At 72.4% G+C, this 102,403-nt stretch carries 96 protein-coding genes, 1 tRNA gene and 4 pseudogenes (1 of these 101 running past the window's edge); 50 read left to right on the top strand and 51 right to left on the bottom strand.

Annotated elements, in window-relative coordinates:
- Positions 1 to 79 precede the first annotated feature (79 nt).
- Both AB0C59_RS12100 and AB0C59_RS12095 read right to left on the bottom strand, forming a co-directional pair.
- Positions 80 to 1,255: a GDSL-type esterase/lipase family protein gene (locus tag AB0C59_RS12100; RefSeq protein ID WP_363003312.1), complete on the bottom strand. Its 1,176-nt coding sequence runs from the start codon at positions 1,253 to 1,255 to the stop codon at positions 80 to 82.
- Between the two features lie 362 nt (positions 1,256 to 1,617).
- Positions 1,618 to 2,001: a helix-turn-helix domain-containing protein gene (locus tag AB0C59_RS12095; protein WP_363003310.1), complete on the bottom strand. Its 384-nt coding sequence runs from the start codon at positions 1,999 to 2,001 to the stop codon at positions 1,618 to 1,620.
- Between the two features lie 104 nt (positions 2,002 to 2,105).
- Here AB0C59_RS12095 and AB0C59_RS12090 point away from each other — a divergent pair, with 104 nt between their 5' ends.
- Positions 2,106 to 2,759 (top strand): NAD(P)H-dependent oxidoreductase, encoded by a 654-nt coding sequence (locus AB0C59_RS12090; RefSeq protein ID WP_363003308.1) that lies wholly within the window; start codon positions 2,106 to 2,108, stop codon positions 2,757 to 2,759.
- A 119-nt stretch (positions 2,760 to 2,878) separates the two neighbouring features.
- Positions 2,879 to 3,409: a helix-turn-helix domain-containing protein gene (locus AB0C59_RS12085; RefSeq protein ID WP_363003306.1), complete on the top strand. Its 531-nt coding sequence runs from the start codon at positions 2,879 to 2,881 to the stop codon at positions 3,407 to 3,409.
- Positions 3,410 to 3,546: 137 nt separating this feature from the next.
- On the opposite strand, the gene AB0C59_RS12080 is transcribed toward AB0C59_RS12085, so the two are convergent.
- From AB0C59_RS12080 to AB0C59_RS12070, 3 genes are all read right to left on the bottom strand, one after another.
- Positions 3,547 to 4,674, bottom strand: a complete 1,128-nt coding sequence (locus AB0C59_RS12080; RefSeq protein WP_363003304.1) for an LLM class flavin-dependent oxidoreductase — start codon at positions 4,672 to 4,674, stop codon at positions 3,547 to 3,549.
- The gene (locus tag AB0C59_RS12075; protein WP_363003330.1) at positions 4,674 to 5,180 is read right to left on the bottom strand and encodes an SRPBCC family protein; all 507 of its coding nucleotides are present in this window, start codon (positions 5,178 to 5,180) and stop codon (positions 4,674 to 4,676) included. The genes AB0C59_RS12080 and AB0C59_RS12075 overlap by 1 nt, the downstream gene beginning before the upstream one ends.
- 117 nt (positions 5,181 to 5,297) lie before the next feature.
- Complete coding sequence (locus tag AB0C59_RS12070; RefSeq protein WP_363003302.1) at positions 5,298 to 5,804, bottom strand: DUF2165 domain-containing protein; 507 nt, start codon at positions 5,802 to 5,804, stop codon at positions 5,298 to 5,300.
- A gap of 364 nt (positions 5,805 to 6,168) precedes the next feature.
- Here AB0C59_RS12070 and AB0C59_RS12065 point away from each other — a divergent pair, with 364 nt between their 5' ends.
- Positions 6,169 to 9,174, top strand: a complete 3,006-nt coding sequence (locus tag AB0C59_RS12065; RefSeq protein ID WP_363003300.1) for a glycine--tRNA ligase — start codon at positions 6,169 to 6,171, stop codon at positions 9,172 to 9,174.
- Positions 9,175 to 9,308: 134 nt separating this feature from the next.
- Here AB0C59_RS12065 and AB0C59_RS12060 read toward each other — a convergent pair whose 3' ends face one another.
- Complete coding sequence (locus AB0C59_RS12060; RefSeq protein WP_363003298.1) at positions 9,309 to 10,685, bottom strand: S41 family peptidase; 1,377 nt, start codon at positions 10,683 to 10,685, stop codon at positions 9,309 to 9,311.
- Between the two features lie 269 nt (positions 10,686 to 10,954).
- Between AB0C59_RS12060 and AB0C59_RS12055 the strand changes: the two genes are divergently transcribed.
- Positions 10,955 to 11,230, top strand: a complete 276-nt coding sequence (locus AB0C59_RS12055; protein WP_363003296.1) for a hypothetical protein — start codon at positions 10,955 to 10,957, stop codon at positions 11,228 to 11,230.
- 90 nt (positions 11,231 to 11,320) lie between these two features.
- On the opposite strand, the gene AB0C59_RS12050 is transcribed toward AB0C59_RS12055, so the two are convergent.
- Positions 11,321 to 12,226: a LysR family transcriptional regulator gene (locus AB0C59_RS12050; RefSeq protein ID WP_363003294.1), complete on the bottom strand. Its 906-nt coding sequence runs from the start codon at positions 12,224 to 12,226 to the stop codon at positions 11,321 to 11,323.
- Between the two features lie 138 nt (positions 12,227 to 12,364).
- On the opposite strand from AB0C59_RS12050, the gene AB0C59_RS12045 reads away from it, so the two are divergent.
- From AB0C59_RS12045 to AB0C59_RS12015, 7 genes and pseudogenes are all read left to right on the top strand, one after another.
- Entirely contained in the window at positions 12,365 to 13,183 is an 819-nt protein-coding gene (locus tag AB0C59_RS12045) for a 3'(2'),5'-bisphosphate nucleotidase CysQ (RefSeq protein WP_363003292.1), read from the top strand.
- A 71-nt stretch (positions 13,184 to 13,254) separates the two neighbouring features.
- Positions 13,255 to 13,851, top strand: coding sequence for an NAD(P)-binding domain-containing protein (locus tag AB0C59_RS12040; RefSeq protein WP_363003290.1), 597 nt, complete (start codon positions 13,255 to 13,257; stop codon positions 13,849 to 13,851).
- A gap of 109 nt (positions 13,852 to 13,960) precedes the next feature.
- The gene (locus AB0C59_RS12035; RefSeq protein WP_363003289.1) at positions 13,961 to 14,509 is read left to right on the top strand and encodes a hypothetical protein; all 549 of its coding nucleotides are present in this window, start codon (positions 13,961 to 13,963) and stop codon (positions 14,507 to 14,509) included.
- A 265-nt stretch (positions 14,510 to 14,774) separates the two neighbouring features.
- On the top strand, positions 14,775 to 15,098 hold the full coding sequence (locus tag AB0C59_RS12030; RefSeq protein WP_363003287.1) for a hypothetical protein: 324 nt from the start codon (positions 14,775 to 14,777) through the stop codon (positions 15,096 to 15,098).
- Between the two features lie 54 nt (positions 15,099 to 15,152).
- Positions 15,153 to 15,230: pseudogene (locus tag AB0C59_RS12025) on the top strand (hypothetical protein); the annotation flags it as partial.
- A 54-nt stretch (positions 15,231 to 15,284) separates the two neighbouring features.
- Positions 15,285 to 15,780 (top strand): annotated as a pseudogene (locus tag AB0C59_RS12020) (hypothetical protein).
- Positions 15,710 to 15,880, top strand: coding sequence for a hypothetical protein (locus AB0C59_RS12015; protein WP_363003334.1), 171 nt, complete (start codon positions 15,710 to 15,712; stop codon positions 15,878 to 15,880). Before AB0C59_RS12020 ends, AB0C59_RS12015 begins: the two are co-directional and overlap by 71 nt.
- A 143-nt stretch (positions 15,881 to 16,023) precedes the next feature.
- On the opposite strand, the gene AB0C59_RS12010 is transcribed toward AB0C59_RS12015, so the two are convergent.
- Together AB0C59_RS12010 and AB0C59_RS12005 are read right to left on the bottom strand one after the other, a co-directional pair.
- A tRNA-Leu gene (locus AB0C59_RS12010) sits at positions 16,024 to 16,111 on the bottom strand.
- Positions 16,112 to 16,222: 111 nt separating this feature from the next.
- Positions 16,223 to 17,170: a beta-ketoacyl-ACP synthase III gene (locus AB0C59_RS12005; protein WP_363003285.1), complete on the bottom strand. Its 948-nt coding sequence runs from the start codon at positions 17,168 to 17,170 to the stop codon at positions 16,223 to 16,225.
- A gap of 228 nt (positions 17,171 to 17,398) precedes the next feature.
- On the opposite strand from AB0C59_RS12005, the gene fdhD reads away from it, so the two are divergent.
- Entirely contained in the window at positions 17,399 to 18,247 is an 849-nt protein-coding gene (gene fdhD, locus AB0C59_RS12000) for a formate dehydrogenase accessory sulfurtransferase FdhD (protein WP_363003283.1), read from the top strand.
- Between the two features lie 37 nt (positions 18,248 to 18,284).
- On the opposite strand, the gene AB0C59_RS11995 is transcribed toward fdhD, so the two are convergent.
- Positions 18,285 to 19,307 (bottom strand): bile acid:sodium symporter family protein, encoded by a 1,023-nt coding sequence (locus AB0C59_RS11995; protein WP_363003281.1) that lies wholly within the window; start codon positions 19,305 to 19,307, stop codon positions 18,285 to 18,287.
- 125 nt (positions 19,308 to 19,432) lie between these two features.
- Between AB0C59_RS11995 and AB0C59_RS11990 the strand changes: the two genes are divergently transcribed.
- The 4 genes from AB0C59_RS11990 (at position 19,433) to AB0C59_RS11975 (ending at position 25,227) form a co-directional block, all read left to right on the top strand.
- Complete coding sequence (locus tag AB0C59_RS11990; protein WP_363003279.1) at positions 19,433 to 20,296, top strand: LysR substrate-binding domain-containing protein; 864 nt, start codon at positions 19,433 to 19,435, stop codon at positions 20,294 to 20,296.
- A 243-nt stretch (positions 20,297 to 20,539) separates the two neighbouring features.
- Positions 20,540 to 22,024 (top strand): MFS transporter, encoded by a 1,485-nt coding sequence (locus tag AB0C59_RS11985; protein ID WP_363003277.1) that lies wholly within the window; start codon positions 20,540 to 20,542, stop codon positions 22,022 to 22,024.
- A gap of 412 nt (positions 22,025 to 22,436) precedes the next feature.
- A complete protein-coding gene (locus AB0C59_RS11980; RefSeq protein ID WP_363003275.1) occupies positions 22,437 to 24,263 on the top strand; it encodes an AMP-dependent synthetase/ligase in 1,827 nt (608 codons plus the stop codon).
- 127 nt (positions 24,264 to 24,390) lie between these two features.
- Complete coding sequence (locus AB0C59_RS11975) at positions 24,391 to 25,227, top strand: aldo/keto reductase (RefSeq protein WP_363003273.1); 837 nt, start codon at positions 24,391 to 24,393, stop codon at positions 25,225 to 25,227.
- A 410-nt stretch (positions 25,228 to 25,637) separates the two neighbouring features.
- On the opposite strand, the gene AB0C59_RS11970 is transcribed toward AB0C59_RS11975, so the two are convergent.
- Together AB0C59_RS11970 and AB0C59_RS11965 are read right to left on the bottom strand one after the other, a co-directional pair.
- Complete coding sequence (locus tag AB0C59_RS11970) at positions 25,638 to 26,552, bottom strand: class I SAM-dependent methyltransferase (protein ID WP_363003271.1); 915 nt, start codon at positions 26,550 to 26,552, stop codon at positions 25,638 to 25,640.
- Between the two features lie 140 nt (positions 26,553 to 26,692).
- Positions 26,693 to 26,998, bottom strand: a complete 306-nt coding sequence (locus AB0C59_RS11965; protein ID WP_363003269.1) for a 4a-hydroxytetrahydrobiopterin dehydratase — start codon at positions 26,996 to 26,998, stop codon at positions 26,693 to 26,695.
- Between the two features lie 152 nt (positions 26,999 to 27,150).
- On the opposite strand from AB0C59_RS11965, the gene AB0C59_RS11960 reads away from it, so the two are divergent.
- The 3 genes from AB0C59_RS11960 to AB0C59_RS11950 all read left to right on the top strand — a co-directional run bounded on the left by AB0C59_RS11960 (position 27,151) and on the right by AB0C59_RS11950 (position 29,839).
- Positions 27,151 to 27,996 (top strand): helix-turn-helix transcriptional regulator, encoded by an 846-nt coding sequence (locus AB0C59_RS11960; protein ID WP_363003267.1) that lies wholly within the window; start codon positions 27,151 to 27,153, stop codon positions 27,994 to 27,996.
- A gap of 137 nt (positions 27,997 to 28,133) precedes the next feature.
- Positions 28,134 to 28,997: a helix-turn-helix transcriptional regulator gene (locus tag AB0C59_RS11955; RefSeq protein WP_363003265.1), complete on the top strand. Its 864-nt coding sequence runs from the start codon at positions 28,134 to 28,136 to the stop codon at positions 28,995 to 28,997.
- Between the two features lie 38 nt (positions 28,998 to 29,035).
- The gene (locus tag AB0C59_RS11950; protein ID WP_363003263.1) at positions 29,036 to 29,839 is read left to right on the top strand and encodes an SAM-dependent methyltransferase; all 804 of its coding nucleotides are present in this window, start codon (positions 29,036 to 29,038) and stop codon (positions 29,837 to 29,839) included.
- Positions 29,840 to 29,936: 97 nt separating this feature from the next.
- On the opposite strand, the gene AB0C59_RS11945 is transcribed toward AB0C59_RS11950, so the two are convergent.
- The 3 genes from AB0C59_RS11945 to AB0C59_RS11935 all read right to left on the bottom strand — a co-directional run bounded on the left by AB0C59_RS11945 (position 29,937) and on the right by AB0C59_RS11935 (position 33,211).
- Positions 29,937 to 30,362, bottom strand: coding sequence for an OsmC family peroxiredoxin (locus AB0C59_RS11945; protein WP_363003261.1), 426 nt, complete (start codon positions 30,360 to 30,362; stop codon positions 29,937 to 29,939).
- Between the two features lie 78 nt (positions 30,363 to 30,440).
- Positions 30,441 to 32,552, bottom strand: a complete 2,112-nt coding sequence (locus AB0C59_RS11940) for a phage holin family protein (RefSeq protein WP_363003328.1) — start codon at positions 32,550 to 32,552, stop codon at positions 30,441 to 30,443.
- Between the two features lie 206 nt (positions 32,553 to 32,758).
- A complete protein-coding gene (locus AB0C59_RS11935) occupies positions 32,759 to 33,211 on the bottom strand; it encodes a hypothetical protein (RefSeq protein ID WP_363003259.1) in 453 nt (150 codons plus the stop codon).
- A gap of 85 nt (positions 33,212 to 33,296) precedes the next feature.
- On the opposite strand from AB0C59_RS11935, the gene AB0C59_RS11930 reads away from it, so the two are divergent.
- The 3 genes from AB0C59_RS11930 to AB0C59_RS11920 all read left to right on the top strand — a co-directional run bounded on the left by AB0C59_RS11930 (position 33,297) and on the right by AB0C59_RS11920 (position 36,620).
- Positions 33,297 to 34,070 carry an MBL fold metallo-hydrolase gene (locus AB0C59_RS11930; protein WP_363003257.1) on the top strand — a complete coding sequence of 258 codons (774 nt, stop codon included), beginning with the start codon at positions 33,297 to 33,299 and terminating at the stop codon, positions 34,068 to 34,070.
- Positions 34,067 to 34,687: a VTT domain-containing protein gene (locus AB0C59_RS11925; RefSeq protein WP_363003255.1), complete on the top strand. Its 621-nt coding sequence runs from the start codon at positions 34,067 to 34,069 to the stop codon at positions 34,685 to 34,687. Before AB0C59_RS11930 ends, AB0C59_RS11925 begins: the two co-directional genes overlap by 4 nt.
- A 145-nt stretch (positions 34,688 to 34,832) precedes the next feature.
- Positions 34,833 to 36,620: an FAD-binding dehydrogenase gene (locus AB0C59_RS11920; RefSeq protein ID WP_363003253.1), complete on the top strand. Its 1,788-nt coding sequence runs from the start codon at positions 34,833 to 34,835 to the stop codon at positions 36,618 to 36,620.
- Between the two features lie 19 nt (positions 36,621 to 36,639).
- Here AB0C59_RS11920 and AB0C59_RS11915 read toward each other — a convergent pair whose 3' ends face one another.
- From AB0C59_RS11915 to AB0C59_RS11900, 4 genes are all read right to left on the bottom strand, one after another.
- Complete coding sequence (locus AB0C59_RS11915) at positions 36,640 to 37,731, bottom strand: MBL fold metallo-hydrolase (protein WP_363003251.1); 1,092 nt, start codon at positions 37,729 to 37,731, stop codon at positions 36,640 to 36,642.
- The gene (locus AB0C59_RS11910) at positions 37,728 to 38,975 is read right to left on the bottom strand and encodes an aminotransferase class I/II-fold pyridoxal phosphate-dependent enzyme (RefSeq protein WP_363003249.1); all 1,248 of its coding nucleotides are present in this window, start codon (positions 38,973 to 38,975) and stop codon (positions 37,728 to 37,730) included. The genes AB0C59_RS11915 and AB0C59_RS11910 overlap by 4 nt, the downstream gene beginning before the upstream one ends.
- Before the next feature lie 92 nt (positions 38,976 to 39,067).
- The gene (locus AB0C59_RS11905; protein ID WP_363003247.1) at positions 39,068 to 40,003 is read right to left on the bottom strand and encodes a hypothetical protein; all 936 of its coding nucleotides are present in this window, start codon (positions 40,001 to 40,003) and stop codon (positions 39,068 to 39,070) included.
- 154 nt (positions 40,004 to 40,157) lie between these two features.
- Positions 40,158 to 40,952 (bottom strand): RNA polymerase sigma factor SigF, encoded by a 795-nt coding sequence (locus tag AB0C59_RS11900; RefSeq protein ID WP_363003245.1) that lies wholly within the window; start codon positions 40,950 to 40,952, stop codon positions 40,158 to 40,160.
- A gap of 356 nt (positions 40,953 to 41,308) precedes the next feature.
- On the opposite strand from AB0C59_RS11900, the gene AB0C59_RS11895 reads away from it, so the two are divergent.
- Positions 41,309 to 41,674: a DUF2795 domain-containing protein gene (locus tag AB0C59_RS11895; RefSeq protein ID WP_363003243.1), complete on the top strand. Its 366-nt coding sequence runs from the start codon at positions 41,309 to 41,311 to the stop codon at positions 41,672 to 41,674.
- Positions 41,675 to 41,827: 153 nt separating this feature from the next.
- Here AB0C59_RS11895 and AB0C59_RS11890 read toward each other — a convergent pair whose 3' ends face one another.
- Both AB0C59_RS11890 and AB0C59_RS11885 read right to left on the bottom strand, forming a co-directional pair.
- Positions 41,828 to 42,187, bottom strand: a complete 360-nt coding sequence (locus AB0C59_RS11890; protein WP_363003327.1) for a DUF6158 family protein — start codon at positions 42,185 to 42,187, stop codon at positions 41,828 to 41,830.
- A gap of 59 nt (positions 42,188 to 42,246) precedes the next feature.
- On the bottom strand, positions 42,247 to 43,866 hold the full coding sequence (locus AB0C59_RS11885; protein WP_363003241.1) for an ATP-binding cassette domain-containing protein: 1,620 nt from the start codon (positions 43,864 to 43,866) through the stop codon (positions 42,247 to 42,249).
- A 178-nt stretch (positions 43,867 to 44,044) separates the two neighbouring features.
- On the opposite strand from AB0C59_RS11885, the gene AB0C59_RS11880 reads away from it, so the two are divergent.
- The 3 genes from AB0C59_RS11880 to AB0C59_RS11870 all read left to right on the top strand — a co-directional run bounded on the left by AB0C59_RS11880 (position 44,045) and on the right by AB0C59_RS11870 (position 46,755).
- On the top strand, positions 44,045 to 45,541 hold the full coding sequence (locus AB0C59_RS11880) for a phosphatase PAP2 family protein (protein ID WP_363003239.1): 1,497 nt from the start codon (positions 44,045 to 44,047) through the stop codon (positions 45,539 to 45,541).
- 167 nt (positions 45,542 to 45,708) lie between these two features.
- Positions 45,709 to 46,542 (top strand): class I SAM-dependent methyltransferase, encoded by an 834-nt coding sequence (locus AB0C59_RS11875; protein WP_363003237.1) that lies wholly within the window; start codon positions 45,709 to 45,711, stop codon positions 46,540 to 46,542.
- A 42-nt stretch (positions 46,543 to 46,584) separates the two neighbouring features.
- Positions 46,585 to 46,755, top strand: coding sequence for a hydrophobic protein (locus tag AB0C59_RS11870; protein WP_363003235.1), 171 nt, complete (start codon positions 46,585 to 46,587; stop codon positions 46,753 to 46,755).
- Between the two features lie 123 nt (positions 46,756 to 46,878).
- Here the strand turns inward: AB0C59_RS11870 and AB0C59_RS11865 are convergent, their stop codons facing one another.
- The 3 genes from AB0C59_RS11865 to AB0C59_RS11855 form a co-directional block, all read right to left on the bottom strand.
- Positions 46,879 to 47,535, bottom strand: a complete 657-nt coding sequence (locus AB0C59_RS11865) for a GvpL/GvpF family gas vesicle protein (protein ID WP_363003233.1) — start codon at positions 47,533 to 47,535, stop codon at positions 46,879 to 46,881.
- Between the two features lie 44 nt (positions 47,536 to 47,579).
- Positions 47,580 to 49,427, bottom strand: a complete 1,848-nt coding sequence (locus AB0C59_RS11860; RefSeq protein ID WP_363003231.1) for a transketolase — start codon at positions 49,425 to 49,427, stop codon at positions 47,580 to 47,582.
- Positions 49,428 to 49,793: 366 nt separating this feature from the next.
- Positions 49,794 to 49,964, bottom strand: coding sequence for a hypothetical protein (locus AB0C59_RS11855; protein ID WP_363003229.1), 171 nt, complete (start codon positions 49,962 to 49,964; stop codon positions 49,794 to 49,796).
- A 123-nt stretch (positions 49,965 to 50,087) separates the two neighbouring features.
- Between AB0C59_RS11855 and AB0C59_RS11850 the strand changes: the two genes are divergently transcribed.
- Positions 50,088 to 50,441 carry a VOC family protein gene (locus tag AB0C59_RS11850; RefSeq protein ID WP_363003227.1) on the top strand — a complete coding sequence of 118 codons (354 nt, stop codon included), beginning with the start codon at positions 50,088 to 50,090 and terminating at the stop codon, positions 50,439 to 50,441.
- A gap of 3 nt (positions 50,442 to 50,444) precedes the next feature.
- On the opposite strand, the gene AB0C59_RS11845 is transcribed toward AB0C59_RS11850, so the two are convergent.
- The 10 genes from AB0C59_RS11845 to AB0C59_RS11800 all read right to left on the bottom strand — a co-directional run bounded on the left by AB0C59_RS11845 (position 50,445) and on the right by AB0C59_RS11800 (position 60,444).
- A complete protein-coding gene (locus AB0C59_RS11845; RefSeq protein WP_363003225.1) occupies positions 50,445 to 50,993 on the bottom strand; it encodes a GNAT family protein in 549 nt (182 codons plus the stop codon).
- A gap of 24 nt (positions 50,994 to 51,017) precedes the next feature.
- Entirely contained in the window at positions 51,018 to 51,269 is a 252-nt protein-coding gene (locus tag AB0C59_RS11840; protein WP_363003223.1) for a LapA family protein, read from the bottom strand.
- Between the two features lie 88 nt (positions 51,270 to 51,357).
- A complete protein-coding gene (locus AB0C59_RS11835) occupies positions 51,358 to 52,281 on the bottom strand; it encodes an LD-carboxypeptidase (protein ID WP_363003221.1) in 924 nt (307 codons plus the stop codon).
- A complete protein-coding gene (locus AB0C59_RS11830) occupies positions 52,278 to 54,263 on the bottom strand; it encodes a prolyl oligopeptidase family serine peptidase (protein WP_363003219.1) in 1,986 nt (661 codons plus the stop codon). The genes AB0C59_RS11835 and AB0C59_RS11830 overlap by 4 nt, the downstream gene beginning before the upstream one ends.
- 23 nt (positions 54,264 to 54,286) lie before the next feature.
- Positions 54,287 to 55,591 carry a M20/M25/M40 family metallo-hydrolase gene (locus tag AB0C59_RS11825; RefSeq protein ID WP_363003217.1) on the bottom strand — a complete coding sequence of 435 codons (1,305 nt, stop codon included), beginning with the start codon at positions 55,589 to 55,591 and terminating at the stop codon, positions 54,287 to 54,289.
- Positions 55,584 to 56,417, bottom strand: a complete 834-nt coding sequence (locus AB0C59_RS11820) for a M55 family metallopeptidase (protein WP_363003215.1) — start codon at positions 56,415 to 56,417, stop codon at positions 55,584 to 55,586. The genes AB0C59_RS11825 and AB0C59_RS11820 overlap by 8 nt, the downstream gene beginning before the upstream one ends.
- Before the next feature lie 94 nt (positions 56,418 to 56,511).
- Positions 56,512 to 57,414 carry a sugar phosphate isomerase/epimerase gene (locus AB0C59_RS11815; protein ID WP_363003213.1) on the bottom strand — a complete coding sequence of 301 codons (903 nt, stop codon included), beginning with the start codon at positions 57,412 to 57,414 and terminating at the stop codon, positions 56,512 to 56,514.
- A 1-nt stretch (position 57,415) separates the two neighbouring features.
- The gene (locus AB0C59_RS11810) at positions 57,416 to 58,291 is read right to left on the bottom strand and encodes an ATP-binding cassette domain-containing protein (RefSeq protein WP_363003211.1); all 876 of its coding nucleotides are present in this window, start codon (positions 58,289 to 58,291) and stop codon (positions 57,416 to 57,418) included.
- A 9-nt stretch (positions 58,292 to 58,300) separates the two neighbouring features.
- Entirely contained in the window at positions 58,301 to 59,362 is a 1,062-nt protein-coding gene (locus AB0C59_RS11805; RefSeq protein ID WP_363003209.1) for an ABC transporter permease, read from the bottom strand.
- Positions 59,363 to 59,367: 5 nt separating this feature from the next.
- Positions 59,368 to 60,444 carry a sugar ABC transporter substrate-binding protein gene (locus tag AB0C59_RS11800; RefSeq protein WP_363003207.1) on the bottom strand — a complete coding sequence of 359 codons (1,077 nt, stop codon included), beginning with the start codon at positions 60,442 to 60,444 and terminating at the stop codon, positions 59,368 to 59,370.
- A 194-nt stretch (positions 60,445 to 60,638) separates the two neighbouring features.
- Here AB0C59_RS11800 and iolC point away from each other — a divergent pair, with 194 nt between their 5' ends.
- The 4 genes from iolC to iolD all read left to right on the top strand — a co-directional run bounded on the left by iolC (position 60,639) and on the right by iolD (position 65,536).
- Positions 60,639 to 61,628: a 5-dehydro-2-deoxygluconokinase gene (gene iolC / locus AB0C59_RS11795; RefSeq protein ID WP_363003205.1), complete on the top strand. Its 990-nt coding sequence runs from the start codon at positions 60,639 to 60,641 to the stop codon at positions 61,626 to 61,628.
- Between the two features lie 205 nt (positions 61,629 to 61,833).
- The gene (locus AB0C59_RS11790; protein WP_363003203.1) at positions 61,834 to 62,736 is read left to right on the top strand and encodes a deoxyribose-phosphate aldolase; all 903 of its coding nucleotides are present in this window, start codon (positions 61,834 to 61,836) and stop codon (positions 62,734 to 62,736) included.
- A 14-nt stretch (positions 62,737 to 62,750) separates the two neighbouring features.
- Complete coding sequence (iolB, locus tag AB0C59_RS11785; protein WP_363003201.1) at positions 62,751 to 63,650, top strand: 5-deoxy-glucuronate isomerase; 900 nt, start codon at positions 62,751 to 62,753, stop codon at positions 63,648 to 63,650.
- Between the two features lie 11 nt (positions 63,651 to 63,661).
- Positions 63,662 to 65,536, top strand: coding sequence for a 3D-(3,5/4)-trihydroxycyclohexane-1,2-dione acylhydrolase (decyclizing) (gene iolD, locus AB0C59_RS11780; RefSeq protein ID WP_363003199.1), 1,875 nt, complete (start codon positions 63,662 to 63,664; stop codon positions 65,534 to 65,536).
- Here iolD and AB0C59_RS11775 read toward each other — a convergent pair.
- From AB0C59_RS11775 to AB0C59_RS11760, 4 genes are all read right to left on the bottom strand, one after another.
- Positions 65,533 to 66,018 (bottom strand): GNAT family N-acetyltransferase, encoded by a 486-nt coding sequence (locus AB0C59_RS11775; protein ID WP_363003197.1) that lies wholly within the window; start codon positions 66,016 to 66,018, stop codon positions 65,533 to 65,535. The two genes, iolD and AB0C59_RS11775, sit on opposite strands and share 4 nt — an antisense overlap.
- A gap of 40 nt (positions 66,019 to 66,058) precedes the next feature.
- Positions 66,059 to 68,479 (bottom strand): MFS transporter, encoded by a 2,421-nt coding sequence (locus AB0C59_RS11770; RefSeq protein WP_363003195.1) that lies wholly within the window; start codon positions 68,477 to 68,479, stop codon positions 66,059 to 66,061.
- A gap of 221 nt (positions 68,480 to 68,700) precedes the next feature.
- Positions 68,701 to 69,144: an SRPBCC family protein gene (locus tag AB0C59_RS11765; RefSeq protein WP_363003194.1), complete on the bottom strand. Its 444-nt coding sequence runs from the start codon at positions 69,142 to 69,144 to the stop codon at positions 68,701 to 68,703.
- A 43-nt stretch (positions 69,145 to 69,187) separates the two neighbouring features.
- Positions 69,188 to 70,156 carry an alpha/beta hydrolase gene (locus AB0C59_RS11760; protein ID WP_363003192.1) on the bottom strand — a complete coding sequence of 323 codons (969 nt, stop codon included), beginning with the start codon at positions 70,154 to 70,156 and terminating at the stop codon, positions 69,188 to 69,190.
- Positions 70,157 to 70,319: 163 nt separating this feature from the next.
- Between AB0C59_RS11760 and AB0C59_RS11755 the strand changes: the two genes are divergently transcribed.
- A complete protein-coding gene (locus AB0C59_RS11755; protein ID WP_363003190.1) occupies positions 70,320 to 71,360 on the top strand; it encodes an Rv2578c family radical SAM protein in 1,041 nt (346 codons plus the stop codon).
- On the opposite strand, the gene AB0C59_RS11750 is transcribed toward AB0C59_RS11755, so the two are convergent.
- The gene (locus AB0C59_RS11750; RefSeq protein ID WP_363003188.1) at positions 71,349 to 71,591 is read right to left on the bottom strand and encodes a hypothetical protein; all 243 of its coding nucleotides are present in this window, start codon (positions 71,589 to 71,591) and stop codon (positions 71,349 to 71,351) included. The genes AB0C59_RS11755 and AB0C59_RS11750 overlap by 12 nt on opposite strands.
- Positions 71,592 to 71,814: 223 nt before the next feature.
- Between AB0C59_RS11750 and AB0C59_RS11745 the strand changes: the two genes are divergently transcribed.
- Together AB0C59_RS11745 and AB0C59_RS11740 are read left to right on the top strand one after the other, a co-directional pair.
- The gene (locus AB0C59_RS11745; protein WP_363003186.1) at positions 71,815 to 73,404 is read left to right on the top strand and encodes an alpha/beta hydrolase; all 1,590 of its coding nucleotides are present in this window, start codon (positions 71,815 to 71,817) and stop codon (positions 73,402 to 73,404) included.
- Between the two features lie 121 nt (positions 73,405 to 73,525).
- On the top strand, positions 73,526 to 74,056 hold the full coding sequence (locus AB0C59_RS11740) for a GNAT family N-acetyltransferase (RefSeq protein ID WP_363003184.1): 531 nt from the start codon (positions 73,526 to 73,528) through the stop codon (positions 74,054 to 74,056).
- 4 nt (positions 74,057 to 74,060) lie between these two features.
- Here the strand turns inward: AB0C59_RS11740 and AB0C59_RS11735 are convergent, their stop codons facing one another.
- A complete protein-coding gene (locus AB0C59_RS11735; protein WP_363003182.1) occupies positions 74,061 to 74,636 on the bottom strand; it encodes an adenylosuccinate lyase in 576 nt (191 codons plus the stop codon).
- Positions 74,637 to 75,163: 527 nt separating this feature from the next.
- Here AB0C59_RS11735 and AB0C59_RS11730 point away from each other — a divergent pair.
- The 9 genes from AB0C59_RS11730 (at position 75,164) to pssA (ending at position 86,152) form a co-directional block, all read left to right on the top strand.
- A complete protein-coding gene (locus AB0C59_RS11730) occupies positions 75,164 to 76,969 on the top strand; it encodes a 3-hydroxybutyryl-CoA dehydrogenase (protein ID WP_363003180.1) in 1,806 nt (601 codons plus the stop codon).
- A 118-nt stretch (positions 76,970 to 77,087) separates the two neighbouring features.
- On the top strand, positions 77,088 to 77,921 hold the full coding sequence (locus tag AB0C59_RS11725) for a TetR family transcriptional regulator (protein ID WP_363003178.1): 834 nt from the start codon (positions 77,088 to 77,090) through the stop codon (positions 77,919 to 77,921).
- 454 nt (positions 77,922 to 78,375) lie between these two features.
- On the top strand, positions 78,376 to 79,713 hold the full coding sequence (ccrA, locus tag AB0C59_RS11720) for a crotonyl-CoA carboxylase/reductase (protein WP_363003176.1): 1,338 nt from the start codon (positions 78,376 to 78,378) through the stop codon (positions 79,711 to 79,713).
- A gap of 19 nt (positions 79,714 to 79,732) precedes the next feature.
- Entirely contained in the window at positions 79,733 to 81,781 is a 2,049-nt protein-coding gene (locus tag AB0C59_RS11715; protein ID WP_363003174.1) for a protein meaA, read from the top strand.
- Positions 81,778 to 82,743, top strand: a complete 966-nt coding sequence (locus tag AB0C59_RS11710) for a CoA ester lyase (protein ID WP_363003172.1) — start codon at positions 81,778 to 81,780, stop codon at positions 82,741 to 82,743. Before AB0C59_RS11715 ends, AB0C59_RS11710 begins: the two co-directional genes overlap by 4 nt.
- A gap of 5 nt (positions 82,744 to 82,748) precedes the next feature.
- A complete protein-coding gene (locus tag AB0C59_RS11705; protein ID WP_363003170.1) occupies positions 82,749 to 83,276 on the top strand; it encodes a MaoC family dehydratase in 528 nt (175 codons plus the stop codon).
- Positions 83,276 to 84,481, top strand: a complete 1,206-nt coding sequence (locus tag AB0C59_RS11700; protein WP_363003169.1) for an acyl-CoA dehydrogenase family protein — start codon at positions 83,276 to 83,278, stop codon at positions 84,479 to 84,481. Before AB0C59_RS11705 ends, AB0C59_RS11700 begins: the two co-directional genes overlap by 1 nt.
- Positions 84,482 to 84,651: 170 nt before the next feature.
- On the top strand, positions 84,652 to 85,308 hold the full coding sequence (locus AB0C59_RS11695) for a phosphatidylserine decarboxylase (protein ID WP_363003167.1): 657 nt from the start codon (positions 84,652 to 84,654) through the stop codon (positions 85,306 to 85,308).
- Between the two features lie 22 nt (positions 85,309 to 85,330).
- A complete protein-coding gene (gene pssA, locus AB0C59_RS11690; protein ID WP_363003325.1) occupies positions 85,331 to 86,152 on the top strand; it encodes a CDP-diacylglycerol--serine O-phosphatidyltransferase in 822 nt (273 codons plus the stop codon).
- Between the two features lie 118 nt (positions 86,153 to 86,270).
- Here pssA and AB0C59_RS11685 read toward each other — a convergent pair whose 3' ends face one another.
- Together AB0C59_RS11685 and AB0C59_RS11680 are read right to left on the bottom strand one after the other, a co-directional pair.
- On the bottom strand, positions 86,271 to 87,428 hold the full coding sequence (locus tag AB0C59_RS11685; RefSeq protein ID WP_363003165.1) for a glycerate kinase: 1,158 nt from the start codon (positions 87,426 to 87,428) through the stop codon (positions 86,271 to 86,273).
- Positions 87,429 to 87,700: 272 nt separating this feature from the next.
- The gene (locus tag AB0C59_RS11680; protein WP_363003163.1) at positions 87,701 to 88,282 is read right to left on the bottom strand and encodes a TetR/AcrR family transcriptional regulator; all 582 of its coding nucleotides are present in this window, start codon (positions 88,280 to 88,282) and stop codon (positions 87,701 to 87,703) included.
- Positions 88,283 to 88,471: 189 nt separating this feature from the next.
- Here AB0C59_RS11680 and AB0C59_RS11675 point away from each other — a divergent pair, with 189 nt between their 5' ends.
- From AB0C59_RS11675 to AB0C59_RS11665, 3 genes are all read left to right on the top strand, one after another.
- The gene (locus AB0C59_RS11675; RefSeq protein ID WP_363003161.1) at positions 88,472 to 88,900 is read left to right on the top strand and encodes a nuclear transport factor 2 family protein; all 429 of its coding nucleotides are present in this window, start codon (positions 88,472 to 88,474) and stop codon (positions 88,898 to 88,900) included.
- A complete protein-coding gene (locus AB0C59_RS11670) occupies positions 88,897 to 89,754 on the top strand; it encodes an NAD(P)H-binding protein (RefSeq protein ID WP_363003159.1) in 858 nt (285 codons plus the stop codon). Before AB0C59_RS11675 ends, AB0C59_RS11670 begins: the two co-directional genes overlap by 4 nt.
- Before the next feature lie 79 nt (positions 89,755 to 89,833).
- Positions 89,834 to 90,571, top strand: a complete 738-nt coding sequence (locus AB0C59_RS11665; protein WP_363003157.1) for a Sir2 family NAD-dependent protein deacetylase — start codon at positions 89,834 to 89,836, stop codon at positions 90,569 to 90,571.
- A gap of 63 nt (positions 90,572 to 90,634) precedes the next feature.
- On the opposite strand, the gene AB0C59_RS11660 is transcribed toward AB0C59_RS11665, so the two are convergent.
- The 6 genes from AB0C59_RS11660 to AB0C59_RS11635 all read right to left on the bottom strand — a co-directional run bounded on the left by AB0C59_RS11660 (position 90,635) and on the right by AB0C59_RS11635 (position 97,722).
- Positions 90,635 to 91,117 (bottom strand): methylated-DNA--[protein]-cysteine S-methyltransferase, encoded by a 483-nt coding sequence (locus AB0C59_RS11660; protein WP_363003155.1) that lies wholly within the window; start codon positions 91,115 to 91,117, stop codon positions 90,635 to 90,637.
- Positions 91,114 to 92,607 carry an AlkA N-terminal domain-containing protein gene (locus AB0C59_RS11655; protein WP_363003323.1) on the bottom strand — a complete coding sequence of 498 codons (1,494 nt, stop codon included), beginning with the start codon at positions 92,605 to 92,607 and terminating at the stop codon, positions 91,114 to 91,116. The genes AB0C59_RS11660 and AB0C59_RS11655 overlap by 4 nt, the downstream gene beginning before the upstream one ends.
- 261 nt (positions 92,608 to 92,868) lie before the next feature.
- A complete protein-coding gene (locus AB0C59_RS11650) occupies positions 92,869 to 93,378 on the bottom strand; it encodes an O-acetyl-ADP-ribose deacetylase (protein ID WP_363003153.1) in 510 nt (169 codons plus the stop codon).
- Positions 93,375 to 94,784 carry an NAD(P)/FAD-dependent oxidoreductase gene (locus AB0C59_RS11645; protein ID WP_363003322.1) on the bottom strand — a complete coding sequence of 470 codons (1,410 nt, stop codon included), beginning with the start codon at positions 94,782 to 94,784 and terminating at the stop codon, positions 93,375 to 93,377. The genes AB0C59_RS11650 and AB0C59_RS11645 overlap by 4 nt, the downstream gene beginning before the upstream one ends.
- Before the next feature lie 158 nt (positions 94,785 to 94,942).
- Complete coding sequence (locus tag AB0C59_RS11640) at positions 94,943 to 95,788, bottom strand: inositol monophosphatase family protein (protein WP_363003151.1); 846 nt, start codon at positions 95,786 to 95,788, stop codon at positions 94,943 to 94,945.
- Between the two features lie 113 nt (positions 95,789 to 95,901).
- A complete protein-coding gene (locus AB0C59_RS11635) occupies positions 95,902 to 97,722 on the bottom strand; it encodes a gamma-glutamyltransferase (RefSeq protein ID WP_363003149.1) in 1,821 nt (606 codons plus the stop codon).
- Positions 97,723 to 97,977: 255 nt separating this feature from the next.
- On the opposite strand from AB0C59_RS11635, the pseudogene AB0C59_RS11630 reads away from it, so the two are divergent.
- Both AB0C59_RS11630 and AB0C59_RS11625 read left to right on the top strand, forming a co-directional pair.
- A pseudogene (locus tag AB0C59_RS11630) lies at positions 97,978 to 98,442 on the top strand (HAD family hydrolase); the annotation flags it as partial.
- Positions 98,439 to 98,795, top strand: a pseudogene (locus tag AB0C59_RS11625) (alcohol dehydrogenase catalytic domain-containing protein); the annotation flags it as partial. The pseudogenes AB0C59_RS11630 and AB0C59_RS11625, both read left to right, overlap by 4 nt.
- Before the next feature lie 76 nt (positions 98,796 to 98,871).
- Here AB0C59_RS11625 and AB0C59_RS11620 read toward each other — a convergent pair.
- Positions 98,872 to 99,333, bottom strand: a complete 462-nt coding sequence (locus tag AB0C59_RS11620) for a hypothetical protein (RefSeq protein ID WP_363003332.1) — start codon at positions 99,331 to 99,333, stop codon at positions 98,872 to 98,874.
- Between AB0C59_RS11620 and AB0C59_RS11615 the strand changes: the two genes are divergently transcribed.
- Positions 99,259 to 99,522, top strand: coding sequence for a hypothetical protein (locus tag AB0C59_RS11615; RefSeq protein ID WP_363003147.1), 264 nt, complete (start codon positions 99,259 to 99,261; stop codon positions 99,520 to 99,522). The two genes, AB0C59_RS11620 and AB0C59_RS11615, sit on opposite strands and share 75 nt — an antisense overlap.
- 62 nt (positions 99,523 to 99,584) lie before the next feature.
- Here the strand turns inward: AB0C59_RS11615 and AB0C59_RS11610 are convergent, their stop codons facing one another.
- A complete protein-coding gene (locus AB0C59_RS11610; RefSeq protein ID WP_363003145.1) occupies positions 99,585 to 100,394 on the bottom strand; it encodes an Ig-like domain-containing protein in 810 nt (269 codons plus the stop codon).
- 286 nt (positions 100,395 to 100,680) lie between these two features.
- Here AB0C59_RS11610 and AB0C59_RS11605 point away from each other — a divergent pair, with 286 nt between their 5' ends.
- On the top strand, positions 100,681 to 101,256 hold the full coding sequence (locus AB0C59_RS11605) for a histidine phosphatase family protein (protein WP_363003143.1): 576 nt from the start codon (positions 100,681 to 100,683) through the stop codon (positions 101,254 to 101,256).
- A gap of 192 nt (positions 101,257 to 101,448) precedes the next feature.
- Here the strand turns inward: AB0C59_RS11605 and AB0C59_RS11600 are convergent, their stop codons facing one another.
- Positions 101,449 to 102,403 carry the 3' portion of an enoyl-CoA hydratase/isomerase family protein gene (locus tag AB0C59_RS11600; RefSeq protein WP_363003141.1) on the bottom strand. Its footprint extends 119 nt past the window's final position, so the window shows 955 of its 1,074 coding nt (coding positions 120-1,074); its start codon lies beyond the right edge, outside the window; the stop codon is at positions 101,449 to 101,451.

Raw genomic sequence — 102,403 nt, 5'->3', positions numbered from 1 at the left:
CGGCGCGCCCCCCCCCCCCGCCGCGTCCGGGGCCGGCCCCCACGGCGGGGGGGGGGGGCCCCCCCGGGCCCCCCCCCCGTCAGCCGTTCTGGACGGCGAAGGGACCGCCGGGCCCGAAGGCGAGCCGGGCGAAGTTCTCTGCGATGCGGCGATGTCCCGCCGGACAGGGATGCACCCCGTCGGGCAGGGGCAGTTCGGCGTGGTCCGCCTCGCCGTACAGGTCCCGGCCGTCGAGGTGGTGCAGGTGGGGATCGTCGGTCGCCCGCTCCTCGACGATCCGGGCGAGCGCGTCGCGGATGACGTTCAGTGTCAGACGCCCGGCGGCGCGTTCGTCCGGGTCGCCGGTCGCCTTGAACGTCAGGGTCCCGCTGCTGAAGTCGGGGGCGAGGGGGCCGGGGGTGTCCTCCTGGACCGGGCACAGGATGGGGGACACGACGAGCAGCGGTGTCGTCGGATGCCCTTCACGGATGGTGTCGAGGAAGCCGTGCACCGCGGGGGTGAAGGCGCGCAGGCGCATCGCGTCGGTGTTGACGACGTTGATGCCGATCTTGAGGCTGATCAGGTCGGCCGGGGTGTCCCGCATCGCACGGGCGGTGAACGGGTCGAGCAGCGCGCCACCGCCGAACCCCAGGTTGACCAGTTCCGCTGCGCCCTGGGAGGCGGCCAGGGCCGGCCAGATCGCCGTCGGGTGGGTGGCGTTCGAGCCGTGGCTGATGGAACTGCCGTGGTGCAGCCACCGCTTGCGCCCGCCGTCCGGCGCCGGCTCGACCGGGGCGTCGGTGCGCAGGGCGATCAGCTCGGTGATCTCCGTGTGCGGAAGCCAGATCTCGACGCCCTTGTCACCCGCCGGCAGACCGCTGAACCGGGCGGTACCGGGGGCCCCTTCGCGCGGTTCGACGGACTGGGTCGCCATGTCGATCACGTTGACGTTCCCGCCGGCCACCGTGGCCTGGCCGGCGAGACGGCCGTCGACCAGCAGGTCGTACACGCCGTCCGCCGGCGCCGGAAGCCCTCGGTAGGCCCTCTTGGTGGGCAGCGTGTCCAGTTCGATGACGGTCGCCCGGGTGCGGAAGGCCAGCCGCACACCGGAGGGCTGGGCCTCGGCCAGGGCGAGTTGACTGTCGGGGATCTGCCGGCGCGCCCAGGCGGGCAGCCGATGCGGCAGCAAGCCGTGCGCGGTCTCTTCCACGTCGAGGAAGCCGCGCAGGAGGTCCGCGGTGACGGGTGTGGTGATCCAGTCGTGCTCGGTGCTCATCGTCTCAACCTGTTGATCGGGATTCCGGGCTCTTCGGACACACCGGCGCGTGGCGTGTCGACCCCTCTCCGATGACATGGTCCCCACCACTCCGGGTTCCATGCCCAGGACGCCCGCGCGCCGAGGGGGGCGGGCAAGGCCTCCGGCCGCCTCCGGGCCGACGTGGACGCGGCCGTCGAGGGCGCCGAGCGGCGTCCGGGACGGAGTACATCCGGGACCGAGCGCCTCCGGGACCGCGCACGTCCTGGACCGCGTACGTCCGGTCCGGCCCCGTCAGATCGCGGCCGTGCCGGATCGCCCGCGTCGTCCGCCGTGCCGCACCCCGGCACCGGCACCGGCGGCCGCCCCGCCCGTACCGCGTCCTACCCGCACCCTCCGCCGCACGAGCCCGCGTCCTCGGGGAGGTGGGTCTCGGCCCAGCGGCGCAGCTCCTCCAGCGCGGGGCGCAGCGCGTGGCCGGCCTCGGTCAGGTGATACGCGACGCGCAGCGGCGGACCCTCGTGGACCTCGCGCACGACCAGTCCGGAGGCCTGGAGCTCGGTGAGCCGGTCGGAGAGCATGCGCTCGCTGATGCCGGGGACCGTGCGCCGCAGATCCGAGAAGTGGACCGGCCCATCCAGCAGGGAGGCGACGACGATCCCGGTCCAGCGCTTACCGAACAGCTTGAAGACGCGCTCGACCGCGCTGTCCACGCCGAAGCACGCCTCTGCCCCCTGGGCGGCTGCCGCCGCTGCTGTCTCCGCCATGACACCAGCGTACCGCCCACTTGCCAAGCGACTGAGAAAAAGTAAGCTGATGCGAGAACCGCAGCCCCTGCGCGTTCGTAATTGACTTACTCTGGAGAATGATCATGGCCACCCTGCTGCACATCGACTCCTCCGCCCTCCCCGCCGAGGGCTCCGCATCACGCGAGGTGACCTCGGCCTTCCGGGACAACTGGCTGGCTCGGCACCCTGAGGGGACGGTCGTCTACCGCGATCTCGCCGCCGAGCCGCTGCCGCACCTGACCGCGCAGGGCATCACGGCGGGCTTCTCCGACCCGGCCACGCACGACGAGGCCCAGCGCGCCGCGATGGCCGTGCGTGAGGAACTCGTCGCCGAGTTGGAGGCCGCCGACGTGGTCGTGGTCGGCGCCCCCATGTACAACCTGGGCATCCCGTCCACCCTCAAGGCGTGGCTGGACCAGGTGATCGTCATGGGCCGCACCGGAGGCGAGACCAGCACCCTGGCGGGCAAGCCGGTCGTGGTGGTGGCCTCCCGGGGCGGCGCCTACGGACCCGGCACCCCGCGCGAGGGCATGGACCACGCCACGCCCTACCTGGAGAACGTGCTCGCCGGACTGATGCAGATGACCGTGCAGGTGATCACTCCGGAACTGACGATGGCCAAGGCCAATCCGGCGATGGCCGACCTCGTCCCGCTGGCCGAGGCGTCGCGCGAGCAGGCCCTCGCGCAGGCGGCGGAGAAGGCCGAGGAGCTCGCGGCACCGCCGGTGGCCGCCTGACAGCGACGTCGGATCGAGGCCGGCCAGGGCGACGGGCGCGGACACCGTCCCCTCGGTCGGCGCCGGCCATCCGCTTCACCGACTGCTCAGTCTCATGAGAGGACTCGTACCATCGCTTCATGAGGCGCACATCGTTCGCGAACTGGCCGTGCTCGGTCGCCAGGACCATGGACCTGCTGGGTGACGGATGGAGCCCGCTGGTGCTGCGGGAGGCGTTCTACGGGATCCGCCGGTTCGACGACTTCCAGCAGGAGCTGGGCATCGCCCGGAACACGTTGGCGGAGCGGCTGCGCCGACTGGTGGAGGCGGGGCTCCTGGAGAAGCAGATGTACGAGACGCAGCCCGTGCGCCACGAGTACGTGCTGACCGAGTCGGGGCGCGACTTCTACGACGTGCTCCTGGCCATGACGCGGTGGGGCGACCGGTGGCTGGCGAGCGACGAGGGGCCGCCCGTGATCGCCCACCACGAGACCTGCGGCCATGACACCCACGCCGAAGTGGTGTGCTCGCACTGCAAGGGCCCGTTGGCCTGGGAGAGCGTCACTCCGCGACCCGGCCCCGGCTATCCGTCCAGGCTCCTGGACCGCCCGGACGTCCGACGGCGGTTTCGGCTGGACGACTCGGCGGAGCCGGCGCCGACCGCCGGCTGACCACCGGCTCCTCGGCCGGCCCCGGCGCGGCGGCGAAGGCGGGGCGCCCGGCCGTCGACTTCTCGCTGCGGGGCGGGGCGGCCGGCGACTTCCCACTGCGGGCGGGGCAGGCCGACGAGCACCCGCCCGGCACGGCCTCACCCGCGGGGTGCCCGCGGCCACCGCGTCGCCGTCACCGGGCACCCGGGGCGCGAGGGGTGAGAGGCGGGGACGGCCGGGCCGGTCTCCCGGACCAGTTCGATCGCCCTGCCCAGCGTGGCCAGCCGGGCCTCGGGCGTCTCCCCCGCCGGGTAGAGGCGGACCGTGGTCACGCCGGCGTCGCGCCAGACCTCCAGCCGTTCGCGCACCATGGCCTCGGTACCGATGAGCGTCGTGCCCAGCACCATCTCGTCGGTGACCAGGCCGGCCGCCCCGTCCCGGTCACCCGCCTGCCAGCGCTCGCGCACCTCGGCCGCGACGTCGGCCCAGCCCTGGCGGCTGTAGGCGTTGTTGTAGAAGTTGGTGGAGGCCGATCCCATGCCGCCCAGACTGAAGGCGAGTTCCTTCCTGCGGTCGGCGGTCATGGCGCGGAGAGCCTCCTCGTCCCGCGCGAAGGCGACTTCGGCGCCCTGGCAGACGTCCAGGTCCGCCCGGGTGCGGCCGCTGCGCGCCAGGCCGTCGTCGAGGTGGGCGAAGTAGGCGTCGGCCGCGCCCTCGGGCACGAAGCTGGTGCCCAGCCAGCCGTCGGCGACCTCGCCGGTCAGACGGAGCATGGCGGGGGAGAGCGAGGCCAGGTACAGGGGGATCGTGTGCTCGGCACGCGTCGACAGCCGCATCGGCACGGCCTCACCACCCGGCAGGGGGATGGTGAACTCCGCGCCCGCGTAGGAGAGCCGACCGCCTTCGAGCACCCGCCGCACGATCTCGACGGTCTCCCGCATGCGCCGCAGGGGCCGGGCGAAGGGAACGCCGTGCAGCCCCTCGATCACCTGGGGCCCGGAGGCGCCGAGCCCGAGCAGGAACCGGCCGCCCGACAGGTTGGACAGGGTGATGGCCGTCTGCGCGACGGCCGCCGGGGTCCGGGTGCCCAGCTGCATGACGCCGGACCCCAACAGCATCCGGTCCGTGCGTGCCGCGTAGTAGCCGAGCGCGGAGGGCGCGTCGGAACCCCACGCCTCGGCCACCCAGCAGATGTCGAGGCCGAGCTTCTCGGCCTCGACGACGAAGTCCGCCTGCCGGGACCAGTCGGCCCCGCCCGAGGCCTCGATGGTGGTGGCCGTCCGCATCACGCCTCCGCCCGCTGCTTGATCTGCGCCAGGGTGGAGGTCATCGCGCGCTCGACCTCACGCATCCGGACGAAGACGATCCTCTGCTCCTTCTCCGGCATACGGTCGATCGCCGCGGACAGCCCGGACCGGCCGGGTCCCATCTGCATCCACTGCGTGAGGTCGGTCCCGTCGTCCACGGGTCGCAGCCGGAAGCGCCAGATCGCGGACGGATCGGCAGGGTCCTGAACCGCCCAGGCCAGGACGGACTCCGGTTCGCACTCGATGACATGGGACGTGGTCTGCCAGCGGCCGAACGCCTCGTGCTCGTTGCGGCCGACGAACCTGGCTCCCACCGCCGGGCCGACGGCGCCGTCGAGCCATTCGACGGACCGGAGTTCCTCGCTCATGGCCGGCATCAGCTCGATGTCGCTGACCAGTGCCCACACCCTGTCGGGTGCGGCGTCGACCCATGTCCGCACCTCGATCGTGGGTGTGTCCGCATAGCGCGCGCCCGTCCATTCCACAACCACCGGCCTCCTCCTCGTATGAAGCCATGGCCACCAGGGTTGCGTCATGAGACTTACTCGTCAAGAGCGCGCACGGGACGTCGGACGCGGCGCGACGCCCCGGCGGCGAGGGTGTCAGTCCCGATCGGCCCGTCGTTCGGGCAACTGCACGACGACCAGGCCGATCCCGGCGAGCACGAGGACACGGGTCGCCGCGTCCAGGCCGTTCCACGACTTCGACTGCCACATGGCGAACCACTCACCGCCGATGGCCATGAACCCGGCGCCGAACAGGAGCATGATCATCAGCAGGCCGCAGGTGGACACGAGCCGTGCCCGCTCGACGTCGCGCCGGACCCAGAACCACGTACCGGCGATCAGCACGAACGCGGCGACGGTCTCCCACACGATGATGGCGACGTACGCGGCGTCCTGGAGCCCCTTGTTCGTGATCGCACGCCACATCAGGTCGTCGTCGTGGAACGTGGTGTCCATGGCGAGTACGTGCCGTACGAACTGCTGGTTGGTGTCGAAGTCCGTGATGTTCCCCAGGGCCACGAGCCCGATGTAGAGCGCGACGGTGGCGGTGAGCAGGGCGGCGGCGAGACGGACGGGACTGACACGGGAACCGGGAGTAAACATGACCATGATCATTCCTTGACGCACAGCACACGCGCCGCCCGGATCCAGCCAGTTGTCACCACCCGCCACCACCGGCACCGTACGGGCACCCTGCGGACCGCCCACCGCTCTCTTGCCCAAGGAGCCTTCCCGTGGGGTCGACGGAGGGATGGGGAGCCCGAGGCCGGACCGGATCGCGTGGCCTCGCCTGCCGTCGCGGCTGGGGGCGCGGACGGCTGCAGCACCCGAAAATCGCACGTCAGGGGCGATGGGCGTATGAGATCATGACCCCCCTTGGGGGGACCGCCCGAAGGGCGACCCATGGACGGGGTCCGCGCGAGACCACTCTGCCGGACCGACTCGGGAAGCAGGCGGTTCGATCACCATGACACACGGCCAGACGGCGCTGACCATGCAGGATGCCATCCTCACCCTGCAGAAGTACTGGAGCGACAACGGCTGCATGATCACGCAGCCGTTGAACACGGAGGTGGGTGCCGGTACGGCCAACCCGTCCACAGCGCTGAGGGTGATCGGTCCCGAGCCGTGGAGCGTCGCCTACGTCGAGCCGAGCGTGAGACCCGACGACTCACGCTACGGCGAGAACCCGAACCGGCTCCAGACCCACACGCAGTTCCAGGTGATCCTCAAGCCCGACCCGGGCAACCCGCAGGAACTGTACCTGGGCAGCCTCCGCGCTCTCGGCGTCGATCTGAACGCGCACGACGTGCGGTTCATCGAGGACAACTGGGCCTCTCCCGCGCTCGGCGCCTGGGGGCTGGGCTGGGAGGTGTGGCTGGACGGGATGGAGATCACCCAGTTCACGTACTTCCAGCAGGTCGGCGGCATCGCCCTGTCCCCCGTGTCCGTGGAGATCACCTACGGTCTCGAACGCATCCTGATGAACCTCCAGGGCGTGTCCCACTTCAAGGACATCGTCTATGCGCCGGGCGTCACCTACGGCGAGGTGTTCGGTCAGAACGAGTACGAGATGAGCCGGTACTACCTCGACGACGCCGACATCGAGACCAACCAGCGGCTCTTCGAGTCGTACGCGGCCGAGGCGCGGCGCATGCTCGACCTGGAGCTGCCCGTACCGGCGTACACGTACGTGCTCAAGTGCAGCCACACCTTCAACGTGCTCGACGCGCGCGGCGCGATCAGCACCACCGAGCGTGCCAAGGCGTTCTCACTGATGCGCGCCCTCACCCATGAGTCGGCGAAGCTGTGGGAGCGGCGCCGCGCGGCCCTGGAGCACCCGCTCGGACGTGCGCCCGCACCCGCACCCGCCGAGCGGGCCGCGCTGCCCACGGTGACCGGCACCGAGACGCTGCTGTTCGAGATAGGCTTGGAGGAACTGCCCTACGCCGATGTGGCGGCCACCGGCGAAGCGGTCCGTGCGGACGTCACGGCCAGACTCGACGCCACCCGGCTGCCGCACGGGTCCGTCACCGTGATGGCCACGCCGCGCCGCATCGTGGTCACGGTCGAGTCCGTGGCACCGCGCGAGCCGGACACCACCAGGACCGTGCGCGGTCCCAAGGTCACCGCCGCCTACCGGGACGGCGCCCCCACCCCCGCTCTGCTGGGCTTCGCCCGCAGCCAGGGGGCCGACCCGACCGCCCTGCGGGTCGTCGAGGCCGGCGGTACCGACTACGTGGCGGTCACCCGTGACGAGCCGGGCCGCACGGCGGTCGAGGTGCTCAGCGAACTGCTGGCCGACGTCGTGGCCGGGCTGCGCTCCACGCGCAACATGCGGTGGAGCGACCCCACCCTCTCCTTCTCCCGCCCGGTCCGCTGGCTGCTGGCACTGCTCGGCCGGACCCGCCTGCCGGTGGCCGTGTCCGCGCTCGCCTCGGGTGTCACCACACGTGTCCACCGCACCGGCGCCGACCCCGTCGTGCAGGTGACGACGGCCGAGGGCTACGCCCACTTCCTGCGCATGCACGGCATCATGCCGGACCGCGACATGCGGCGGGACGCGGTGGTGCGCGGCGCCCAGATCGCGGCGGCCGAGGTGGGCGGGCGCATCGACGTGGACGGGCAGGCCGGACTGATCGACGAGATCACCGACATCGTGGAGTTCCCGCATCCTGTCCGGGGGGCCTTCGACGAGCGCTACCTGGAACTGCCCGTGAGCATCCTGACCACCGTGATGCGCAAGCACCAGCGCTACCTGCCGGTCCTGGACGGCGACCGTCTGACGCCGCACTTCATCACCTTCGCCAACGGCGCCTGCGACGACGCCGTGGTGCGCGCCGGCAACGAGGCGGTGCTGCGCGCACGTTACGAGGACGCCGCCTTCTTCTGGCGGGCGGACCTGAAGGTGTCCCCCGATGAGTTCCACCGCCGGCTGGACAAGCTGACCTTCGAGGAACGCCTGGGTACGGTCGCGGACCGCGCCGGACGCATCGCGGCCCTCGCCCTCGACCTGGCCGAACGGGCCGGGCTCGCCGAGGACACGGTCGCCACCCTGCGCCGCGCGGGCGAACTGGCGAAGTTCGACCTGGCGTCGCAGATGGTGGTCGAGTTCTCCAGCCTGGCCGGTGTGATGGCGGAGGAGTACGCGGTCCGCGCCGGCGAGTCCGCCGCGGTCGCCCGGGCCCTGGCCGAGATGGAACTGCCGCGGTCCGCCGGTGGTGCCCTGCCCGCGGGCGACGCGGGCGCCGTGCTGTCGCTGGCCGACCGCTTCGACCTGGTGACCGGCATGTTCGTGATCGGCGCCGTCCCCACCGGAAGCTCCGACCCGTACGGCGTGCGCAGGGCCGCCATCGGTCTGCTCAACGTTCTGCGCGGCGTCCCCGCGACCACCGGGATCCGGGTGGCCGACGGACTGCGCGCGGCGGCCGGACGATACACCGCCCAGGGGGTGGAGGTGCCCGCCGAGCGGCTCGCGGAGGCAGCGGAACTGATCGCCCGTCGGTACGAGCAGCAGCTCGCCGACGCGGGGCACGAGCACCGCCTGGTGCAGGCCGTCCTCCCGTGGGCCGATCAGCCCGCTCTCGGCGACCGCACCCTGTCCGTGCTGGAGCGCTGCGTCGGCACGGAGACGTTCGAGGAACTCGCCGCCGCGCTCCAGCGGGTGATGCGCATCCTTCCGAAGGACGCCACCGAGGACGGCGCGTGCGAGGCGAACCGGTCTCTGCTGACGGCGCCCTGCGAGCTGCGCCTCGTGGAGAGCCTCGATGCCGTCCGTGGGGCCCTGCACGGCCGCCAGGACGACCTCGCCGCACTGATCGAGGTCTCGCCCCCGCTGGTTGCCGGGATCAACGACTTCTTCAACGAGGTCCTGGTGATGGATCCCGACCCCGCGGTCCGGACGGCTCGGCTGGCCCTGCTCGGTGAGGTGGCAGGACTGGCACGTACGACACTGGACTGGAGTGTCCTCTGACCGAGTCCCGATGGTCGTGAGACACCTGCGGCCGGCCCCGTCCTGACCCGGCTCGGGGCCGGCGGGCGCGGTAGTGACGTTCCGTGATCTCCAGCGGGTTCTCTCTCCCTCTCCCCCGCCACACCGCTCTCGCGTCAGCTCGATGTGTCGCCGCGGTTGCGCAGGAGGTTCAGGGCCGCGTCGAAGGCCGAGTCCCTCTTCTTGTCGAACTCCTTCTTGGTGAAGACCGGCTCGGTGAGGTACGGCGGAATGCCCGTGCCGTCGAAGGTCCGGCCCGACCGGGTCAGGAACTCCTCGTTCGGCAGCCAGGCCGCCATGCCGTTGGGGAGCTTGCGCAGCATGACGTCCGAGAAGACACCCTGGGTGGGCTGCCCGATCCGGACCGTCCTGCCGGGCCGCTCCATGAGGGCCTGGGTGAAGGTCTCCCCCGCGCTGACGGTCGAGCCGCCGGTCAGCACGGCGACCGGCCCGGTGTACCGGGGCTCTTGGGCGGCCGTGACCTGTACGGGCTCGGGGCGAGTGTGTCTGGTGGGGTCGGCGGGGTCGTTGCGGGCCCGCTTGGAGTAGGCGGCGTAGGGGGTGTCGGTGAGGCGCTCAGCGATGTGGACTCCCAGGGCGTCGGAGCCGCCGCCGTTGATCCGCAGGTCGATGACCAGGCCCTTCAGGCGCTGGGTGCGCTCCTGGCTGAGGACCGTGCCCAACGCCCTGTCGAGCTCGGTCAGCTGGGCGGCGTAGGGGGCGCCGTGGCCCGCGTATCCGCCGAAGCCGGAGATCCGCAGGTAGCCCTGCCCACCGGGGAGGTCGGCGTAGGTGATCCGTCCGTCGGCGAAGTCCTGGAGGTTCCGGGCGTCCTTGAGGTCGCGCGCCACGATGAACGCCTTGACCTTGGAGTCCAACTCCTCGCTGGGCAGCACGGTGCCGGGGCGCACCTGTGCGAAGACCCGGTCGCCGTCCTGAACGGCGACATGGGCGTCGTAGAGCGGCTTCACCATCTGGCTGAAGACGGCGTAGAGCTCGTCCCTGGTCGTCGTCGCGTGCACCGTGGGCCGGTACCGGTCGCGCAGGGCGTGCCAGTCGATGCCCTTGGCGGAGAAGAAGGGGTAGTTCTCCTCGAAGGACTGCCAGAAAACGTCGAAAGCGTCGCGCGGACCTTGGGGGGCCGGACGGGTGCAGGCGTCGGGCAGCTCCGGGATCCGGCGCAGGTTCCGGTCGCCGACGGAGCCGGCCACCCGCAGGGACCCTCGGTCGTGGCTTCCCTGGGTGCGGACGGTGAGGACAGTGCCGTCGGCCGTGGTGTAGGTGCCCGCGCCGGTCCGCTGCGCGGAGTCGCCCTTGAGGCAGCTGACTGCGGTGGTCTGGTACTCCTGGAAGGTTCCGTCTCGGATGGACAGCACGGTGCCGTAGCCGTCCATGCGCCAGATTCCGTCGGTGGTCGGCTGGTGGGCGGTGGAGGCCGGCGCGACTTGGCCGGCGAGGGCCAGCGCGACAGCGGTGGCCGTGACGATGCGCACGATCTTGCCTTCTCTGTGGGCGACTTGCTCTTGCTCGGGACACCACCACGGTCGCCCACGCGATGTTCCTCCTGCCATCCGGCTGTCCGGTTGATCGGAGGTGGGGCCAGCCCCCTACCAGTCTCGTTGAGCAGGCGAGTGGTGGTCGTGCGCCGCGGACCAGAGCAATACCTCGGGCGGCGACCTCAGAGATTCACAACATGCTCACAAATAGCTGACATTCATATAAGGTCCCCTCTGTACTTGCTCGACTACAAAGGGGGGGCCCTTTGCGTACTCGTCTCGCCGTCTCGGCTTCAGCCGTGGCCATCGCCGTGGCCGGAGTCTTCTTCAGCGCACCGGCCGCGTCCGCGGCGTCGCTGCCGTCCACCAACACGGCTCACCGCTGCACCCACCACACCACCGGCCTGTGTGGATGGACGCATCGTCAGAAGCCCAAGGACAAGTACGAGACCGCGAAATGCGCGGACGCGTCCTTGTCGTACTCGCACAACTCCCAGGGCACCTGTTCCCACCACCACGGCGTCCGCTACTGGTTCAAGTAGACCGTCACACCGAGTGCGGGATGTATGAAGCGGTGGGCCACCCCGGCGGGTGGCCCACCGCTTCATGAATGCCCGGTGACAGGCTGCCGACTACGGCGCTCCCTGCATGGTCAGCGCGGTTCGCGCCAGCCCGCGCAACCAGGCGTGGGCGTGGTCGGTGTCGTAGCGCTGATGCCATGACAGGTATATCGATGCCGGTGGCAGTTCGAGCGGGAGGGGGCGCACGACCAGGCCGAGGTCGGCGACCGCGGAGCGTGTGGTGGCCTCGGGGACGCTGATCAGGAGGTCGGAGCCGCGCGCGAACTCCAGCGCGGCCGCTTCCGTGGGCGCGGTCGCCACCACGCGCCGGGTGAGGCCGAGCCGCGCGAGAGCGTCGTCGAGGGCGTTGGCGGTACTGCCTCGCCGCGAGACGGTGAGGTGTTCAGCGGCGGCGTACCGCTTCGCGGTGACGGCCTTGACGCGGGTGAGAGGGTGTCCCCGCCTCATGGCGATGACCAGGCGGCTCTCGCCCACGCTCTCGGCGCGGATGTCCGGAGCGCCGGGGCGGTTGGCGTTGGCCTCCAGATCGACTTCACCGCGCCGCAGTTCAGGGGTGTCGATGCTCGATTCCGCGATGAAGCGCAGTCTCACTCCCGGCGCCTGTCGACGTACCGCCGCGAGCAGCGCGGGGCCACTGAGGGCGACCAGGGAGTCGTGCCAGCGGAGTGTGAAGGTGCGTTCCAGCGTCGCCAGGTCGAGTTCACGGCTCGGCGCCAGCACGCGCTGGACCTGGTGCAGGAGTTCGTGCACCTGTTCCCGGACGGCGAGCGCATAGGGCGTCGGGGTCATCGTCCGTCCGGTGCGCACCAGGATCTGGTCGCCGGTCGTACGTCTGATGCGGCCCAGGCTCCGGCTCATCGCGGGGGCGGTGACGTGCAGGCGTGCGGCCGCCCCGGCCACACTGCCCTCCTCCAGCAGCGCGTCGAGCGCGGCGAGCAGATTCAGATCCAGTTGCATGCGAGTAATCCTAGACGTACTTGACATGCACTTGAAGTCAACTACGGGGCTGTATAGCGTCGTTGCCAGAGCGCGGGACGGAACGCACAGTTCGGCCCCGGCCGCCTCATCACCCCCATCTCATAAAGGAGTTCACCCATGTCCGAAACGCTTCACACCAGCGACGTGAGTGTCAGTGACGCCGACCTGCTCGACCAGGTCGCGGCTGCGGTGCGTGAGGCCGGTGCGGCGTTGCGTGAGCGGTTCGGCGAGGTGGTCCGTTACCGGAGCCGCGAGGAGCTGATGCGTGCGCTGGCCGACAACGACGACACGGCCCTCGGTATCCTGCGTCCCCGCCTCACGAGCCTGCGCCCGGAGGCCGGTTGGGTGGAGGACGAGTTGGACGGCGGGGCACTGCCGCCTGGTGAGTGGTGGGTGGTGGATCCGGCGGAGGGCAACGTCAACCATCTGCATGCCCTGCCGGAGTGGGCGGTGACCGCCACCCTCGTGCGTGACAACCAGCCGGTGCTCACCGTGGTCCACCTGCCGCTGACCGGCGAGACCTACACCGCCCGCGCCGGCGGGGGCGCCCACGTCGACGGCCGGCCGCTGCACGTCTCGAAGACCGCGGACCTCGGCCTGAGCCTCGTGGCCACCAGCCAGGCCCGGCCCGACGAGGACGAGAAGGTGGTGCGGCGTGTCGGCTCCTCCATCACCGCGATGCTCCTGGACGCGCTGGTCGTCCGCACCGCCGTGCCCGCGACCCTGCACCTGGTGAACGTGGCCGCCGGCCGGATCGACGCCTTCTGGCAGTCCGCCGGCGCCCGCGCCGACCTGCTGCCCGGCGCGCTCCTGGTCACCGAGGCCGGCGGACGGATCTCCGACACCCAGGGCCGCCCCTGGACCCCGCAGAGCACCGGCTTCCTGGCCGCCGCACCCGGCATCCACACCGAAGCCGTCGCCACACTCTCACGCTGACCACGCAGCACGAACACGGACACGACCCACACCCACAGCCACAGCCACAGCCAGGCAAGGAGCACATCACCATGACCACGATCGCAGTCCTCGGGAACGGCCGCGTCGGCGGCAACCTGGCCACCGCCCTCACCCGGGCCGGACACGAGGTGACCGTCGCGGACCGCACACCAGGCGCCGCCGCCGACGCCGCACGGAGCGCCCGGATCGTCATCAACGCCACCCCGGGCGCCGGCTCACTGGAACGCCTCACCGCCCTGCGCGCCGAACTGTCCGACACGATCCTCGTCGACGTCTCCAACGCCACCCTCGACGGACCGGACGGACTACCCGCCGACCTGATCTACCCCGGCTCGAGCCTCGCCGAACAACTCCAGGAAGCCCTCCCCGACACCCACGTCGTCAAGACACTCAACACCATGCTCTTCCCGGTGATGACCGCACCGGCCACGCTGGCCCAGACACCGACCGCCTTCCTCTCCGGGGAGGACCCCCAGGCCAAACAGACCGTCCACGCACTGCTCACCGACCTCGGCTGGCACGAGGAGTGGATCACCGACCTCGGCGGGATCCGGACCGCACGCGCCACGGAAGCCGCGATCCTGTTCGTGCCGCACATGATCCGATCCAACGGATTCACACCCTTCGCGATCTCGATCGCCCGCTGACTCGCACGCCTGGCCAGGTCGGCGCCGGCCTCACCGGGGACCACGGCGAGGCCGTGACGTGTCGCGCCGCCGCCCGTCTGCGATCAGCGGCAGACGGTAGGGTCCCGGCATGGACGTGAGCGGAAGGGTCTGGGGCGCCACACGGGCGGAACGGGATGCGCCGTATCCGTGTGACCCGCTCGTAGCGGTACGTTCCGAGGGCTGGACACGGGCAGTCGACATCGCGGCCCCGCCCGGCCTCGTCTTCCCATGGCTCCGCCAGCTGACCATCGCTCCGTACAGCTACGACTGGATCGACTTCAGAGGCCGCAAGAGCCCGCACACGCTGCTTCCCACCACGCCGGCCCTGTCGGTCGGACAGCCGTTCCTCGTCTTCGAGATCGCCGACTTCACGACCGACGAGCACATCACCGGCGTGCTCCCCGAAGCGCTCGCGAGGCGGCACGGTCACATGGCCGTGAGCTACACCCTGCGCCCGCAGGACGCGGGCTCTCGTCTGGTCGTCAAGGTCGTCGCCGAGGCCGGGGCAACGACAAGCCGCAGGCTACGCCGCCGGCTGCTCGCCTGGGGTGATCTCATCATGATGCGCAAGCAACTCCTCACCCTGAAGAAGCTGTCCGAAAGGTCGGCGGCATCGAAGAACGTTCTTTCCCAGTAGGGCTGTTGGACAACTCGGGCTGCCGCGTCGACTCGCGTGTGACGCGAGGGACCGTACGGCCTGCGGTTACACGGGGGATCGTCCGTGGAGGCGAGGAGGGGTGCCGGGAATGATCACCAGCAGAACGGCGCGACTGCTACTCAGCAATAGTGGTGAGGTGGCACTGGAACTGCCCGTGGAACCCTGGGCGGAAATACATCAGATCCGTCCAACCGTCTGCACGTCGACCATCCCGCATGCCCTCTTGCGTTGATCAGCCGGAAGCGTGACGCTCGTGCACGTTGATGCAACCCACTCCACAGCGGGAGTGACCGCGACCCTAAAGTTCCTGGGCATCATCCCTGACACGCCGACCGACGAATCTCCGACGATCTGGCTTCACGAGGAGACGGGAGACCTTCTGATCCAGTCGTACAAAGCGGCTGAGGAGGAAGTGAAGGTGTGCCAGAAGATTGGTCCGATCCCTGGCCACTCCACCGACGTCCCGGACCACGAGACGATCGTCAGGCTCCCTGCGGTCATGCGTCAGTACATCCCCCATCCGGACGTCGACAACGGAGAGACAGCAAGTGCAACCACCAGCGCGTAGCGCCTGGCAAAAGCTCAGCGTTCAGCGGTCCACCTTGAGTTGCGCGATGGCTACATGCTGGATGACCCGGAGTTCATCGCGTGGCAACAGGGGAAGCGATTCGACCCCGAGGACCGGTCGGCATGGTGGGGCGGCTGGCATGACGCAGTGCGTGACGCGGTCGCTCGTGGCGTAGCCGTCCGGCGAGTGCGATGGACCGGCCTGAAGGCGCGCTTCGACCAGGAGGCGCTGCGACGGCCCCCGCATCCTGAGCGTCCCCCTGCCGGAAGCAGACCGGAGCTGATCCAGCGGTACCGCGAGGTGGCGGCAGAGTTCCCGACCGTCGACCTGCCCGCCCCTGGAAACGGCGTACTGGCTCATCAAGCCCCGTTCCCTCCTGCGTGGCACATGGGGCGAGGCGAAGGAGGCCGCATCATGGCTCGGTGAGCGGCTGGCCGAGTACGCGCCCCGGTTCGCTTCCGAGAGGGAGCGCGACACGACCCGTCTGGCGCGGCTGGTGAACAGTGCTGCCGAACAACTGCGCTCGGGTGGTGACGTGTCGTACGGCTTCTACCTGGAACGCCCCTCGTATCTGTCCCTGGCAGTGGTGACCTGTTCCCCGAATCGCTCGAATGCTGAACTGGCAGAAGCAGCGCCAGGACGCCGAGCGGGCACGTCTCGGCTCCGCCTGGGTCGATCATGATCTGGTTTCCGCCCGGGACGGCTTCAAGCTCTACCGGGGCGAGGCAGGCGGCCGACAGGACCCCCGAGAACGTGTCGGCTCGGTGGCGCACCATGCGTAACCGTCTGCACCTGTCCGATGACCTCCATATCCACGACGGGAGGCACAGCAAAGTCACGAACGATCACTCGCCGGGCTACCCCAGGACGGAGCGCGGAAGCAGTCCTGGAACGCAGAAAACCCCACGTGACGTGGGGTCTCAGCTGGTGTCCGAGGGGGGACTTGAACCCCCACGCCCGATAAAGGGCACTAGCACCTCAAGCTAGCGCGTCTGCCATTCCGCCACCCGGACCAGGTGTGCCGCCTGGCCGGGATCTTCCCCGCGGCGACACGACAACAATACCAAGCTTTCGGAGTGGCTTTCACCTGCGTTTCCGTCCGGCGGCCGGCCTCGCCGGGGCGGCTACGGGCAGCGTACGACCTGGCCCGCGTACGACAGGTTTCCGCCGAAGCCGAAGAGGAGCACCCGGTCGCCGCCGGTGATCTCGCCGCGCTCCACGAGCTTCGACCATGCCAGCGGGATGCTCGCCGCCGAGGTGTTCCCCGACTCCGCGACATCGCGGGCGACGACCGCGTTCACCGCGCCCAGCTTCTCGGCGAGCGGCTCGATGATCCGTAGATTGGCCTGGTGCAGGACGACGGCCGCGAGGTCCTCCGGCGCGGTGCCGGCCCGTTCGCAGACCTGTCGGGCGATGGGGGGCAGCCGGGTGGTCGCCCACCGGTAGACGCTCTGCCCCTCCTGGGCGAACCGCGCGGGCGTGCCCTCGATGCGTACCGCGTGGCCCATCTCGGGGACCGAACCCCACAGCACCGGCCCGATCCCGGGCTCCTCCCCCGGCGGGCAGGCCTCGACGACCGCGGCCCCGGCACCGTCGCCGACCAGGACGCATGTCGTGCGGTCGCTCCAGTCGGTCACGTCGGACATCTTGTCGGCGCCGACGACGAGGGCCCGCGTGGCCGCGCCCGCGCGTACGGCGTGGTCGGCCGTGGCCAGCGCGTGGGTGAAGCCGGCGCAGACCACGTTGACGTCCATCGCCGCCGGTGACGGGATACCGAGTCGGGCGGCGACCCGGGCGGCGGTGTTCGGGGAGCGGTCGATGGCCGTGGAGGTGGCGACCACGACGAGGTCGATCGCGCCGGGTGCCAGGCCCGCCGACGCCAACGCCTTGGCCGCGGCGTGCGCGGCCAGCTCGTCCACGGGCTCGTCCGCACCCGCGATGTGGCGGGTGCGGATGCCCACCCGCGAGATGATCCACTCGTCGCTGGTGTCGACCATGCCCGCCAGGTCCTCGTTGGTGAGAACCTTGGCGGGTTGGTAGTGGCCGACGGCGGCGATGCGCGAGCCGTGCATGGTGGGTCCCCCTCGGTGCCGTGCGGAGCCTGGTTCACCAGTGTGAACAGTGACTCGCGGGTAGCACGGCAGGTGAAGCGACAGGAAAGGGGCGCCCGTATTGTCGGCTTCCCGCAGATCCTCGGACACCCGACGACCTCTCGCATGCCGGTTCGACTCCACCCGTGGTGGACGTGGAGGACAATGAGGGCCAGGGCATCGGGACGTCGAGGCGGGGCAGATCGGAACATGGGACGAGTCACGGAACGACGCAAGGTGATCCGCATCCGGGACGGGGCGGTCTCCACCCGGCCGGACACCCTTGTCGCGGAAGAGCCGATGGAGATCAGGCTCAACGGCAAACCACTGGCGATCACCATGCGCACGCCCGGCGACGACTTCGCGCTCGCCGTCGGGTTCCTCGTCAGCGAGGGGGTGCTCGCCCGGGCCGAGGACCTGCGGAACATCGTCTACTGCGCGGGCGCGACGGCCGACGGGTCGAACACGTACAACGTCGTGGACGTGACGACCGCGCCGGACGTGGTGATCCCGGACATCACCCTTGAGCGCAACGTCTACACCACCTCGTCGTGCGGCCTGTGCGGCAAGGCCAGTCTGGACGCGGTCCGCACCACCGCCCGCCTGCCCATCGCCGACACTCCCCCGGTGCGGGTGAGTCCCGAACTGCTCGCGAGCCTCCCCGACCGGCTGCGGGCGGCGCAGCGCGTCTTCGACCGCACCGGTGGCCTGCACGCGGCGGCCCTGTTCAGCGAGGACGGCGAACTGCTCGACATCCGTGAGGACGTGGGCCGGCACAACGCGGTCGACAAGCTGGTCGGGCGCGCGCTGCAGAGCGGTGCGCTGCCGCTGTCGCGCGCCCTGCTGCTGGTCTCGGGCCGGGCCTCCTTCGAGTTGGCGCAGAAGGCCGTGATGGCGGGCATTCCGCTGCTGGCCGCGGTCTCGGCACCCTCGTCACTGGCCGTGGACCTGGCCGCGGAGTCCGGCCTGACCCTGGTGGGCTTCCTGCGGGGCAGCTCCATGAACATCTACGCGGGCGAGGAACGCGTCGCGCTGAGCGCGGCGACCGCCCGGGGCTGACAGCGACCGCCCTGGGCTGACGGGGCGCGACCGACGGTCACGAGGGGACGTTGTCTCCCGTCAGCCGGCCGCGGCGGACCTCGTCGCGCTGCCGTGCGTCGTGCGCGCGGCGTTTGGCGATCACCGCGCAGACCATCAACTGCATCTGGTGGAAGAGCATGAGCGGCAGCACCGCCAGGGAGGCGTGCGCCCCGAACAGCACGCTCGCCATGGGCAGCCCGGAGGCGAGGGACTTCTTGGAGCCGGCGAACTGGATCGCGATGCGGTCCTCGCGGCCGAAGCCCAGCGCCCGGCCGCCGTACCAGGTCAGGGCGAGCATCACGGCGAGCAGTGCCGCTTCCACGACGACCAGGCCGCCCAGCCTCAGCGGGCTCACCTGGTGCCAGATGCCCTGCACCATGCCCTCGCTGAAGGCGCTGTAGACGACCAGCAGGATCGAGCCGCGGTCGACCAGCCCGAGCACCTTCCTGTGCCGCGTGACGAACCCCCCGATCCAGCGTCGCAGCAGCTGTCCCGCCAGGAACGGCACCAGCAGTTGCAGCACGATCTTGACGATCGAGTCGGCGGAGAAGCCGCCGCCACCGCTGCCGAGCAGCAGCGCCGCGAGCAGGGGGGTGAGGACGATTCCGGCGAGGGAGGAGAAGGAGCCGGCGCAGATCGCCGCGGGGACGTTGCCGCGTGCGATGGAGGTGAAGGCGATGGAGGACTGGATGGTGGAGGGGACGAGGGTGAGGAAGAGGAGGCCCGTGGCGAGGTTGTGCGTGAGCAGGACGGGCACCAGGCCTCGCGCGGCCAGTCCGAGGAGCGGGAAGATCACGAACGTGCAGGCCAGGACCGTGGTGTGGAGCCGCCAGTGCCGCAGGCCCGCCAGCGCCTCATGGGTGGACAGGCGGGCCCCGTACAGGAAGAAGAGGAAGGCGATCGCCGCCGTGGAGGCGCCCGACGCCACGTCGGCGGCCGTGCCGCGTGCCGGGAGCAGGGCCGCGAGCCCGACGGTCCCCAGCAGCAGGAGGATGTACGGGTCCACGGGCATCCAGCGCGGCCAGTGCGGGCGTGTCACGGTGCTCCACTACGTCGTTCTCGTGTGCGTGCGGTCTTACCAGCCCATCGTCTCCCCCGGGGCGGGCCATCGGGAATCCCGCACACCATTCTTACTGTCATCATGGTCCGCGATAGCCTGGCTCCGTGTACGACCCCTCGCAGCTGCGGACGTTCCTCGCGGTGGCCCAGACGCTGAGCTTCACCCAGGCCGCGCGACGGCTGGGTCTGCGTCAGTCGACCGTGAGCCAGCATGTGCGGCGGCTGGAGGACGCGACAGGTCGGCAGCTGTTCACCCGGGACACCCACTCCGTGGAGCTGACGGAGGACGGGGAGGCGATGCTCGGCTTCGCGCGGCGGCTCCTGGAGGTGCACGAGCAGGCGACGGCGCACTTCAGCGGGGCGCGGCCACGTGGGCGACTGCGGTTCGGCGCCTCGGAGGACTTCGTGCTGACCCGGTTGCCGGAGATCCTGGAGGCGTTCCGGTACGACCATCCGGACGTGGATCTGGAGCTGACGGTCGAGCTGTCGGGCACGCTGCACGAGCTGCTCACGGCGGGCCGGCTCGATCTGGTGCTGGCCAAGCGGCGGACCGAGGACCCGCGCGGCGAGCTGGTCTGGCGCGACAGGCTGGTGTGGATCGGCGCGGAGCGGTTGCGCCTGGATCCGGAGCGGCCCGTGCCGCTGATCGTCTATCCCCCGCCGGGCATCACCCGCGCCCGTGCCTTGGAGGCCCTGGAGGAGCAGGGCCGCCCGTGGCGCATCGCGTGCACGAGCGGGAGTCTGAACGGTCTGATCGCCGCGGCCCGGGCGGGGCTGGGTGTGATGGCGCACTCCCGTGGGCTGGTGCCGCCGGGGCTGGTGCGCGTTCCGGAGCGGGCGGGCCTGCCCGAGCTGGGTGAGATCGACTTCGTCCTGGTGCACGGACACCGGCCGGGCCGGGCACGGAGTGCGGGCCGGGCCCTGGCGGCGGCGATCCTGGCCAGCGGGGACCGCCTGCACCGCCACTGAGCCGCCGCCGTCGGAGGTCCCGGCGCCCGTCGGACGGTCCCGGCGCGGTCCCGGCGGTCCCGGCGGGCATGCCACCGCCGCCCCGGGCCCTCGCCCTCCAGGCCTCCAGGCGACGGTCGGGCGCGGCTCGGGTTCCGGTCTTCACCCATCGGCGGTGCCCCGTGCCTCCCGGAGCGTGCATCGCGCGGGCCCGGGTTCGCGTGTCGGGGAGGTGGGGTTCTGACTCCGTGTCACGATCGGGCGATGCGTACATGGGGTCCTCTCGCAGCGGTGTGCCTGGGCACGTTCATGTTGCTGCTGGACGTGACGATCGTGGTCGTCGCGCTGCCGGACATGGCCCGGGAGTCTCAGGCGTCGCTGAGCCAGTTGCAGTGGGTGGTCGACGGGTACGCGCTCGCGCTGGCGGCGCTGCTGCTCGGCGCCGGCGCGGCCGCCGACGTGCTGGGGCGGCGCCGCGTCCATGTCACCGGCGTGGTGCTGTTCGCGCTGGCCTCCCTGCTGTGCGGGCTCTCCTCGGGGCCCGGCGCGCTGGTGGTCGCCCGGGGGTTGCAGGGTGTCGGGGCGGCGGCGATGTTCGCGACCACGCTGCCCCTGCTGGGCTCGGTCTACCAGGGGCGGCAGCGGTCGACGGCGCTGGGCGTGTGGGGCGCGGTCAGCGGTGGGGCGGCAGCGGTCGGCCCGGTGCTCGGCGGCGTGCTGACCGAGGGCCCCGGCTGGCGGTGGATCTTCTTCGTCAATCTTCCGGTCAGTGTCGTGTCGGTGTGGCTGACCCTGCGGAAGGTGCCCGAGTCGCGCGGGCCGCACGCGCTGCGGATCGACTGGGCGGGCACCTTCTACTTCGCGTGCTTCGCCGGAGCCGCGACCTACGCCGTGGTGCACGCCGGGAAGGACGGCTGGACGTCGACGCGCACGCTGGCCGCGTTCATGGCGGCGGCGCTGACGCTGATCTGCTTCGTGCTGGTGGAGCGCCGGGCGGAGCACCCGCTGCTGGACCTGTCCCTGCTGAGGGAGCGGGCGTTCGTGGGCGTGATGGCGGGAGCCCTCGCCTTCAGCGGTGTGGCGTTCGGGGTGACGCCGTACCTGTCGATCTGGACGCAGACCGTGCTGGGCATGAGCCCGGTGCACGGCGGGCTCACCCTGCTGCCGTTGACGGCCGCCGCCATGCTGGTCGCGGTCCTGGTCGGTCGCCTGCTGCACGGGGCGCCGGCGCGGCTGACCGTCGGCGGCGGGCTGCTGCTGATCGGCTCGGGCTGCTTCTGCGAGGCGGTGCTGACGGCGGGCAGCGACTGGACCGCGCTGGTCCCGGGGCTGGTCCTGGTGGGCATCGGAACCGGATTCGTGTCCCCCACGGTCGCCGGCGCGGCCCTGACCTCGGTGCCTCCGGAGCGGGCGGGCATGGCGGGCGGCGCCGCGAACACCGTACGCCAGCTCGGGTACGCGCTCGGGGTGGCCGCCTTCGGCACCGTACTGACCACCCGGATGCGCGACACACTGCCGTCGGAGGCGGCGCACACGCTGGCCGGTGGTGGCGCGAGGGCGCTGCGCCCCGGGTTCTCCGAGCAGGCGTTGCGCGGCGCCTTCGCCTCGGGCCTGGACGCGGCGCTGGGCGCCGCGGGGGTGGCCGGGGTCGTGGCGGGCGCCCTGGTGCTGGTCCTGGTGCGGTCGCCGCGGACCCCTCGGACGCCCACGGCGCCGGCGGCGGTGACGGAGACGGCGACCCGGGGCTGACGGAGACGGCGACACGGAGCCGACGGCGGTGCCGCGTCGGGCCCCGGGTGCGGCTGGCGCGCATCCTGCGCGCCCCCTGGTACGCCCCCGCTGCACCCCTGTGCGCCCCGCATGCTCCCCGAGCCGGCCAGGTACGGAACACTCCGGAGCCCCGAGCCGCGCACCCGGATGACGCTACCTGCCGGTAGGTTGCCCACCCCCGGTAAGCGCCCCGTACAGATTCCGTGGAGATTGCAGGCTCGCAACCTACGCTCCCGTAGCGAATCCTGCCCCAAAGCGCCCGACATGCACCAATTTTCCGCTACTGACCTGGGCGTTTACGGGGAGTACCGAGGATTTCACCCCCTCCCGCCCGGCCCTGCGGTGGGGTAGCTTTCACGGCGCTGTGCGGAGCGCCACAAGGAGCCGGGGATTGCGCGAGTTCACCAACCCTCCATTGGCGTCGGCGCCACCGGTGGGCGGTCTGGCCGATGTCGTCCACGACCATGCCCAGGAGGATCCGCTACGAGTCGCCCTCGGACGCAAGGACGAGGACGGGAACTGGCGTGACGTGACCGCCGCCGAGTTCCGCGACGAGGTACTGGCTCTCGCCAAGGGCCTGCTCGCCCAGGGCGTCCGGTTCGCCGACCGGGTCGCGATCATGTGCCGTACGCGCTACGAGTGGACCCTCTTCGACTTCGCGCTCTGGACGATCGGCGCCCACGTGGTGCCCGTCTACCCCACCTCCTCCGCCGAGCAGGTCTTCTGGATGCTGCACGACGCCCAGGTCTCGGCCGCGGTGGTGGAGCACGAGGACCACGCGATGACGATCGCCACCGTCATCGACCGGCTGCCCCAGCTGCGTCGCCTGTGGCAGCTGGACGCGGGCGCCCTCCAGGAGCTCTACGACGCCGGCGGGCACATCGAGGACGAGGTGGTGCACCGGCACCGGCAGGCGGTCACGCCCGACTCGACGGCCACGGTGATCTACACCTCCGGCACCACCGGCCGCCCCAAGGGCTGCGTCCTGACGCACGGCAACTTCATGTTCGAGGCCGACACGATGCTGGAGCGCTGGGAACCGGTCTTCCACTCCAAGAGGGACGACAGGGCGACCACCCTGCTGTTCCTGCCGCTGGCCCACGTCTTCGGGCGGATGGTGCAGGTCGCGGCGGTCCGGGGGAAGGTCAAGTTCGGCCACCAGCCCCAGCTGAACGCGGCGGCTCTGCTGCCCGACCTGGCCTCGTTCAAGCCGACGTTCTTCCTCGCCGTGCCGTACATCTTCGAGAAGGTCTTCAACGCGGCCCGCCGCAAGGCCGAGAAGGAGGGCCGCTCGGGCCCCTTCGAGAAGGCGGTCGAGATCGCCGTGAAGTACGCCGACGCGATGGAGGCGAAGGCGTGGGGCACCGGGCCGGGGCCGACGGCGAGTCTGCGCATGCAGCACCAGTTCTTCGACAAGGTCGTCTACACCAAGATCCGCGCCGCGATGGGCGGCCGGGTGCGGCACGCCATGTCCGGCGGCTCGGCCATGGACCGGCGCCTGGGGCTGTTCTTCGCGGGCGCCGGCATCCACATCTACGAGGGCTACGGGCTGACGGAGTCGACGGCCGCGGCGACCGCGAACCCGCCCGAGCGCACCCGGTACGGCACCGTGGGCCAGCCCATCCCGGGCACCTCCGTGCACATCGCCGACGACGGCGAGGTGTGGCTGCACGGCGGCCATGTCTTCCAGGGCTACCTCAACAACCCCAAGGCCACGGACAGCACCCTGCACGACGGGTGGCTGGCCACCGGAGACCTGGGCACCCTCGACGAGGACGGCTATCTGACCATCACCGGGCGCAAGAAGGAGATCCTGGTGACCTCGGGCGGCAAGAGCGTCTCGCCCGGGGTGCTGGAGGAGCGGGTCCGGGAACATCCGCTCGTCGCCCAGTGCGTGGTCGTGGGCAACGACCGGCCCTACATCGCCGCCCTCGTCACCCTCGACACGGAGGCCGTCGACCACTGGCTCCAGATGCGCGGCAAGGTGAGGATGTCTCCCGCGCAGCTGGTGCGGGACGCGGATCTGGAGACCGAGGTGCGGCGCGCCGTGGTCGCCGCGAACACGCTGGTCTCCCAGGCCGAGTCGATCCGGACCTTCCGCATCCTGGCGCACCAGTTCACCGAGGAGCACGGGCTGCTCACACCGTCGCTGAAGCTGAAGCGCAAGGCGATCGAGAACGCGTACGCGAACGAGGTGGACGCGCTGTACCGGGCGTGATCCCCTCGGTACCACCCTGCCCCGCCCGGCGTGTCGGCAGGTCGGACGTGCGCGCCGTTCCCCGATCGATGACCATGGCTGTGAGAGTCAGAGTCAGCACCACCGACGACCGAAGGGTCATCAGCACGTGAGCAGCAAGGTCCCCCCGATCATCCTGAACAACGGTGTCGCCATGCCCCAGCTGGGCTTCGGTGTCTGGCAGGTGCCGGACGACGAGGCCCAGAGCGCGGTCGCCACCGCGCTGGAAGCCGGGTACCGCAGCGTCGACACGGCCGCGATCTACGGCAACGAAGAGGGTGTCGGCAGGGCGGTGGCCGCCTCCGGCATCCCGCGCGAGGAACTCTTCGTCACCACCAAGCTCTGGAACAGCGACCACGGGTTCGACGCCGCGCTGCGCGCCTTCGACCTGTCCCTGGACAAGCTCGGCCTGGACCATGTGGACCTGTACCTGATCCACTGGCCGCTTCCCTCACGGGACACGTTCGTGGAGACGTACAAGGCTCTGGAGAAGATCTACGAGGAGGGGCGCGCGCGGGCGATCGGCGTCTCCAACTTCGAGCCGGAGCACCTGGCCGCGCTGCTCGAGCAGACCTCCGTCGTCCCGGCGGTCGACCAGGTCGAACTGCACCCGCACTTCCAGCAGAACGCGGCACGCGCGTACCACGCCGAGCAGGGCATCAGGACCGAGGCCTGGTCGCCGCTCGGTCAGGGCAAGGGCCTGCTCGACGTCCCCGCCGTCGTCGCCATCGCGCAGAAGCACAACCGGACCCCGGCGCAGATCGTGCTGCGCTGGCACATCCAGCTCGGCAACGTCGTGATCCCCAAGTCCGTGACCCCGTCCCGGATCAGGGAGAACATCGAGGTCTACGACTTCTCGTTGGACACCGAGGATCTGGCGGCCATCAGCGCGCTGAACGAGGACCGGCGCCTGGGCCCGGACCCGGCGACGTTCGACATGGGCTGACGTCCCGCGCCCGGCCCGGGCGGACCCGTCGCGTGCGGTGGGGACGTAAGTCCGTCGCACGCGACGGCGGGTGACCGGGACCAGGAGCCCGGTGTCCCCGTCGGCGGCGCGGGCGCCCCACCGGCCACTCGGGCGGGTACTGCCGCCCAGGAGCGTGGGCGGCCGGCATGCGGGGAGCAGTCCGTGGCAGCGGACCGGGCCGAACCGGACGGCGGCGGCGGCCGGAGGCATCCCGGGGACACCGGCCGGGCCACAGCGCCGGGCGCGGCCGACCGGCGGTGTCGGCCGGCCCGGCGCCCCCGTGCCGACCGCTGCCGGCGACGGGGCACCGATCGGTGGCCCGATTCACGAGCGCGGGCCGGTTCGGTACGGGACGCGGGAACGCGTCGGGAGGTCCGGCGCCCGGAGGCTCAGGCGGGGCGGATCGCCGTGTAGACCGTGTGGGCCCTCAGGACGAACAGGTCGGCGCGCCGGTACACGCTCGCCGCGTCCTCGGGGTCCAGGAGACGGTCCAGGGTGGCGAGGTCCTCGGGGTCGAGACCTTCGGTGAGCGCCTCGCGCAGCCGGGTCAGGGTGTCGGCCGCGAAGGTGCGGGCCTGGTCCGTGACCGGGGCGGGCAGGTCGAGCAGGAAGCTGCGGGTGCCGGTGTGCTTCAGACCGGCACCGGACAGCAGTGCGGGCCAGTCCTCGGTCTCGGCGACGGCGTCGGACAGCTCGTCCCGCATCCGTGCGAACCACTGCGACTCCACCGCGTCCAGCCGCGTCTGGAGCCCGGGGCGCCCGATGCCGATGTCCCGCGGCAGGAACCGTGGGGGCAGCCCGCCCTCCAGCAGGGCCAGCGTGCCACCGGGCGCCAGGCGCGCGGCGAACGCGGCGAGGGCCGCACGCTGGTCACCGAGGTGGTGCAGGCTGTTGGAGGCCCACATCAGATCGGCGGGCCCCTCCAGCGCGTCCAGCGCGCCCGGCAGTTCACCGGCGATCGTGTCGAAGCGGTCCGCGAACCCGAGCCGGGCGGCACGGGCGGTGGCGCGCTCCAGCAGGGGCTCGGAGCCGTCCATCGCGACGACCCGCGCGCCCGGGAACGCCTCGGCGAAGAGGCAGGAGACCACTCCCGGCCCGCTGCCCATGTCCACGATGACACCGGGCCGCGGCGACCGGTCCGCGAGCCACTCCATGACCTGCCGGTACAAGGGGGTGGACAGCTCCGCGTTGGTCTCCAGCATCGGGGCCATCACGGCCCAGTCGATGTCGGTACCACCGGGGCCGTGATGGCCGTGATGGCCGTGCTGCTCCTGGTGACCGTGCTGATGCAGCTCGTGCGTCATGGTGATCCGCCCCTTCTCCCCGACCCGCTCGGGCCCGGTCCGATCCGATGCGGTCACCCTGCGCCGACGCGCCCCGGCGGAGCAAGCTCTGTTGCCGTCACAGCAAAACGGCGGGGCGGCGTCGGCCCTGCGCACCCCCTTCAGTGCGCGCCGTGCGCGGGCGCCAGCTCCTCCACCCGGCGGGCCAGGTCGAAGTCGAGTGCGGTGACCGCTCCGCCCACGCTGTGCGTGTTGATGGTGAGGGACACGGTGTGGTAGCCGAGAGTGAGGTCGGAGTGGTGGTCCAGTTCCTCCTGCACCTGGGCGATGTGCACGACCATCGCGGTCGCCGCGAAGTGGGAGCGGAGCGAGAAGGAGCGCGCGATCCGGTCGCCCTGCAGCGACCAGCCGGGCAGCTCCGCCAGCCGGTCCTCGATCTCCTTGTTCGACAGTGGCTCGACACTCATGACCTGGCTCCTTCCATATGCCGTGGGGTTCGGCCCACACCCTGTCACATCCCCGGCGCGGGCCCCCGTGACGCATGCCCGCGCCACGCCGCCGTACGGCCGCGCGCCCCGCCCGCTCCGTGCTCGCCCCGTTCCTCGATTACGGTCTCGGTATGACCACCGCCCAGGCGGCTGTGCCCGTCTCCGCACCGATCCCCTCCGACCAGGGCGTGGGCCCGCTGCTGCGCGGCTGGCGGGTCCGGCGGCGGGTCAGCCAGCTGGAGTTGGCGCTGCGCGCCGGCTCGTCGGCGCGGCACATCAGCTTTGTCGAGACGGGCCGCTCACGCCCCAGTGAGGAGATGGTCCTGCGGCTCGCCGAGCACCTGGACGTTCCGGTGCGGGAGCGCAACGCGCTGCTGCTGGCGGCCGGTTACGCCCCGCACTACCCCGAGACCCCCCTGGACGACCCGTCGATCCAGGCACTGCGGGCGGGAGTCGAACGACTGATCCGCGCCTACGAGCCGTTTCCGGCCCTGGTGGTGAACGCGACGTACGACGTGGTGGCGGCCAACCAGGGCATCGCGATGCTCCTGGAAGGCGTCCCTCGGCGGCTGCTGGCCCCGCCGCTGAACGCGATGCGGTTGACCCTGCACCCCGAGGGCCTGGCGCCACGCATCCTCAATCTGCGCGCCTGGCGCGGACACCTGCTGGCTCAGATGGAGCGGCAGATCGCGCTGCAGCGCTCGGACGCGCTCCGCGCGCTGCACGAGGAGGTGGCGGCGTATCCGGTGCCGGACAGGGCGGGCGGTGAGGACGAACAGGCTTCGTCCGTCCCGTACTTCGCGCTCCCGATGCGGATCGAACACGACGGGCGGGTGCTGTCCTTCCTCTCGTCCATCTCGACCTTCAACACCCCGATGGATGTGACGGTCGCCGAGCTGGCCATCGAGACGTTCCTTCCCGCGGACCCCGCGACGGCCGCGTATCTGCATTCGACTCCGCATTCGACGCGATCCTGACGTCACATCAGCCTCATCAGGCACATCGGCCTCACCAGTCCGGCCAACGCCCTGAGACTTTCGTTCGAACATGCCAGACTGCCCCCAGTCCTCGACCACCGGTCGTCGACTCCTTCGACACGCAGGGGAGGCGTGGCGTGAGTGAGCGTCGGGCCGCGCCCACCGTGGGGCAGGTGGTTCTGGGGCGGCGGCTGGCCGAGTTGCGGGAGGCGGCCGGGCTCAAGCGCGAGCAGGCGGCCCAGGTACTGCGGGTCGCCACGGCGACCGTGCGCCGCATGGAGATGGCCGAAGTGGCCCTGAAGATCCCGTACGTGCAGGTGCTGCTCGCCACCTACGGCGTCCCGGAGAAGGAGATCGCCTCCTTCGTGCGCCTCGCGGAGGAGGCCAACCAGCCCGGCTGGTGGCAGCGTTATCACGACGTGCTGCCCGACTGGTTCTCCCTGCACGTCAGCCTCGAGGGCGCCGCGTCGTTGATCCGCTCGTACGAACCGCACTTCGTGCCGGGGCTGTTGCAGACCGAGGACTACGCGCGTGCCGTGCTGGAGGCCGGCACCGTGGGGCAGGTCCGCCCCCAGGACATCGAGCGGCATGTGTCGCTGCGTATGGCACGGCAGGAACTGCTGGACCGTCAGGACGCCCCGCGGTTCTGGGTCATCATGGACGAGACGGTGCTGCGCCGCCCGGCGTCCACCCGTCCCGGGGTGATGCGCCGGCAGGTGGAGCGGCTGCTCGACGCCATGGAGAACACGCGGATCACCCTGCAGATCGCCGAGTTCGCCTCCGGCCCGCACCCGGGGACGTACACGCCCTTCGTGCTGTTCCGTTTCGGCGCGCCCGAACTGCCGGACATGGTGTACAGCGAGTACCTGACCGGCGCCCTGTACCTGGACGCGCGCTCCGAGGTGGCCCTGCATCTGGAGGTGCTGGACCACATGGCCGCCAAGGCGGCCTCCGTCCAGCGGACCCGGGAGATCCTCCAGCGGTTCCGTGACAGCTGCTGACCCTTATCCGACCCCGCACCGATCCGAGGAGCAACCGCATGACGCCCGGCCCCGAGACGCCGCTCCCCCACCTCGACACCAGCCGGCCCCACCCCGCGCGGGTCTACGACTGGTGGCTCGGCGGCAAGGACAACTACCCGGTGGACGAGGAACTGGGCCAGAAGATCCTCGCGGTCGACCCGAGCGTGCGGCGCGGGGCCCGCGCCAACCGGCGGTTCATGCACCGGGCGACCCGGGCCCTGGCGCGGGCGGGGGTGCGCCAGTTCCTCGACATAGGCACCGGCATCCCCACCGAGCCCAACCTGCACCAGGTCGCGCAGAGCGTCGCACCCGAGGCCCGCGTGGTGTACGCCGACAACGACCCGATCGTGCTGCGGCACGCCCAGGCCCTGCTGCGCGGCACCGCGGAGGGCACCACCGAGTACGTCCACGGTGACGTCCGCGAACCGGACGTCATTCTCGCCCGCGCCGCCGCTTCCCTGGACTTCGGGCAGCCGGTCGCGCTGTCGCTGGTGGCGCTCACCCACTACCTGGGCGACGAGGCCCACGATCTGATCGCGCGCTATGTGAAGGCGCTCGCGCCCGGCAGCCACCTCGTCCTGTCACAGGTCACGCCCGACCTTCTCCCGGGGGCCGTCCAGCAGGCCTCCGCCCTGTTCCGGCAGAGCGGTACGCCCTTCTTCCCCCGCTCGCTCGCCGAGTTCTCGCGCTTCTTCGAGGGCCTGGAGCTGCTGGGCCCCGGGGTGATACCGGTCAGCGGCTGGCGGCCGGACCCCGAGGACGTGGAGCTGCAGGAGAAAGGCATCGTGACGGTGTACGCGGGAGTCGCCCGCAAGCCCTGAGAGCCCGGGCGGTACCGGTGCCGCGCCCGGGGAGCGTCCCGGGGGCCCGGGGGACCGGGGTGCGGCACCGGTGGTGCTCGCCGTGGCCGTCCGGGCCTCAGACGAGCTTGGCCGCCAGCGTGATGGTGGTGCCGGTCAGGGCCTGGCTGACCGGGCAGTTCTTCTTGGCGTCCTCGGCCGCGGCCACGAAGGCCGCCTCGTCGATGCCGGGAACGGTGCCCTCGACGGTGAGGTGGATGCCCGTGATGCCCTCGCCCGGCTGGAAGGTGACGTCGGCCTTCGTGTCCAGCTTGGTGGGCGGGGTGCCGGCACCGGCCAGGCCGTGCGACAGCGCCATGGAGAAGCAGCTGGAGTGGGCGGCCGCGATCAGTTCCTCCGGGCTGGTCCTGCCGTTCGCGTCCCGGGAGCGCGAGGCCCACGTGACCGGCTGCGGGGTGATGCCGGAGGAGTCGAAGGACACGACTCCGGTGCCGTCGAGCAGGTTGCCTTCCCAGGCGGTGTGTGCGGTGCGCGTGGTCGCCACGGATTCTTCCTTTCCTGTGGTCCCGTCGCCGGGGCCGGATTCCGTCGCTCCCCATCCGATCACATGGCGCCCCGCGCGTCAGGCGGCGCGCTCGCCGCTCTCCTCGTCCGCCCGGCCGGTTCGCTGTCCGGACAGCGGCACTTGAGGGCCGTCGCACTCGCGCAGCCAGCGGCGGAAGACCTGGTGGAGCCGTTCGGCGCCGACGAGTTCACCGCCGTCACCGGTGGGGTCGGACAGCGCGAGCGGCGCCAGCAGGAAGGGCCGCCCCTGGGGACCGCCGAGTCCGCCGTGCGAGCCGATCTGCTCCTCGAACGCGAGGACTTCGCCCGTGGCCGGATCGTGCCAGGAGTTGACCATGATGTCGGCGGTGCGCGGGAAGGAGTGGGTGCGGCGTACGGCGTCGGCGGCGCCGGGACCGAAACCGGTGAGGGGGCCCCGCTCGTCCGCGAGCAGGGCGAGAGGGGTCTGCTCGCCGTCCGTGCCCAGGACGACACCGCCGTGCTCCTCGCTGCGGACGAGGAGGAAGCCGATGCCCGGATGGGCGGCGAGCGTCGCCAGCAGCCCCGGGTGGCGCCGGTGGATCTCCTCCTTGCTCATCCGGTGCGGCACGTCGGGGAAGGAGATCAGTCCCAGGTTGCCGGACGCGAGGACGACCGGCTCCGTGCGGCCGGGCACGGGTCGGTGTGCCGTGCCGTCCTCCTCCACCGGACGGCACAGCGCGGCCCGTACCGCGGCGCGCGCCTCGGTCCCGCTGCGGGTGCTCTCCCCGCGCGTGCCGTGCGCGGCGGCGCCGTCGGCGGGATGCGGCACGGCGAGTCCGCACCCGGTGCGCACCAGGTCGGCCAGGCTCTGGCCGTGGCGGGTCCGGAACGTCTCGCCGGGGCTCTGGCCGTGGTCGGACAGGACGACGATCCGGTAGGGGCGGGGGGCGTGCGCGGCGGCGTGTTCGAGGAGTGCGAGGGAGCGGTCGAGCCGGCCGAGGACCTCCTCGGCGTCGCGGCTGTGCGGTCCGGAGTGATGGGCGACCTCGTCGTAGGCCACCAGGTCCGCGTACACCGCGTTGCGTCCGGCGAGCATGTCGCCGATCACCGCGGCGACGACGACGTCCCGCTCGACCACGGTCGCGAAGGCCCGGACGAAGGGGTAGAGGCCGCCGCGCCCGACGCGGGGCCGCTGCCGGGCGAGGCGGGCCCGGGTGGACTGGGTGATCTCGCGGCCGACCTCCGCGAGGAACGACAGGGCGGTCCGCACGGCACCCGCCGGGTCGCTGAAGTACGCGAAGTAGCCCGCCCGGGACCTGTTGTCGCGGCCTCGGCGGACGGACACGGACAGGACGAGTGCGACCTCGTCGGCGCCGCCGCTGAACAGGTTGCCGCGGCTGGCGCCGTCGACGGTCAGGAGGCCGCCGTCACCGGTGTGCTCGATCGCCCGGCGCTGGAGTTCGGCGGCGCTGGAGGGCCGGTTGCAGACCATGACCTCGTGGCGGTCCTTCTCGTACCAGCGGAACGCCGGGACGTCGTGGTTGGAGCCGTGCAGGATGCCGAGCTGGCTGGCTCCGGTCTGGCTGGACCAGTCGGTGCGCCAGGCGAGGAGCCGGTGGCTGGGGCCGTCGCCGTCGCGGGGGCCGAGCCAGGCGGCGACGGTCGGCATGAGCCCCTTGTCGACCGCCGTCCGCAGCACGTCGTGGCCGACGCCGTCGAGCTGGATGAACAGGGCGCCGGGGGTGGCGGCTCCCGCCGGGTACGCGCCGCGGCCACGGCGGCGGGCGGCGAGCCGGTACAGCCGTCTGCGGTAGGCGTCGTCGTCCCGTACGGCGAGGGCGCCGCCGGTGGCCGAGGCGACCGCGGACATCACGGCGGCCACCACGACCGCGGTCTCGGGGGCGGCCTCGCCGCGCCCCGAGGGGTTGAACCGCAGGGCGAGCAGCAGCAGGGAGCCGTTGAGGAAGAAGACCAGCAGCCCGAGCACGAAGGCGGGCACGAGCAGCAGCAGCCTGACGAGCTGGGGCCAGACGAGCGAGGACAGCAGGCCGAAGACGCCGGCGCCCGCGGCGGCGGTGAGCGCGACCCGGGTGACGCTGTCACCGGCGGCGGACTCCAGCCGGAAGTCGGGCAGCAGCGCGGCGAGGGCGAGCAGGGTGACGGTCGACGCGACCCACACGGTGACGCTCCGCCACACCCCGCTGACCAGTGCGCGCCAGCGATCACGGCGCGCGCCCGTCGCCGTACCCACCGCTGTCCCCGCCGCCGTCCCTGCCTCCGTGTCCGCTCCTGCGCCCACGCTCCGCTCACCTCACGTCCCAGCCGTCGCGATCCCTCAGGACCCGACCCGCCCCACCCTGCCACAACGGCGCGGGACGGCGAACGGCGCGGGTCGGCGGCCGCCGCGGCGGCGGCTCACCGGCCGTCGTAGCCCGCGGTCGGCATGGACAGGCGGCGGTGGACACAGGCCTTCATCCGGGCGTCGTACGACGGCTCCGCGCGGCCCACGGTCTCCAGGCGCACGCCCCGCCGCGCGCACTCCGCGACGAACTCGTCCACGGAGGACAGGGCCCGCTCCAGCACCCGCCTGCTCGGGGCGACGAACAGGTCGACCAGGCCCGCCTCCACGTCCGACCACAGGGCGTTGTGGTCGGGGCGCAGGGCCCGTACCAGCAGTTCGCGTGTGACGACGTACCCCCGCTCCGCCGCCCAGTGCGCGCACATCGCGTGCTGGCTGCGGGAGTCCACGAGGAAGGGGTCCGCGTCGAGTTCCTCCAGCGGCGTCAGACTGGCGATGGCCGCCACCCGGACCGTGCCGGGGACGGCGGTGGGCCGGTGTGCGACCGGGGCGCCGTACGCGTCTCCCATGGGGGTACCCCTCACCTCGGGCTTTCGCCGCTGACCCTACTCCTGCACGTAGGCTCGGGGGGAGTCGCACGAAAGGGGCATCGCGGTGCCGGTGGAGATCACCTGGTGGGGTCACGCCACCTGCACGGTCGAGGACTCCGGGACCCGGGTGCTGACCGACCCCCTGTTCGCGCGCCGTCTCGCGCATCTGCGCCGGCGGCGCGGACCCGTGCCGCCGGCCCGGGCCGCCGTCGCCGACGTGGCCCTGATCTCGCATCTGCACGCCGACCATCTGCATGTGCCCTCGCTGGCGCGCCTGGCTCCGGGCACCCTGGTGCTGGTGCCGCGCGGCGCGCCGGGGCAGGTGCCGGGCCTGCGCCGGCTGGACCGGCTGCGGCTGACCGAGGTGGTGCCCGGCGACCGGGTGCGGGTCGGTGACCTGGTCGTCCGGGTGACCACGGCGCGGCACGACGGACGCCGGCTGCCGCTGGGGCCGCACCGCTGCCCCGCCCTCGGGTTCGTCGTCGAGGGAGCCGCGCGGACCTACTTCGCCGGCGACACCGGGCTGTTCGCGTCGATGGCCGAGGAGGTCGGGCCCGTCGACGTGGCGCTGCTTCCGGTGGGCGGCTGGGGGCCGTTCCTGGGGCCGGGGCATCTGGACGCGGAGCGCGCCGCGCAGGCGCTGGAACGGCTGGGGGCACGCAGCGCGGTTCCGGTGCACTACGGCACGTACTGGCCGATCGGCATGGACGCCGTGCGCCCCCATGAATTCCATGCGCCGGGTCATGAGTTCGTGCGCCATGCCGCGCGTCACGCGCCCGAGGCGGCGGTGCATCTCCTGGACCAGGGCGAGAGCGTCAGCCCGGCGGTCGTCCGGTGACGGTCCTGGCCGCGGTGACCGGTGCGGTGCTCCCCACCGAGTCGACGCAGCAGGCGGTGGGCTATCCGACCCTGTTCCTGCTGGTCCTGCTGGGCGCGCTCGTTCCGGTGGTGCCGACGGGGGCGCTGGTCAGTTCGGCGGCGGTCGTGGCCTTCCACCAGAGGGCGCCGTTCGCCCTGGTGCTGGTGTTCGCCGTCGCCGCGCTCGCGGCGTTCCTCGGGGACCTCGCGCTCTACTGGCTCGGCAGGCGCGGCATGGGCTCGCGGAGCGGGTCACGCTGGCTGGCGGCGATCCGCGAGCGCGCGCCGGAGGAGCGGCTCGCGCAGGCCCAACGACAGTTGGACGATCACGGCATCGCGGTGCTCACGCTGTCGCGGCTGATCCCTGCGGGCCGCATTCCGGTGATGCTGGCCTGCCTGCTGGCCCGGATGCCGCCCCGGGACTTCGCCCGGGGCGACGGGCCGGCGTGCCTGGCCTGGGCCGGCACCTACCAACTGATCGGCATCCTGGGCGGCTCGCTGTTCCCGCGCCCCTGGGAGGGAGTGGCGGCGGCGGTCGCACTGACCGTGCTGATCGGCGTGGGCCCGGGCGTGTGGCGTCGGGTCCGGGGGGCCTGAGAAGCCCTGCGGTGCGGCCGGTGACAACCGGCTCGCAGGCGTCTGGTCGGGCGGGGCCGCCCTGAGCTACCGTCAGTAACACCTTGCCGCCGCAAGAGCACCGTGCGCGTCCCCCGCCCCCTTGAACGCTCTCGGAAGGCAGCCCATGCAGAACACACCCGCCCCGGGCCTGATCACCCGTCGTCGTGCGCTGACCGTCACCGGTGGGGTGCTCGCGGCAGCGACCCTCGCCCAGGCAGTGCCGGCGTTCGCCGCGGGAGCGTCACAGGACGCGGACGCCATCGTCGTGGGGCACGGGCTGGCCGGGCTGGTCGCCACGGCCGAGCTCGCCGCGGCCGGGCGCAAGGTCCTGCTGCTCGACCAGGAGCCCGAGGCGAGCCTCGGCGGCCAGGCGTTCTGGTCGTTCGGCGGACTGTTCATGGTCGACTCCGCCGAACAGCGCCTGATGGGCATCAAGGACTCCCGTGACCTCGCCTGGCAGGACTGGTCGGGCGCGGCCGGCTTCGACCGCGGGATCGACGACCCGGTGGGCGAGGACCACTGGGGCTACAAATGGGCGCAGGCGTACGTGGACTTCGCCGCGGGTGAGAAGCGCTCCTGGCTCGCGGGGCTCGGCGTGCAGTGGTTCCCGGTCGTCGGCTGGGCCGAGCGCGGTGGCGGTCTCGCGGACGGGCACGGCAACTCGGTACCCCGTTTCCATGTCACCTGGGGTACGGGCCCGGCGGTGGTCGAGCCCTTCGAGAAGAAGGTGCGGGCGGCGGTCGCCGGCGGCAAGGTGGCGTTCAGGTTCCGGCACCGGGTCGACGAACTGGTGACGACCGGCGGCGCGGTCACCGGCGTCCGGGGCGCCGTACTGGAACCCAGCAACGCCGCTCGCGGCACCTCCAGTTCCCGTACTGTCGTCGGCGACTTCGAACTGCGCGCCCCCGTCGTCGTGGTGACCTCCGGCGGGATCGGCGCCAACCAGGACCTCATCCGGCAGAACTGGCCCACCCGGCTGGGCACCGCGCCCACGTTCATGGTCACGGGCGTGCCCGCCCACGTCGACGGGCGGATGCTGGCGATCACACGGAAGGCGGGCGGGCGGATCGTCAACCCCGACCGGATGTGGCACTACACCGAGGGCCTGCGCAACTACGACCCGATCTGGCCGAACCACGGCATCCGGATCCTCCCCGGCCCGTCGTCCATGTGGTTCGACGCGACCGGAAAGCGCTTCGGCGCCCCGGACATCCCCGGCTACGACACGCTGCACACCCTCCGGTCGATCACCGCCTCCGGCCACGACCACTCCTGGTTCGTCACCACACAGAAGATCATGGCGAAGGAGTTCGCGCTCTCCGGCTCCGAACAGAACCCGGACCTCACCGACAAGGACATCCTGAAGCTGCTGTCACGGATCTGGCAGACGCCCGAGCCGATCGAGCGGTTCAGGGACAGGGGAGCCGACTTCGTGGTGGCCTCGACGCTTCCCGCCCTGGTCAGCGGCATGAATAAGCTGACCGGCGACAACCTCGTCGACCTGGCCGCGCTCCAGCGGCAGATCGAGGCACGCGACCGCGAGATCGACAACCCGTACACCAAGGACGCCCAGGTCATGGGCATCCGCAACGCGCTCGCCTACCCCGGCGACGCCCTCAGCCGCACGGCGGGCCTCCACCGGATCCTCGACCCGAGCGCCGGACCGCTGATCGCCGTGCGCCTGAACATCCTCACCCGCAAGACCCTCGGCGGCCTCCAGACCGATCTGTCCGGCCGTGTCCTGAACGCGTCGGGAGACCCGGTGCCCGGTCTCTACGCAGCCGGTGAGGTCACCGGGTTCGGCGGGGGCGGAGTGCACGGCTACCGCTCGCTGGAGGGCACCTTCCTCGGTGGCTGCCTCTTCTCCGGCCGCCAGGCGGGGCGCGCCGCGGCCGCGGCGACCGCGACCTGAGCCGCCCCGGCGCCGCCGGTCAGGGCGCGTCCCGCTCCAGCACCCGGGACGCGCCCACCGCCAGGTCCCACAGGTCCTCGCGGGGCAGACCCGCCGTCCGCCAGGCCGCTCGCAGGCGGGTCAGCGGTTCGAGCACCGGTTCCGCCGAGAGCACGAACGTGCCCCAGTGCATGGGGGCCATGCGCCGCGCGCCGAGGTCGACGGTCGCCCTCACCGCCTCCTCGGGGTCGCAGTGGACGTCGCTCAGCCACCATCGCGGCGCGTAGGCGCCGATCGGCATGAGGGCCAGGTCGATCCCGGGATAGCGCGCCCCGATACGGCTGAACCAGCGGCCGTACCCCGTGTCGCCCGCGAAGTAGACGCGGCGTCCGTCCGGCGCGGTCAGCACCCAACCGCCCCACAGGGAACGGCAGGTGTCGGTCAGGGTGCGCTTGGACCAGTGGTGCGCCGGCACGAAGTCGAAGCGGACGCCGCCCAGTTCCGCGCCCTCCCACCAGTCGAGCTCGGTGACACAGGTGAACCCGCGCCGCCGGAACCACACGGCGAGGCCCGCGGGCGCGAACACCGGTGTGCCCCGGGCCAGTCGGCACAGAGTCGGGGCGTCCAGATGGTCGTAGTGGTTGTGGCTGACGACGACCGCGTCCACCCCCGGCAGTTCCTCCCAGGGGATGCCGACGGGCGTGATCCGGACGGGGGTGCCGAGGATGCGACGCGACCAGACCGGGTCGGTCAGCACGGTCAGCCCGCCGATCCGCACCACCCAACTGGCGTGGCCCGCCCAGGAGACGGCGACCGTGTCCGCGTCGGCCTCGGGCAGCGGGGCGGGCTCGTACGGGATCAGGCCGATGTCCCGCAGGCCTTCGGGGCGCGGCCTGAAGGCTCCCTCCCGCGCGAACCGGGCCAGCGCCCTGATGCCGGGCAGGGGCGCGGTCAGCCGGTCCGTGAAGGAGCGCGCCCAGATACGGTGCTCGCCGAGCGGGCGGGGCGCGGCGAGCGGCGGGTACGGAGCCGGCGTGCCGACGGCGCCCCTGAGCTGGGGTGCGGGCGGGGGCCCGGCCGCGTCACGGCGCGCCGACACGGTGTCCGCGGTCGGCTCGTACTGCTGCGTCATCGGGAGGCCTCCCCTCGCCGGGCATCGGCACGCAGATCGCCGAGGACCACCCCTAGAAGTCCCAACGCGGCCTGCACATGGGGTAGTTCCAGCGGCTGGGGCGACGCCAGGCACGCGCTGCGCTCCTCGTCGGTCGCGCCGAGGAAAGGCCCGGTGGACAGGCGGACGCGCAGCGCGGCCAGTTCGTCCCCGAAGCGATGCCCGCCGGGGACGGGCGTGCCGAGCCGGGCGGTCAGGAAGTCCTCCAGGTCCTGCGCGTCCCCGACCCCGTGTGCGCCGAGTGCGGCGCGCAGCGGTCCGAGGTCGGCGTACAGATGGCGGCCGGCCCGCGGCGGGCGGGAAAGGGCGCCCGCGCCGACCACGACCCGGTGGGCGGCGGCGGCCACGCGCGCGTGCAGCGCGGTGCCCGCGGCGAGGCGCCCGGCGATCTCGGCGCCTTCGTCGAGGGCGTACGCGGCCGCAGCGGCGACCGGGGCGGCGACGCGGGCGCCGAGCGCGGTGAGGACGTCGAGCACGTGCGCGTGCAGGCCGGCACCCTGTGCGGTGGCCGGGAAACGGGTGACGGCCGCGGGCCAGCCGGCGGGCAGATGGGGTCCGGCGAGGTCGGTGACGACGGTGACCCGGTCGGGGAGCATCTCGGCGGGGCTGACCAGCACCGTCTCGTGGGGCTGGTGCACCGTGTCGCGCCAGGTCTCGTCACTGACCAGGTGCAGCCCTGCGGCGGCGGCGGCCTCCACGGTCTCGTGCACCACCTCGGGCGGGGCCACGGTGGCGGTGGGGTCGTCGGCCGGCGCCAGCACCAGCAGACGTGGATCACCGCCCTCGGCACGGACTCTGCGCACGGTCTCCAGCAGGGCGTACGGGTCCGGGACGCCTCCGCACTCCGCGGTGGTCGCCACGTGGTACACGGACCGTCCCAGTGCCCTGACCTGCGGCGCCCACCAGGCGGGGCACGGCCGTGGGATCAGCACATCGCCGCCGAGCGCGGCGGTGATCGCGACGAGCAGGGCGGGCGCGCCGGGCGCGGCGGCGACCGAGCCGGGTTCGGTGGGCAGCCCGCGACGCCCGAAGTAGCCGCAGGCGGCGTCCAGGAGGGCGGGCGCAGGTCCGAGGGCTCCGCCGCCGTCGTGTGCGGCGGCCTCGGCGAGCACGGCCGTCAGGCCTGGCAGGAGCGGCAGCCCGTGGCCGGGAAGAGGCGGCCCGAAGCGGACGGGACCGTGGCCTTCCTGATCCGTACGCCGCATACGTGCCTCCACGCGCTCCTTGGTGCGGCTCGCCCTGCCGTTCGCCTACGGTGCCGAGGGCGTCCCTGCGGTCCGGGTGTCCGGGAGGACGGTCACGGGCTCGGGCGGCGGAAGGCCACGCGGCCCCGGCACAGCCGGTGCACGGCCGCGCCGAGGGCGAGCGCGATCAGCGCCCCGCCCGCGACGGTCGTCGCCGGGGACTGCCGGAAGGCGCCGCCCTCCCCGGCCTGCGCCCCGTGCTGCACCCCGGCGGGCGGCCCGTCGTCGTCCCGCCCGCCGCCTCCGCCACCGCCCTGCTGCTTGCCCCACTGCTGGGACGGGCCTTGCTGGAACTGACCCTGCTGGGACGGGCCGTCGCCGCGCCCGCCCTGCCCGTGCGACGCCCCGTCACCGGAGGACCTGCCGCCGCCGGACTGCTGGTACGACCCGCCGCCCGACTGCTGGTACGGCCCGCCGTACGGCCCTCCGCCCACCTGCCCTTGGCCCTGCCCCTGACCGGGCGACTGCCCCTGTCCTTGGCCTTGGCCCTGTCCTTGGCCCTGCCAGGGCCCGTCCCCCTGTCCGGGGCCCTGACCCTGGCCCTGGCTCCGGCTGCCGTCGCGGTTCACGGTGAACGAGACGTCCCACGGCTGGTCACGGCCGCCCGGGGCCGCCGGGCAGTGGCCGTCGACGCCCCACTCGGCGTCACGGCCGGCGAGGTCGGCGACGCCGTCGACGGCCCCACCCGTCGGAACCCGTGCCGTGCCGCTGTAGGTCACGGAGGAGGGCGCCGAGGCGTGGGAGCCGTCCCCGGCGACCCGGGCCAGGCGGACCCGGCCCGCCTCCAGCCCTTGGGAAGCCGCGTCGATGTAGTCGGGCACGGCACCGCCCAGCACGTCGCAGGACACCGAGACGGTGACCATGCCGCCGGGAACGACGGACCGCGGGGTGATCGCCGCGGCGGGATCGGCGCTCGCGGGCACGGCGCCGACACCCAGGGCGGCGCCGGCGAGGGCGACGGCGGACAGGACACGGGCACTGCAGCGCATACGAGTGGCTCCTTCGACCGGCTTCCCGGGGGGGCACGACGGCCGTGCCCTCACCAGCCCATGACAGCCCGTCCGCCGCGGCACCGCGCGCGGCCGGACCCCATTCGCGCTACGCGCACCCCCACCCGAGTGACGACGGGACGCGGGACAGCCCTCAGGCCACGTCCCGCAGCACCTGGTCCCGCAGGCGGTCGCAGCACCGGCTGATCAGCCGGGACACGTGCATCTGCGAGATCCCCAGCTGCTCCGCGATGCTGCTCTGCGTCATGTCGTCGAAGAACCGCATGTAGAGGATGGCCCGTTCACGCTCGGGCAACGCCGCCAGCCGGGGCTTGACCGCCTCGCGGTCCACGACGGTGTCGAGCGCGGGGTCGGCCGAGCCGAGCGAGTCCCCGAGGGAGTAGCCGTCCTCGCTGCCCGGCACCTCGGCGTCCAGGGAGAGAGCCGCGAAGCTCTCCAGCGCCTCGAGTCCGGCACGCACCTCGTCCTCGGTCAGGTCGGCGTGCGCCGCGATCTCCGCCACGGTGGGCGCGCGCCCCGGGATCGTCTGCGACAGCTCCCGGCGGGCGAACCGCACCCGGTTGCGCAGATCCTGGACGCGGCGCGGCACATGGACGGTCCACATGTGGTCGCGGAAGTGGCGCTTGATCTCTCCGGTGACGGTCGGCACGGCGTAGCTCTCGAAGGCGTGACCGCGCCGGGGGTCGTACCGGTCCACGGCCTTGACCAGGCCGAGCGCCGCCACCTGGCGCAGGTCCTCGAAGTTCTCGCCCCGACTGCGGAACCGTCCCGCGAGCCGGTCGGCCATGGGCAGCCACGCCTCGACGATCTCGTCACGGAGCAGGTCGCGCTCGGGACCCTGGGGCAGCTCGGCAAGCCTGCGGAAGGATTCCGCGGTGTCGGGGGCGTCGTCGTGCGGATGCTGTTTCACGCTCGCTCGGTTCTGCATGATGGGTCGCAACTCCCTTTGCGGCTGCCGTGGGTGGCGGTCACCGCGGGAGGAGGGTGCGCGAGCGGACCGGCACACCCGTGGCGGGTCTCCACCGCTCCCACGGACGTGCCTCCTGTCCGAAGCACTGCGCTGCGCCTGCCCAGGCGCCATGGCGGCAAACACCGGATGCGTGGGACGGCCACGAACTGTTCGCCTCGCGGTGCCCGGTGTCCGCATCACGGGATGACGGGCCGTCCGTGGCGAGATCCATGGCGAAAACGGCGGCAGGAAAAGCGTGTCCGCCATCCAGGGGACTTCTGTGTCGATCGCGGACCCTCGGGTACGCGAGGGCCAGCCGAAGATCTGGAGGATTCATGCAGCGAGGCAGCGACCGGCTCAGCGTTCACCGGGACGACGAGATGAAGCACGAACTGCAGGGTCTTCTGCGGTCCGGTCACTTCACCCGGACCGAGGAGTGGCACGACCCCGAACCCGTCGCCGACGACGACCCCCCGGCCTGGGCCGGAGCGGCGGCGCCGGGCGGAGCGACCTCCGTCGCGGACGTGCGGTTCGAACTGGCACGGCACCTGGGACGTACGGCCTTCCCGGCCCGGCCTCCCGAGCTGATCGAGCGCCTGCGCCGCGAGCACGCCCCGGACGGGCTCGTGGCCCTGGTGCAGCAGCTGCCGCGCGGGGCCAGCTTCACCAACGCCCACGAGCTGGCGGAGGCGGTCGTCTAGCCGGCCGCCCCGCACGAGGACACGAGGAAGGGAGGTGCCGCATAGCAGCCCGTACGCGACAGGACCGACCCGCACGGAAGGAGGTACCCGGACACAGACCCAGACGCAGCCGCAGGAAAGGAGGTGCGGGACGAGGGCGGGAGGGCGCCGGAATCAGAGCACGGGTTCCGTGCCCTCCCGCTCTCCACGCCCGTCGCGCTCCACCTCGCCGAGTTCCGTCAGGACCGTTCCCCGGTCACGCTCCCGGGCCCCGTCGCGGGTGCGGCTCGACGCCACCCCGCGCCGTGGGTGGCGCCGCAGGTACTCGCCCTCCAGCTGGGCCATGCGGTCGTTGTGCGTGCGCAGCGCGTCGCCCGAGCCGTACAGCAGGGTGTCGTGGCGGGTGCGGTGGATCGTCTCCAGCTCCTTCATGAGCTGCTGCTCGGTCAGCCGTCCGGGCTCGACTCCGGTCATGTGCGACCCCGTTCGTCGTGTTCCTCCGGTGCGGTCCGGGTACCCGCCCGGCGGCAACATCCCGAGCGGCACGGTCCCGGTTCCTGGGCCCTTGTACTCATCCTGCCCCGGGCGGACCGCTACCGCATGCGCTCCACCCGACGCTCGTCCCACACCGGCTCCGCCGACTCCCTCACCCGCCCGTCGCTGCCGAAGACCAGGTAGCGGTCGAAGGACCGGGCGAACCAGCGGTCGTGCGTGACCGCGAGGACCGTGCCCTCGAACGCCTCGAGGCCTTGCTGCAGCGCCTGCGCGGACTCCAGGTCCAGGTTGTCCGTCGGCTCGTCCAGCAGCAGGGCCGTGACGCCCTGGAGCTCCAGCAGCAGGATCTGGAAGCGTGCCTGCTGCCCACCGGACAGTCGTTCGAATTTCTGTTCGGCCTGCCCGGTCAGCTCGTAGCGGCGCAGCCGCGACATCGCCGCCCCCTGGTCCTGGGCGTGCTCCCGCCACAGGATGTCGAGGAGCGTGCGGCCTTCGAGCTCGGGATGCGCGTGCGTCTGCGCGAAGTGTCCGGGCACGACGCGTGCCCCGAGCCGCCACTGCCCGGTGTGCGTCACGTCGCCGCCCGCCAGGAGCCGCAGGAAGTGCGACTTGCCCGAGCCGTTGGAGCCGAGGACGGCGACGCGCTCGCCGTAGAAGACCTCCAGGTCGAACGGTTTCATCAGGCCGGTCAGTTCGAGTCCCGCGCAGGTGACGGCTCGGACGCCGGTACGGCCGCCCTTGAGCCGCATCGTGATCTCCTGCTCGCGCGGCGGCTCGGGCGGGGGCCCGGCCTCCTCGAACTTCCGCAGCCTGGTCTGGGCGGCCTGGTAGCGGGAAGCCATCTCGTGGCTGACGGACGCGGCCTGACGCAGGTTCAGCACCAACTTCCGAAGCTGGGCGTGCTTCTCGTCCCAGCGCTTGCGCAGTTCCTCGAAGCGGGCGAAGCGCTCCCGGCGCGCCTCGTCGTAGGTGGCGAAGCCGCCGCCGTGCACCCAGGCGTCCGCGCCGGCCGGGCCCGGCTCCAGCGACACGATGCGCTGTGCGGCGCGTGCCAGCAGTTCGCGGTCGTGGGAGACGAACAGGACGGTCTTGCGGGTCTGGGCGAGCCGCTCCTCCAGCCAGCGCTTGCCGGGCACGTCGAGGTAGTTGTCGGGCTCGTCCAGCAGCAGCACCTCGTCGGTGCCGCGCAGCAGCGCTTCCAGGACGAGCCTCTTCTGCTCGCCCCCGGACAGGGTGCGCACCTCGCGCCACTGGGCCTTCTCGTACGGCACCGCGAGCGCGGCCATGGTGCACATGTCCCACAGCGTCTCGGCCTCGTAGCCGCGGGCCTCGGCCCAGTCGGCGAGCGCCTGCGCGTACCGGAGCTGGGCCGCCTCGTCGTCGACGGCCATGACGGCGTGCTCCGCCTCGTCGACGGCGCGGGCCGCCTCACGGATGCGTGGCGGGGCCACCGACACGAGCAGGTCCCGCACCGTCGTCCCGTCCCGTACGGAGCCGACGAACTGGCGCATCACCCCGAGCCCGCCGCTCGTGGTGACGGTCCCGGCGTGCGGCTTCAGCTCGCCGGAGAGCAGCCGCAGCAGCGTGGTCTTCCCGGCTCCGTTGGGCCCGACGAGCGCGACGATCGCGCCGTCGCCGACCCGGAAGGACACGTCGCCGAGCAGTGTCCTCCCGTCGGGGAGGTGGTACTCGAGGTGCGCGGCTTCCAGATGTCCCATACGGCGCATTGTCGGCGGGCCCACCACGACCGGGCAAGCCGATATATCGCCCGGGCGGCAGGTGGGGGGGCAGGGACGGCGGGGGCGCCGGGCCGGTCGGCTGTCCGGGTGTCGCACGTCTCGGCACGCCCCTGGAGCGGCCCGGCACGCTCGGGCCGTGCCGGGGTATGCGCCTTGCATGACCATCCCTGACGTCGACCTCACTCTGCGTACGGCCGTGCCGCATCCGCTCCGCGACCGGCTGCTCTCCCACGACGGCCGCCTGTTCCAGGCCATCGCGGCCCGGCACTGGCCGGGCGCGGACCGCCTGCTTCCCCGGCTCAGCCGGTCCGCGAACCACGGCGTGCTGTGGTTCGCGACGGCCGCCGCCATCGCCGCGACCCGCACCCCCCGCGCCCGCCGGGCCGCGGTCCGCGGTGTCGCCTCCCTGGCCCTGGCCTCCGCCACCATCAACACCGTGGGCAAGCGCTCGGTGAGGCGCCCCCGTCCGGTGCTCGACCCGGTCCCCGCCGTCCGCCGGCTCAAGCATCAGCCGATCACCACGTCGTTCCCCTCGGGTCACGCCGCCTCCGCGGCCGCCTTCGCCGCGGGGGTCGCGCTGGAGTCGCGCGGCTGGGGTGCGGCGGTCGCGCCCCTGGCCGCGGCCGTCGCCGTCTCCCGTGTCTACACCGGGGTCCACTACCCGAGCGACGTGGTGGCGGGTGCGGCCATGGGTGTGGGCGCCGCGTACGCCGTGCGCCGTCTGGTGCCCACCCGGGACCCGGTGCCGCCCGCGGGCCGTCCGGGCGAGGACGCGCCCGCGCTGCCGGACGGGACCGGGCTGGTCGTGGTGGCGAACCGGGCCGCGGCGACCTCGGACCGGGTGCGTGCCGTGCGGGACGCCCTGCCCGGCGCCGAGGTCGTCGAGTGCGAACCGGAGGACGTGGCGACGCAACTGGAGAAGGCGGCCGCACGCGCCCGGGTGCTGGGGGTGTGCGGCGGCGACGGCACGGTGAACGCGGCGGCGGGTGTCGCGCTGCGCCGCGGTCTGCCGCTCGCCGTCGTCCCCGGCGGCACCCTCAACCACTTCGCGCTCGACCTGGGGATCGAGGACGTCCGGGACGTGATCGCCGCCGTGCGGCGGGGCGAGACGGTCCGGGTCGACGTGGGCCGCTTCTCGTCGGGCGCGACCCAGGGCTGCTTTCTGAACACCTTCAGTCTGGGTGTGTATCCCGAGCTGGTGCGTGAGCGGGAGCGCTGGTCGCCCCGGATCGGCGGCTGGCCGGCCGGGGTCCTCGCCGCGCTGCGTGTCCTGCGCGCGGACCGCCACCCGCTGCGCGTGAACCTGGGCGGCGAGAGCCGTCCGCTGTGGATGCTGTTCGCGGGCAACGGCACGTATCACCGGATGGGCCTGGCCCCGGCGCGGCGCCGCGATCTGGCGGACGGCCGGCTGGACGTCCGGGTCGTGCACGGCGGCCGTGGCCCCGCCGCCCGCCTGGTGGCCGCCGCGTTCGCGGGCCCGCTGTCCCGCTCCCCCGCCCACGCAGCCGTCCGGGTGCGGCGCCTGCGGCTGGACGGACTGGCCCCGGGGACGCCGCTGGCCTACGACGGTGAGGTCACCGAGGTCCAGGGCACGCTGACGCTCGAGAAGGTGCCGCAGGCGCTGACCGTCTACCGCCCGCTGCCGCCCAACTGAACGCCCCCACTCACCATCCGCCCGTATGACAAGACGCACGTCTCGTCATGCGGCATGAGGGCCTAACGTGTCGGGCACGGCTCCCCACCGCCCCGCGGCCTCGCCGCGGGGCGTTCGCGGAGACACGAGGGAGCACGACGCGACTCGACACAGAGAGGCGGGCAGCCATGTCGACACGGTCGGGCCGGACGGGAGAGACGGCCGTCTACACGCACGGCCACCACGAGTCCGTGCTGCGCTCACACACCTGGCGGACCGCCGCCAACTCCGCGGCGTATCTGCTCGGTTCGCTCGAACCGCACATGACGATCCTGGACATCGGCTGCGGCCCCGGCACCATCACCGCGGACCTGGCGGAACGGGTCCCGCAGGGCCGGGTCACCGGCGTCGACCGCGCCCCGGGAATCCTGGAGCGGGCACGCGCCACGGCCGCCGCGCGCGGTCTGACCCAGGTGGACTTCGCGGTCGCGGACGTCCACGCGCTGGACTACCCGGACAACACGTTCTGCGTGGTCCACGCACACCAGGTGCTCCAGCACGTGGGGGATCCGGTGCGCGCGCTGCGCGAGATGCACCGGGTGACCAGGCCGGGCGGGCTCATCGCCGTACGGGACGCGGACTACGCGGCGATGACCTGGTACCCGGCGTCCGAGGGGCTGGACAGCTGGCTGGACCTGTACGAGCGGGTCGCCCGGGGCAACGGGGGCGAGCCGGACGCCGGACGGCGCCTGAGGTCATGGGCGCTGAGCGCGGGCATCCGGGACGTGACCGCGACCTCCAGCACCTGGACCTTCGCCGACGACGAGGACCGGGCGTGGTGGAGCGGCCTGTGGGCCGACCGCACCCTCGCCTCGGAGTACGCGGACCGGGCGGTGGCAGGGGGGCACGCGAGCGTCGAGGAACTGCGCGCCCTCTCCGACGCGTGGCGGGAATGGGGGACACGGCCGGACGGCTGGTTCTCCGTTCTGCACGGTGAAATTCTCTGCCGGAAGGGCGTCTGAACCCCGTCGCGCGGGCAATACGGTGTGCAGGAGGTTCACACCATGGTTCCCATTCTGCTGGTTCTTCTGCTGGTGCTCGTGCTCTTCGGCGCCGGATTCGCGATAAAGCTGTTGTGGTGGCTCGCCCTCGCGGTCCTGGTGCTCTGGCTGCTGGGATTCCTGGTGCGCGGCACCAACGCGTCCGGCGGTCGGGGCCGATGGTACCGATGGTGATCGAGCGATAGCCCGGACAGCCCGGAGACCGTTCGCGGCCCGGGACCCCTGGTCGGGGTCCCGGGCCGCGAACGGTCTGCACGGCACGCGTCACACAGGGCCCTGCTCACTCGGGGCCCCTGGTCACACGGGGTTCCGAGAGCCTTCCGCGGCGTCGGGCAGGCCGGTGAAGGAATAGACCGCCCAGGGGCCCGTGAGTTCCACCTGGATTCCCTGGACCTCCCCCTCGGCCCGGTCCACACGTTCCACGAATTCCTCGGAACGGGACCGTGGCACCAGATAGGCCGCATCGAGAACCGAGTGCTCCGACGCCCCAAAAGACGTCGTACCCGCCGGGGCGTGCGCACGGGAATCCTCCGCCTGCCCCGAGAGGATTTCATGCAGGCGGCACGCGAATTCCTCCGCCCCCGCTCGCGCCCGCTTCCCGGTGACGTCGTCGCACGAGACCCTGAGGTTCCATTCGACCCGCCCTTCGATCCGTTCCAGGGCGCGCCGGAACTCCTCCTCGCGCTCCTCGATCATCACCCGGACGGCACTGTCGTCCGGGAACACCAGCCCGGGCCGCAGCGGAAGCGGGGTGGTGACGCCGGTGAGGGCGTCGACGATGTTCCGGTGGGCGCGGGACATGGTGCGCCAGTCGGCGTCCGCCGGGACCTGGCTGACCACGGCCACCAGGCCATGGTGCTCCAGTTGCCGGGCCGGAGCGCCGGACACCCCCGTCAGCTGGAGAGGCGCGCTGAGGGGGCGGCAGACGGCGTAGACGTATCTGAGCGGAGCCATGGTGTCTCCCTCCTGCCCCGTGCCCGCCCACCTCACGCGGGGGCTCACCGGACGACGGCCTCCTCCACCAGCAGCCGGGCCGCCGTGGCGATGGACTCGGCGTCGATGCCCGCGGCGTGCAGCTGCTCGCCGGAGGTCGCCGAGCCCGGCATCGAACGGACGGCGAGGCGCACCAGACGCGGCACGGGGCGCCCGTCCACGAAGGCGTCCAGGACCGCGTCGCCGAGACCGCCCTCCTCCCGGTGGTCCTCGACCGTGAGCAGGCAGCCCGTGCGCTCGGCGGCCTCGCGCAGGGTGGCCTTGTCGACCGGCTTGACCGAGTAGAGGTCGATGACCCGGACCGGGATGTCCCGCTCGGCCAGGCGGTCGGCCGCCTTGAGCGCCTCGTGGACGGTGACCCCCGCGGCGACGAGGGTGAGCCGGTCCTTCGACGTGGCGCGCAGAACCTTGCTGCCGCCGATCGGGAACTCCTCGGTGGGGCCGTAGACGACGGAGCTCTTGCCGCGCGTGGTGCGCAGGTAGCGGATGCCGTCCAGGGAGGCCATGGCGGCGACGAGGCGCGCGGTCTGGTTGGCGTCGCACGGGTACAGCACCGTCGATCCGTACAGCGAACGAAACATCGCGAGATCCTCCAGGCCCATCTGGGAGGGGCCGTCCTCGCCGATGGCGCAGCCGGCGTGCGAGCCGACCAGGTTGATCCCGGAACCGCTGATCGCGGCCATGCGGAGGAAGTCGTGGGCGCGGGTCAGGAAGGCGGCGAAGGTGGAGGCGTACGGCACCCAGCCGCGCGCCGCCATGCCCACGGCCATCCCGACCATGAGCTGTTCGGCGATGTAGCACTCGAAGTAGCGCTCGGGGTGCTCCTTGGCGAAGTACTCGGTGCGGGTGGAGTCCCCGACCTCTCCGTCGATGGCCGTGATGTCGCCGCGGGCGGTGCCGACGGCCGCGAGTGCCTGGCCGAAGGCGTCACGGGTGGCGATCATGTCGCCGATCTCGTAGCGCGGCAGGTCCAGGTGGCCGCTCTGCACGGTGTGCATCGTCCTCGCGGCGGGCGGCGGCTGGACGTCGACGCGCAGATCCCGTACGCCGCCTAGTTCGGCGATGGCCTCTTCCGGGTGGGGCAGCGGCTTGCCGTGCATTCCCTCGCGGTTCTCCACGGCGGCGACGCCCTTGCCCTTGAGGGTGCGGGCGAGGATCGCGGTGGGCCGTCCGGTCGTCGACCCCGCCTCGGTGAAGGCCTGGTCGACGGCTTCGACGTCATGTCCGTCGACCTCGATCGTGCGCCAGTCGAAGGCCTTGAAGCGGCGGGCGTAGGCGTCCAGGTCGTGTCCGTGCCGGGTCGGTCCGCGCTGGCCCAGCCTGTTGACGTCGACCATCAGGATCAGGTTGTCGAGGTGCTCGTAACCGGCGTGCTCGGCGGCCTCCCACACGGAGCCCTCGGCGAGTTCGCTGTCGCCGCACAGCACCCAGACGCGGTAGCCGGTGTGGTCCAGGCGCTTGCCCGCCATGGCGATGCCGACGCCGACGGGCAGGCCCTGGCCGAGCGAGCCGGTGGCCGTCTCCACCCAGGGCAGCCGGCGGGGCGTGGGGTGGCCCTCCAGGCGGCTGCCCAGTTTGCGGAAGGTGAGCAGCTCCGTCTCGTTGATGGCCCCCGCGGCCTTGTAGACGGCGTAGAGGAGGGGGGAGGCGTGCCCCTTGGAGAGGACCAGCCGGTCGTTGCCCGGGTGGCCGGGGCGGTCGAAGTCGTAGCGGAGGTGGTGAGCCACCAGGACGGCCATCAGGTCCGCGGCCGACATCGAGGAGGTGGGGTGTCCGGAGGCGGCCGCGTCGGCGGCGCGAACGCTGTCCACGCGCAGCTGCTGGGCGAGTTCGTGGAGCTGACGGGTCTTCATGTTCCTTCCTCCGTGGCGTGGGTGGGGCGGGGGCGGCCTGCTGTGACGGCGTGGACACGTTGGGTGTCCGCCTGTCGGGCGCGTGCGCCGCCCCGTTCCGTCCTGGACCTTTCGCGTCCCCCTGGGCGGGGGGCCCAAACGCCGCCGGTCGGGGCGTTTCGCAACGCCCTTGTCCTGGCCTGGTGGGGGGTGCGCAGTTCCCCGCGCCCCTGGGGGGTGGGCCTGCTGGGGTGGGATTGCGGGTGCGGGTTCGTGGGGTGATTTGCGCAGTTCCCCGCCCCTGGAGGGGTGGCTTGCTGGGGAGCGATCGCGAGTGCGGGCTCGTCGGGGGTTTTGCGCAGTTCCCCGCGCCCCTGGAGGGGTGGGTCAGGGGTGGGTTCGTTGGTGGGGTAGGGAGGGGGGTGTGGTGGGTTTGCGGGCTGCGCTCAGGGTGAGGGCCAGGCCCAGGGCCAGGGCTCGGGCGGTGTCCGCGTACTCCGGTGCCGCTCGCCGGCTGTCGCGGTCGAGTTCCGGGGGTTCGGCGTCCGTGCGTTTCATGACCGCCGCATACCCGTCCCGCACCCGGGTACGGCCGTATGCGCCAGGGACCATCCATGTGGCGTAGCGATGCGCTCGAAACGATCTCTTCTCGCACCGGCGACAGGCCCTAGGCTCGTGCGCATGGAGATTCTGGGAGCCTCACTGCGCGTGTGCGTCGACGATCTGGAGTCGGCGGTCCCCTTCTACGAACGCCTCGCGGGCGGCAGAGCTCTCCGGTTCGAGCGCGGCGGCGTCCAGGTGGCCGCGGTCGGCTGCTTCCTGCTGATGAGCGGGCCCGAGGCCGAACTCGACGTCCTGCGCAAGGTGGCGGCCACGATCGCCGTCCAGGACGTGGACGAGGCCCACCAGGTGCTCGCGGACCTCGGCGCGCGGATCATCGCCGGGCCGGTGCCGACACCGGTGGGCCGCAACCTGATCGCGGCGCACCCGGACGGAACGGTGTACGAGTACGTGGACCGCCGCCCGGCCGGCTGACGCTCACGGGCGAGGGAGCATCTCCGCGGTGATGGCCCAGCGTTCGTGGTCCCGCCAGGCACCGTCGATGTAGATCATCTTCGGTGAGTAGCCCTCCAGGCGGAACCCGGCGCGCTGGGCCAGGGCGATGGAGGCGGTGTTCCCGGGCTGTGCGTTGATCTCCAGTCGATGCAGGCCCAGCGGCCCGAAGGCGTACCGCACCACGAGGTCGAGGGCCTGCGTCATCAGTCCGCGCCCGGCGGCGTGCGCGAAAGCGCCGTATCCGAGGGCTCCGGACAGGAAGCCGCCCATGACGATGTTGTTGATGTTGACGAACCCCGCGATGGCCCCGCTCCCCTTCTCGCACACCAGGAACCCGGCCTTCGACGGATCCTCGATGAGCCGGCCCGCGTACGCCGCGTAGGCCCCCGCGGTCAGGGGCGGTGCGAGCCACGGATGGTGCAGGTCCTTGCTCTCGCGGGCCCGGGCCGTGAACTCCGGCTCGTCCTCGTGGGTGAACGGGCGTATGCCCACGCGGGGGCCTTCGGCGAGATACTCACGGGTCACAGGCACGGCGACACCCTAAGGGCTGTGCCGTCACCCGCGTCGACTCATGAAGATCGCACCGCACACCGCCCCGACCACCGCCGTACCGAGCAGGGCCAGCCACTGCGGCATGGTCACCAGCGGGATGAGCAGCCGGATCTTGGTGTGCTGGGTGTTCTCGAAGATGAACACCAGCACGAGCGCGGCGAGTACCAGCCCGGCGATCCTGCGGGGCGTCACCCCGCGCCGGTCCTGGTACGCGCCGCCGCCCGTACCGGTCTTGCGGGAGGTCTTCGGGCTCATGGGACCAGCATGCCAGCGCCCGCGCGAACCGCCCGGCCGGTGCGGTCCGTACGGGTGACGGCCCCGGTGCGGCTCCGTCCCGCCTCCGCTACGCGAGCGCCGGCGTGTCCAGCGTCAGCGTCCCCGTGTCGGCGTCCAGCTCGGCCGCCACACCGAGCGGGATCGTCAGCGCGCCCTCCCCGTGTCCGAACCCGAACCCCTCCACGACCGGAATCCCGAGCCCGCCGAGCCGGTCGACGAAGACCTCGCGCAGCAGGTCGTAGGGGCCGCACTCCTCCCAGGAGCCGAGGGCGATCCCGCTGACCCCGTCGAACCGGCCGGAGCGCAGCAACTGGGTGAGGATGCGGTCGATCCGGTACGCCTCCTCCCCGACGTCCTCGATCATCAGCAGTCGGCCCGGGGCGGGGGTGCGGGCGTCCGCCGTGCCGAGGCCGGTCGCCAGCAGGCTCAGGCAGCCGCCCAGGGTGACGCCGCGGGCGCGGCCGGGCACGAGCGCCGTGCCCGGCGAGGCGATGGTCATGACGGTCTCGGGCGCGAACAGCGTGGCCCGCAGATGGTCCTGCGTCCGCGTGTCCTTGAGGAAGCTCTCCGCCGACACCATGGGCCCGTGCAGGGTGGCGAGGCCGAGGCGGGACGCGACCGCCTCGTGCAGCGCGGTGATGTCGCTGAACCCGACGAGCACCTTCGGCCCGGCGGTGCGCAGCGCGTCCCAGTCGAGCAGGTCCACGATGCGCTGGGCCCCGTATCCGCCCCGTGCGCAGAGCACCGCGGAGACCTCCGGGTCGCACCACGCCGCCTGCAGGTCGGCGGCGCGGTCGGCGTCGGTGCCGGCGAGGTAGGGGAAGCGGGGGTGCCGGTCCAGGACGTGCGGGGCCACGGCCGGGTCCAGCCCCCAGCCGCGCAGGATGTCGAGCCCGGCCGCGAGCCGCTCCTCGCGCACGGGTCCGCTCGGGGCGACGACGGCCACCCGGGCGCCCGGGGCGAGTCTGGCCGGTCGCAGGAGGTCCGTCATCCGGTGAGCTCCAAGGTGGGAACGGCAGGCGGTCGCAGCCCGAACACCTGGGCGTACAGGGACAGTTCGGCTTCCAGGGCGCGCACTATGGTCTCGGCCCGCCGGAAGCCGTGCCCCTCGCCCTCGAAGGCGAGGTAGGCGTGGGGGACCTTCCGCTCCGCGATGCGGGCCAGGAACCGTGCGCACTGGGCGGGCGGGCAGACGGCGTCGTCCAGCCCCTGGAGCAGCAGGAAGGGCGCCGTGATCCGGTCGGCCTGTTCGAGGGGCGAGCGCTCGATGTACCGCTCGGGCACCGCGTCGTAGGACCCGACCAGGGTCTCCAGATACCGCGACTCGAAGTCGTGCGTCTCCAGCGCACCCCAGTTGACCAGGTCCAGGACGGGGTAGCTGATCGTCCCGCACGCGTACACGTCCGTCATCGCCAGGGACGCCGCCGTGGTCCAGCCACCCGCGCTGCCCCCGCGCACGGCCAGCCGTCCGCGGTCCGCGCTGCCCTCCTCGGCCAGCGCCAGCGCGACGGCGGCGCAGTCCTCGACGTCCACGACACCCCACTGCTCGCGCAGCCGGTCGCGGTACGCGCGGCCGTACCCGGTGGAGCCGCCGTAGTTGACCACGGCGACGCCGATGCCGCGCGTGGTGAAGTAGGCGATGTGCAGGTTCAGGACCAGCGCGGCGCGGCTGGTGGGTCCGCCGTGCGCCCAGACCACGTAGGGCGGCAGCTCGCCGTCCGGGGCGTGGTGGCCGGGGTGGTGCGGCGGGTAGACGTGGGCGTGGATCTCACGGCCGTCCGGTCCGGTGAAGGTGCGGGAGCGGGGCTCGGGGTAGTAGGCGGGGTCCACCAGGTCCTCGTGGGCGGCGCCCACCACGCGGGCCCGGCCGGTGCGCGCGTCCAGTTCGAGGACCTCGGCGGAGCTGCTCGGTCCGGCGCCGATCGCGGCGATCCGGCTGCCGTGCACCGCGAGCGTGGAGGCGAACTCGGTCCAGGGCCCGGCCGTGTCGACCACTTCGCCGCTGTCCGGGTCCAGAATCGCGAGCACTCCCGCGCCCTTGCCGTGCACGACGGCGATCAGCCCGTTGTCCAGGGGCGCGAACCAGCGCGCTCCGATCTGCCACAGCGGGCCGCCGAACTCCTCCTCGCGCGGGCACAACGGCAGTCCGTCCCGGTAGAGGTTCCACCAGCCGGTGCGGTCGCTGACGTACAGCAGGGAGCCGTCGGCGGCCCACTCGGCCTGGCAGATCGACTCCTCGGCGCCGCCCGCCACCGTGACCGGGTCGTGGAAGGCGCCGTCCTCGCCGACCTCGGCGGCGATCACCTCGGTGCCGTCCCACGGCATCCGCGGATGGTCCCAGGCGAGCCAGACCGCGCGCCGTCCGTCCGGTGACAGGCGCGGCCCGGTGACGAACCGGTGGCGCGCGTCGGTGAGTTCGCGCACGGCCCGGCGGTCCTCGGCGGCCGAGCCGTCCAGCGGCACCGCGGCGGGCACGCGCCGTACGTCGGTGGGCCCCGGCCCGGTGAACTCCTCCAGCACGCACCAGACCTCGCCGCGCTCGACACGCAGCTCGGGCTCGGCCCAGCGCAGTCCGCCCCCGACCTGCGAGAGCGGGGTGAGCGGGCGTGGCCGCGCGCCGGGCACGGCCGGCTCGTAGGCGTAGAGCCGCTGGTCGGCGAAGTTCACGAACACCACCAGGGGCCCCTCGGCGCCCATGTGTCCGCTCCAGGGGCGGCCGCCGTACTCCATGACCCTGCTGCGCACGTTCCACGGCTCGGGCAGCACGGGGGACGTCGTGCCGTCCGCCGCTCGGCACACCAGGGCCCGCCGTCCGCCCTCGGTGGGACGCGCCTCGGTCCACCACATCTGCGCGCCGACGAAGCCGACCCACTCCGGCCGCCCGTCGTGCGAGGCGCACAGCGCGGCGTCGATGGGTGAGGGCCAGGATCCGTACTCCAGGGCCTGGGTCCTTGTCTGCATGATCTCCCCCATTTTCTCTGTCTTTCCCCTAGTCGTCAGGCCGTGCGCAGGAAGCGGTCCAGGACGCGGACGCCGAAGTGCAGCGCCTCCACCGGAACACGCTCGTCCACGCCGTGGAACAGGGCCCAGTAGTCGAAGCCCTCGGGCAGTCTCAGCGGCGCGAAACCGTATCCGGTGATGCCGAGGCGCGAGAACTGCTTGGCGTCCGTGCCTCCCGCCATGCAGTACGGCACCACGTGCCCCTCGGGCGCGAACTCCTGGACGGCCTCGCGCATCCGGGCGTACAGCGGGGTGTCCAGCGGCGCCTGGAGGGCGACCTCCCGGTGCTCGAACTCCCAGTCCACACCGGGACCGGTCAGCTCGTCCAGCGTGGCGCGGAACTCGTCCTCGCCGCCGGGCAGATAGCGTCCGTCGACATACGCCACGGCCTGCCCCGGAATCACGTTGACCTTGTATCCGGCGCTCAGCATGGTCGGGTTGGCGCTGTTGCGGACGGTCGACTCGACCAGCGCGGCGGCCGGGCCGAGCTTCTCCAGCAGTCCGTCCACGTCGTCCAGGCTCGCGTCGAGCCCGTAGAGCGCCGCGAGTTCGCCGAGCGCGGCCCGCACCGTCGGGGTGACCCGCAGCGGCCACTCGTGGGCGCCGATCCGGGCGACGGCCGCCGCGAGGCGGGTCACCGCGTTGTCGCGGTTGACCTTGGAGCCGTGGCCCGCCCGGCCCCGGGCGGTGAGCTTCAGCCAGCCGGTGCCGCGCTCGCCCGCCGCGATCGGGTAGATCTGCCGGCCGGCGCCGTCGTGGAAGGTGAACGCGCCGGACTCGCCGACGGCCTCCGTGCAGCCCTCGAACAGAGAGGCGTGCCGGTCGGCGAGGAATCCCGAACCGTCCTCGGCGCTCGCCTCCTCGTCCGCGGTGAACGCGATGACGATGTCGCGCCGGGGACGCACGCCCGAGCGCGCCCAGGAGTTCACCACGGCCAGGATCATCGCGTCCATGTTCTTCATGTCGACGGCGCCCCGGCCCCACACCACCTCGTCCCGTACCTCGCCGGAGAACGGATGGACGCTCCAGTCGGCCGCCTCGGCGGGCACCACGTCGAGATGACCGTGGACCAGGAGGGCGTCCGCGGACGGGTCGGTGCCCTCGATACGGGCGACCACGTTCGTGCGCCCCTCGGTGCGCTCCAGCAGCGCCGGCTCCAGCCCCGCCTCGGACAGCCGCTGCGCCGCGTACTCCGCCGCGGGCCGCTCACGGCAGTCGCCGCCCCCGCGGTTGCTGGTGTCGATGCGGATGAGGTCGGAGGTGAACCGCACGACCTCGTCCAGTGCCCGCTCGTCAGCCATACTGCTCCTCCACCGCCGCGGCCACGATCGTCGTGACCGCCTTGAACGTGCGGATGCCCTCGTACATGGTGTCGCTGGTGTACGCGACCTTCCGCTCCCCGACGCGGTCCACGCCGGGCACCACGGTGGCGCTCGACGCCAGGTGCTCCGCGTCGAACTCCACCGCGAGGGTGAACGGTCCCCCCGCCACGGGCTCGTGCCGCACCGCCAGGGAGGCCGCCTCCCGTGCCGCCGCGCGGATGTCCGCGGCGGTTCTCCCGGGGGTGCGGCACACGGCCGCGTACCGCGAGACATGGTCCTTGACGGCGACCTTGAGGGCCTCCGGCGCGTACCCGAGCGCGTCCTCGCAGGCCACGTCGTCGCCGGTGACGAGGACGACGGGGACGCCGAACTCCGCGACCACGTGCGCGTTGAGCAGGCCCTCGCCGGCGCGCCGGTCGTTCAGCCACACGCCGGTGATCGAGTTCGCGAGGTAGGTGTGGGCGAGCACGCCCTCCATGCCGGCGCCCGCGTGGTAGCCGACGAACGCGATGCCGTCCACGTCGCCGTGCTGGACGCCTTCCACCATGGACAGGGTCTTGTGGCGTCCGGTGAGCAGCTGGGCCCGCTCGTCCAGCTGCTCCAGGAGCAGGTTGCGCATGCTCCAGTGAGCCTCGTTGATCAGCACGTCGTCGGCGCCGCCGTCGTAGAAGCCGAGCACGGCCGCGTTCACGTCCGAGGTGAACATCGGCCGGCACCGCTCCCACTCGGGTCTGCCCGGCAGCACGTCGGCGGGCCAGGTCACACCGGTGGCGCCCTCCATGTCGGCGCTGATGAGGATCTTCATGCCTCGAAACCGTACGCGCTCCGCGCGATCCGCGCCGAACCCTGTGGACAAGTGTCCCGGCCCCGGGCGGCGGTGCCGGCTCCGCGGAGGCGGGTCAGGCCCCGCAGGAGCGGAGGAACGCCCGGGTGCGCGCGGCGATCGGGAGCGGTTCGTCCGGCGCGCAGGGGTACATGTCCTGCTCCACGATGGCGAACAGGTCCACGCCCAGGCGCTGCGCGGCGGCGAGGACCGGCTCCAGCGCGGGAACGCCCCGCGGCGGCTCGCACATCACCCCGCGCCGCACGGCGGGCCCGAAGGCGACGCCGTTGGACACGACGTCGGCGAGGATCTCCGGGTCGACCTGCTTGAGGTGCAGATAGCCGATGCGCTCACCGTACGTCTCGATGAGCCGGACGCTGTCGCCGCCGCAGTAGGCGTAGTGCCCGGTGTCCAGGCACAGGTTGACCAGGTCGGAGTCGGTGGAGTCGAGGAAGCGTTCGACGTGCTCCTCGGTGTCCAGGTGTGTGTCGGCGTGCGGGTGGACGACGATGTCCAGGCCGTAGGCCTCCCTGACCTCGTGGCCGAGGCGTTCCATGCCCCTGGTGAGGTGCGCCCACTGCTCGGCGCCGAGCTCGGACGGTTCCAGGAGCGCGGCGGTCCTGTCGTCCCGCCAGAAGGAGGGGATGACGACCAGGTGCCGGGCGCCCATCGCCCGGGTGAGCGAGGCGACCCGGCCGACCTGTTCCCAGGTCGTCTCCCACACGCCCGGCCCGCGGTGCAGCGCGGTGAAGACGGTGCCCGCCGACACCTTCAGGTTCCGCCTGCCCGTCTCCTCGGCCAGCCGTGCCGGGTCGGTCGGCAGATAGCCGTAGGGGCCGAGCTCGATCCAGGAGTAGCCGGCGCCGGCGACCTCGTCCAGGAAGCGGTCCCAGGGCACCTGCCGCGGGTCGTCCGGGAACCAGACGCCCCAGGAGTCCGGGGCCGAGCCGACCCGGATACGGTCCAGGGCAGTGGTCATGTCACGCGCTCCCTTCCTCCCTCAGGGCCCCCGCCTGCGGGAGCCCCTCGGTGTCGATGCCGCGCTCCTGCGCCAGCTCGTGCCTCAGCGCGGCGAGTTCCGCGCCGCCCGCCATGTGGTGGGTCAGCTCGTCCAGGCCGACCCGCGACCGGTCCGCGCTCAGCTCCAGGGTGCCCAGGCGCAGCACGCTGAAGTGGTCACCGACCATGTGGGCGTGGTGCGGATTGTGGGTGATGAACACGACGCCCAGTCCGCGCTCGCGGGCGGCGGCGACGTACTTCAGGACGACACCGGACTGTTTGACGCCGAGCGCGGCGGTGGGCTCGTCCAGGATGAGGACGCGGGCGCCGAAGTGGACGGCGCGGGCGATGGCGACGGACTGCCGCTGCCCGCCCGACAGGGTTCCGACGGGCTGTTCGAGGTCGTCCAGGGCGATGCCCATGGCGCGCAGTTCGTCGTCCGCGGTCCTCTTCATCCGGGCGATGTCCAGGCGGCGGACCGGCCAGGGGCCCTTGGTCAGTTCGGAGCCGAGGAAGAAGTTGCGCCACACCGGCATCAGGGGCACGGTGGCCAGGTCCTGGTAGACGGCGGCGATCCCCCGGGCCAGCGCCTCGCGCGGGGTGGTGAAGCGCACCGGTGCGCCGTCCACGAGGAACTCGCCCTCGGTGTGCTGGTGCAGACCGGAAATGATCTTGATCAGGGTGGACTTGCCGGCGCCGTTGTCGCCCAGGACGCAGGTGACCCTGCCCGGGCGGACGGCGAGGTCGACGCCGTGCAGGGCACGGACGGTGCCGTACGACTTGCCGACGCCGCGCAGTTCCACCAGGGGTGGCGCGGCGGCCTCCGTCGGGGTCGGGGTCGGGTCAGCGGTTGTCATGACGCGTGCTCACCTCCGGGTGGCGGACGTGCGGACCCACAGATTGACGAGGGTGGCGCCCAGGAGCATCACGCCCAGGAACGCCTTGAACCAGTCGGGGTTCCAGCCGGCGTAGACGATGCCCAGGCTCACCATGCCGAACATGAAGGCGCCGAAGACGGGGCCGATCGCGGAGCCGTGCCCGCCGGTGAGGAGACAGCCGCCGATCACCGCTGCCGCGATGTAGATCAGCTCCTGGCCGACGCCCTCACCGGACTGCACGGTGGTGAAGGCGAACAGCTGGTGCATGCCGACGAACCAGGCGCCGAAGCCGACCAGCATGAACAGCGAGATCTTGGTGAACCGCACGGGCACGCCGACGGCCCGCGCGCTGTCCTGGTCACCGCCGACCGCGAAGACCCAGTTGCCGTACCTCGTGCGCAGCAGCACCCAGGTGGCCAGGGCCGCGAAGAGCAGCCACCACAGGACGGTGACCCTGAACCGCACCCCGCCGACGGTGAACGACGACGCGAAGACGGCCTTGGCCTGGCCGAAGCCCTCCATGTCGCTGATGTCGTCGGTCGCCACGTTGCCGGTGATCAGCTTGGTGACCGCGAGGTTGACGCCCTGGAGGCCGAGGAAGGTGCCCAGGGTGATCAGGAAGCTGGGCAGCCCGGTGCGCACCGTCATCCAGCCGTTGAACGCCCCGACGGCGAGCGCGACGACGAGCGACACGACGACGCCCACCCATACGTTCATGGTCAGCTGGTAGCTGACCATGCTCGCGGTCAGTGCCGAGGTGACCACGGCGACACCGGCCGACAGGTCGAACTCCCCGCCGATCATCAGCAGTGCCACGGGCAGCGCCATGATGCCGATGGTGGACGACTGGTAGAGGACGGTGGCCATCGCGGCGCCGGTGCGGAACGTCGGGGCCACCGCGAAGAAGAACACGAACACCGCGGCGGCGCCCAGGAGGACGCCGACCTCGGACCGGGCGAGCAGCCTCAGCGCCAGGGGGCGCCGAGCGGCACGCCGTTCGGGGCCGGGGGCCGGGGGCGAGGTGACCGCCGGCGGGGCCTGCCGGGACATGGCGCTCACCTGGTGCCCTTCGCGGCGAAGGCGGCGATGGTGTCGACGTTGGCCTTGTCGACGAAGGCCGGGCCGGTCAGCACCGGCTGCTCACCGCCGCCGCTGTAGTTGCCGTTGTTCTTGTACAGCCACAGGGAGTCGACCGCGAGATAGCCCTGGAGATAGGGCTGCTGGTCGACGGCGAACTGGATGTCGCCCTTCTTGATGGAACCGGTGAGCTGTTTGTTGAGGTCGAAGGTGGCGACCTTGGCCTTGCTTCCCGCGTCGGACAGCGACTGCACCGCGGTCAGCGCGTAGGGCGCGCCGAGCGCGACCACGTAGTCGATCGAGCTGTCCTGCTTGAGTTTGGCCGAGATGGTCGACTTCACGGACGGCATGTCGGTGCCGTTGACGTAGAGGATCTGGGTGGTGCCGCCGAACGTCTTCCTCACCCCGTCGCACCGCTGGGTGAGCCCCACGTTGCCCTGCTCCTGGACGACGCAGACGGCGTTCCTGGCGCCGACGGAGTTCAGCTTCCTGCCGAGCGCCTGGCCCGCCACGCTCTCGTCCTGCCCGAAGAACTGCATCAGGCCGAGCCTCTTCCAGTCGCTCAGCCCGGAGTTGAGGCCGACCACGGGTATGCCCGCCGCCCTCGCCCCGGCGACGGCGTCCTTCATGGCGTCCGGTTTGGCGAGGGTGACCGCGATGCCGTCGACCTTCTGGTCCACCGCGTTCTGCACGAGGTTGGCCTGGTTGCCCGCGTTCGGGTCGGCGGAGTAGACCAGCTTGATGTTGTCCTTGGCCGCGGCCGCCTCGGCGCCCTTGCGCACGATGTCCCAGAAGGTGTCGCCGGGTGCCTGGTGGGTGACCAGTGCGACCGTCATACGAGGAGTGGTGGCCTTGCCCGCGGCGGTGCCGGGGCTGTTCTCCTCGGCCTTCCTGCCTCCCGAGCTGCTGGAGCAGCCGGCGACGAGCAGCGCGGACGCCGCGGCCAGGGCGACGAGCGGCGCGGCCCGGAAGGGGCGGAGGGGGCGAGAGGCGGGTGAACGACCTGCGAGGGAGCGGCGCGCGAGGGGACGGTGGGCATCGGGTGTGCGATCCATCTTTCCTGCACCTCACTGTGCGGCGACCGGGTGACCGGGGATGGGACCGGATACAAGACCCTGCACCACCCCCCTGTCAATACTTTGTCAAGACATCATTTCTGGAATAAGTCCGAATGTAAGTACAAACACTTGACAGTCGTGCCGTGCGCGGCTTAGACCTGTCACGCATCCCCGTACGAGGAGCGACACGCATGCCCGAGCCCGCCGACCGTTTCGACCTGATCACCATGGGACGCATCGGGGTGGATCTCTACCCCCTCAAGAGCGGCGTGCCGCTGGCGGAGGTGGAGACTTTCGGGAAGTTCCTCGGTGGCTCGGCGGCCAATGTCGCGGTCGCCGCCGCGCGCCTCGGCCGCGCCGCCGCGGTGATCACCCGGACCGGTGACGACCCCTTCGGCGCGTATCTGCACAAGGCACTCGGGGAGTTCGGCGTGGACGACCGTTTCGTCACCGCCGTGGACGGCCTTCCGACGCCCCTCACCTTCTGCGAGGTCTTCCCTCCGGACGACTTCCCGCTCTACTTCTACCGCTACCCCAAGGCCCCCGACCTCGAGATCCGCCCGGAGGAGCTGGACCTCGCCGCCATCCGCTCGGCCCGGGTCTTCTGGGTCACCGGTACCGGTCTGTGCGAGGAGCCGAGCCGCTCGGCCACCCTCGCCGCCCTCACGGCCCGGGACAGGAGCGGCATCACCGTCTTCGACCTCGACTGGCGTCCCATGTTCTGGCGCGAGGGCGCAAGCGGTGAGGGCCGTCCCCTCGACAAGGCCGAGTCCGCGCGGCCGTACTACGCCGAGGCCCTGCGCCACGCCACCGTGGCCGTCGGCAACCTGGACGAGTGCGAGGTCGCCACGGGGGTGCGCGAACCGCGCGCCTGTGCCGAGGCGTTGCTGGCGGCGGGGGTGGAACTCGCGGTGGTCAAGCAGGGTCCGGCGGGCGTGCTGGCCGTGCACCGCGACGGTACGACGGCCGAGGTGCCGCCCGAGTCCGTGGAGGTCGTCAACGGACTCGGTGCAGGGGACGCCTTCGGCGGCTCGCTCTGTCACGGGCTGCTCGCCGGCTGGCCACTGGAGCGGACCGTGCGCCACGCGAACGCGGCCGGGGCACTCGTCGCCTCCCGCCTCGCCTGCTCCTCCGCGATGCCGACGCGCGCGGAGGTCGCCGCCCTCCTCGGCCACGACTGACGGCACGGCGGTGCCTGCCGTGGCGGCCGGACGGCACCGGACAGCGGGTTCACGAGACCTCCATCGGCCCCGCACCCCAGGACCTGCCGCCCGTCCAGCCGACCGACCGGCACCAGCCCCTCCCCACGGCGGAACCGATGCGACGGCACCGGGGTGGGGCCGGAGCCCGAGAGCCTGATGCCGCCGTCCCCGAACGGAGCCTGACGTGACCATCAGCATCCCCGACCTCGTCGCGGTGCGCGCCCGCCGGCCGCGGGCCATCGCCGAGGCCGCCGCGGCCCGGGTGCGACGGCCGCTGATCGGCGAGAGCGGCCGTCTCCTGATCGTGGCCGCCGATCACCCGGCCCGGGGCGCTCTGGGGGTCGGCGACCGGCGCCTGGCCATGGCCAACCGTGCCGATCTGCTGGAGCGCCTGTGCGTCGCGCTGTCCCGGCCCGGCGTGGACGGGGTGCTGGGCACGGCCGACATCCTGGAGGACCTTCTGCTCCTCGGTGTTCTGGACGACAAGGTGGTCATGGGTTCCATGAACCGCGGCGGTCTGTCGGGCGCCGCCTTCGAGATGGACGACCGCTTCACCGGCCACCGCGCCGAGGACATCGAGCGGCTCCGCTTCGACGCCGGGAAGCTGCTGCTGCGCATCGACTTCGACGACCCCGGCTCGCTGCGCACCCTGGAGTCCGCCGCACGCGCCGTGGACGACATGGCGGCACGCGGACTGCCCCTGTTCATCGAGCCGTTCATAGTGCGCCGCGTCGATGGCACGGCGCACAACGACCTGAGCGCCGAGGCCGTCGCCCGGTCCATCACCATCGCCTCCGGGCTCGGCGGCACCTCGGCCTACACCTGGCTCAAGCTGCCCGTCACCGACGACCCGGACGACATGACCATGGCCCTGGAGGCGTCCACCCTGCCCGCCGTGCTGCTCGGCGGTGACGTCGGCGAGGACCGGGAGGCGGTGTACGGGGTGTGGCGCAAGGCCCTGCGGCTGCCCACGGTCCAGGGCATGGTCGTCGGCCGCTCCCTGCTGTATCCCGCCGAGGGCAGCGTGGCGGAAGCGGTCGACACCACCGTGGGCCTGCTGCGAACACACCGTCCCCACCGTCCCTGAGAGGGGTAGACACCATGAGCTCGGCGCACCACCTGCCCGCGCACCGGACCTCCGACGAGGCCCACAGCGTGAACATCGGTCCCCGGCAGGCCGGCTGGGACCACTGCGGCCTGCGCGTGCTGGAACTCGGCCCCGGAGCCCGGCACTCCTTCGCCACCGACGACAGCGAGTGGATCGTGCTGCCGTTGTCCGGCGCGTGCACGGTGACCGTGGACGGCGGCGAGGCCGCGGGCGGGGACACGTTCCGGCTGCACGGCCGGGCGAGCGTGTTCAGCGCGGTCAGCGACTTCGCGTACGTGCCGCGCGACGCGCGGGTCACGGTGGAGTCCCACGACGGCGGCCGGTTCGCCCTCGCCGGAGCCCGCTGCGAGCGCCGGCTCCCCGCCCGCCACGGACCCGCGTCCGATGTGCCGGTCGAACTGCGCGGCACCGGCTCCTGCTCGCGGCAGGTCAACAACTTCGCGGCGGCGGACGTCTTCGCGTGCGACCGGCTGATCGCCGTCGAGGTGATCACACCGGGCGGCAACTGGTCGTCGTTCCCGCCGCACAAGCACGACGAGCACCTGCCCGGTGTGGAGTCGCGGCTGGAGGAGATCTACTACTTCGAGTTCACCGCCCACGAGGGCACGCCCGGCCTCGGCTACCAGCGGGTGACCCCCTCGGGTCGGGGCACCGGCACCGACGTCCTCGCGGAAGTGCGCGACGGGGACGTGATCCTCATCCCGGACGGCTGGCACGGCCCGTCCATGGCGGTGCCCGGCCATCACATGTACTACCTCAACGTCATGGCGGGCCCCGACCCGGAGCGCGCCTGGCTGATCCGGGACCACCCGGACCACGCCTGGATCCGCGACACCTGGCCCGGCCTGCCGGTGGACTCCCGACTCCCCCTCTACACCGCCCCCCGTCCCTGAGCGAGGTCCCGATGAACCGGCCCACCCTCCGTTTGACCACCGCTCAGGCGCTGGTGCGGTTCCTGTGCGCGCAGTACACCGAACGTGACGGCACACGCCAGCGGCTGATCGCGGGCACCTGGGGCATCTTCGGCCACGGCAACGTCGCCGGCGTCGGCCAGGCGCTGCTGGAGGCCGGCGAGGACGCCATGCCGTTCCACCAGGGCCGCAACGAGCAGGCCATGGTGCACGCGGCCGTCGGCTACGCCCGCCAGCTCGGCCGGCTGTCCGCGCAGGCGGTCACCACCTCGATCGGCCCCGGCGCCACCAACCTCGTCACCGGTGCCGCGCTGGCCACGATCAACCGGCTGCCGGTCCTGCTGCTGCCCGGCGACCACTTCGCCACCCGCCCGGCCGACCCCCTCCTCCAGCAGCTCGAACACCCGGGCCAGGCCGATGTGTCGGTGAACGACACGCTGCGCCCGGTCTCCCGCTACTTCGACCGGATCACCCGCCCGCAGGCGCTGATCCCGTCGGCGCTGGGCGCGATGCGCGTGCTCAGCGACCCGGTCGAGACCGGCGCGGTCACCCTCGCCCTGCCGCAGGACGTGCAGGCGGAGGCGTACGACTGGCCGCGGGAGTTCTTCGCCGAGCGGGTCTGGCAGGTGCGCCGCCCCGCGCCCGACCCGGTGGAGCTGGCGGGGGCGGTGCGCGCGATCCGCGCCGCCCGCCGTCCGTTGATCGTGGCGGGCGGCGGCGTCCACCACAGCGGCGCCGAGGAGGCGTTGCGGGACCTGGCCGACGCCACCGGCATCCCGGTCGGCTCCACCCAGGCGGGCAAGGGGTCGCTGCGGCACGACCATCCGGCCGACCTCGGCGGTGTCGGCCACACCGGCACGGCCGTCTGCGACGCCATCGCCCGCACCGCCGACCTGGTGATCGGCGTCGGCACCCGCTACAGCGACTTCACCACGGCCTCGAACACGCTGTTCGCCCATCCGGACGTGCGCTTCGTCAACGTCAACGTCTGTGCCTTCGACGCCCACAAGCTGGCCGCCCGCACCGTGGTGGCCGACGCGCGGACGGCCCTGGTGGCACTGGCCGAGGGCCTCGGCGGCCACCGGGTCCCGGAGGCGTACGAGGCCGAGTACCGCGCGGGCAAGGAGCGGTGGGACGGGATCGTGGAGCGCGCGCTGCACGCACGGGACGAGGACTCCGTGCCGACGCAGACCCAGGTCCTGGGCGCCCTGGACTCCGTCGTGGGCGAGGACGACGTGGTGATCAACGCGGCCGGTTCGCTCCCCGGCGATCTGCACAAGCTGTGGCGGACCCGTTCACCGCGCCAGTACCACGTCGAGTACGGCTACTCCTGCATGGGGTACGAGATCCCGGCGGGGATCGGTGTCCAGCAGGCGGCGCCCGGCACACCGGTGTGGTCGCTGGTGGGCGACGGCACGTATCTGATGATGCCGACCGAGATCGTCACGGCCGTGCAGGAGGGCCTGCCCGTCAACCTGGTGCTGCTCCAGAACCACGGCTACGCCTCCATCGGCGGCCTGTCCGAGGAGACCGGCGGCGAACGTTTCGGCACCGCCTACCGCTACCGCGACGGCTCGGGCGCCTTCACCGGCGCTCCTCTCCCGGTGGACCTGGCCGCCAACGCCGCGAGCCTCGGCATGGACGTGATCCGCGCCAGGACCGTGCGGGAACTGCGCGAGGCGCTCGCCGAGGCACGCGCCTCGTCCCGGCCGACCTGCGTGTACGTGGAGACCGACCCGACGCCGACCGCGCCGCCCGCCGAGGCGTGGTGGGACGTGCCGGTCGCCCAGGTCTCCTCGCGCGCCTGCGCGCAAGCGGCCCGCCAACGGTACGACGACCACACCGCCGAGCGCCGCCGCCACCTCTAGGGGGCGAGTTGGCGTCGGTACCACACACCGGGGCGGGAGCCGATGGTGGTGTCCGCCACCGCCTCGAAGCCCGTGCGGGCGAGGATCATCATGGACGCCGGGTTGTCGAGGGTCGTCCGCGCCCTCAGTTCGACCAGGGCGTAGTCCGCGGCGGCGAGACGGCACAGCCGTGTGACCGCCTCGGAGGCCACGCCCCGGCCCGAGGCGCGCTCGGCGATCCGGTAGCCGAGTTCCGCCGATCCGTGCGCGACGTCCACGAGGTTGACGCGGCCGACCAGGTCGTCCTGGTCGGCCATGACCACGTGGAAGTGGCACGCGCCCGTGTCCTGCTCGTCGAGCAGGGCCCGGTGCCGGGCGGCGAAGTCGGTGAAGTAGGCGTCTCCTCGATCCGACACCGTCCGCGCGAAGTACGCCCGGTTCTCCCGCTCGAACTCCAGCAGCGCCCGCGCGTGATCGGCACGGAGCCGCTCCAGTCTCAGCATGGGGGCGATCCTAGGGACCCCGCGCTGCCGCCGGGAGTGCTCAGTCCTCGTGGCCCAGCTGCAGATCCCGTTCCGTGCGGCCGCCGCCCGCGACCTGGAGCACCGTCGCCACCGGCGGATAGCCCGCCGCGATCACCGTGTACTCGCCGGACGACAGATCCACGAACCGGAACGTTCCGTCAGCGCCGGTGGTCAGCGTGTCCACGACGTTGCCCGCCGCGTCCAGCAGCGTCACCCGGGCGTCCTCCACCGGCCGCCCGTCCCCCGCCCGCACGGTGCCGCGCAGCACCGCGCCACCCGCGAGTTCGACGTCCTGCCGGGTCTCCCGCGAGGCCTGCACGCTGACCGGCAGCGCGGCCGGTCGGAACGCGGGCGCGCTGGCGGCGAGGGTGTACTCCCCCGCGACCAGTTCGGAGATGACATAGCCGCCCTCACGTCCGCTGCGGGTGCTCGCCACCACCTCCCCGTGCACGTTGGTGAGGGTGACGGCGGCGTCGCGCACCGGGGTGCCGTCGGCCGTCACCACCGTGCCGGCCAGCCGTCCGGCTCCGCCGAGCACCACGTCCAGTTCGACCGGCCGCTCCCCCACGGTCACGGAGACGGCCTGCGGTTGATGGCCTCCGGCCGCCGCGATCAGCACGTACGAGCCGGATCCGGGCGTGGACAGGGCGTACCGTCCGTCCTCGCCGCTGGCGCCGCGCCCGATCTGGACGCCCCCGACGTCGATGAGGGTGAGCGCGGCGCGCGGTACGACGGTGCCGTCGGGGTGCTGGACCGTGCCGCACACGGGCACGCCGGCGGCGTACGGGGAGCGTGAGTGCGGGACCTGGGCCGTCGGGTTGGGGTGCTCGGCGGGGGCGGCGTTGTGGGACACCAGCGGTTTCTCCTTGAGGAAGACGGCGAAGAGCAGGCCGAGGGCGAGCACCGGCACGAGGTAGAGGAAGATCCTCGGCATCGCCTCGGCGTACGCGGCGATGTAGGCGTCGCGTTGCGCGGCGGGCAGCGCGTGGACGAGCTGCGGGGTGATGGACTCGGGGTCGGGCAGGCGGATGCCCGCGCGGACCGGCAGGCGGCGGGCCAGGGCGTCCGTGAGACGGCCCGAGAACAGGGTGCCGAAGACGGCGGCGCCGACGCTGCCGCCGATCTGCCGGAAGTAGTTGTTGGCGCTGGTCGCGGTGCCGAGGTCGGTGGGGCGCACGGAGTTCTGCACGGCCAGGACCAGGACCGGCATCACCAGGCCGATGCCCGCGCCGAGGACGGCCATCCAGATGCTGTACTGCCATCGGGGGGTGCCGATGTCCAGCCGGGACAGCAGCCACATGCCGAGCGTCGCCACGGCGGCGCCGAGCACCGGGAACAGCTTGTAGCGGCCGGTGTGGCTGATGAGCTGTCCACTGATGACGGAGGCGCCGACGATCCCGGCCATCATCGGCAGCATCAGCAGTCCGGAGCCGGTCGCGCTGGCCCCGTCGACCATCTGCAGGAAGGTGGGCAGATAGCTGGCGGCACCGAACAGCGCCACTCCGATGACCAGGCCGACCAGGGAGGAGACGGTGAAGACGGAGTCCCGGAACAGGCGCAGGGGGATGAGGGGTTCGACGGCGAACCGCTCGGTGACCAGGAAGAGCGCCACCGCGAGGACCGCGCCGGCGCCGAGCGAGACGATGACACGGGAGCCCCAGGCGTACTCGGTGCCGCCCCAACTGGTCAGCAGCACCAGGCAGGTGGACGCCGCGGCCAGCAGCAGCGTGCCGAGCACGTCGAGCCGGGCCCTGGTGACGGGCTTCGGCAGCTTCAGCACGGCGGTGACGACGGCGAGGGTGAGCAGGCCGAAGGGCACGTTGACGTAGAAGCACCAGCGCCAGGAGAGATGGTCGGTGAAGTAGCCGCCGAGGAGCGGCCCGGCGACGGACGCGAGCCCGAAGGCGGCGCCGATGATGCCCATGTACCGGCCGCGTTCGCGGGGCGGGACGATGTCCGCCATGATCGCCTGCACGCCGATCATCAGACCGCCGGCGCCGACGCCCTGGACGGCGCGGAAGCCGATCATCTGATCCATGCTCTGGGCGCGTCCGGCGAGTGCCGAGCCGACGACGAACACGGCGATCGCGAACTGGAAGACGCCCTTGCGGCCGAAGAGGTCACCGCACTTGCCGTAGACGGGCAGGCCCACGGTGGAGGTGAGCAGATACGCGGTGATCGCCCAGGACATCCGGTCCAGGCCGTGGAGTTCACCGACGATCCTCGGGAGCGCGGTGGCCACGATCATCTGGTCGAGGGCCGCGAGCAGGAGGGCCAGCATCAGCCCGACGAAGACCAGGCGGACCTGGCGCGGGGCGAGTTCCGCGGGAGGCCGCGGGGCCGCGGGGGTTCCGGCGTCGGCCGCCGCGCGGGGCGCGTCCGCGGTCAGCTCCCGGACCACCTGCTCGATGTCCACCTCGACCGTAGTCGTCCCGCCCACGTACCGCTCCCCTCGTCGTCGTCCGCGCGGCCCATTTCTCGCATTGCACGACAACTGGGATCAAGCGCGTCGAGTCACCCGCCGGAGGGGGCGGTGGGAGGTATCCGCCGGTGGGACGCCCTACGTCGGACAACCGGAGCGCGCGGAAAACCACTCGAAACGGTGAGCGTGGAGATCGGTCGGGCGAGGGGCGCGCCGGAGCACGCCCGTCGCACCCGGTGTCACTTCTCCACGTGGGCGGCCAGCTTGGCGAGCACGGCGTCGTAGATCCGGCCGAGCCCCTTGGGCGCGAAGGTCTTCTCGAAGAAGCCGCCGATGCCGCCCGCGCCCTTCCAGGTGGTGGTCACGACGACCCGGGACCTGCCCTCGCCGGCGGGCGTGACCCGCCAGGTGGTGACCATGCTGGAGTTGCGGTCCTTCTCGACCAGTTCGCCGTCGGTGGGTTCGGTCACCTCCAGCAGGCAGTCACGGACGCGCTTGCTGGTGGCCTGGAGCTTCCAGTGGACGAGGGTGCCCTGTCCGTCGCCGCCCTCGCGCACCTCGTACTCGCTGAAGTGCTCGGACAGCAGTTCCGGGCGGGTTCCGCTGTAGTCGGCGAGAGCGTCGAACACCGTCTCCGCGTCCGCCGCGACGATCCGCTCCGTCGTGGCCTCGACCTGCGCCATGACTTCCTCTTCCTGTCCAGGTGATGGGGCGTGCGCCATCTCATCACACCTGGGGCGGGGCCCCTGACGCGGTGTCCGCTCCCGCGTGCGCCCGGGCGCCGGCCGCGTTCACCGCCCGGGGGGCCGCCGGCCGGCCCGAGAGGCATTCCTCGAAGAACGCGAGGGCGCGCAGATGGTAGGAACGCGCCGCCCAGCCCAGGCTGATGTTGTGCCCGGCGTCGGGCTGGTGCTCGACCCGGACGAGCGGCGACCCGGCCAGCCGGGCGGTCAGTTCGGCGATGTCCTGCTCCCCGTGCAGCCACCATCCCTCGTGTTCGGCGAACGTGAGCCGGACGGGGACGCGGATGTCGGGCGCGAGCGCGTCGAAGATGCCGGGCCAGCGGACGACCTCGGCCGCCTCCCGCTCCGGCATGGGGGCCACCACGGTGGCGATCGAGCGGAAGGTGTCCGGCGGGTACAGCCCCAGCGGGCCCCAGGTGCGCCGCCGGTCGGAGCCCTGCCGGATCCGGCGCAGTTCGGCCGGGTCGACACCGTAGCGGTGGCCGCAGCCGGACAGGTCCAGGGCGAGCAGGCCCCGGGCGCGCGCGGCGGTCACGAGGGCGAGTTTGCCGCCGTAGGAGTGCGCCAGCAGGAAGAACCCGCCGCCGGTGGCGTGTCCCTCGGCGAACCGCTCCATGGCCGCGTGCAGCACCTCGGCCTGCTCGGTCAGGGTGAGTCCGGCCGGCAGCTGCCGCGCGGACAGGCCGTATCCGGGGCGGTCGACGGCGAGCACCGTGAATCCGAGGCGGGCGCCGAGCGTGAGGAGGGAGAGGTCGGGATGCGCCTGCCCGTCGAAGTACCCGGCCGTCATGCCACCGCCGTGCACGGCGATCACGACGGCACGCGGCCGCCGCCCCCTGGGCTCGGCCAGAAGACAGGAGAGGGAGACGCCCCCGGCTTCGAGGGTGAGGCGTCGCACGCCCACGGAGAGCGTCCGGGACGGGGTCGGCTGGTGCATCACGTTGTGTGGCATGTGTCAGTTATGTCGCACTGGTCGACCGGGGGCCGCTGGACGCGCCGCCATCAGTGTGATGAACGCACTTTCCAGATCGATATTCGAACGATCGCGCGATTCCGCATCGCGATCAAGGGAACATGTGTTCTATTCTGACAGCAGTGCTACCGAGGAGGCGCCCATGCGCTGGGACCATCTGGCCGAGAGGCCCACCGCCGCCCGCGACGCCGCGCTGTTCGACGCGGACGCGGTCACCACCCGCACCTTCGACACCCCGGAGTTTCGTGGCATCACGTTCCACGAGGTACGGGCGCGCTCGATCGTCAACCGGGTGCCCGGCGCCTCCCGTATGCCGTTCGAATGGACGGTCAACCCGTACCGGGGGTGCACGCACGCGTGCGTGTACTGCTTCGCCCGCAGGACGCACAGCTATCTGGACCTCGACACCGGCCTCGACTTCGACAGCCAGATCGTGGTCAAGGTCAACGCGCCCGAGCTGCTGCGCTCCCACCTCGGCTCACGCCGCTGGCAGGGCGAGCACATCGCGATGGGCACCAACGTCGACTGCTATCAGCGCGCCGAGGGCCGCTACCGACTGATGCCGGGCATCATCTCGGCGCTGCGCGACCACGCGAACCCCTTCTCGATCCTCACCAAGGGCACGCTGATCCTGCGCGACCTGGACCTGCTGCGGCAGTCCGCCGCGATCACCGACGTGGGCGTCAGCGTCTCCGTCGGCTTCACCGACCCGGAGTTGTGGCGCACCGTCGAACCGGGCACCCCCGCGCCCGAGCGTCGGCTGGACGTCGTGCGCACCCTGGTCGAGCACGGCATCGGCTGCGGGGTCCTGATGGCGCCGGTGATCCCGTTCCTGGGCGACGACCCCGCCCAACTGCGGGCCACCGTGCGGGCGATCGCCGCCGCCGGGGCCACCTCGGTGACGCCCCTGGTGCTGCATCTGCGGCCGGGGGCGCGCGAATGGTTCATGGCCTGGCTCGAACAGCGGCACCCGTATCTCGTACGCCGCTACCAGCGACTGTACGCGGACGGCGCGTACGCCCCGAAGTGGTACCAGCGCCGGATCACCCGCCAGGTGCACGAACTGGCACAGGAGTACGGCATCGGGCCCACCCGCCCCGGCATGCCCCGCAGACTCCGGGCACCCGAGCCGCCGCCCCCGTCCGCGGCGCCGTCCGGACCGACCCAGCTGTCACTGCTCTGAGGACGCCGGTCCGCCCCGCGCCGGACCGGGGCGGGCGGGAGCCGTCGAGCCCCTGCCGCGCCGCGGGCAGTCCGGGTCGTCCTCGGCGCACGGCAGCGGTGACGTCGAGTCGTCCCACCGGTTGACCCAGCCGCAGACCGTGCAGGAGAACCGGTTGTTGAGGCCTTCGACGATGGCACCGCAACCGGCACAGGTGGTGCGGGTGAAGGGGAGGTCGTAGGGCGTCGGCACGGCAGCAGCGTAACGGTACCCGGGGCCGTTCCGTGGCTGTCGTCGCGCGCCGGCCGGGGACCGCGGGACAGTCCTGGGGAGGCATCCGAGGGCTTCGCGCGGACCAATCGGGTCATGTGCGGCCCGAACACCCGTGTTCGGGCGGAACTTTCGGATCTTTCCGGGACGATGCGCGAGGACCCGGCCCTCGCGGTCCGACCCCCTCCGTCCTGGGAGGCCAGACATGAGAAGACGCGTAACCGCGCTGTGTGGCGCCGGAATCACGGTGGCCTCGGTGCTCGCCGCCGTTCCGGCCGCCGCCGGCGCCTCGCACCCCGTGACCGCCATGGAAGTGAGACAGGCGGCGCAACCCACCTGGAAGCCCTGCGGCACCGACAGATTCCCGACGCTCCAGTGCACGTCCGTGACGGCGCCGCTCGACTACTCGCGCCCGCAGGGGCGGCAGATCACCCTGGCGCTGTCCCGCGTGCCGCACACCGCCTCGACCTATCAGGGCCCCCTGCTGGTCAACCCGGGCGGCCCGGGCGGAAGCGGGCTGCACCTGGCCGGGTTCGTCGCCTCCGCGCTGCCCACGAACGTGGCGGCCCAGTACGACGTGATCGGCTTCGACCCGCGCGGCGTGGGCAGGAGCACACCCGCACTCAACTGCGAGCCCGGCCACTTCGCGCCCGTCCGCCCCGACTCCGTCCCCACCCTGCCGTCCCTGGAGAGGGCGAACGTCGAGCGGGCGGCCGCCTTCGCGAAGGCGTGCGCGACCAAGTACGCGCAGGTGCTGCCCTTCATCGACACCGACAGCGCCGTGCGGGACATGGACACGATCCGGCAGGCGCTGGGCGCACCGCAGATCAACTACTTCGGCTACTCGTACGGAACCTACCTCGGCGCCGTCTACGCGAAGCTGTTCCCGCACCGGGTACGGCGGCTGGTGCTGGACTCCATCGTCGATCCGACAGGCGTCTGGTACGACGACAACATCCAGCAGGACTACGCCTTCAACTCCCGCCACCAGGCTTTCCTGGCCTGGGTCGCCCGGCACGACGGGACGTACGGACTGGGCACCGATCCGGCCCGGGTCGAGACCAAGTGGTACGCGATGCGGGCGGCGCTGTCCAAGACCCCGGCCCAGAACACGGTGGGCGCCTCCGAACTGGACGACACGTACATCCCCGGCGGGTACTACAACGGCTACTGGCCCAGGCTCGCCACGGCGTTCGCCGCGTACGTGAACCACGGCGACGCCGCTCCCCTGGTCGCCGCGTACAAGAAGATCGGCGCGGTCGACGCCGCGGGCGACAACGGATACAGCATCTACACCGCCGTCCAGTGCCGTGACGCCTCCTGGCCGCACGAGTGGGCGCGTTGGCGCGCGGACACCCGGGCGGTGTACGCCAAGGCGCCCTTCATGGCCTGGAACAACGCCTGGTACAACGCGCCGTGCGCCTTCTGGCAGCAGCCGCCGCTGCGGACCGCGGACGTGTCCAACCGCTCGCTGCCGCCGGTGCTGCTGTTCCAGGCGACCAACGACGCGGCGACGCCCTACGAGGGCGGGGTGAAGGTCCATCACCTGCTGCGCGGCTCCAGCCTGGTGGTCGAGCAGGGGGGCGGCAACCACGGCATCACGCTGAGCGGGAACTCCTGCCTGGACCGGTACCTGGCCGCGTACCTGGGCACCGGCACGGTGCCCAGGAGCGGCGGTGACGTCGACGCGGTGTGCGAGAGGACGCCGGACCCGGAACCGACCGGCACGAGGGCGGCCTCCACCGCTTCGCGGAACGGCGCGGCGCTGCACGAGCTGCTCGGCTTCCGCCGCTGAACGCGACGCCCGCCGGGGGCCGGCCAGGCCCACGCCCCCGGCGGGCCCGCACCCGGCGTGACGTGCGCGGCGCGCCGGAAATCCCGTGGCCCGCCGTCCCGCCCCGCCCTACCGTGTCGCCATGGACGGGACTCTGCGCATCCGGGACATGACCCTCGCCGACTGCCGGAGCGTGAGCGACATACGCATCCGGGGGTGGCGGGCGACCTACCGGGGATTCGTGCCGCAGTCCTACCTCGACCGGCTCGACGTGGACGCGGACGCCGAGCGGCGCCGAGCGCGACTCGTCGAGGGCGGCGACGTGGTGAACCTGGTGGCGGAGCGGGACGGCGCCGTCGTCGGTTGGGCGGCGCACGGGCCGTTCCAGGACGGCGAAGTACGCACGGCGGACGGCGAGTTGTACGCCCTCTACGTGGAGCCGGAGTTGCTCGGGGGCGGTATCGGCCACGCCCTGCTCTCCGCGGCGCTGCGGCAGCGCGCCGCGGCCGGACACGCGCGGATGTTCCTGTGGGTGCTCAACGGGAACGTGAACGGCCGGCGGTTCTACGAGCGCGCCGGCTTCCGGGCGGACGGTACGGAGCAGTCGTTCGAGGTGGACGGGGTCGCCGTGGCCGAGATGCGGTACGGGGCCGTGCTGCCGGCGCGCGGCTGACGGCTCAGCGCTGGGCGGGGATACGGGACAGGGCGCGGACCGCCGCCCGCGCGAGGGCCGGGTGGGCCAGGGCCTCGGTGAGTACGGGCGCAGCCCTGCGGTCGGCGAGCGCGCCGAGGCCCTCCACACAGGCGAGGGCCACCGTGCGATGGGGGTCGTGGGGGCGCAGCCTGTGCCGGAGGGTGGTGATCAGTGCGGGCACGGCTTCCGGGGCGCGGAGTTCGACGAGCAGGCGGACGGGGTGGAGGGCGTACGCGACGCGCAGTTCGTTCGTGGCGAGGGCGGCCGCCGCGCGGGCGGTGCGGGGGTCGCCGAGGCGGGCGAGGGCGTAGGCGGCGGAGGCGCAGCGGGGTGGGTCGCGGTGGTTGAGGAGGAGCACGAGCGACTCGAACGCGCGGGGGTCTCCCGCGAGGCCCAGGCGGAAGGCGGCCGTCTCACGGGCCCAGAGGGGTTGGGCGGGGGCCGTCAGGACGGTGGCGAGGGTGTCCAGGTCGTCGGTCGTCAACAGGGGGTTCAGCGCGGGGGAGTCCGCGGACTCGGCCCGGACACGTTCCGTCAGGGATCGCAACGCTTCGTCCATGGGGGGAGGTTAGGGGGTGCGGGGGCGCTGCGCAGCGGGTGTGGCGGGTTTTGCGCAGTTCCCCGCGCCCCTGGGGGTGGCGCCTGAGGCGCGTGTGCGGGTGCGGGTGGGTGGTGGGTTTCTTGCGCAGTTTCCCGCGCCCCTGATCAGTTATCCGCGCCCTTGATCGGTGGTCCCTGGGGGTGGCGCGCTCGTTACTGGCGGGTTAAGCTCAATCGAGCGAGTTACCCACTCGCGTGTACCCGTGGCGGCCTGGTGACGCAGCTGCCGCGGGAGCGGCTGTCACGTCCTGGGGGGCGTGGCGGCACTGGTCGGTTCGGTACCTCGTGTACCTCAGTACGACCCGGCTCCGGGACAGAGCCGGTCGGAACACCGTCGCGGGCGTGTGCACGTCCGTGGACGGGCCCGGGCGTGTGCGTTTCATCAGCCCGGCAGACACCCGCACCCAGCGCACCTCTCGCGCCCCGCGCGCCCTCGCGCGCATCCGGCGCGCTCCTCAGTCGTCACCCTCATTCCTGGAGTCCGCGATGGCCACTCCCCTGTCCGACACCCCTCTGTCCCCCATCCAGACCGTCGCCGTCGTCGGCCTCGGCACCATGGGCACCGGTATCGCCGAGGTCCTCACCCGGGCCGGCCGCGAGGTCGTCGGCATCGACATCGACGAGGCCGCGACCTCCCACGCCGTCGCCGCCCTGGAGGCCGCCACCGCCCGCTCGGTGACCCGGGGGCGGCTGACCGAGCAGGAGCGCGGCGAGGCCCTCGCCCGCTTCCGTCCGTTCACCGACCTCCAGGCGGCCGCCGAGGCCGACCTCGTCATCGAGGTGGTCCCGGAGTCGTACGAGATCAAGCAGCAGGTCTTCGCCGCCCTCGACGGGATCGTGCGTCCGGACACCATCATCGCCACCGGCACCAACGCCCTGTCCGTGACCCGGCTCGCGGCCGACTCGTCCCACCCCGACCGGGTGCTGGGACTGCACTTCTTCAACCCGGCGCCGGCAATGAAGCTGGTCGAGGTCGTCTCGTCCGTGCTGACCGCTCCCGCGGCCGTCACCGCGGTCACCGACCTCGCCCTGGACCTGGGCAAGGAGCCCGTCGCCGTGGGCGACCGCCCCGGCTTCGTGGCGGACGGCCTGCTGTTCGGCTACCTCAACCAGGCCGCCGCGATGTACGAGGCCAAGTACGCCTCCCGCGAGGACATCGACGCCGCGATGAAGCTCGGCTGCGGGCTTCCGATGGGCCCGCTCGCGCTGCTGGACCTGATCGGCATCGACACGGCGCGTACGGTCATGGAGGCCATGTACGCGGCTTCCCACGACCGGCTGCACGCCCCCGCGCCGATCCTCAGGCAGCTCAGCGAGGCGGGCCTGACCGGCCGCAAGTCGGGGCGCGGCTTCTACACCTACGAGGCGCCCGGCAGCCCCACCGTGGTGCGGGACGCGCTGACCCCGCCGGAGGGCGCCTCCCTGGCCGAGGGCCGCACGGTCCGCTCCGTCGGCGTCGCCGGTTCCGGCACCATGGCGTCCGGGATCGCGGAGGTCTTCGCCAAGGCCGGGTTCGACGTCGTGCTGGCCGCCCGCAGCGAGGAGAAGGCCCAGGCGGCCAAGGCCCGGATCGGCAAGTCGCTGGCCCGCTCGGTCGACAAGGGCCGCATGAGCGCCGAGGCCGCCGCCCGGACGCTCGACCTCGTCCGGCCGACGGGCACCTACGACGACTTCGCCGACGTCGACCTGGCGCTGGAGGCCGTCGCCGAGGACCTGGAGGTCAAGCAGCAGCTGTTCGCCACGTTCGACAAGGTGTGCAAGCCGGGCGCGATCCTCGCCACCACCACCTCCTCGCTGCCCGTCGTCGCCTGCGCCCGCGCCACCTCGCGTCCGCAGGACGTGATCGGCATGCACTTCTTCAACCCGGCGCCGGCCATGAAACTGGTCGAGGTCGTCCGGACGGTGCTCACCGCCGACGACGTGCACGCCACGGTCCGCGAGCTGTGCACGACGGTGAAGAAGCACCCGGTGGACTGCGGCGACCGCGCCGGCTTCATCGTCAACGCGCTGCTCTTCCCGTACCTCAACAACGCGATCAAGATGGTCGAGGAGCACTACGCGACGCTCGACGACATCGACACGGCGATGAAGCTGGGCGGCGGCTACCCGATGGGCCCGTTCGAACTGCTCGACGTCGTCGGCCTGGATGTCTCGCTGGCCATCGAGAAGGTGCTGCACCGGGAGTTCCGTGACCCGGGCCTGGCTCCCGCGCCGCTCCTGGAACACCTGGTGGCCGCGGGCTGCCTCGGCCGCAAGACCGGCCGCGGCTTCCGCGAATATGCCAAGCGCTGACCGGCCGGGCGACCGGCCGGCGGGGGGCGCCGACTGGGGCGGACTGCTCGATCCGACCGGCGACCCCCCGCCCTCCTGGGGCGGGGGCGACCCGGGACGTGCGCAACCTGGCGCGCATATGCAGTACGTTCGGGTCATGCCCCAGCCCGCCAAGTCCTCACGTACCTCCGCCACGGCCGACGCTCCGGAGAGCGCCGCAGGCAGCCGTGCCGCCGCCCAGCGGCTCAAGATGCGCCGGGAGCTGGCGGCGGCGGCGATGGAACTGTTCGCCACGAAAGGGTACGAGGCGACCACCGTCGACGAGATCGCGGCGGCCGCCGGGGTCGCCCGGCGCACGTTCTTCCGCCACTTCCGCTCCAAGGAAGAGGCGATCTTCCCCGACCACGACGACACCCTGGTGAGGGCGGAGGCGGTGCTCAACGCCGCGCCGGCGCACGAGCATCCGCTGGACACCGTGTGCCGCGGCATCAAAGAGGTCATGCGGATGTACGCGGCGCGGCCGGAGATCTCCGTGCAGCGCTACAAGCTGACCCGCGAGGTGCCGACGCTGCGCGAGGCCGAGATCGCCTCGGTCGCCCGCTACGAGCGGCTGTTCACCCGCTATCTGCTCGGACACTTCGACGAGCACGCCCACGACGACGCCGCCAACGACGATCCGCTGCTGGCGGAGGTGGCGGCCTCGGCGGTCGTCACCGCGCACAACCACGTGCTGCGCCGCTGGCTCAGGGCCGGCGCGCAGGGGGACGTGGAGGACCAGCTGGACCACGCCTTCGCGATCGTGCGGAAGACGTTCGGCACGGGCATCGGGGCCGGCCGCGGCGGCTCCGCGCCCCACGCGGCTCCGGCCGCCGTGACGACCCAGGGCGAGGTCCTGGTGACCGTGGCGCGGACCGACGCGCCACTGGACGACGTGATGCGCACCATCGAGCAGGCACTCAAGGAGCGCTACTGAGGGAGCGCCACCAGGGGGGCGCTCGCTCGATCGTTTGATCGGGCGAGAACAGACGAAACAGAAACGCGCTACGGGCCGGCCCGTAGCGCGTTTCTGTTTGGCCCGATTCCGACCTACTCGTCGGTAGCCCTGATCGATCATCGCTCATTTGTTACGTAGAGACTTCATCTGAGAGCAATATCTGGCACCCAGTGCCTTGCGGAGTGACACGGCGTGCCATACGTTGGTCGTGTCCGGGCGGCCGGCGTGCAGAGACCTTTCGTACGTCGGCTGTCCCCGCAAGCCTCCCCGGCGAGCGCGCCCGGACGCCTGCGTCACAGGCACCCTCCCGCGCCACAAAGCGCTGCCACAGCACCATCGAGCCGAACCGACGGCACCCTCCCCCAACACCAGCAGCAGCACCGACGCACCCCCTCAGCGTCTCCCCTCAAGACGCCACCCGCCGGAGGCAATAGTGAAGGACATCCTGGACGCGATTCAGTCGGGGACGGCCCAGTCCGACGACTTCGCCGCTCTCCCGCTCCCCGAGTCGTACCGCGCGATCACGGTGCACAAGGACGAGACGGAGATGTTCGCGGGTCTGGAGACCCGCGACAAGGACCCGCGCAAGTCGATCCACCTCGACGAGGTTCCGCTGCCCGAGCTCGGCCCGGGCGAGGCGCTCGTGGCCGTCATGGCCTCCTCGGTCAACTACAACTCGGTGTGGACCTCGATCTTCGAGCCGCTGTCCACGTTCGGGTTCCTGGAGCGCTACGGCCGCACCAACGACCTGGCCAAGCGCCACGACCTCCCGTACCACATCATCGGCTCCGACCTCGCGGGCGTCGTCCTGCGCACCGGCCCCGGCGTCAACGCCTGGAAGCCCGGTGACGAGGTCGTCGCGCACTGCCTCTCCGTCGAGATGGAGTCCTCGGACGGCCACAACGACACGATGCTCGACCCCGAGCAGCGCATCTGGGGCTTCGAGACCAACTTCGGCGGCCTCGCCGAGATCGCGCTCGTCAAGTCCAACCAGCTGATGCCGAAGCCGGACCACCTCAGCTGGGAGGAGGCCGCGGCGCCCGGTCTGGTCAACTCGACCGCCTACCGCCAGCTGGTCTCCCGCAACGGCGCCGGCATGAAGCAGGGCGACAACGTGCTGATCTGGGGCGCGAGCGGAGGCCTCGGCTCGTACGCCACCCAGTTCGCGCTGGCCGGCGGCGCCAACCCGATCTGTGTCGTGTCCAGCGACCAGAAGGCGGACATCTGCCGCTCCATGGGCGCCGAGGCGATCATCGACCGCAACGCCGAGGGCTACAAGTTCTGGAAGGACGAGCAGACCCAGGACCCGAAGGAGTGGAAGCGCTTCGGCAAGCGCATCCGTGAGCTGACCGGCGGCGAGGACATCGACATCGTCTTCGAGCACCCCGGCCGCGAGACCTTCGGGGCGAGCGTCTTCGTCACCCGCAAGGGCGGCACCATCACCACCTGCGCCTCGACCTCGGGGTACATGCACGAGTACGACAACCGCTACCTGTGGATGTCCCTCAAGCGGATCATCGGCTCGCACTTCGCGAACTACCGCGAGGCCTGGGAGGCCAACCGCCTCATCGCCAAGGGCAAGATCCACCCGACGCTGTCGAAGGTGTACTCGCTGGGGGACACCGGCCAGGCCGCGTACGACGTGCACCGCAACCTCCACCAGGGCAAGGTCGGCGTCCTGTGCCTCTCCCCCGAGGAGGGCCTCGGCGTGCGCGACGAGGAGATGCGCGCCCAGCACATCGACGCGATCAACCGCTTCCGGAACATCTGAGCGACACCGGAGGTCACTGATGACTGAGCGTCAGACACAGTCCCCGCGCAAGGAGAGGGACCGGCCGTGGCTCATGCGCACCTATGCCGGCCACTCCACCGCCGAGGCGTCCAACGAGCTGTACCGGCGCAACCTCGCCAAGGGCCAGACCGGCCTGTCGGTGGCGTTCGACCTGCCGACGCAGACCGGCTACGACTCCGACCACATCCTCGCCCGCGGCGAGGTCGGCCGGGTCGGGGTTCCGGTCGCGCACCTCGGTGACATGCGCCGGCTGTTCCAGGACATCCCGCTGGAACAGATGAACACCTCGATGACGATCAACGCCACGGCGATGTGGCTGCTGGCGCTCTACCAGGTCGTCGCCGAGGAGCAGGGCGCGGACATCACCAAGCTCCAGGGCACGACCCAGAACGACATCGTCAAGGAGTACCTGTCGCGCGGGACGCACGTCTTCCCGCCGGGGCCCTCGCTCCGGCTGACGACGGACATGATCGCGTACACGGTCTCCCACATCCCCAAGTGGAACCCGATCAACATCTGCAGCTACCACCTGCAGGAGGCGGGCGCCACGCCGGTGCAGGAGATCGCGTACGCGATGTCGACGGCGATCGCCGTCCTCGACGCGGTGCGCGACAGCGGCCAGGTGCCGCAGGAGCGCATGGGCGATGTCGTGGGCCGCATCTCCTTCTTCGTGAACGCGGGCGTCCGCTTCATCGAGGAGATGTGCAAGATGCGGGCGTTCGGGCGGATCTGGGACAAGGTCACGCGTGAGCGGTACGGCATCGAGAACCCCAAGCACCGCCGCTTCCGCTACGGCGTCCAGGTCAACTCCCTGGGCCTGACGGAGGCGCAGCCGGAGAACAACGTCCAGCGGATCGTGCTGGAGATGCTGGCCGTGACCCTCTCCAAGGACGCGCGCGCGCGTGCCGTGCAGCTTCCCGCCTGGAACGAGGCGCTGGGCCTGCCCCGGCCCTGGGACCAGCAGTGGTCGCTGCGCATCCAGCAGGTGCTCGCGCACGAGAGCGACCTGCTGGAGTACGACGACATCTTCGAGGGCTCCACGGTCATCGAGGCCGAGGTGGGCCGGCTGGTCGAGGAGTCGCTCGCCGAGATCGACCGGATCCAGGAGATGGGCGGCGCGATGGCGGCCGTCGAGTCGGGCTATCTCAAGTCCCAGCTCGTGGCCTCGCACGCCGAGCGCCGGGCGCGGATCGAGTCCGGCCAGGAGAAGATCATCGGCGTCAACGTCTTCGAGACGACCGAGCCGAACCCGCTGACGGCCGACCTGGACACCGCGATCCAGACGGTCGACCCGGCGGTGGAGGCGCGCGTCATCGCCTCGCTGGAGAAGTGGCGCGACACCCGCTACCAGCCGCCCTTCAACCACCCGCGCCCCTGCAAGGCGCTGGAGCGGCTGAAGGAGGCGGCCAAGGGCACCGCCAACCTCATGGAGGCCACCCTGGAGTGCGCCCGCGCCGGCGTCACGACCGGCGAGTGGTCCGGGGCCCTGCGCGAGGTGTTCGGCGAGTTCCGCGCCCCGACCGGGGTGTCGTCGGCGCCGGTCGCGGTGACCGCCGAGGAGGGCTCGGCGATGGCCGAGGTGCGCCGCAAGGTGGACCTGACGGCCCAGGACCTGGGCGTCGGCAAGCTCCGCTTCCTCGTCGGCAAGCCGGGCCTGGACGGGCACTCCAACGGCGCCGAGCAGATCGCCGTGCGGGCCCGCGACGCCGGGTTCGAGGTGGTCTACCAGGGCATCCGGCTGACGCCGGAGCAGATAGTGGACGCCGCGCTCGCGGAGGACGTGCACGCGGTCGGCCTGTCCATCCTCTCCGGTTCGCACGCGCAGCTGGTGCCGGACGTGCTGGAGCGGCTGCGGGAGGCCGGGGCGCTGGACATCCCGGTGATCGCGGGTGGCATCATCCCGAACGCCGACGCCGAGCAGCTCAGGGCCGCTGGAGTGGCAGCGGTCTTCACCCCGAAGGACTTCGACATCACCGGAATCATCGGCCGTATCGTCGACGAGATCCGGAAAGCGAACAAGCTCGACCCCCTGGAGGTCCCCGCATGACGATCCCTGTCAACCGCCTTCGCCCGCGGCGTTCCTGCCTGGCCGTTCCGGGCAGCAACCCCCGCTTCCTGGAGAAGGCGCAGGGCCTCCCCGCCGACCAGGTCTTCCTGGACCTTGAGGACGCGTGCGCGCCGCTGGCCAAGCCCGAGGCGCGGCACACCATCGTCAAGTTCCTCAACGAGGGCGACTGGACGGGCAAGACGCGCGTGGTGCGCGTCAACGACTGGACGACCGAGTGGACCTACCGCGACGTGGTGACGGTCGTCGAGGGCGCGGGCCCCAACCTCGACTGCATCATGCTGCCGAAGGTGCAGAACGCCGAGCAGGTCGTCGCCCTGGACCTGCTGCTGACGCAGATCGAGAAGACGATGGGCTTCGAGGTCGGCAAGATCGGCATCGAGGCGCAGATCGAGAACGCGCAGGGCCTCAACAACGTCAACGCCATCGCGCAGGCCTCCCCGCGCGTCGAGACCATCATCTTCGGCCCGGCCGACTTCATGGCGTCGATCAACATGAAGTCGCTCGTCGTGGGCGAGCAGCCGCCCGGCTACCCGGCGGACGCCTACCACTACATCCTGATGAAGATCCTTATGGCCGCCCGCGCCAACAACCTCCAGGCGATCGACGGCCCCTACCTCCAGATCCGCAACGTCGAGGGCTACCGCGAGGTCGCGCAGCGCGCCGCCGCGCTCGGCTTCGACGGCAAGTGGGTGCTGCACCCGGGCCAGGTCGAGGCCTCCAACGAGATCTTCTCGCCGTCCCAGGAGGACTACGACCACGCCGAGCTGATCCTGGACGCGTACGACTACTACACGTCCGAGGCCGGCGGCAAGAAGGGCTCCGCGATGCTCGGCGACGAGATGATCGACGAGGCCAGCCGCAAGATGGCCCTGGTCGTCTCCGGCAAGGGGCGCGCCGCCGGCATGCAGCGCACCAGCACGTTCGAGATCCCGGAGGCCTGAGCGCGATGCAGTTCGGACGCACCTACGAGGAGTTCGAGGTCGGGGCGACGTACAAGCACTGGCCGGGCAAGACGGTCACCGAGTACGACGACCACCTGTTCTGCCTCCTGACCATGAACCACCACCCGCTCCACATGGACACGAACTATGCGGAGAGGACGACGGACTTCGGCAAGAACGTCGTCGTGGGCAACTACATCTACTCCCTCCTGCTCGGCATGTCCGTGCCGGACGTCTCCGGCAAGGCGATCGCCAACCTGGAGATCGAGTCCCTCAGGCACGTGGCCCCCACGTTCCACGGTGACACGATCTACGGCGAGACGGCCGTGCTCGACAAGTGGCCGTCGAAGTCGAAGAACGACCGCGGCATCGTCTACGTCGAGACCAAGGGCTACAAGCAGGACGGCACCCTGGTGTGCGTGTTCCGCCGCAAGGTGATGGTGCCGACCGAGACGTACATCAAGGAGCGCGGCGGCGAGCAGCCCGGCCGCCCGGAACTGCTGGACCCCTCCACGCAGAAGCAGGAGAAGTGATGGCGCGCCTCGCCCAGACCGCCGGTCTGACCGACGTCCAGCAGGAGATCCTCTCCACCGTCCGGGACTTTGTCGACAAGGAGATCATTCCGGTCGCGACCGGTCTCGAGCACCGCGACGAGTACCCGCAGCAGATCGTGGACGGCCTGAAGGAACTCGGCCTGTTCGGTCTGATGATCCCCGAGGAGTACGGGGGCCTCGGGGAGTCGCTGCTGACCTACGCGCTGTGCGTGGAGGAGATCGCCCGCGGCTGGATGTCGGTGTCCGGCATCATCAACACGCACTTCATCGTGGCGTACATGCTCAAGCAGCACGGCACGCAGGAGCAGAAGGACTACTTCCTGCCGAAGATGGCGCTCGGCGAGATCCGGGGCGCGTTCTCGATGTCGGAGCCCGCCCTGGGGTCCGACGTGTCGGCCATCACGTCCAAGGCGGTGAAGGACGGCGACGAGTACGTCCTGAACGGCCAGAAGATGTGGCTGACGAACGGCGGCTCCTCCACGCTGGTCGCGGTGCTCGTCCGCAGTGACGAAGGACACCCCGAGGGCACGGCGCCCCACAAGTCGATGACCACCTTCCTGGTGGAGAAGGAGCCCGGCTTCGGCGAGGTCCGCCCGGGCCTCACCATCCCCGGGAAGATCGACAAGATGGGCTACAAGGGCGTCGACACGACGGAGCTCGTCATGGACGGCCTGCGCGTGCCGGCCGACCGCGTCCTGGGCGGGGTGACCGGCCGGGGCTTCTACCAGATGATGGACGGCGTCGAGGTCGGCCGCGTGAACGTGGCGGCCCGTGGCTGCGGTGTCGCGCAGCGTGCCTTCGAGCTCGGCGTGTCGTACGCCCAGCAGCGCAACACCTTCGGCAAGCCCATCGCCCAGCACCAGGCGATCCAGTTCAAACTGGCCGAAATGGCTACCAAGGTCGAGGCCGCGCATGCCATGATGGTGAACGCAGCTCGCAAAAAGGACTCCGGGGAGCGAAACGACCTGGAGGCCGGAATGGCGAAGTACCTGGCCTCCGAGTACTGCAAGGAGGTCGTGGAGGACGCCTTCCGCATCCACGGCGGTTACGGCTTCTCCAAGGAGTACGAAATCGAGCGTCTCTACCGCGAGGCTCCGATGCTGCTCATCGGTGAAGGTACCGCCGAAATCCAGAAAATGATCATCGGTCGCCGTTTGCTCGAAGAGTATCGACTCCAGGGCTAGATGTTCTGTTTCGGGGTGTTTTCTTCGCGAAGAAGATCACACCCCGTAGGCACTCTTGGGCCATCGACTCGGCTTCCTCGCTTGCCCAGTTGCGGCCCGCGCCCGGTACGATCGCCGGAAAGCCGCCGTCCCCCGTCGAAGCGCGGCATCATCCGCTACGAAGGTCATCCATGCCCCACAGCAAAACCTCTGCACCCCGCGACAGCTTTAGCAGCGTACGCCTGGCGCGCGGAGCATCGCCGTGGCTTCTCCCGACCCTGGCCACCGCAGCAGTCAGCCTGGTCCGGGCGCGCCGCTCCGGCGCCGCCAAGGCCGTGGCCGTGCCCGCCACCGCGCTCGCGGCGGGCATGCTGTGGTTCTTCCGCGACCCCGAGCGAGAGATCACCCGGGGCCGGGTCATCTCGCCGGCCGACGGCGTGGTGCAGAGCATCATGCCGTGGAAGGACGGGCGCACCCGCGTCGCGATCTTCATGAGCCCGCTCAATGTCCATGTCAACCGCGCGCCGCTCGCCGGGACCGTGACATCGGTGGAGCACATCCCGGGCGGCTTCGTTCCCGCGTTCAACAAGGAGAGCGAGAACAACGAGCGCGTAGTCTGGCATTTCGACACCGAACTCGGCGACATCGAGATGATCCAGATCGCCGGCGCGGTGGCCCGCCGTATCGTGCCCTACCTCCCGCAGGGCTCGAAGGTCGAGCAGGGCGACCGCATCGGTCTGATCCGCTTCGGCTCGCGTGTCGACCTCTACCTGCCCGAGGGCGTGGAGGTCGCGGTCGAGGTCGGTCAGAAGACCGTGGCTGGGGTGACTCGTCTTGACCGTGATTGATCCGGAGATCAAGTCCGACTGGGTGCCGGAGGCCGACGACGTCGGCGACGAGGAGGAGATGCCTCTCTCGCTGCGCCTGTCGATAGCGGACACCCTCACCCTGGGCAACGCCACGTGCGGGTTCATGGCGGTGTACTTCACGACCACCGGCATCCTCATCCCGCATCTGACGGGCAACGACGAGTCGACGGGCATGGCACGGCACAGCGCCGCCACGGCGGTCATCCTGATGCTGTGCGCGGCCATCTTCGACCTGTGCGACGGCCTGGTGGCCCGCAAGCTGCGCTCCTCCCCGATGGGCGCGGAGCTGGACAACCTCTCGGACCTGATCAGCTTCGGCCTGGCGCCCGCGTACTTCGTCCTCGTCTACGGCATGGTGGCGGACGACGCGCACCAGAGGGTCGCGGCGGTGGGCGCGATCGTGGTGCTGCTGGCGGTGGTGCTCAGGCTTGCGCGCTTCTCGTGCGTCACTCTGAAGGACGGCGTGTTCCAGGGCATGCCCTCCCCGTTCGGCGCGCTGACGGTCGTCTCGATCGTCCTGCTGGAGCTGCCGTTCTTCGCCACGCTGCTGGCGATCATCGGCACGGCGTGGCTGATGGTGAGCCGGGTGGAGTACCCGAAGCCGCGGGGCCGTCTGGCGGTCGCCATGCTGGGCTGGATCGTCCTGTCGATGGGGCTGCTGGCCGCCTGGGCCTTCGACGCCCCGAGCGGTCAGCTGCTGCTCCAGACGGGCTGTGCGCTCCAGCTGGTGATGGGCGCGGTGATCCCGCTGTTCGCGACGGCTCGCCGGGTCAACACCTTCCGTGACAACCGCCGTGAGGCGCGAGCGGCGCAGCTGCCGTAGCGGGCCCGCGAAGACGGGTGCAGAGACGAAGGGGCCCCGGCCATACGATCGTATGGCCGGGGCCCCTTCGTGTGCCGCCCGGCGTGCCGTCCGGCGGCCCTGCCCCGCCGTTCGGGTCTCAGACCAGGAAGTCCCGGGCGATGCGCTCCGCGACGCGTTCCAGGAGCGGACCCGCGTCCGCGATGCAGCGGGCCACGTCAGGTTCGACCTCCGTGAGCGGGTACGCACGGCGGATACCCGCCCGCGCCAGGGCCTCGGGCGGCAGGTCCAGACGGCCGCAGACCGCGACCACCTCCCGGCCGGCCGCCCTCGCCGCCGCCGCGACCCCCGCCGGCGCCTTGCCGTGCAGTGTCTGCCGGTCCAGCGAGCCCTCGCCCGTGATCACCAGCGAGGCCCGCTCCAGTGCCGGGGCGAAGCCGAGGACGTCCAGGACGACCTCGATGCCCGGCCTGAAGCGCGCGCCGAGCACCAGCGCCCCGAAGCCGAGGCCGCCCGCGGCGCCCGCGCCCGGCGAGGTGGCGTACGCCCGCGCCGCGGGGCAGCCCGACTCCGCCAGGACCTTCGCGTAGTGGGCGAGCGCCGCGTCCAGGGCGGCCACGTCCCGCGGCGTGGCACCCTTCTGCGGTCCGTACACCGCGGGCGCGCCGAGCGGTCCGGTCAGGGGGTTGTCGACGTCGCTCGCGAGCACCAGGTCCGCCGAGGACAGCCGCCGGTCCAGGCCCGAGAGGTCCGCGTGGGCCAGTTCCGCGAGGCCGCCCCCGCCCGGCGCCACCGGCTCGCCGCCCGCGTCCAGGAGGCGCGCCCCGAGCGCGCACAGCATTCCCGCGCCCCCGTCCGTCGTCGCGCTCCCGCCGACCCCGAACACGATCGTCCGCGCCCCGGCGTCGAGCGCCGCGCGCAGCAGTTCCCCGGTGCCGTACGTCGACGCGGTCAGCGGCGCGAGCACGCCGGCCGGCAGCCGCCGCAGGCCGCTCGCCTGGGCCGTCTCCACGACCGCGACCCCGTCGCGCAGCGCGAACGCGGCGGTCACCGCGTCCCCGACAGGGCCCCTGACCCGCACCTCACGGCGTTCGAACCCGGCGGCCAGGGCCGCGTCCACGGTCCCGTCGCCGCCGTCGGCCACGGGCAGCGCCTCGACCTGGAGACCGGGCACGACCGAGCGCAGTCCCGCCGTCACCCGCTCCGCGACCTCCAGGGCCGTCAGTGAGCCCTTGAACTTGTCAGCGGCGATGAGCACCCTCCGGGTGCCGTTCCCAGCAGCGTCCGCCACCAGCATTCCCCTCGCTCTTCGAGCCTTGCGCATGTCAAGGCAGCCGCGCCGCTGCGACCCTAAGGGCTCTCCCGCGATCCCCGGCGGGCGGGCGACGACAGCTACGGCACCTCGCCGCGTTGTCGGGTCGCCCGCATACGCCCAGTATGCGGACGACCCTCCGCCTTGCGATGCACCGCATCCGACGCCGCGCGCTGATCCACCGGGGATCACGGGACAACCCTTAGCCAACCCGCCCGGCCGCCGTCACGGCCCGGCCGGCCACCGGGCGCGGCCGGTCAGCCGCGTGCGCCGAGGACCGAGGCGGTGAACCTCGCCAGGCGGTCCCGCAGCTCCTGCCGGGGTAGCCCCTTGTCACCGGCCAGATGGCCGACGAGATCGGCCCGGGTGGCGGCCAGCAGCGCATGGGCGGTGAAGTCGGCGTCGTCCGGGCCGAGGATCCCCTCCAGCGCGCCGCGCAGCAGCGCGTGCCAGCGCTCGTAGTGCTCCGCGCCGTAGGGGCTGTCGCCGCCCGTCTGCTCCAGGGCGAGCGCGAGGTGCCGGTTGTCGAGCTTGAAGCACAGGACGGCGTCGAGCAGGGCCGGCACCCGCACCCGCGGCTCGGTGGCGGGCCCCAGGGGTGGGGGGCCCTCCTCGACGGCTTGGCGCACCGGTTCGAGCCGCGCCTCGTACAGGGCCCGGATCAGGGCGGTGCGGTCGCCGAAGGCGCGGAAGAGGGTCGCCTTGCCGACGCCCGCCTCGGCCGCGATGTCGGCCATGGTGACGCCCGAGGGGCTCTGGCGCGCGAACAGCCGGTCGGCGGCGTCGAACACGGCCGCCTTGTTGCGGATCGCGTCCTTGCGCGGTCTGCGCTCGGTCATACGGTGCCTCCTCTTCTCGGCGCTCTCGGCGTCGTGGACCCGACCCTGCCCGGCCTTGACGCCTGGCATCGACGCCCGGCGCCGGCGTCCAGCCTTGGCGCCTGACGTTGCGATCCGGACCGGCGGTCCGTATTGTTGGGCACGTCAAAACGGACCACAGGTCCGTATCGTATGCGACGGAGAGATCCCATGCCCACGCACCGCTCACCGGAAGAGCTCTACCGCCACAGCCTGCGGCTGCTCCTGGCCAAGGACGTGCCCGCCTGGGTCGACCTGTGGGCCGAGGAGGGCCGGATGGAGTTCCCCTTCGCTCCGCCGGGATGGCCCGGGCGGCTGGAGGGCAGGGCGGCGATCGCCGACTACATGCGGGACTACCCCGACCACATCGACCTGCACGACTTCCCCGACCTGTCGATCCACCGGACCACCGACCCCGAGACCATCGTGGTCGAGATGCGTGCCGTGGGCCGCCTGGTACGGACGGGCGGGCCGTTCGAGATGACGTACATCGCCGTGGTGACCGTCCGGGACGGGCGCTTCACCGCCTACCGGGACTACTGGAACCCCCTGGCCCTCCAGGAGCCGGGCACGGACTTCACCGGGAGCGCCGCCCGATGACCGCACATCCGACCACCCTCGTCACGGGTGCCACGGGCACCACCGGCAGCCGTGTCACCGCCGGGCTCGTCACCCGCGGCCATCGCGTCCGGGCCGCGAGCCGCGGCGCGCGGCCGCTCCCCGGCGCCGAACCGGTCCGCTTCGACTGGTACGACCCGGCCTGCTTCGGCGCCGCTCTCACGGGAGCGGACCGGGTCTACCTCGTGCCGCCCGTGGGCGACCCCGACCCGGCCGCCACCATGCTGCCCTTCCTGCGCGAGGCCCGGGCCGCGGGGGTGCGCCGCGCGGTGCTCCTCAGCTCCTCGGCCATCCCCGAGGCGGGCCCGGGGGCGGGCGCGGTGCACCAGGCCCTGCCCGGCCTGTTCCCGCAGTGGGCGGTGCTGCGGCCCTCGTGGTTCATGCAGAACTTCACGGGCGCGCAGGCCGACGCCCGCGTCGTCCCGGGAGAACACGGTAAGCGGGTCCTGGTGAGCGCGACCGGGACCGGCCGGATCGGGTTCGTCGACGCCGACGACATCGCGGCCGTCGCCGTCCAGGCGCTGACCGGCGACCGGGCACCCCACACGGACCTGGTCCTGACCGGTCCGCAGGCGCTCGGCTACGACGACATCGCCGCCGTCCTCACCGAGGTCACCGGCCGGCCCGTGACCCATCGCGAGCTGACGTTCGAACAGATGCGGGACCACCTGGCGGCGTTCATGCCGTCGGAGTTCGCCGCGATCCTCGCCGGCATGGACCGCGCCATCGCCGAGGGGGCCGAGGCCCGCGTCACGGACACGGTCCGTCAGCTCACCGGCCGCCCGCCCCACGACTTCCGGACGGTCGCGCTCAGGGAGCTGTCGGGGGCGCGCTGAGGGCGGGCCCGGCCCGCGGGGTTCCTGCCCGATCCGATATCGGTTCGCACCGGCGCGAGGGGCGGCCTACGCTCGGGCCATGAAAAGGCCCCTCGTCGCCCTGCTCAGTGGCGCAGGCATCTCCACGGACTCCGGAATCCCCGACTACCGAGGCCCGAACGGACTGTGGCGGCGGGACCCCGAGGCCGAGAAGCTCGTCACCTACGAGTACTATATGGGCGATCCGGAGATCCGCCGCAGGTCCTGGCAGCTGCGGCGGAAGAACCGCACGCTCCATGCCCAGCCGAACGCCGCGCACCGAGCCGTCGCGGAGCTGGAGCGGTCCGGCGTCCCGGTCCGGGTCATCACCCAGAACGTGGACGGGCTGCACCAGCTCGCCGGGATGCCCGAGCGCAAGGTCCTGGAACTGCACGGCACCGCGCGGAGCGTCGTGTGCACGAGCTGTCGTGCGCGCGGCCCCATGCGGGACGCCATCGCCCGCGTCGAGGCCGGTGAGGACGATCCGCTGTGCCTGGAGTGCGGCGGCATCCTCAAGTCGGCGACCGTCATGTTCGGCGAGCGGCTCGACCCGGCGGTACTGGGTGAGGCCCTCGCCATCACCAAGGCGTGCGACCTGTTCATCGCGGTGGGCACCAGCCTCCAGGTCCAGCCCGCCGCCGGGCTCGCCGGAGTCGCGGCCGACCACGGGGCCCGGCTCGTCATCGTCAACGCCGAGCCGACGCCGTACGACGACCGCGCCGCCGAGGTCGTGCGCGAGCCGATCGGCACGGCCCTGCCGAGGCTGCTGCACGGGCTGAGCGGCGAGAGCGGCTCATGAGACCCGGGTACGGAGTCGGGAGCAGGCCCGGCGCGGGCGGGGCGCCGCTGACCGGGCGCGGCGTCAGAAGAGCCCCGCGCCGCTCTCGAAGTCCAGCAGGCGCTGCTTGCGGTCCAGGCCGCCGCCGTAGCCCGTCAGGCTGCCGTTCGCTCCGACCACCCGATGGCACGGCACGATGATCCCGACCGGGTTCTTGCCGTTGGCGAGTCCGACCGCGCGGGAGGCACTCGGTGCGCCGAGCGCCTGGGCCAGTTCGCCGTACGAGCGGGTCTCGCCGTACGGGATCAGGCGCAGCTGCTGCCACACGCTGCGCTGGAACGGGGTTCCGTTCAGCCGGAGACCGAGGGTGAACTCCTTCAGCTCGCCCTGGAAGTAGGCCCCCAGCTGGTCGATCGCCTCACCGAAGGGTGTGTCGTCGCGGGCGCCGAAACTGTCCTCGGGTGGGCGGTGGCGCTGCCCGGCCATGTACAGGCCGCACAGGACCCGGTCCTCGGCGACCAGGGTGAGCGGGCCGTAGGGGCTGTCGATGACGGTGTGCTGCTTCATGAGGTGTCCTTGCGGTGGGAGGTCCGGGTGGGAAGGAAGTTGATGGGGTGGCCGTCGGTCGCCCACAGGTACTGGACCGCGTAGGCCCGCCAGGGCCGCCAGGCCGCGGCGCGTGCGGTGAGCGCGGCCGGGGTGGACGGCAGGCCAAGCTCCCGGGCCGCCCGGCGGATGCCGAGGTCGGTCGGCAGGAAGGCGTCGGGGTCGCCGAGGGCGCGCATCGCGATCACCTCCACCGTCCAGGGGCCGAAGCCGGGCAGGGCCAGCAGCCGGGACCGGCTCTCCTCCCAGTCGCTCTCCACGCCCACGTGGAGGGATCCGTCCGCCAGTCGACCCACCAGGGTGGTGAAGGTGGCACGGCGTGTGCGCGGCATGGCGAGCGTGTCGGGGTCGAGGGCGGCGAGCGCCTGCGGCGACGGGAAGAGGTGGGTGAGTCCGCCCTCGGGGTCCTCGATCCGCTCGCCGTGCGCCGTGACGAGTCGGGCCGCATGGGTGCGGGCGGCGGCCGTGGAGACCTGCTGGCCCAGGACGGCCCGCACGGCGAACTCGGCCTCGTCCACGGTGCGGGGCACGCGTCTCCCCGGGGCCTTGTCGACCAGGGGCGCGAGCAGCGGGTCCGTGCGCAACTGGTCGTCCACGGCGACCGGGTCCGCGTCGAGGTCGAGCATCCGCCGGCAGCGGCTGATGGCGACGGGCAGGTCGCGCAGGTCGCCGAGGGTGAGGCGGCAGGCGATGTGGTCGGCGCACGGGGTCAGTGCCACGACCCCGTGCCCGTACGGCAGCCGGAGCGTGCGCCGGTATGCGCCGTCGCGCCACTCCTCCACGCCGGGCACGGCGGTCGCGGCGAGGTGGCCGAAGAGGTTGTCGGGGTTGAGCGGGGCGCGGAAGGGCAGCCTGAGGCTCAGGACCCCCGGGGCGGCCACTGTGCCCGGCGGACGTCGTCCACGCAGCTCACTCGGGGAGAACGCGAAGACCTCGCGGACGGTGTCGTTGAAGGCGCGGATCGAGGAGAAGCCGGAGGCGAAGGCGATCTCCGCCATCGGCAGTGCCGTCGTCTCGATGAGGAGCCGGGCGGTCTGGGCCCGCTGGGCCCGGGCGAGCGCGAGGGGTCCGGCGCCGAGTTCGGCCAGCAGCCGGCGCTCGATCTGCCGGGCGCTGTAGCCCAGGCGGGCGGCGAGGCCGGGCACGCCCTCGCGGTCCACCACGCCGTCGGCGATCAGCCGCATGGCACGGGCGACCAGGTCGGCGCGCTCGTTCCACGCGGGTGAGCCGGGGCTGGCGTCCGGGCGGCACCGTTTGCAGGCCCTGAACCCGGCCTGCTGGCAGGCGGCCGCGCTCGGGTAGAACGTCATGTTCTCCGGCTTCGGCGGCACGACCGGGCAGCTGGGCCGACAGTAGATCCGGGTGGTCAGGACGGCCGTGAAGAACCATCCGTCGAAGCGCGCGTCCTTCGACCGGACGGCGCGCACACATCGGTCCCGGTCGCCGTGCATTCCGTTGCGCATGCCTCCAGCATCGAGCACGGACCGGGTGCGGGCTGGCGGAAATCCGACATGGCGATACGGCGGCGTCGGTCGGCCGGCTGCCCTGCGCCCGGCTCGGCGGCACCCTCGACACCAGGTCGCCGGCCGAGATCGCCGGCCCAGGTCACCGGGGCCACCGGCCCGACGCGCCGGGTCGCTCGCCCGGGCGCCGCCGCCCGGGACGCCGCCCGCCGGTACGCCGGGCCGCTGCCCGGGTGCGAGGGCTCGCGGTCAGCGCAGGTGCGCGGCGAACGCCTCGTAGGCCCGCTCGTCGAAGAGGACGAACCTGACCTCCTCGGCCGCCGTCGGGGCGGCGCGCACGGTCTCCACGGCGATGCGGGCGGCGTCGTCGATCGGCCACCGGTAGACACCGGTGGAGATGGCGGGGAACGCGACGCTGCGGGCGCCGAGTTCGTCGGCGAGCCTCAGCGACTCGCGGTAGCAGGACGCCAGCAGGTCCGAACGGTCCTGCGAGGCCGCGAAGACGGGCCCCACCGTGTGGATCACCCAGCGGGCGTCCAGGTCGCCCGCCGTCGTGGCGACCGCCTTGCCCGTGGCCAGTCCCTTGCCGTAGTGCCCGGCACGCAGCCGGCGGCATTCCTCGAGGATCGCCGGGCCGCCGCGCCGGTGGATGGCTCCGTCCACGCCTCCCCCGCCGAGCAGCGAGGAGTTGGCCGCGTTGACGATCGCGTCGGCGCTCTGCCGGGTGATGTCGCCCTGGACCAGGGTGATCGTGGTCATGTCTGCCTCAGCCTCCTCCAGACCGCCTTCGCCGCGTTGTGCCCCGACATGCCGTGCACCCCGGGGCCCGGCGGGGTGGCGGCGGAGCAGATGAAGACGGCCGGGTGCGGGGTGCGGTACGGGAACAGGGAGAGCCTGGGGCGCAGCAGCAGCTGGAGTCCGGACGCGGCACCGGTGCCGATGTCGCCGCCGACGTAGTTGGCGTTGCGGGCCGCGAGTTCGGGCGGCCCCGCGATGGCGCGGGCGAGGACGCGGTCGCGGAAGCCCGGGGCGAAGCGCTCCAGTTGGCGCTCCATCGCGTCGGTGAGGTCGCCCCGCCAGTTGTTCGGCACATGGCCGTAGGCCCAGAAGACCTGTTTGCCCTCCGGAGCCCGGGAGGGGTCGGCGACACCGGGCTGCACGGTGATGAGGAAGGGCGCCTCGGGCGCGCGGTCCGTGCGGGAGGCGGCGCGCAGGGCGGTGCCGATCTCCGCGCTGTCGGCACCGATCTGCACCGTGCCCGCGACGCGCGGCTCCCGCGCCGTCCACGGCACCGGGCCGTCCAGCGCGTAGTCGATCTTGAAGACGCCGGCGCCGTACCGGTAGTCCTCGCAGTAGCTGCGCAGGCCCGCGATCCGGGCCAGGGCGGTGGGCGAGGTGTCGAAGACGTAGGCGCGGGCCGGGGGCAGGTCGTCCAGGCGCTTGATCTCGTAGTCGGTGTGGATGCTCCCGCCGAGGTCGCGCAGATACGCGGCGAGCGCGTCGGAGATGGCCTGGGAGCCGCCGCGGGCCACCGGCCAGCCGCGGGCGTGCGCGGCGAGCGCGAAGACCAGGCCGACGGCGCTGGTGGCGATGCCGCCGAGCGGTGCCATCACGTGGGCGACGAGGCCGGCGAACAGGGCCTTGGCCCGCTCGTCGCGGAAGCGGCGCAGCAGCCAGGTCGACGGGGGCAGGCCGGTGAGCCCGAACCGGGCCAGGGTGACCGGGTCCCGGGGCAGGGCGGTGAGCGGCAGCGACATGAAGTCGCGGGCCAGGGTGTCCCAGTGGTCGAGGAAGGGGGTGACCAGCCTGCGGTAGGTGCCCGCGTCGCGCGGGCCGAACGAGGCCGCCGTCTCGGCGACGGACCGGGACAGCACGGCGGCCGTGCCGTCCGGGAACGGGTGGGCCATGGGCAGCTCGGCGTGCAGCCACTCCAGGCCGTACCGCGCCAGGGGCAGGGCCCGGAAGGCGGGCGAGTTGATGCCGAGGGGGTGCGCGGCGGAGCAGGGGTCGTGCCGGAAGCCCGGCAGGGTCAGCTCCTCGGTGCGGGCGCCCCCGCCGACGGTGTCGCGCGCTTCGAAGACGGCCACGGAGAACCCTCGACGGGCCAGTTCCACGGCAGCCGTCAGTCCGTTGGGTCCGGCTCCCACCACGACCGCATCGTGTATCGACGGCACCTTCGGACTCCTTCGTCAGCCGACGCGCGCTCGACATCAGCATATGCCGGGGAGCCCGGCGCCCTCCGGCCGCGGGTGGTGGCCCCCGGTCGGGACGGCGACGGCGCATTGCGCGCGGGGGCACGGGAGTTCACCGCGCGCGGGCGGGTTCAGGCGTCGCCCGAGAGCAGTCCCAGCACCCGGCGGGCCGTGGCCTCGTCCCGGGCCGCGGTGAAGGGCAGCGCGTTGCCGCCGGTGATCCGGAAGGGCTCCCCGGCCAGGGTGAGGTGCGCGCCGCCCGCCTCCTCCACCAGCAGAAGGCCCGCCGCGTGGTCCCAGGCCGCCTCCCAGGAGAACGCGGTCGCGTCCAGGCGGCCCTCGGCTATGCGCAGGTACTCCAGGCCCGCCGAGCCGCAGAAGCGCGGGCGGACGCCGTCCGTCCGCAGGCCGAGGAGGGCGTGCTTCTGCTCGTCCGTCGTGTAGTACGGGTGGGAGGTGGCGACCTCCAGCTCCTGGCCCGGGGCGGGCGAGCCGGAGCGCAGCGGCGCGCCGTCGAGGAAGGCCCCCTGGCCCTTCACGGCCGTGGCCAGCTGGTCCAGGGCCGGGGCGTAGGTCCACGAGGCGAGGACGACGCCGTCGAGGGCGAGGGCGATCAGCGTGCAGAAGCCGGGGTCGCCGTGCACGAACTGCCGTGTCCCGTCGACCGGGTCCACGATCCACACGGGTGCCTCGCCGCGCAGGGCGTCATAGGTGGCCGGGTTGGCGTGCACGGCCTCCTCGCCCACCACGACGGAGTGGGGCAGCAGCTTGACGAGCGCCTCGGTGAGGTAGGTCTCGGCGTTGCGGTCGGCGTCGGTGACCAGGTCGTGCGGGCCGCTCTTCTCGTCGATCTCGTGCTCCGCGAGCCGCCGGAAGCGGGGCATGATCTCCAGCGCCGCCGCCTGGCGGACGGCCTCTTCCACGTCGGAGCCGCGGCGGGTCAGAAACTCGTCGATGGTTTCGATGTCTGTGTTCATGTGCCCATGAGAACACCCGCCACTGACAATCCCCGCCGGGTGGGTGTATCCGGGGTGGAATCCCCGTGAATTCGCGGGCGGGTCCGGGCTCCGGGCGCCGTCCGGGTCGCGTGTCAGCGGCCCACCGCGTAGCCCTGCATGCCCCGCGGGTTCGCCGCGGCGGACAGGAGGCCGGTCCCGGGGGTTCTGGCGACCGCGCACAGGCGGCCCTCCGACCACGGCTCGCCCACCGTGACGTGGTGGCCGCGCTGTCGTAGTTCCTCGATCACCGCCCCGTCCATGCGTGACTCGACGGTCACGCTCCCCGGGCGCGTGCCGCGGGGGTGGAACGAGCTCGGGAACGCGTCGTTGTGCCAGTTCGGCGCGTCGATGGCGCCCTGGAGGTCGAGGCCGCCGCGGACCGGGGGGCGCAGGGCCACGGCCAGGAAGAAGTGCAGCTGCCACTGGTCCTGCTGGTCGCCCCCGGGCGTCCCGAAGGCCAGCACGGGTTCGCCGTCGCGCAGCGCGAGGGACGGGGAGAGGGTGGTGCGGGGGCGGCGCCCCGGGGTGAGGGAGGCCGGCAGGCCCTCCTCCAGCCAGGTCATCTGCAGCCGGGTGCCGAGCGGGAATCCGAGCTCGGGCACGACGGGGTTGGACTGGAGCCAGCCGCCGCTGGGGGTGGCGGCGACCATGTTGCCCCAGCGGTCCACGACGTCGATGTGGCAGGTGTCGCCCCGCGTGGTCCCGTCGGCCGCCACCCCGGGGCCGCCGGGTGTCCGGGGCGGCGATGCGGTGGTCGGCTCCCCCGCGCCGGGCGGCGGAAGGCCGGGGCCGCCGGGGTCCGCCCGGCGCGCGGCGGCGCTCAGCCGTGGCGGGCGGCCCCCGGGGGAACCGGGGCGCAGCTCGTGGGACGCCCGCTCGCCCACGAGTGAGCGCCGCCCGGCGTTGTACGCGTCCGAGAGCAGCTCCTCCAGCGGCACCTCGGCGGCGTCGCCGTACCAGGCCTCCCGGTCGGCCATGGCGAGCTTGCAGCCCTCGATCAGCAGATGGACGTAGTCCGCGCCGCCGTGGCGGGGCAGTTCGGCCGGGAGCAGCGCGAGTTGCTGGAGCAGGGCGGGGCCCTGGCTCCAGGGGCCCGCCTTGCACAGGGTCCAGCCGTTCCAGTCGTAGGTCGCGGGAGCCTCGTAGCCGGCGGACCAGGAGGCGAGGTCGGCGGCCGTCAGGGTGCCGGTGTGGCGTTCGCCGCTGGTGTCCAGGGTGGGCCGCCGCGCCTGCCCGACGAGGGCCTCGGCGATGAACCCGGTCCGCCACACCTGGCGGGCCGCCTCGATCCGGGCCTCGCGGTCCCCTGCCCCGGACACCTCGGCGAGCAGCCGTCGCCAGGTGGCGGCGAGCGCGGGATTGCGCAGCAGGGTGCCGGGCTCGGGCGCCTTCCCGTCGGGCAGGTAGAGCGCCGCCGAGGACGTCCACTCGGTCTCGAACAGCGTGCGCACCCGCTCGACGGTCTCCCCGACGTGTTCCACGGGGGCGTGTCCGTGCTCCGCGTAGTGCACGGCGTACGTCAGCACGTCGGCGAGGGACTTCGTGCCGTGGTCGCGCAGCAGGAGCAGCCAGGCGTCGAACGCGCCGGGCACGGCCGCCGCGAGGGGCCCGGTGGCGGGTACGAGATCCAGGCCGAGACCCCGGTAGTGGGCGATGGTGGCTCCCGCGGGCGCCACTCCCTGCCCGCACAGCACCTGGACGTCGCCGCCCGCGGGGGCGAGGAGGATCGGGACCTCCCCGGCGGGCCCGTTCAGATGCGGCTCGACCACGTGCAGGACGAACGCGCCGGCCACGGCCGCGTCGAAGGCGTTGCCGCCGGTCTCCAGCACGGCCATCGCCGACTGGGAGGCCAGCCAGTGGGTGGAGGACACCATGCCGAAGGTGCCCTGGAGGGTGGGGCGGGTGGTGAACATGGGGCACCTTCCTTCCCGTCAGGGCCGGGGCCCGACGGGCATCCTGCCGCGCGGGCCGGGATCGCGCCACCGTGCCGTCCGTGCGCGCGGTCGCCTCGATCCCCGGCGTGCGGGGCCGGGGTCAGGCCTGGGCCCCCTCGACCACGGGGACCGCGTCCACCGGTGTGCCGACGAGGTCCGTGCGGACGTCGTCGAGGGCGAGCCCGCGCGGCTCGCGCACCAGGCCGACTCACCGCCGCGTACGCCGCGCATCCCCCGCGTCCACTGCCCCAGGTCCCCGAGACTCTCGCCGCGCTGCGGGCCGCGGGCGTCAAGGTCGCGCTCAACACCGGATTCGACCGTGACGTGGTGGACTCGCTGCTGTCCGCGCTGGGTTGGGAGGGGGACGCGGTCGCGGACGCGGTCGTCTGCGGCAGCGACGTGCCGGCCGGACGCCCGGCCCCCTTCATGATCTTCACCGCCATGCAGCGGCTGGGGGTGCGCGACGTGCGGCGGGTGCTGGTCGCGGGCGACACCCCGCGCGACCTCGAAGCCGGTACCAACTCCGGTGCCGCCTACGTCGTCGGTGTGCTGTCGGGGGCCGCGGACGCGGTGGAGCTCGGCGGGCACCGGCACACTCATCTCCTGCCGTCCGTGGCCGCGCTCCCCGCGCTGTTCGGGCTGCGCGGCACGGAGCCCCTGACCGCCCCGGCATCGAGCACGGAGTCGAGCGCGGCATGACGCATCCGACCCACCACCGCCCCGAGACCGCCACCGGCCGGGTCGAACGCACCCTCGCGGCCCTGTGGCGGGGCGGCGGCGACATCACCCTGGAGTCGGTGCCCGTCGCCCCGCTCGGACCGGGAGAGGTCCTCGTCCGCGTCCGCCTGGCCACCATCTGCGGCAGCGACCGGCACACGGTCGGCGGACGGCGCGTGCAGCCCTGCCCCTCCGTCCTGGGCCACGAGACCGTCGGCGAGATCGTCGCGTTCGGGGCGGGCGGGGCGCGCGCCGTCGACGGCCAAGAACTGCGGCTCGGGCAGCGTGTCATCTGGTCGGTGACCCTGCCGTGCGGGGCGACCGCTGTCTGGCCGGCATCACGGCCAAGTGCCGTACCGTGCGCAAGGCGGGTCACGAGGCGTGGGCCTCCGACTGGCCGCTGTCGGGCGGCTACGCCCGCCATGTGCTGCTTCCCCGAGGCATGCCGATCGCCGTCGTCGGCGACCGGCTGGCGGACGCCCTCGCCGCGCCGGCCGCCTGTGCCACGGCGACGGTCATGGCCGTGGTCGAGCGCGCGCCGCGCCTTGACGGCAAGCGGGTCGTGGTCGTCGGGGCGGGCATGCTCGGACTCACCGCCGTCGCGGCCGCCGCCTTCGCCGGGGCGTCCTCGGTGACGGCGGTCGATCCCGCAGCCGAACGGCGCGAGCTGGCACGGCGGTTCGGTGCCACCGACGTCCAGCCCGCGATGCCGGGAACGGGCCCCACGACGTACTGCTGGAGTTCTCCGGCTCCTCGGACGCGCTGGAGGCGGGCCTGCGCACCCTCGACGTCCAGGGCGTGGCGGTCCTGGCCGGGGCCGTGCTGCCCGACGCTCCCGTGCCCCTCGGGCCGGAGTCCGTGGTGCGCCGCCATCTGTCCCTGGTCGGGGTGCACAACTACGAACCCCGGCATCTGACGGCGGCGCTCGCCTTCCTGGAGGAGACCCGCGACCGGTTCCCCTGGCAGGATCTCGTCGCCGAGCCCGTGCCTCTGGAGGAGATCGGCGCCCTGCTGACCTCCTCCCCCGGCACGAAGCCCCGGTACGCGGTCACCGCGCACTGAGCGGCGGACGGCGCCGCACCCGCCGTGCCGTTCGGGTGCGGCGCCGTCCGCGGCCCGGTTCCTCAGCGGCTCGCGGGCCGGACCGGGCCGCGGGCCGTGGCGGGCCCGTGGTCCGCGGAGCCGTCGAAGGTGGCCCGGTACCCGTGGGCGGCCAGCTCCAGCGCGAGGAAGACGTCGTGCAGCGGTCCTCGGGTGATCACCGCGTCGCAGTCGGCGGTGCCGTTCGCGTCCGTGGTGGCGGTGCACAGGGGTACGCGGCCGGACCGGTCGGTGAAGACGACGGGCTGCCCGGCCAGGGGTGTGCCGTCACTGGTGAGGGTTGCGGACAGGCCGGTGACGTCGAGTCGGGTGCCCAGGCGGCTCAGGCGGAACACGGCTCGCTGCGCCGTCAGCTCGGAGTCCGCGTTCCGGACGGTCTGGGTGAGAGCGTCGCTGGTCGACGGCAGGTTGGTGGCGTCGCCGCCGTAGGTGGCGGTGATGCCGTGCGATCCGGGTGCCAGGCTCCTGGTGGCGCAGGTGGCCACCCCCTCGCTGTCCAGGGGCCGGTCGTCGCACAGGGGGGTGCCGCCGTTGTTGAAGGTGACCGTGCCCGTCGGGTCCGATCCCGTCACCTTCGCCGAGAAGACGACCTCCTCGCCGGCGCGCGAGGGGTTCGGGTCCGAGGCGAGGCCGGTGGTCGTGGCCGTCTGCGGGGCCTCGTACGGGACGGGCCGGGAGGGGCCGGAGTCGTCGTCCCGCGCGTACGCGGGCGCGGCGGCCAGGGCGGCGGCCGCGCAGGTCATGGTCAGCAGCGTCGCCGCCGCGGCCGTGCCGCGACGCGGGCGGCCGGCGTGCGCGGCGTCCGGGCCACCGGGGGAGAACTGTCGAGCCATCGGATTCCTTTCACGAAAGCGGCTCCAGGGCTGCCGACCGCCCGCGGGAGGCCGCCGTACGGTCGCGCGGCGACCCGGCGGACCGGGGAGCGGGCGCCCGGTGGAGACGACCACCACAGCACCCGGAGCACCCGACGGCGCGCCGCCCCGCGCGCCCACGGGTCGCTGTCACCACGACAGCGACCCGAACTCACCCGCCCGGCCCAGTTCCCGGCCGTCGCGGGGGCCGGTCGTAGGATGCGGGCGGCCAGGAGCACCACAGGGCGGCGACAGGAGAAGCGACGGTATGACCTGTCGTGTCATCTTCATCTCACCCGCGTCCAGTTCGTCGCTGCGGCGGGCGCGGTTCGACGACGGCGACCCGCTCGACGAGGCGGGAGCGGCGCAGGCCGCGGCGGCGGCCGGACAACTGCGCGCCCCCGGCCGGGCTTTCGTCTCCCCGAGCGTGCGCAGCGGCCAGACGGCGGCGGCGCTCGGCCTGGACGCCGTGGCGGAGCGAGCGCTGGCGGGCCTCGACGTGGGCCGCTGGCGGGGCCGCACGCTGGACGAGGTGGCCGCCGCCGAACCCTCGGAACTGGCGCGGTGGATGGCCGACCCGGACGCGGCGCCGCACGGCGGCGAGTCGGTGCGGGACCTGTGCGGGCGGGTCGCCGGGTGGCTGGCGGAGGACGGGGAGAGCGACGGCAGGACGGTCGCGGTGGTGGAGCCGGAGGTCGTCCGGGCGGTCGTGGTGCAGGTGCTGGGCGCGCCCGAAAGCGCGTTCTGGCACGTCGACGTGCCGCCGCTGGCGGCGACGGAGATCAGCGGGCGGTCCGGCCGCTGGAACCTGCGGGTGGGGCGGGTGCTCGGTCCGTCCGACTGAGCCCCGCGCCCCGGTTCCGGCGCCGCGGGCCCTCGGATCTTCTTGCCGATGCTCGAGGCTCCCGGGACCAGCGACTTGACCGTGTCCTCGGTGACCCCGCCGCACGGCGCGGGAGCCGTCGCGTACGTCTTGACCGCGGGCGCCGCGGGCGGCTGGCTCGGACCGCCCGGGGCGCCGGTCTCCCCGGCGCGGTCAGACGCCCTCGGCCGTGTTCCCGGGCCCCGCGAGCCCGAGTTCACGCGCGCCGAGCGGCGCGAAGCAGCGCTGGACGTCGGCGTCGGTGACCTCGGCGAGGGTGCTCGGGGTCCAGCGGGGCCTGCGGTCCTTGTCGATGATCTGGGCGCGGACGCCCTCCACCAGGTCGGGCAGGGTCAGGGCCGCGCAGGAGACCCGGTACTCCTGGTCCAGGACCTCGTCCAGGGTGCCGAGCCGCCGGGCGCGGCGCAGGGCGGCCAGGGTGATCTTGAGGGCGGTGGGCGACCTGGTGAGCAGGGTCTGGGCGGTCTCCTTCGCGGCCGCCTGCCCTCGGGCGAGGAGCCGGTCCACGATCTCCTCGACGGTCCCGGCGCCGTAGCAGGCGTCGATCCAGGGCCGGGCGGCGGCCAGTTCGCCGGGCGGGGCGGGTCGCACATGGCGGGACAGGGCGTCCGGCAGCGGCAGGTCGGCGAGGTCGTCGAGGAGCGCCGGAAGCGCGGCGGAGGGCACGTGGTGGTCGGCGAGTCCGCACAACTGGGCGTCGGCCGCGCCGATCTGCCCCCCGGTCAGCCCCAGGTGGGTGCCGAGCTCGCCCGGCGCGCGGGAGAGCAGATAGGTGCCGCCGACGTCGGGGACGAACCCGATGCCCGTCTCGGGCATGGCGATCCGCGACCGTTCGGTGACGATCCGCACATGGCCGTGCGCGGAGATGCCGACTCCGCCGCCCATGACGATCCCGTCCATCAGTGCGACGTACGGCTTGGGGTAGCGGGCGATACGGGCGTTGAGGTGGTACTCGTCGCGCCAGAAGGCGGCCGAGGTGGTGCCGTCCCCGTCCCGGGCGTCGTCGTGGACCGCGCGTATGTCGCCGCCCGCGCACAGGCCCCGCTCCCCCGCACCCGTGACGACGACGGCCTCCACGGCGGGGTCCCGCTCCCAGGCGGTGAGCCCC

The sequence above is a fragment of the Streptomyces sp. NPDC048664 genome, assembly GCF_040650555.1.
Taxonomy (GTDB): domain Bacteria; phylum Actinomycetota; class Actinomycetes; order Streptomycetales; family Streptomycetaceae; genus Streptomyces.
Note: the sequence above shows the minus strand (reverse complement) of the source record. Positions and strands in the feature narration are given on the sequence as shown.

What these genes read in the sequence shown, in the direction of transcription:
- AB0C59_RS11620 (WP_363003332.1), bottom strand. Translation starts at nt 99,333, where the DNA reads ATGGCGGCGCACCACGGACTCCGGCCCGAGGGGCACGGGAGCGTCGGG.
- AB0C59_RS11800 (WP_363003207.1), bottom strand. Translation starts at nt 60,444, where the DNA reads ATGGATCGCACACCCGATGCCCACCGTCCCCTCGCGCGCCGCTCCCTC.
- AB0C59_RS11710 (WP_363003172.1), top strand. Translation starts at nt 81,778, where the DNA reads ATGACGATCCCTGTCAACCGCCTTCGCCCGCGGCGTTCCTGCCTGGCC.
- AB0C59_RS11830 (WP_363003219.1), bottom strand. Translation starts at nt 54,263, where the DNA reads ATGGGGGAGATCATGCAGACAAGGACCCAGGCCCTGGAGTACGGATCC.
- AB0C59_RS11610 (WP_363003145.1), bottom strand. Translation starts at nt 100,394, where the DNA reads ATGGCTCGACAGTTCTCCCCCGGTGGCCCGGACGCCGCGCACGCCGGC.
- AB0C59_RS11885 (WP_363003241.1), bottom strand. Translation starts at nt 43,866, where the DNA reads ATGGGACATCTGGAAGCCGCGCACCTCGAGTACCACCTCCCCGACGGG.
- AB0C59_RS11680 (WP_363003163.1), bottom strand. Translation starts at nt 88,282, where the DNA reads ATGACCGAGCGCAGACCGCGCAAGGACGCGATCCGCAACAAGGCGGCC.
- AB0C59_RS12100 (WP_363003312.1), bottom strand. Translation starts at nt 1,255, where the DNA reads ATGAGCACCGAGCACGACTGGATCACCACACCCGTCACCGCGGACCTC.
- AB0C59_RS11905 (WP_363003247.1), bottom strand. Translation starts at nt 40,003, where the DNA reads ATGCGCTGCAGTGCCCGTGTCCTGTCCGCCGTCGCCCTCGCCGGCGCC.
- AB0C59_RS11670 (WP_363003159.1), top strand. Translation starts at nt 88,897, where the DNA reads ATGACCGCACATCCGACCACCCTCGTCACGGGTGCCACGGGCACCACC.
- AB0C59_RS12035 (WP_363003289.1), top strand. Translation starts at nt 13,961, where the DNA reads ATGGACGTGAGCGGAAGGGTCTGGGGCGCCACACGGGCGGAACGGGAT.
- AB0C59_RS11725 (WP_363003178.1), top strand. Translation starts at nt 77,088, where the DNA reads ATGCAGTACGTTCGGGTCATGCCCCAGCCCGCCAAGTCCTCACGTACC.
- AB0C59_RS11875 (WP_363003237.1), top strand. Translation starts at nt 45,709, where the DNA reads ATGTCGACACGGTCGGGCCGGACGGGAGAGACGGCCGTCTACACGCAC.
- fdhD (WP_363003283.1), top strand. Translation starts at nt 17,399, where the DNA reads ATGGGACGAGTCACGGAACGACGCAAGGTGATCCGCATCCGGGACGGG.
- AB0C59_RS11665 (WP_363003157.1), top strand. Translation starts at nt 89,834, where the DNA reads ATGAAAAGGCCCCTCGTCGCCCTGCTCAGTGGCGCAGGCATCTCCACG.
- AB0C59_RS11985 (WP_363003277.1), top strand. Translation starts at nt 20,540, where the DNA reads ATGCGTACATGGGGTCCTCTCGCAGCGGTGTGCCTGGGCACGTTCATG.
- AB0C59_RS11860 (WP_363003231.1), bottom strand. Translation starts at nt 49,427, where the DNA reads ATGAAGACCCGTCAGCTCCACGAACTCGCCCAGCAGCTGCGCGTGGAC.
- AB0C59_RS11805 (WP_363003209.1), bottom strand. Translation starts at nt 59,362, where the DNA reads ATGTCCCGGCAGGCCCCGCCGGCGGTCACCTCGCCCCCGGCCCCCGGC.
- AB0C59_RS12065 (WP_363003300.1), top strand. Translation starts at nt 6,169, where the DNA reads ATGACACACGGCCAGACGGCGCTGACCATGCAGGATGCCATCCTCACC.
- AB0C59_RS11695 (WP_363003167.1), top strand. Translation starts at nt 84,652, where the DNA reads ATGCCCCACAGCAAAACCTCTGCACCCCGCGACAGCTTTAGCAGCGTA.
- AB0C59_RS11675 (WP_363003161.1), top strand. Translation starts at nt 88,472, where the DNA reads ATGCCCACGCACCGCTCACCGGAAGAGCTCTACCGCCACAGCCTGCGG.
- AB0C59_RS11700 (WP_363003169.1), top strand. Translation starts at nt 83,276, where the DNA reads ATGGCGCGCCTCGCCCAGACCGCCGGTCTGACCGACGTCCAGCAGGAG.
- iolC (WP_363003205.1), top strand. Translation starts at nt 60,639, where the DNA reads ATGCCCGAGCCCGCCGACCGTTTCGACCTGATCACCATGGGACGCATC.
- AB0C59_RS11900 (WP_363003245.1), bottom strand. Translation starts at nt 40,952, where the DNA reads ATGCAGAACCGAGCGAGCGTGAAACAGCATCCGCACGACGACGCCCCC.
- AB0C59_RS11910 (WP_363003249.1), bottom strand. Translation starts at nt 38,975, where the DNA reads ATGCGGCGTACGGATCAGGAAGGCCACGGTCCCGTCCGCTTCGGGCCG.
- AB0C59_RS11960 (WP_363003267.1), top strand. Translation starts at nt 27,151, where the DNA reads ATGACCACCGCCCAGGCGGCTGTGCCCGTCTCCGCACCGATCCCCTCC.
- AB0C59_RS11840 (WP_363003223.1), bottom strand. Translation starts at nt 51,269, where the DNA reads ATGAGCCCGAAGACCTCCCGCAAGACCGGTACGGGCGGCGGCGCGTAC.
- AB0C59_RS11745 (WP_363003186.1), top strand. Translation starts at nt 71,815, where the DNA reads ATGAGAAGACGCGTAACCGCGCTGTGTGGCGCCGGAATCACGGTGGCC.
- AB0C59_RS12085 (WP_363003306.1), top strand. Translation starts at nt 2,879, where the DNA reads ATGAGGCGCACATCGTTCGCGAACTGGCCGTGCTCGGTCGCCAGGACC.
- AB0C59_RS11880 (WP_363003239.1), top strand. Translation starts at nt 44,045, where the DNA reads ATGACCATCCCTGACGTCGACCTCACTCTGCGTACGGCCGTGCCGCAT.
- AB0C59_RS12070 (WP_363003302.1), bottom strand. Translation starts at nt 5,804, where the DNA reads ATGTTTACTCCCGGTTCCCGTGTCAGTCCCGTCCGTCTCGCCGCCGCC.
- AB0C59_RS11965 (WP_363003269.1), bottom strand. Translation starts at nt 26,998, where the DNA reads ATGAGTGTCGAGCCACTGTCGAACAAGGAGATCGAGGACCGGCTGGCG.
- AB0C59_RS11685 (WP_363003165.1), bottom strand. Translation starts at nt 87,428, where the DNA reads ATGCTGGTGGCGGACGCTGCTGGGAACGGCACCCGGAGGGTGCTCATC.
- AB0C59_RS12050 (WP_363003294.1), bottom strand. Translation starts at nt 12,226, where the DNA reads ATGCAACTGGATCTGAATCTGCTCGCCGCGCTCGACGCGCTGCTGGAG.
- AB0C59_RS12015 (WP_363003334.1), top strand. Translation starts at nt 15,710, where the DNA reads ATGCTGAACTGGCAGAAGCAGCGCCAGGACGCCGAGCGGGCACGTCTC.
- AB0C59_RS11715 (WP_363003174.1), top strand. Translation starts at nt 79,733, where the DNA reads ATGACTGAGCGTCAGACACAGTCCCCGCGCAAGGAGAGGGACCGGCCG.
- AB0C59_RS12090 (WP_363003308.1), top strand. Translation starts at nt 2,106, where the DNA reads ATGGCCACCCTGCTGCACATCGACTCCTCCGCCCTCCCCGCCGAGGGC.
- iolB (WP_363003201.1), top strand. Translation starts at nt 62,751, where the DNA reads ATGAGCTCGGCGCACCACCTGCCCGCGCACCGGACCTCCGACGAGGCC.
- AB0C59_RS11865 (WP_363003233.1), bottom strand. Translation starts at nt 47,535, where the DNA reads ATGGCTCCGCTCAGATACGTCTACGCCGTCTGCCGCCCCCTCAGCGCG.
- AB0C59_RS11775 (WP_363003197.1), bottom strand. Translation starts at nt 66,018, where the DNA reads ATGCTGAGACTGGAGCGGCTCCGTGCCGATCACGCGCGGGCGCTGCTG.
- AB0C59_RS11660 (WP_363003155.1), bottom strand. Translation starts at nt 91,117, where the DNA reads ATGAAGCAGCACACCGTCATCGACAGCCCCTACGGCCCGCTCACCCTG.
- AB0C59_RS11855 (WP_363003229.1), bottom strand. Translation starts at nt 49,964, where the DNA reads ATGAAACGCACGGACGCCGAACCCCCGGAACTCGACCGCGACAGCCGG.
- AB0C59_RS11895 (WP_363003243.1), top strand. Translation starts at nt 41,309, where the DNA reads ATGCAGCGAGGCAGCGACCGGCTCAGCGTTCACCGGGACGACGAGATG.
- AB0C59_RS11825 (WP_363003217.1), bottom strand. Translation starts at nt 55,591, where the DNA reads ATGGCTGACGAGCGGGCACTGGACGAGGTCGTGCGGTTCACCTCCGAC.
- AB0C59_RS11950 (WP_363003263.1), top strand. Translation starts at nt 29,036, where the DNA reads ATGACGCCCGGCCCCGAGACGCCGCTCCCCCACCTCGACACCAGCCGG.
- AB0C59_RS11765 (WP_363003194.1), bottom strand. Translation starts at nt 69,144, where the DNA reads ATGGCGCAGGTCGAGGCCACGACGGAGCGGATCGTCGCGGCGGACGCG.
- AB0C59_RS11605 (WP_363003143.1), top strand. Translation starts at nt 100,681, where the DNA reads ATGACCTGTCGTGTCATCTTCATCTCACCCGCGTCCAGTTCGTCGCTG.
- AB0C59_RS11730 (WP_363003180.1), top strand. Translation starts at nt 75,164, where the DNA reads ATGGCCACTCCCCTGTCCGACACCCCTCTGTCCCCCATCCAGACCGTC.
- AB0C59_RS11920 (WP_363003253.1), top strand. Translation starts at nt 34,833, where the DNA reads ATGCAGAACACACCCGCCCCGGGCCTGATCACCCGTCGTCGTGCGCTG.
- AB0C59_RS12040 (WP_363003290.1), top strand. Translation starts at nt 13,255, where the DNA reads ATGACCACGATCGCAGTCCTCGGGAACGGCCGCGTCGGCGGCAACCTG.
- AB0C59_RS11890 (WP_363003327.1), bottom strand. Translation starts at nt 42,187, where the DNA reads ATGTTGCCGCCGGGCGGGTACCCGGACCGCACCGGAGGAACACGACGA.
- AB0C59_RS12080 (WP_363003304.1), bottom strand. Translation starts at nt 4,674, where the DNA reads ATGCGGACGGCCACCACCATCGAGGCCTCGGGCGGGGCCGACTGGTCC.
- AB0C59_RS11870 (WP_363003235.1), top strand. Translation starts at nt 46,585, where the DNA reads ATGGTTCCCATTCTGCTGGTTCTTCTGCTGGTGCTCGTGCTCTTCGGC.
- AB0C59_RS12045 (WP_363003292.1), top strand. Translation starts at nt 12,365, where the DNA reads ATGTCCGAAACGCTTCACACCAGCGACGTGAGTGTCAGTGACGCCGAC.
- AB0C59_RS11815 (WP_363003213.1), bottom strand. Translation starts at nt 57,414, where the DNA reads ATGACCACTGCCCTGGACCGTATCCGGGTCGGCTCGGCCCCGGACTCC.
- AB0C59_RS11810 (WP_363003211.1), bottom strand. Translation starts at nt 58,291, where the DNA reads ATGACAACCGCTGACCCGACCCCGACCCCGACGGAGGCCGCCGCGCCA.
- AB0C59_RS11835 (WP_363003221.1), bottom strand. Translation starts at nt 52,281, where the DNA reads ATGACGGACCTCCTGCGACCGGCCAGACTCGCCCCGGGCGCCCGGGTG.
- AB0C59_RS11935 (WP_363003259.1), bottom strand. Translation starts at nt 33,211, where the DNA reads ATGGGAGACGCGTACGGCGCCCCGGTCGCACACCGGCCCACCGCCGTC.
- AB0C59_RS11820 (WP_363003215.1), bottom strand. Translation starts at nt 56,417, where the DNA reads ATGAAGATCCTCATCAGCGCCGACATGGAGGGCGCCACCGGTGTGACC.
- AB0C59_RS11655 (WP_363003323.1), bottom strand. Translation starts at nt 92,607, where the DNA reads ATGCACGGCGACCGGGACCGATGTGTGCGCGCCGTCCGGTCGAAGGAC.
- AB0C59_RS11740 (WP_363003184.1), top strand. Translation starts at nt 73,526, where the DNA reads ATGGACGGGACTCTGCGCATCCGGGACATGACCCTCGCCGACTGCCGG.
- AB0C59_RS11915 (WP_363003251.1), bottom strand. Translation starts at nt 37,731, where the DNA reads ATGACGCAGCAGTACGAGCCGACCGCGGACACCGTGTCGGCGCGCCGT.
- AB0C59_RS11760 (WP_363003192.1), bottom strand. Translation starts at nt 70,156, where the DNA reads ATGCCACACAACGTGATGCACCAGCCGACCCCGTCCCGGACGCTCTCC.
- AB0C59_RS11705 (WP_363003170.1), top strand. Translation starts at nt 82,749, where the DNA reads ATGCAGTTCGGACGCACCTACGAGGAGTTCGAGGTCGGGGCGACGTAC.
- AB0C59_RS11850 (WP_363003227.1), top strand. Translation starts at nt 50,088, where the DNA reads ATGGAGATTCTGGGAGCCTCACTGCGCGTGTGCGTCGACGATCTGGAG.
- AB0C59_RS12005 (WP_363003285.1), bottom strand. Translation starts at nt 17,170, where the DNA reads ATGCACGGCTCGCGCATCGCCGCCGTCGGCCACTACCAACCCGCCAAG.
- AB0C59_RS11650 (WP_363003153.1), bottom strand. Translation starts at nt 93,378, where the DNA reads ATGACCACGATCACCCTGGTCCAGGGCGACATCACCCGGCAGAGCGCC.
- AB0C59_RS11635 (WP_363003149.1), bottom strand. Translation starts at nt 97,722, where the DNA reads ATGTTCACCACCCGCCCCACCCTCCAGGGCACCTTCGGCATGGTGTCC.
- iolD (WP_363003199.1), top strand. Translation starts at nt 63,662, where the DNA reads ATGAACCGGCCCACCCTCCGTTTGACCACCGCTCAGGCGCTGGTGCGG.
- AB0C59_RS12095 (WP_363003310.1), bottom strand. Translation starts at nt 2,001, where the DNA reads ATGGCGGAGACAGCAGCGGCGGCAGCCGCCCAGGGGGCAGAGGCGTGC.
- AB0C59_RS11755 (WP_363003190.1), top strand. Translation starts at nt 70,320, where the DNA reads ATGCGCTGGGACCATCTGGCCGAGAGGCCCACCGCCGCCCGCGACGCC.
- AB0C59_RS11640 (WP_363003151.1), bottom strand. Translation starts at nt 95,788, where the DNA reads ATGAACACAGACATCGAAACCATCGACGAGTTTCTGACCCGCCGCGGC.
- AB0C59_RS11970 (WP_363003271.1), bottom strand. Translation starts at nt 26,552, where the DNA reads ATGACGCACGAGCTGCATCAGCACGGTCACCAGGAGCAGCACGGCCAT.
- AB0C59_RS11735 (WP_363003182.1), bottom strand. Translation starts at nt 74,636, where the DNA reads ATGGACGAAGCGTTGCGATCCCTGACGGAACGTGTCCGGGCCGAGTCC.